The following is a 115,343-nucleotide window of genomic DNA, read 5'->3' as shown; positions in this document are numbered from 1 at the left end:
CCTGGTGCACTCCGCCGGCCAAGCGGGCGCGAGCGAGGCGCATGCGAGGCTGCTGGCCGATCACAGCCAGCCGATGCGCCACGAGACCAGCCTGCTACACGCCGACGGGAACGAGTTCCCGGTGCAGGTGACCGCCTCCTGGGTGGAGGGCAACCCGGCGGGTGAACCGTCTCACCTGGTCATGATCGTCGAGGACATCACCGACCGAAAGGCCCTCGAGGCACAGCTGCTGCACCGCTCGCTGCACGACCCGCTGACCGGGCTGCCCAACAGGTTGCTGTTCCAGGACCGGCTGCAGCACGCTCTGGAGCGCGGCTTGCGCGAACAGACCCCCACCTGCGTGCTGATCATCGACCTCGACGGCTTCAAGACCATCAACGACACGCTCGGCCACCACACCGGCGACCTGATTCTGGTCGCCTTTGCTGAGCGCCTGCAGACGGTGCTGCGAGCCAGCGACACCGCGGCACGACTGGGCGGCGATGAGTTCGGTGTCGTGTGCGAGCACACCGACCGAGCCCACGCCGACCTCCTGGTTGAGCGGCTGCGCGATGCCCTCCACAACCCGGTGATCATCGAGGAGACCACGATCTCTCTGACTATGAGCATCGGGATCGGCCTCACGGAAGGCGGCGCCGATCCCGCAACTGCCCACCAACGGGTGGTCCGGGACGCCGACGACGCCATGTACGCCGCCAAGCGGCGCCGGCGCTGACCCACGGCGGTTGCCGGTCACGCCTGATGACTACTGACTCACCCCGCCCCTGCGGACTTCACCGCATGGCCGCAGCCGTTCCGGAGCGACGCTGTAGTGGAGTCGGTGTCCGGTGCGACGTGCGCTTCTATCGCGGGTAGGCCTCGGTCACCGTCGATTGCAGGTAGCGGGCGCGCCACTCCTCGAGCATCTCGCAGGCCAGTTCCACCGCGTTGGGCTTGTCGGGGTCGATGACCACCCACAGCACGCCGTCGACCGTCATCGCCGCGCACACCGCCCGGCCCTCCAGTGACCGACAGCGCACTTCGATGAACCCCTCGGCCAGGGTCAAGTCCGAGGAGCCCGCAGGCAGGTGGTGGCGGCCCGACAGCGCCGCGAGGAGTTCGGCAAGGCAGGACTCGTCCAAGAAGTGGGTCACGAGGGTGTCTCCCGGGAAGCCGACCCTCGGATGCAGCGAGGGCGCGATCAAGCCACTACGGACGGTACGCGACTCTGCGGCGGGCCGCGAAGTTGTGCGCAGCGGGCTGAGGGCCCGGAGGCCCGCGCGAGGGCGCGCACCCCTGCGGATCCTCGGGAACGGCGAGGTCCCCGGCGCGGAGGCGGGTGTGCCCAACGTCTGCACGGGCAAACGCTGCGCCGCCTGGCGTGGGGATGGTGATCGAACGCTGCTCCAGCGAGCGTGCATCCGGGCTGAGACGGCAAGGTCTCGACAGGCTGGCAGTGGGGCGTTTCGCCGGTGGGCTCGACCGCCGTCGAGGGAGGGGGCGGCGAGGTCGGGCTCATGCCCCGGAGGGTCGCTGGAGGTCTTCGGCGATGAGCTGCAGCAGCTGTGCCCGTAGCCGCGCCTTCTCCTCCGCCGACACGTCCGCATCACCCAGGAATCGGGCCACCTCGAACCCCAGGTCCCGCGGCTCCTCCTCGTCCACCCGGTAGCCGGCCGCCATCTGGGCGGCTTGCATCAGGCTGGACTCGCTGAGCGGCAAGACCGCGGCCAGTGCCCGCACGATCCCCGGCGGCACCCGGTGTCCCTTCGGCCAGCGCAGGTTGGGATTGAGATGGCGCGCCACGGCAGCCCGGCGGGAGTCGTCGAACCCCGCGCGGCGGATCAGCTCCCGCACGGACACGTTCTGCCCCTCCTCGCGGATGAGCTGCCGACGCGCCTCGTCCACGGCCTGCTGGAAGGCGTCCATCAGTAACACACTGTAAACGCCTGTGGTCCCTCGTTCCAAGGACCAAGGGCTCTGCCAGCAGCTTTGCGTGTCGAATCCGCCTTCACCCTGTACGGAGAGTGATCTACCGATCGCAGTTGTCCATGTACTGGGGACAGGCGTCCTGCGACGCGCTCCCAACGGGCGTCGACTCGCTTCAGCGTCTCCCGTAATTAGACATCGGTCTTCGTAACTTGGTCAGTGGCTAGTACTGTGAGATGGTGACGCAATCGGATCCGCTTGCCGGCCCACCGCTCAAGCCACGGGGGTGCGGACGGCAGGAACAGCACCGCACCGCGACCTCCTGCGGCGCCCGGCTTGATGACCACCCTCGAGAAGTTCTTCGACGCCCGACCCCAGGCGCCGCGTCCGAGGTCGACCAACGGCGCGGTACGACACCAGGTCCACCACAGGCGCCGGTGACCGCGAGCCGGTAATCGACTCCCGCCCTGAACAGCTATCCCGATCGAACAGGTAGGGGTTCGATGCTCTGGTTGATGCTGGCAGCCTGGCTGCTCCTCGCGCCCCTGTTCGCCCTCCTCGTCGGCGCGGCTCTCACCGTCTGCCAGCACAATGAGGACCGCATGGTCACCAACACTGTGTGGCGTGCCGACTCCGAGGAGTGCAGCGCGACCGGTGGCAGAGGATCAACCCCCTGTCGTCTGCGCGACCGAAACCGGCAACGAGTCACTGGTCACCGCGTCCGCTCGCGCACCTGAGCACCAGCCGCTGCCCCATGAGCCGCACCTGTCCGTCCCGGATCGTCACCGCTCCCAGCAGGCCGGGTACTCGAGGACGCTCCGACCATGACTAAAGATTAACCGCCTCATAGGTGATCTGAAATAGCGAATGCACTACTTGAGCCTTATCGAAGTAGTTCCGCAAACCCCTGCTGGACGCTTATCGATGAGGTGTGCACCAGTTGGACATGTCAGTGCGCAACCGCGTCATATTCCTGACGGAGACGACTAGCGCACCGCTAAATGCTGTCTCGACCGGCCGGGATCGAGGGCGTCGGGGGAGGCAGTGGAGGAGGTAAATCCGGACAGGTGAACACATCAGGCTGAGTTGATCTTCAACCTGCGCCGTGCTGGCCGGCGCGTTGCCTACCGGGAAGCGGTCGAGATTCCATGTCCACGATGACCCGCCGTCGTGTCCTCACCGGCGCCGTCGCAGCAGTCGCCGCGCTCACCCTCGGCTCCGGTGCGGCCCGGGCGACGCACACCACCACGTCCCGCGCGGCCCGGATCGGGGTCTCCATCGGTGCCGCCGATCTCATGTATCGCGGCGCCGCGTGGCGTGATGCGCGTCTGGACGAGGCCGTCCACCTGGGCGCGAACTGGTTGCGCACCGACGCCAACTGGGCGTGGATCGAGGGCACTCGCGGCACCTGGTCGTGGGCCGAGCTGGACGGCCTGGTCGATGCCTGCGCTGCCCGCCACCTCCGTCCGCTCTTGGTCCTGGGCACCCTCCCGACCTGGGCGCGCCCCGCGGAGACGCCAGAGACCCACGGGCCCACCACCCAGAACCAGCGCGACGGGTTTGCCGCGTTCTGCAACCGTGTGGCCACCCGCTACCGGGGTCGGGTCGTGCACTACGAGGTGTGGAACGAACCCAACCTCCCCCAGTTCTGGTCGAACCCGAACACCAGCAGCTACGCCACGCTGCTCAAGGCGGCCTATCCGAGGATCAAGGCCGCAGATCCGAACGCGAGAGTCCTGGCCGGAGGCGTCGGCTGGGGGTCCACCATCAACACTGTCACCTGGTACCGCGACCTGTACGCCCAAGGCGGCAAGCCGTACTTCGACATCGCCAACACCCACCCCTATCAGGACCCGTACTGGTCACGGCAGGGCGCCTGGGACTCCGGAGAGCTGTACTACGCAGCTCAGATCCGGCAGGTGATGAACCAGAACGGGGACGGCGCCACCCCGTTGTGGGGATCCGAGTTCGGCGCCCCCTCGTCGGGGGACAACTCCCTGACCGAGGACCAGCACGCCCGGTCGCTCGTCGGCGGCCGCGACCTGTGGTTCGCGCGGGAACCCGACAGCGTCCTGTTCCTCTACACCATGCGCGACCGCACCCCCTACGGCAGCGCCGAGCGGGAGAACTACTTCGGGCTCACCCGCGCGGACAGCACCCCCAAACCGGTCCACGACCAGATGCGGAGCTGGATCCTCGCCTGACCACCCGCCTGCGGGACACCTGAAGCGCGCACTGGCGTCTCGAGGACGGAACCTGGTCAGCTGCAGAAGATGTCAAGGGCGGTCACGATAGTGGCGCGCGGCGGATGCGCCGGCCCGAGACGTCGAGCAAGCGAGCTGGGATGGTGCGGCGAGCCGCTAGCGAGTATGCGGGGCGAACAATCGCTCCGATAGCAGCTGCGCCGAGCCCACGGTGGTCACCTGGCGACGCCGCTACAGCAAGGCCGGCTGGCCTGACGGATTTGCCGCGGCGGGTAAACCGTCGTCGCTGCCGACGTGCGCCGCAGGACCAGGTGCTGGAGCTGACCCAGACCGGGCCACCGACCCAGTACGGGGCCACGCACGAATCCTCCCGGCTGCAGGCCGCCGCTCCGGCCGCCAAGGTGACCCCAATCTCGGACGTCATCGTCGCCCAGATCGGGCACCGCTTCGGCGTGCACCCGTGGCGGGCGGTGCCAGCGTCCGGCGTCACCCGCCCTGGCGTCGGACGACCTGACCGACCGTCTTGATGAGGATCTTCATGTCCAGCCAGGGGGACCAGTTCTCGATGTAGTAGTTGTCGAAGCGCGCCCGGTCCTCGATTGAGGTGTCGCCGCGGAGTCCGTGCGCCTGCGACCAGCCGGTCAGCCCGGCCGGGACCCGGTGGCGGGCGGTGTAGCGGGGGATGTGGGTGGAGAACTGCTCGACGAAGTGGGGGCGCTCCGGGCGGGGCCCGACGAGGCTCATGTCGCCCCGGAGGATGTTCCACAGCTGGGGCAGCTCGTCGAGCGAGCTGGCGCGGATGAACCTGCCCACCGGGCCCAGCCGGTCGTCGTGCTTGATGTTCCAGTTCGTCTGCGACTCCGTCTCATTCACGGGTTTGAGCGACCGGAACTTAAGCACGTCGAACGGACGTCCGTCGAGACCGACCCGCTGCTGCCGGAAGATGATCCCGGGGCCACCCTCCCAGCGGACGGCCAGGGCGACGACCGCGAGCAGTGGGGACAAGACGATCAGGGCCACACCGGAGATGACGATGTCGATCGCCCGCTTGACCTTCCACCACGGGCTGCGGAACACCGCCCGTCGCACTCGGATGAGGGGGATCCCCCAGATCTCATCGGTGTAGCGGTTGGCGTTGTGCAGCTCGAAGAGCCGAGGGACCAGGAAGACCTCGACGTCGAGCCGGTCGCAGGTACGGAGGATGTCGACTAGGTCATCTTCATTGGCCCCGCCGAAGGCCACGATGACGTCACGGATCCGGTGCTCGCGGATGACCTTCCCCAGCTGCTCGTACGCGCCCAGCACCGGCGCCGGTAGCAGCGAGTTCTGAGTTGGTGGATCGCAGTCGACGAAGCCCACCGGGTCCAGGCCGTAGTAGGGACGGTCCTGCAGAGTGTTCGCCAGACGGATACCCACCTGTCCGGCGCCGACGATCAGCGTGCGGTGATGGACCTTGCCTCGGCACCGCGCCCTGCGGACGACTGTGTAGGCGATCCACCGCACTACAAGCACGGCAGCCAGGAGCACCAGCGCATGGAGGACCTGCCGGGGCGGCGGGTCGACGTGCGGGAACAGGGAAATCAGCGCCAGCTTGAGCGCGAAACCGACGAGGGACGCGGCCAGGATGTAGGGGAGGTCGTCCAGCAGCGACAGGTTGAGCCGGGACCGGTAGAGCCCCACTACGTAGAACACCGCGACGTACACCCCGAGGACGACCACGTGCACAGGGTTCGCCGGCGTCGTAATGGCCGTGGCAATGACGAAGGCCGCGACGTCACCGAGCAATAAGTACGGGCGCACCCCCGCCCGCAGCCACCAGGGCTCGGGGTTGCGCCACGGGGCCTCCAGCGCCAGCTGGGCCTGCGCAGCTTGGGCGTCAGACCCTGCCGCCACCGTGTTGTCGGTGCGGTGCAGCAGGCCGATATCGCTGGAAGTCTTGTCCTGCGGGTCCTCTGGCACTGCATCCCCCAAGCGCGCGCGGACGTCCCTGTCCGATCATTGGTGGTCAACTAAGTTGAGCGCAACGCAGCTGAAGTACTATAGGTCAGGTATCGGGGAACCGCAAGCCTGGGCGGGCCACTCCGTGACCATGTTCGGCGCCTGCAGGTCTGAGCAGGTCTCCAACCGACCAAGCCAAGCGCGGCAGCAAGGACGACATACTCGTCGACGCAGGCGACCTGGGAATTAACATCGCCGTCTCCGGCGCCGGGCGGCACGAAGATCCGCCCGCTCGGGCGTTGTGAGGCCCGGCCCGAGGTCTCGGTCGATCTGGTGCTGCCGCAGCCAGGAGTAGATCGTCTGGTCGCTAATCTTCAGGTCGAAGGCCACCTCGGACACCTTGCGTCCCGAAGCCACCAGATCCAGCACCTTGCGCCGGAAATCCGGCGGATACCCACGTCGTCCCACAGCCCCTCCTCAAGGGGTCAGGTGGCACGAAGATCCAACAATCGGACTCCACGAAACATGGGGCGGACCACAGCCTCCACTGAAGCCGGGGCGGTTCACAATCACCTGCCGATGATCCCGCCAGCGCCCACCTCGCCGTCCCATCAAACCGCGGCCGCCACATCCATTCGCCAAGATCCAATAGCATCGCCCAAGGCCGCCTCTCACTCATCACAATCTGTAACTGAGATTCAGAGGCGCTGCGCCGGTTCAACACGCTTCCTAGGGCCGGCGCGGTTGATCGCGCGAGCATGCCAGCCATGGCGCTGCTTCAACCAGCGGATTGTTACCTAGCGCTCACAGCACGCAACTTCGCCGCAGTCAATGTAATGTGGAGCACTGTAGTGAGCTCATGGATAGTAGTCACCGTCTGTTACGACAAGCCGCGACGATGGTGCTGCTCTCAAGTAGTTCCCGGGTGCTGGTAGCGAAGTCCGTCCTGTTGCCCGCACCTTTTGAAGCGAACCAAGCCGGTGCAGCCGAACGGGGGATGGGTGAACTACTCCAGCGGGGTCTGGGGACTTAGCTCGATCACAGTGGCGCAGACCCTGCCCACCGACGATGTCCTCTGGTTGATCGCCCGCGTGCTTCTTGACCTCGCCGGCGGACTGTTCCTCCTCTACCTCCTCGCGATCAGCGGTGTAACGACGTTGGTGCTGGTGTCCCCATACGGCCGCCCGCGGAGGGTGGCAGCTTCCACCGGCGGCCGGCACCGCAAGGGGGCTCGGTCGATCGGTGGCCGGCATCGCAAGGGAGCTCGGCGATGAGGGCCGCAGCCAGCACCGGGCTCTGGTCGATGGGCGCCATGGATGCCGTCTGCGTGTCCGCCGCGGTGGTGCTCGTCAGCTTGGGGCTGGTGTACGGGATGTCGCTGCTGGCCGCGTCCCGGCGAGCTCCACGCTGGGCGGCTGCACGGACCCGAGGCGCGGAGGACGAACTGTTCTTCGTCTTCCTGCTGCCCTGCTTGGACGAAGACCGCGTGATTGTCAACTCAGTGAACCGGCTGTTGGCCATCCCGGGCGACAACTACGTCGTCATGGTGATCGACGACGCCTCCACCGACGACACCGCCGCCGTGGTCGAGGACATCGCCGATCCGCGGGTGTGGCTGTACCGGCGCACTCTGCCGCAGGCCCGGCAGGGCAAGGGGGAGGCGCTCAACGCCGCCATCCGCCACCTAACATCCGGACCGCTACGAGACGCCGATCCACAGCGCACCGTTGTCGTCATCGTCGACGCCGACGGCCGGCTCGAGTCCCAAGCCATCGCTGCGGTCACCCCGTACTTCGCCGATCCACGGGTCGGCGCGGTCCAGGTCGGCGTGCGCATTAACAATCGACTCACCAGCCTGTTGACGCGCATGCAGGACATGGAGTTCGTCATCTACACGGAGGTCTTTCAGCGCGGCCGCCGGCACCTGCGCTCGGTGGGGCTCGGGGGCAACGGTCAGTTCATGCGGCTAGCGGCATTGCAGTCTCTGGGTCACAGCCCGTGGAGTCGTAGTCTCACCGAGGACCTCGACATGGGAGTTCGGCTGTTGGCCAGCGGCTGGCGCAACGAGTTCTGCCACACCGCGGCGGTGCACCAGCAAGGGGTGCCGGAGCTCGCCCGGCTGGTTCGGCAGCGCAGTCGCTGGTTTCAGGGGCACCTGATGAGCGTCCGGCTGGTGCCGAAGGTGATCCGCGAGGTGCCCGGCCCCGCAGCCGCAGATCTCGTCTATCACCTCACCGCGCCGCTGCTGCTGCTAATCGCATCGTGCCTGACCGGCTCGTTCCTTGTTTCCCTCGTAGCCGCGGTGGCTGCTGCGGTCGGCGGACACAATCCGGTCGGCTGGTGGCTGCTGTCGACCTATCTGCTCTCCTTCGGCCCGGCCCTGGCGTACAGCACCGTCTACTGGCGCCGGGAGCGCGCGGAGGGCCCGGGACTGTTGCGTTGCTGGGCATGGGGCCACCTGTACGTCATCTACGGGCTGATGTGGTACGCGGCCGGCTGGTGGGCCGTCGCCCGGGTGCTACGCGGCCGCCACGGGTGGGTGAAGACCACCCGCACCGTCGAGCGGGCCGAATCGGTCGCCGTCCCTGCAGGCGCAATCGGTGCTCGATAGGACCGCGCGACGGCCCCGGCGCAGGCACCTGCTGCTTCTCCAGGCCGGCATCTTGGCAGTGCTGGCGGTCGTCACGTATCCGGTGTGGGAGCCGTTCGTGAGCGAGCAGTGGTCGGTGGTCTACGACGGCTACGGCACGGTCGACATCAGCGCCGACAGCGTCACTCTGGCCCCCACGCCGCCGGCCAGCCCGGCCGCCAGCGATACCCACGCCGCCTTGGTCGTCACCGATGAGGACTACGGCGACCTGACCGTCTCGGCGGAGGTGCGCACCGGCCAGCAGCTGCGCCCGGGCAACCCCAACCCGTGGGAGGTCGGCTGGCTGCTGTGGCACGAGACCGATCCACAGCACTTCTACGCCGTCGCACTCAAGCCCAACGGCTGGGAGCTGTCCAAGCAGGTCCCCGGCGCCCCCGGCGGTCAGCGCTTCCTCACCAGCGGGCACATGCCGCGATTCCCAACCGGGGTCTGGCATCGGCTCACGGTCACCCAGCACGGCGGGGAGATCACCGTGACTGCCAACGGCCGCCGCCTCACCCACTTCATCGACCCCGAGCCGTACACCCACGGAGCGGTCGGGCTCTACACGGAGGACGCAGTCGCGGTCTTCCGCAACATCTCCATCACCACAACCGGAGCGTGAACCCCATGTCCCTTAACACCGCTGAGTCCAGGCGGACCGCAATGGTCGTGTACGGCACTCGGCCAGAGGCCGTGAAGATGGCCCCGGTCGTGCGGGCGTTGGAGGCATCAGCGCACGTGCGCCCGGTGGTGGCGGTGACCGGCCAACACCGCGAGATGCTCGATCAAGTCAACGACGTGTTCGGCATCAAACCCGCCTTTGATCTGGACCTGTGCGCTCCCGGGCAGAGCCTGACCGACATCACGATGGGCGCGCTGGCCGGCGTCGGCCGACTGCTCGCCGAGGAGCGCCCCGACGTCGTACTGGTGCAGGGCGACACCACCACCACCTATGCAGCGGCGCTCGCGGCGTTCTACCTGAAGATTCCGGTGGTGCACCTGGAGGCCGGCCTGCGCACGCATGACCGGTACGACCCGTTCCCCGAAGAGGTGAATCGGCGACTGACCACCCAGCTGGCCTCGCTGCACCTGGCTCCGACCGCCACCTCTCAGGCCAACCTGCTCGCCGATGGCATCGACCCGGCCGCGATCGTCGTCACCGGGAACACCGTCATCGACGCGCTGCACTGGACTGTCGCCCAGCAACTGCCGTACGCCGATCCAGCCCTGGCCGCCCTCGACGCCACCAGCGCGCCACTGCTCCTGGTCACCGCCCACCGACGAGAGAGTTGGGGTGAGCCCATGGTGCGCATCGGCCGCGCGGTAGCGCAGATCGCCATCGACCACCCCGAGGCGCGGGTCGTCTTTCCGATCCACCGCAACCCGGTAGTCCGCGAAGCGGTGCTCCCGGCGCTGGCCGGCTTGCCGAACGTGGTGGTGACCGAGCCGCAACCTTACGGCCAGTTTTGCCGACTGATGGCGCGCGCCACCGTCATCCTCACCGACAGCGGCGGCGTGCAGGAGGAGGGGCCCAGCTTGGGAGTTCCGGTACTCGTCATGCGGGACACAACCGAGCGGCCGGAGGCGGTGGCCACCGGAACCGTGAAGCTCGTCGGCACGGACCCCGACCGCATCATCGCCGAGATTCACCGGCTGATCACCGATGCCGACGCGCGTGCGGCCATGGCGCGGGCAATCAATCCCTACGGTGACGGACGGGCTGCCGAGCGGACCGTGGCTGCGGTTGAGCACCTTTTCGGTCTGCGTCCCCGACCAGCCGAGTTCGGCGTTTCCACTTCGGTCGCCATGCCCGTGTCCCTCGGATCGTCCCAGCAGCTGCTGGTCGGCTGATCCCCGTAACGACTTCGGGCCTGGTTAGCGGTGAGCGGCCTTGCCCCGTTTGGGGCCGGTTTGATCACGCGGTGGTGCCGGCCGGGAGTGTCCCGCCCCGGGTTTAGTGGAGGCTCGGAACTGACGCGGCGACGGTAGTCGCCGCGATGTTGTGCCAGTAGAATCTGTCCTCGTGCTCGGCCGGTGGGATCAGGCCGATCTCGCCGTGCAGGCGTCGGTGGTCGAAGCAGGCGATGTTCCCCCACTTCGTGAGAGGTGCCCCCATCGGCGACGGCGATCTCAAGGTCGTCGATGCCCTTCCAGGGCCCGCGGTTGCGGACCAGCTCGGCCTTGAACAGCGAGTTGAACGCCTCGGCCAGCACGTGGTCATAGGAGTCCCCAGTCGAGCCCACGGGGGCGACGACGCCAGCGTCAGCCAGGCACTGGGTGTACCGCACCGCGACGTATTGCGACCCCTTGTCCGAGTGGTGAATCAGTCGCTGACGTCGCGGCGGCCCGCCGACGGGTCCAGATGCCCATCTCCAGGGCGTCCAGGGCCAGGTCGGTGCGCAAGGACTTCGACAGCTGCCAGCCGACCACCCGGCGGGAGAACACGTCGATGACGAGCGCGGCGCACGCCCAGCCGGCGAAGGTCCGGCAGTAGGTGATGTCAGCGACCCACAGCTGGTCCGGGCCGGTCGCGGTGAAGGCGCGCTCGACCAGGTCCGGGCGGGTGTCCGGGCCGGTGCCCGGCACCGTGGTCCGCGGACCCTTCGCCCGGCTGATGCCGCCCAGACCCTTGCGGCGCATCAGCCGGGCGACGGTGCAGCGGGCCGCCCGGTGGCCCTGCCGGCGCAATTCGGCGTGCATCTTGCGGGCGCCGTAGACGCCGTAGTTGTCGGCGTGCACCCGCCCGATCACCGCGGTCGTCGCCGCGTCGCCGATCGACCGCGCCGAGGGCGGTCGGGTCCGGTGCGCGTAGTAGGTGCTCGGGGCGATCTGCACGCCGGCGTCATTCAACACCGCGCAGACCGGCTCGATCCCGAAGCGCTCCTTGTGTTCGTCGAGATAGTCGACGATCACTTGAGTCGGCGGTCGAGCTCCGCCTGCGCGAAAAACGCCGACGCCGTCTTGAGGATCTCGTTCGCCCGCCGCAGCTCCCGGTTTTCGCGCTCCAGCTCGGCGATCCGCGCGCCTCCTCGGTCGTCGTGCCCGGCCGGACTCCGCCCTCGATTTCGGCCTGGGTGACCCAGTTGCGCAGGGTTTCGGGATTGATGCCCAACTGGCCGGCCACCCGGGCGAGCGCACCAGACCGGGTCGCCGGATCCTGCCGGGCTTCCACCGCCATCCGGGTCGCCCGCTCACGCAGCTCGTCGGGGTACTTCCTCGGTGCCGCTATGACTCTCATCCTCACGTGGATTGAGAGCCTCCATCAGACCCGGGGCGGGACACCCTCGTACACCTCCAGGGCCGCCCCACGCCGGCACCACTGATCGTGCGTCCTTGTGGGCGTAGTGCAGGGTGAGCACCAGGCCGAGGCCCGCGGCGCACGCCGAGGAGTCAGCGCCGGTGCCGTCGCCACGTCAACGCTCCAGCCCGGCCGGGTGACCCGGACAAGGGTCCCATATGTCCGTTTGGACAGGTCCTAGTCTTCCGCTGCATCATCGGACGCAAGGATCAAGATCACGAGGCCTGTAAGGGCGATCCGAAAAATCCGGATGTATCGCGCGTGGCCACTGGGAGCATTTCGGCAGACCCCCTTTGGACGCTGCCCGGCGAGTCATGCAGCCGTCTTTTAGGCTGGCATTCAATCGCGGCATATGCTCCATCGGGTCAGATGGCGTACCGTCAAGGCGGCGCCTGGGCAGGGGAAGTTGCCTTGCTTGGCACGTACATAATCTCAGTGAAGGCTGGCGCAGGAATATTTGTGGAGCCAGCCCAGGTGTATGACGCTGACCCGCAGGAACGTACCTCGCTGACTCTACCCCGGATTGAGGCTAGATATAGCCGAACGCGGGCAGATTTTGTGGTATACGCGCGGGCGGGCGCGGGCGCGCTTGCGGGAGGCCAGCGATCATGCCGCTCAATCACCGTTGCCTTAGACAATGAGCTTAGCCGATCGGCCCAACCGGCGCAGTTCCCATGTTTCGAGGCCCCTCGTCGGGTCGTCGCGGTCATCGCCGTGCGGGCGGGATCGCTCCGCCATTGCGTTGAACCTGGTTCGGATGACGGCGAACTGTGCTGCGTCCTCGCTTGTCCATTGTCGAAGAGGTTTGATCATCGACGAGTGAACGGTCAAGCCTGCTTCTCCTCTGGTTTGCCCCATACCGGGTCGCTTGGGCGGGACATGGGCCATCACTCGCCCGGACGGGTGACGGCGCTCTGAGCGGGCGCTGGCGGACCGGTGACGTCAACCTGAGTGGTGGATGTAGTCCTCACCGTGTCGGTCAGCGGTGGGATGACCATGACGCGAGCAGAGCCGGCTGCGCCACCTCTCTGGCCGGTTGGTTGAGCTGGGATATGGAGCCCTCGGAGAGGTAGCGGCGGTCGCAGACCTGCCACTCGTCGTGCGCCTCGACCAGGACCGCGCCGGCCAGCCGCAGCAGCGCCTCGGGGTTGGGAAAGACGCCGACGACGTCGGTGCGCCGCTTGATCTCCCTTTCAGCCGCTCCAGCGGGTGGGCTTACGCGAAACAGTTGATGTACGCCCCGAGTAGTTCCACGAGTAATTTGCAGTGTCCCGACGTGTAGCGGCAGGTGCTGCACTCGGTGGTCACTATTACTTTTTGTAGTGGTGGGATGGGTTGTCCGGCCCATATTACTCGTCTATCACAAGTTGCAGCAGTTTGTAGCACGATATAGCAAGTGCAGGAAAGAGGGCAGGAGGAGGCCAGATGTGCTCCAAGCCACTCCTCTCCCTCCAGTCTGCAACTCTCATGCAAGTCTCATTTCTAAACCGCAGGCCACAGCTCTGTGCAAGTCTCGTAAGTCTCTTTAGAAGGTTCTGAAACTCTCTATCGCATGGCTGAGGCCAAAACAGACTTACAAGACTTGCAGCTACTCTCCGTGCACCAGAAATCTCACTCTCCGTAGAACAAAAGGAAGCGGCCCGGCTCACAGCCTCCTGAGAAACTGTGAGCCGGCCGCAATACCCGTGGCAGGTCCTAGCCCATGGCGTCAGAACCCGACCGCCTTGGGGCCCTGCTGGTTGTCCTGCTGACCCCGTCGACCACCCCGCCACTGGTTCTAGACATCCGCCGCGTCAGCACTGACCAGGGCCACATCCATGACCCAGTTCTGCCGGTTGTCCTCTAACACTGTGTAACCGCGCCTCCCCAACCTGCCCCTGAAATCGTTCTTCCGTCCAGGCGGGATGTTCTGAGCCTTGGCCCAGCTCCGCCACGACTCGTACACGTCGCTGAACAGCACCCGATGGCTGGGGCTCCGGCGCAGGTCCTCAGCGGCCCAGTCAGTGACGTTGTCCACCTGCTCGTTGTGCTCTTTCGTCTGGTCGAGAACCGCCTGGGGGACGTCCTTCAGCCCCTCAGCCACGTACATGGCGTATCCGTCCAGCACCCATTGCAGGACCGATGGCAGGTCGGACTCCAGGATCTCGTGGCCGAGGTTCACGTTCTCCCGTTCGGTGTTACGGAAGTGCTGGGTGAACGGAACCACCCGGATACGAGACCAGGCGGCGTCATCGTCAGCGTCGAGGGTGGGCGGGTAGTTGGTGACGAGGACGAAGGTGTGGGATGGCTCGAACTCGAAGAAGTCCTTGCCCATGAACCGGCCCTTGAGCCTGTCGCCACCGGTCATGTTCTTCATGGCGGCAGTCTTGAGTTGCTGGCTCTGTTCGGTTTCGTGGACCATGACGAGACGCTGGCCACGTAGACCGGCGATTTCCGTCGGGTGCTGTTGACGGGCACCGGTGGCAAGCAATAGAGTCGTAGGTGCAAGGCTGGCATAGGAACCAAGCGCCGCGTGAATGCTGTCTAGGAACGTCGACTTACCGGTACCGGATTCGCCCCAGAAGATCGGGAAGATCTGGTCCTGCACCCGGCCGAGGATGGAGTAGCCCAGGATCTTCTGAGCGAACTTCCGCACCTCAGGGTCAGGCAGGACCTGCTCGATGAACTCATACCAACGGCCATCCGTGCGGGCGCCGAAGGTGGAGCATCCAGTGATCTTCGTGTGCATCTGCTTGCGATCGTGTGGCATCAGTTCGCCGGTCCTGAGGTCGTACACACCATCTGGCATGTTGACCAGGAACGGATCGGGGTCCAGCTCGGTGACGGCTGTCGAGATCGGTGGCAGCGCCTTGGCGATCGAGATGGTGCCGTTGATGTTGTTGGCCGTGTCGAGCATTGTCGTGTCTCGGTAGAGCTTGTCCCGCTCTTCGCCGTTGAGTCGGGCAACCTCCAACATGGCCTGCTGCTTGACCTGGATGAGCGCGTTCTGTGGCGCGTCCTTGGGGTCGGGAATCCAGCAGCCGTTCTCCCACACGAACCAGCCGACGTCCTTCACGTGCCGCAGCTCGTGGCCGTGGGCCTTGGCCATGCGGAACGCCATGCGCATCTGCTTTCGGTGAACCCTGGCTTCGATGTGGTCCGATGCTAGGTTCTCGGTGTCTACCTCGGCCGGTAGGTTGTTGTCGATGCTCATGACTGGATGCCCTTCAGGAAGTTGTTGAGTAGTTCTACCGCTTCGTCCTTTTCGGCCTGCTTTTCGGCTTGCTTCTTGGCCCGAGCCTTGGCGACGTACCGCTTCTGCTGACGAACTTTGCGCTCGGCGTCCTTGCGAGTCCACGGCCAGGTGTCGTCGGTGTTCTCGCACTGCTGTAGGAACTTCCAGCAGATATCGATGGCTTCGTCGTCGGTCTTCTGGTATCCGCCGACCAGGGCTGTGGCGATCCGGAGCAGAATCTCGTTCTGCTTTTTGGCCGCGCCGTGTTCCAGGTAGTGAGGTGTTCTCAACGGTTTGGTCGCTCGGCGTTGGTCAGGATGAGTGCGGCGGCGACGACCGCACCGATCCGCTGCGGGCACAGCCGAATCCGGCGCAGTGCTTTCCACCGGTTCTTGAGCAGTGCGATGCCGCGCTCACCCTCGGCGCGCAGCCGGGTCAGCAGTCGGTTGCGGGTCGCGGTGCTGGGTGCCAGGTGGGCACCCTTGGCCGGCGTATGGATGCCGACGCCCGCGCCGTCATAGCCCTTGTCGGCCAGGGCGGGCAGGCCCAGCAGCGCGGCCGCGGCGTGCAGCGCACCGAGGAACCCGGTGGCCCGGGCGGCGGCGAGGTCGTGCATCGAGCCCGGCTCGACGGGGGAGACGGCCACCGGGAAACCGTCCGGGTCGCAGACGACCTGCACGTTGCCGCCGTGAGCGCGGTGCTTGCCGGAGTACCACAGGTCGTGACCGGACTCGGGGTTGGTGGTCCGGCAGCGGTCGGTGCGGATGAGCGTGCCGTCGAGGACGACGTGGCTCCAGCCGGCGGCACTTCCGGCCTCGAGCACTCGGTGCAGGTCGGGGGCTTGGTCGGCGAGCACGTCGATGCCCTCGTGCAGGTAGCGGTAGCCGGTGGCGACCGAGACGCCGGTGTCGCGGGCCAGGGTGGGCATGTCGGCGTCCTGGCGGAACCAGCGCAGCACCAAGATGGCCTGGTCGCGGGCGGAGGCGGCGCGGGCGCCTATGCCGGTGCCGCGGCGGCGGCGTTCGGCGATCAGCAGGTCGGTGAGCAGGACGGCGGTGGCCTCGGGCACGTCGAGCGTGGCAGAGTAAGTGATCACGTGGGGTCCGTGCGGATGAGGGTCGTTCTTGGTCGACGCCATCCTCTGCCGGACCCCACGCCCCTGTGCAGCGACGTCGTCGTCCAGCCACTGACCTGCTCATTCAGCGTTCAGCAAAGCTCTTCCGCGCAAATCGGTTGAGAAGACCTCAGTGGTCGATGTCGATGAGGCCCTCTGCGGTGAGGATGACACCCTTTTTGCTGAGCTTCTGCCCGGTGCGGAGTGACTGCTGCCTGGCCAGGCGCTGCTTCTCTGTCCGGCTGCTACCGAACTTGAGGATGTCCTCTAGCAGCCCTGCGGGGGCCTCAGCCTCCTCCAGTGACTCCCGGAGGTCTTCGCCGGTCGGGTAGTAGTCATTGGTGCGGAGGCCGTATCGGAAGCCGGGGAGCTGCCACATGTACTGCTGGTCGGTGAGCCCTTCACCCCTGGCTTCGTTGAGCTTGCGCTTGTCGCTCCACGAGGGGGCTAGCATTACCTGGCGCTGCTCGCAGATGATGTCCACGCCGGGAATCCACTCCAGGGTGGTGGGGATCTCCGGTGCGTCGTCGGGGAGGGTGAGGAATCGATGGAATCCTCGTCGGCCGGTCTCCGTGTTATAGCTGGAAGTCCGGGCGATCGGCCCCTCGGGGAGTGTGATCCCGGTGGAGTCCTGCCAGTCCTGTAGCTCCTTGGCCGGGTTCTCGCCGCTCTTGACGTCGCCGTCGATGACCAGCACGCGGCTGATGCGGCCGGTGACCAGTCCGGGGCAGTAGGTGGGGTTGTCCCGCCACGCTTTGGCCACCTGCTCAGGGGTGGTGAGAGCGATGGAGTTCCAGTCGTCCCAGTCCTTGCCGTGGATCTGCCAGGCGACGCGCTTGGCTCCGGGCTGGTTGGCCACGATGGGGAACCCGGCGTTGGCGTAGAACATGGCTGCGCCACGGAGCCAGGTGCCGTCCTTGCGATAGTCGACTGGAGGGAGCGGCGTGTCCGGGGTATACTCAGACATGATGGTCCTTTCGGTAGGGGGCTGTCGGGACGGCCCTTTCGTGGTTGGGGGGCCTGTCTGGGTGGTGTTGCGATAGGAAGTGCCAGGTCTGTCCACCTGGCGGGGCCGTACCGGGTAGATCCCTCGGTGCGGCCCTTCCTGTCTCTATGCGGCTACGGGCTCAGCACTGGCTAGCTCGTGGACTGTGGACGCCTTGATGAGGACGTTGTGGCCGTTCCGGGGGTCCTTCAGCTTCTGGAGCTGGCCGCGCTCGAACATGCGGTAGACGGTCATCGGGGTGCAGCCCAGGATGGCGGCTGCTTCCTGGATGGACACGTATCCGTCTGGGGCCGGGCGTCGGGTGGATGCCATGGGGTTCTCTCCGCGTGGTGTATGAGGTGCGGTGTTGCTTGCAGAGAGAACTGTACCGGAAATAGACGGACTCTAACGGCGCACTAGACCATTCTGTGAACCCCTAGACACATCTTCGCAGGTCAGAGCCGGAAAAATTTCTTGGAAGATTCTCCTGCGACAGTCATAGCGGTTGACGAATGGGGCTTACCGGTTGACGAATGGTCGAGACCTGGGCCACAACGGCAGGTCAGAGCCCAAGAATAATGGCGTAAAAGATGGCGAGTCAGCGATTCTTCGGGGACATTCGAGATGTGGGAGACGCCAATGAGCCGTACGCCGCTGCTGCTGCGACGCTCAGGTGACCATCCGCATCGTCCACTCCCCCGAGCCCCACGCCGTTCCCTATGTACGGTTCCCCGACGGGCGTGTGTCGTCGTCGTGGGAGGACTTCCACGCGGTGCGACGTCTTCAGCATCCGGAACTGTACGAGAGCGCTCCGGAACAGGCGGCATAGTACAAAAGGTCCGACCACCCGCTGGCGAGTTCTACATGCCACGCCAGCAGATGTCGACGCGGTCCCTGGTGGGCATCCCGTGGCCGCCGCGACGTCCCTTGCGTACGCGGATGGTGTCGATCATCGAGGCCAGCAGCGCCCGGCGGGTGTCGAGGTCGGAGCGGGCCCAACGTTCGGCGTAGGTCTCGCCCAGCTCGATGACGCGGACGGTGGGCTCCGCAGGCAAGCTCTCCAGTTCCCGCTTCCGCTTCCTCAGTTGGCGGCGCTGGACGAGAAGGGCAGCCTCCTCGTCTTCGTCGTCCACGTCGCGGAGCTGGGCCGTGACGTAGTCGAGGGCCTCCTCGATCTCCAGGGCCTCCCCGGACTTGGACTCGATGGTCTCCTCCTCCGTGATCTGGACATCCCCGAATAGGTTGAGGAATGTCTCTTCGACGTATGCCTCCAGGCGTTCGCGGTGGATCGCCACGCCGGGGCACCGCTGGCCACTGCGGATGTGTCGAGAGCACTTGAGGAAGCCCGACTTGCCCTCCTGGTCGACGTTGTGCATTGGTCGGCCGCATAGGTCGCACACGGCAATGCCTTTGAGGAGGTGGGGTGGCTTCCGCCACCACCCACCCTTGTGCGCCCGGGCCTCCAAGGCGGTCTGGAGCTGCCGCCACTCCTCGTCGGTCAGCAAGGGCTCGTGTGGGCGGATCGGGAGCCCGTCGGGGCCTCGGACGATCTCCCCGCGGTGGACCTGCATGCCGCGGAGAATGGGACGACGGAGGAGCTTTCGGAGAGAATCGTTGCTCCACCCCTTGCCTTCGGCCGAAGGAACACCCTTGGTGTTGAACTCCTCGACGATCCGATCTGACGGCTCTCCGGCGATGGTGCGGTCAACCGCCTCGCGGAGGATCGGCGCTTTCTCGGGGTCGAGCCGCAGAACGTAGCCAGGTCCATCGTCTCGCTCGGCCGCTTTCCAACCGAACGCGGCCAGGCCGCCACGGTGCCGGCCCTCGCGGGCCATGAACGCAACGGCTTCTCGTGTCCGCGTGGAGATTATGGCTGCTTCCATTGCCGCGAATGCCTGGAGGATGGTCGCTACGAATCGGCCAGACGGGGTCGAGAGGTCCAGGCTCTCGCCGACGGAGACCAGGGCCACGCCGTGGGAGTCCGCCTCTTCTCGGAGGCGTTCCCAGTCCGCGACATTGCGAGCAATCCGGTCGATCTTGGCGAACACGAGGACGTCGGCGGCATCCCACCGGGCACGCACCCTTAGCAGACCCGGTCGATCCAGCCGGAGCCCCTTGTCCGACCCGGACACATCGAGGTCATGGATGACGTCGACAACGTCCCAGTCGTGGGCGGCGCAGTACGCCCGGCAGACCTCCTCTTGTCGCTCGGGAGACGTCGTGGTGTCTGCCTTGCCTTGGTAGGAGGAGAGCCGGACGTAAATGATCGCTCGTGGCATGGGTCCATCCTAATTACGCAGACCGACACCCACCAGACCGAGGACAGCTACCTCGCCCCGCAGCAGCTGCCGCTCGTCCCGGGCGCGGAGTTCGTCGGCCGCCCCGCCGGCGGCGGCGAGCGGGTGGTCGGGCTGCTCGAGGGCGGCGGCTACGCCGAGCGGGTGGTCGCGAACCCGCGGCTGACCTGGCCGGTGCCCGACGCCGTCACCGACGAGCAGGCGCTCGCCGTCGTCCTGCAGGGCGCCACCGCCTGGCACCTGCTGCGCACCAGCGCGCACCTGGCCGCCGGGGAGTCCGTCGTCGTCATCGCCGGCGCCGGCGGGGTCGGCTCGCTCGCCGTCCAGCTCGCGAAGCGCTGGGGCGCCGGCCGGGTCATCGCCACCGCCTCCAGCCCGGATAAGCGGGCGCTCGCCGAGGAGCTCGGCGCCGACGCCACCGTCGACCCCGCGCTGGCCGACGACGACCCGAAGACCTTCGCCGCCGCCCTGCGCGAGGCCAACGGCGGCAGCCGCGTCGACGTCGTCCTGGAGATGACCGGCGGCAACGTCTTCGACGGGTCGTTCTCCGCGCTGGCGCCCTTCGGCCGGCTGGTGACCTACGGCATGGCCGGGCGCCGTCCGCCCAGGCCGGTGCAGGCGCCGGCGCTCATGGGCACCAGCCGCGCCGTCGTCGGCTTCTGGCTGGCCCACTGCATGGGCCGCCCCGCGATGATGGACGACGCCGTGACCGAGCTGCTGCCGCTCGTGGCCGACGGGGCGCTCACGCCCGTCGGCGGTGGCCGCTACCCGCTCACCGCCGTCCGCGAGGCGCACCAGGACCTGCTCGCCCGCCGCACCACCGGCAAGCTCGTCCTCGATCCCTCCCGCTGAGGTCCCCCGGGGCGGTGACGCTGCGTACGTTCCCGCCCCGGGCGCTCCCTCCGCGGGCGGGGCGCCCTCCCCCGGACGGGTTGTGACCACTCCCGTACACCCCATCGCGCGTCATACGTTCGGTCGCGTTCCGCAGCTGGGGGTGTGCAACGGCGCCCGGTCCCCTGCGGTCATCCCGATCGCTTCCCGAGGGGGGACCCGTGCCCGAAGGCACACCTGGACCACGCACGTCCGCGGTCCGGACGAAGGCGGCCCGTGCGGCCGCGCTCGCACTGTCGGCGGCGCTGCTGGCCGGCTGCCAGCTGCCCGACGTCAGCATGAGCCCGGGCCTGACGGCCGACGACGACGTGGCCGCCGCGGCCGAGACCACCGCGGCCCGGACCACCGCGGCCGGGACCACCGCCGCCGGGCTCGCCGCGGGGGCCGCGACGGCACCGGAGACCGCCGAGGTGCCGGCCCGCCCGGCCGGCGACCTCGACAGCGGCTCGCTCACCCGCAGCCTGCCGGCCGGTGACCGCACCGTCGTCGTCGACTACTGGACGACGCAGCAGGCCACCACCTGGACCGCCGAGGACGACAAGACGATCCAGCTCGCCGCCCACGTCGAGGGCGGGGACGACGACACCGAGGTCCTGGTCACCCGCTTCGCCGCCACCACCGACGACGGCAGCACCCGCGCGCTGGTCGCCGAGGACCGCGGCGAGTTCGCCCTCACCCCGCCGTTCAGCTACACCACCGCGCTCAGCCTGCCCGGCGCCGCGTCGCCGGCGGACGCCCTGACGCTCTCGGTCCAGTTCGACCTGCTGGTCGAGACCGAGCCGGGTGCCGAGCGCTACTTCCGCCAGACCGTGCTCGACACCGTCGAGCTCCCGCTCCTCCAGGAGGACCCCTCGTGAGCCAGCTCGTCGTCCAGGGTCAGCGTCGCGCGACCGACCGCGTCCACCTGCTCGCCCGCGGCGGTCAGCAGGTCCCCGACATCAGCTCGCTGGTCCCCGCCGAGTTCGGCGGTCCCCAGGCGCGGGACGAGCAGCGGCACGCCACGATCAGCTGCGTCATCCCGGCCTACAACGAGGAGTCGACGATCGCCGACGTCCTCTCCTCGCTGCTGTCGCAGACCCGCCCGCCGGACGCGATCCACGTCGTCATCAACAACACCGACGACGACACCCCGGAGATCGCCGGCCGGTTCGCCGGCGAGCACGTCCGGGTGGTCAAGGGCGAGACCTACGCGACCGTCGTCCACGTGCACGACATCGGGGACAACCCCGACAAGAAGGTCGGCGCGCTCAACTTCGGCTACTTCGTCAGCCGCGGCTACGACTACATCCTCGGTGTCGACGGCGACACCACCCTCGACCGGCGCTGCGTCGAGTGGCTGGAGAAGGAGATGGTCACCGACCCGCGCATCGGCGGGCTCTCGGCCATCTACACCTTCGACAAGACCAAGGTGCACGGCGCGATGGCGCGGTTCCTCGTCGCCGGGCAGCGGGCGCAGTTCGCCGGGTTCAACATGGACAACCTCGTGCGCGGCCGGAACATGGCCGTCCTCGGCGGGCAGTGCAGCCTCTTCAGCGTCCGCGCGCTGGAGGCGGTCATGTACCGCCACCACCAGTCCGCCCCGTGGGTGCGCGACTCCGAGGTCGAGGACTCCAAGCTCTCGCTGCAGATCAAGGACGCCGGCTTCAGCACCAAGATCAGCGCCCACGCCCGGGCGTTCGTCGGCCCGATGACCACGCTGCGGGCGCTGCACGGCCAGCAGGTGAAGTGGAACTTCGGCGGCATCGACCTGCTGTGGCCCGGGCAGCGCGGGGACAGCAAGGGCCAGCCGCTGCACCCCAACCTGCGGCTGCGCTGGTACGAGAACGTGTCGATGGTGTTCAACATCGGCGCGCGGATGGGCTTCCTGCTGCTGCTGGCGGCGGCCCTGTCGATCGGCGCGTTCGTCTTCAACCCGGTCTGGCTCATCCCGCCGGCGGTGGCGATGCTGCTCAACCTGCGCATCGCGCTGTCGATGCACGACAAGAGCGCCGTCGACATCTTCTACGCGCTGCTGGTGGCGCCGGCCGAGCTGTACATGTGGGTCCGCATGGGCCACTTCGTCACCGCGTGGGTGCAGTTCTTCGCCCGGGTGGAGAAGGACAATTGGGCGGCCCAGGCGGCCGCCGAGCGCGGCCGCGGGTCGGCCTACGTCATGCCGGCGGTCTGCGCGCTCGCGACGTTCCTCGTGCTCATCTACGCCTGGAGCCAGCAGAGCATCGGCGTGCAGTCGGCGATCCTGTCGATCGGCTGGCCGGTCCTCTACCTGCTGACGGTGCTGCAGACGGTCTTCATGGTGAAGAAGCTGGTGCGCCGCCAGCGCGGCTTCACCGTCTGACGAAGGACCCCCCTGCCCCCCACCGCTCGCCGCTCGCGGCGGGGCCCTGCAGGGGGGCCGGTACACGAGCCCGGGGCCGCTGGGGGACGACGAGGTCCCCCGGCGGCTCCGTCCGTCGTCCGGGGTCGGGCGCGTGCCCGGCCCGCGGCGCACGCCGCTCCGCCTCCACCCGGCCCGTCCAGGCGTCCTGCTCGTCCCGGCCGGCGGTCCGGGGACGGGGGTCGGGCCCGGGAGAGGTCGTCGAGGACCGACTGGAGCAGGCCGCGCTCCTCCCCCGTCACGCCCGTCGGGTCAGAAGAGCCGCTGCAGGCGCCAGGCGGCGAGCCCCAGCCCGCAGGCGAGCAGCAGGGTGGCCACCCGCACGAACCAGTAGGAGACGTCCTGCGGCTCGGTGGTGTAGCCGATCTGGCTGCCCAGGTCGTCGTAGACGGCCTCGAGCTCGGCGCGGGTGCGGGCCTCGTTGTACTGGCCGCCGGTCTCCTCGGCGATCTGCCGCAGCGCGTCGCGGTCGATGGGCACCGGCGTCACCTCGCCGCCGATCTCGATCGAGCCGTAGTCGGTGCCGAAGGCGATGGTCGACACCTCGACACCGGCCCCCTGCGCGGCCGCGATCGCCTGGGTGTTCTCCCGGCCCACGGTGTTGTAGCCGTCGGAGAGCAGCAGGATCCGGGCCGGCGGCAGCTCGTCGCCCTCGGCGACGTCGAGCGTGGACTGGAACGTGCTGATCGTGGTGAGCGAGGTGAAGATCGCCTCGCCGATCGCGGTGGCCTCCGACAGCTGCAGGTTGGAGATGGCGGCGTTGACCTGGTCGCGGTCGGTCGTCGGCGCCACGAGCGTCGAGGCGGAGCCGGAGAACGACACCAGCCCGAGGTTGATCCGCGGCGGCAGCAGCTCGACGAAGTCCGTGGCGGCGTCCTTCATCGCCTCGAAGCGGCTGGGCTCGATGTCCTCGGCCTGCATCGACAGCGAGACGTCCAGCGCCAGGACGACGGTGGCGGTCTCACGCGGCACCCGCACCTCGGTGCTCGGCTGCGCGAGGGAGAGCACCAGCCCCAGCAGCGAGGCCAGCGTCAGGCCGAAGGCCACGTGGCGCACCCAGCCGGCCCCCTTGGGCAGGAGGCTCTGCGCCAGCCCCGTCTGGGAGAACCGCGCCGCGTACACCCGGCGGCGCAGCTGCTTGACCACGTAGACCGCCACGAGGGCGAGCACGGGGACGAGCGCGATCAGCCACAGCGGTGACTGGAAGGTCACGGGGAGCCCTCTCTCCTGCGGCGGGCCGGGGCGCTCACCGCGACGCCCCTCCCGATCCGGCCCGTCGGCGGTCGGCGACGAACCGGACGACGTCCATCAACCAGTCGCGGTCGGTGCGCAGCTGCAGGTGCCCGGCGCCGGCGCGGCGCAGGCCGGCGGCGATCGCCCGGCGCTGCTCGGCGGCGCCCTCGGCGAAGCGGGCCCGGAACCGCGGGTCGCCGGTGGGCACCTCGAGGGTCTGCCCGCTCTCGGGGTCGACCACGGTGAGCAGGCCGACGTCGGGCAGGTCCAGCTCGCGCGGGTCGACGACCTCGATGCCGAGCAGCTCGTGCCGGGCGCCGAGGCCGCGCAGCGGGCGCTCCCAGTCGGTGTCGCCGAGGAAGTCGCTGACGACCACCACCAGGCCCCGGCGGCGCGGCGGGCGGCGCAGCGTCTCCAGGGCGGCGGCGAGGTCGCCCCGCCGGCCGCTGGCGGCCCGCGGGGTGGCGACCACCGCGCGCAGCAGCCGGTCGGCGGCCGGCCGGCCGGCCTGCGCCGGGTAGCGGTCGACCCGCTCGCCGGTGGTGACGACGGCACCGAGGCGGTTGCCGCCGCGCACGGTGAGGTGGCTGACGGCGGCCAGCCCGGCGATCGCCAGGTCGCGCTTGTCGCACAGGCCGGTGCCGAAGTCGAGGCTGGCCGAGAGGTCGACCACCGCCCACGTCTCCAGCTCGCGGTCGGCGATGGTCTCGCGGACGTGCGGCACCTGGGTGCGGGCCGTGACCGGCCAGTCCATCCGCCGGACGTCGTCGCCGGGGTGGTAGGTGCGCGAGTCACCGGCCTCGGTGCCCGAGCCGGGGACGAGGCCGAGGTGGTCGCCCTGCAGCAGCCCGTCGAGCCGGCGGCGGACGGTCAGCTCCAGCCGCTGCAGCAGGACGTCGGCCGGGCCCTCGCCGAAGTGCGGCGGGGCCCCGGGAGCGCCGCCGGACCCGGGCGCGGGGTCGATCCCGGAGCCGGGGGTGCCGGCAGGGACGGTGGCAGGGGCGGCCGCCGACGTCCCGGCGTCGTCCGGTGGCGCGGCGGTTCCCTGCCCGGCGTCGCCGTCCGCCCGCCTGCGGCCGCGACGGAGGATCACGCCGGCGCGCTGCCGGGGACGTGCCCGTTGCCGCCGTTGTGCGTCGCCGGCGGCTGCTGGGGGCCGGGCTGGCCCGGAGGCAGCGGCGGCGGGAAGCCGGGCACGTAGGCGCCGCCCTGCGGCGGGCCGTACTGCGGGACGCCGGGCGGTGGGACGGCGGGGCCGCCGGGCACCGCGGGGCCGAAGCCCCCGGCGCGCTGGCGCGGGGCGACCTGCGGCAGCGGCACGGTCTGCAGGATCCGCTTGACCACGTGGTCGGCCGGCACGCCGTCGGCCAGCGCGTCGTAGGAGAGCACCAGCCGGTGGCGCAGCACGTCGGCGGTGACGTCGAGGACGTCCTGCGGCAGGACGTAGTCGCGGCCGCGGACCAGCGCCAGCGCGCGGCCGGCGGCGATCAGGCCCAGCGAGGCGCGTGGGCTGGCGCCGTAGGACACCCACGAGGCGACGTCCTCCATGCCGTGCTCGCGGGGTTGCCGCGTGGCGACGACGAGCCGGACGACGTAGTCGACCAGCGCGTGGTGCACGAACACCTGGGAGGCGGTGCGCTGCATGCGGCGCAGGTCCTCGGGACCCAGGACGGTCTCGGCCACCGGCGGCGTCGAGCCCATCCGGTAGATGATCTCGCGCTCCTCCTCGGGGCTCGGGTAGTCGACGAGCACCTTCATGAGGAAGCGGTCGCGCTGGGCCTCGGGCAGCGGGTAGACGCCCTCGGACTCGATCGGGTTCTGCGTGGCCAGCACGAGGAAGGGGTCGGGCAGCGGGTGGGTGACCCCGCCGATGGACACCTGCCGCTCGGCCATGACCTCCAGCAGCGCCGACTGCACCTTGGCCGGCGCGCGGTTGATCTCGTCGGTGAGGACGAAGTTGGCGAACACCGGGCCGAGCTCGGTGTCGAAGGCGTCCTGCCCGGCCTTGTAGATGCGGGTGCCGAGGATGTCGGCGGGCACGAGGTCGGGGGTGAACTGCAGGCGGGCGAACCTGCCGCCGACGACGGTGGCCAGCGTCTCGACGGCGAGGGTCTTGGCCACGCCGGGCACGCCCTCGAGGAGCACGTGGCCGCGGGCGAGCAGGGCGACCAGCATGCGCTCGACCAGCCGGTCCTGGCCGACGATGACCCGCTTGATCTCGAACAGCGCGCGCTCCAGCCGGGCGGCGTCCGCCGACGGCGGGACGGGGGCGCCGGAGCCGACGGCGGTGGCGCCGACGGTCTTCTCGAGCGGGGTGCTGGCAGCGCTGGTCACGGGGCTCCCTGTCGTGCCGGTCCACGGCCCCCGGCCATGACGAGCCATGACGCGGGAGGCCGGTGACGGGGCTCCTCGCCCGTCTGCGGCCAGTGTCCCACCCGGACCCGGCAGTCCGTCCGCTGCGCGGGACGCCGCGCCCGGCGCCGTCCGCGGGCGACACTCCGACCGCCGACGTGGGACGACGCGCCCGAGGACACTGCGGAGGCGGCGCTGTGACTGCTAGCGTGGAGGGGCGTCGGGCAGCTCCCCCCGTGGCTGCCCGACGCCCCAGCTCTCCCGCGGTGACCGTTCCCGCGTGGCTCGCGGGCAGGTCCGTCAGCCGGTGGGGCGGACCGCCCCGAAGTAGTCGCTGCCGAACCACATCGACGACACCTTGACGACGTCGCCGCTCTGCGGGGCCTGCACCACCTTGCCGTTCCCGAGGTAGAGCGCCACGTGGTAGATCGACGTGTACGCGCTGCCCGAACCCCAGAAGACCAGGTCGCCGGCGCGCAGGTCCGACCGCGCCACGGTCGACCCGCGGAAGCGCCACCACTGGTCGCGGCTGGTGCCGCCGATCTGGATGCCGGCCTGCGCGTAGGCGTACTGGGTCAGCCCGGAGCAGTCGAAGCCGTAGACGCCGGTGTCCGGCGGGATGCCGTAGCCGGGGCCGCTGCTGCCGCCACCGCCCCAGCTGTAGGGCAGGCCGCGCTGCGCCATCGCCGCGGCGATCGCGGTGTCCACGGCCGAGGTCGAGGGCGCGCCGGCCGTGGTGGTCGGCGGGGGGGTCGGGTCCGATGCCGGCGTGCCGGTCGACGGGGTCGACGACGAGCTGCCCGAGGAGCCGGACGACGAGCCGGACGACGAGCCGGACGACGAGCCGGACGTCGAGCCGCCCGAGGAGGACCGGGACGGGGAGCCGCCCGACGACGGGGCCGGCGCGGGAGCGGGCACCGCCGCGGGCGCGGGCCGGGCGGCCGCCGCGGCCTCCGCGGCCGCTCGTGCGTCCGCGGCCTCCGCGGCTTCGGCGGCCTCGGCAGCCGCGGCCGCCTCGGCGGCGTCCTGCTCCTGCTGCATGCCGGCCACCTGCTGCCCGGCGGCCTCGGCCTGGGCGGCGACGGCGTCGCGCTGCTCGGCGAGCGCGGCGGTCTGCTCGCGGGCGGAGATCTCCTGCGCCTGCGCGCCGGACAGCGCCGTGGCGGCCTGGGCCTGCAGCGACTCGGCCTGCTCCGACGCGGTGGCGGCCTGCTCCCGGGCGGTGGCGGCCTGCTCCTGCAGGACGGTCAGCGTGGCGACGACGTCGACCCGGTGCGTGCCGGCCGCCTCCAGCAGCGCGGCCCGCTCCAGCAGCTGGGCGGGGCCGTCGCTGCTCAGCAGCGCGGCGGCGCCGGGCGCGGTGGTGCCCTGCACGTAGCTGTCCCGGGCGAAGTCGGCGACGTCGGAGCGGCCGGAGGCCAGGTCGGCGTCGGCCTGCACGACGGCGGCCGCGGCGGCGTCGGCGCTCGCGCGGGCGGCCTCGTAGGCGGCCTGGGTCTCCTCGTAGTCCTGCAGGGCGATCTGCGCCGCCTGGTGCGCGGCGGTCGCGGACGCCTCCGCCTCGGCCAGCTGGGCGCTGAGCACCCCGACCTGCGCCGCGGCGGCGTCGCGCGCGGCCTCGGCCGCGGCGATGTCGGCGTCGCTGGGCGCGGCGGACGCCGTGGCGGGGGTCAGCCCGGCGACGACGAGGCCCGCCAGCACCGTCCCGGCCGCCCGTGCGCCCCAGGAACGCACCGTGCGGTGTCGCGTGCGTGCTCGCGTGCCCACGTCTCGGCCTCCCGGTGCGGCCGGCGCGGGCCGGTCGCACGTGCTCTCCGGGCGCCCCCGTGGGCGCCGCTCGGAGCAGGGATCGACCCCGTCGGGGCACCGGTTGAGGAGGTCTCACCCGCACGGGTGAGGACGACGCCCCCCGCTGCGAGCTCGCGGCGACCCCTGCGGAGGGCCGCGACGCCGCGCTAGTGGACCTGGCGCTCGGTGTCCGACCAGAAGGCCTCACGCAGCTTGAACTTCTGGATCTTGCCGGTGGCGGTGCGGGCCAGCTCGTCGCGGAACTCGACCCGCTTGGGCGCCTTGTAGCCGGCCAGCCGGGCCTTGCAGTGCGCGATGATCTCCTCCGGGGTGGCGCTGCGGCCCTCGGCGAGGACGACGAGGGCGGTGACCAGCTCGCCCCACTTCTCGTCGGGGACGCCGATGACCGCGACCTCCGCGACCGCCGGGTGGCTGAAGACGGCGTCCTCCACCTCGATCGAGGAGACGTTCTCCCCGCCCGTGATGATCACGTCCTTCTTGCGGTCGGAGATGGTGAGGTAGCCACCGTCGTCGATGCTGCCGCCGTCGCCGGTGTGGAACCAGCCGCCCTCCAGCGCCTCGGCCGTGGCGTCGGGGTTGCTCCAGTAGCCGGCCAGCACGGTGTTGCTCTGCACCAGCACCTCGCCGGACTCGCTGGTCCGCATCCGGGTGCCGAGGGCCGGGACGCCGGCGCGGGACAGCCTCCGGGCCCGCTCCTCCGGCTCGAGGGCGTCGTACTCCTCGCGCGGCCGGTTGACGGTGACCAGCGGGGCGGTCTCGGTGAGGCCGTAGATCTGGTTGAACTGCCAGCCCAGCTCCTCCTCGATGCGGGCGATGGTCCGCGACGGCGGCGGCGCGCCGGCGACCACGATGCGCACCCGGTCGCGCCCGGGGACCTCCCCGTCCCAGGAGGCCGCGGCGTCGAGGACGGCGTTCCACACGGCGGGCGCCCCGCACATCAGCGTCACACCGTGCTGCTCCACCCGGCGCAGGATCTCCGCGCCGTCCACCTTGCGCAGCGCCACCTGGCGGGCGCCGAGACCGGCCAGGGCGTAGGGCATGCCCCAGCCGTTGCAGTGGAACAGCGGCAGCGTGTGCAGGTAGACGTCGCGGTCGCTGACCTGCATGTGCATGCCGAAGGTGACCGCGTTGACCCACTCGTTGCGGTGGGTCATCTGCACGCCCTTGGGCCGCGCCGTCGTGCCGCTGGTGTAGTTGATGGTGGCGGTGGCGTCCTCGTCGGGCTCCGACCACGGCCGCGGCTCGGTGTCGAAGCGCAGCAGCTGCTCGTACTCCTCGCCGATGGTGAACCGGTGCTCGGCCTCGACGGACTTGAGCGAGGACTCCAGCTCCGGGTCGACCAGGAGGACCCGGGCCCCCGAGTGGCCGACGATGTAGCCGACCTCCTCCTGGGAGAGCCGGAAGTTGATCGGCACGAGGATCCGGCCCGACGACGGGACGCCGAGCAGCAGCTCGATCAGCCGCCCGGCGTTGTGGCTGACGACCGCCACCCGGTCGCCCTCGCCGATGCCCAGCCCGTCGAGGGCGGCCTGCATGGCACGGGCGCGGCGGGCGACCTCGCGGTAGGGAACGTCGCCCATCGAGGGGGCGGGCTGGTTCGGCTCGTCGACGATGCCGACCCGGTCGCCGTAGACCAGCTCGGCGCGGTCGAGGAAGTCACGGGTGGTCAAGGGGACGCGCATGCCGACTCCCGGTTCGCAGGGCTGCCGGCGCCCGGTCAGCCGCTCGACGTGGTCCCGGTCACGCTAGCCGCCGTCGGCACCCGTGGCGCCCTCAGCCGTGCGCGGTCAGCACCAGCCACGCCGCGGCGAGCGTCCCGGCGGTGGCCGCCACTGCCCGGACGGTGTCCACGCGCAGCAGCCGCCGGTGCGCGCCGGCGTCCCAGCCCTCCCCCAGCCGGCGGTGCAGCGGGACGGCCAGCAGCGCCGTCACCCCCAGGACGAGGGCGAGGCAGGCGGCGCCGGCGAGGACGGGGGCCAGGGGCACCTGCCCGGGCCGGGCAGCCAGCAGCCACAGCGTCGTCCCCGCCTGACCGGCGAACAGCGGCCCGACCACGTGGCTGACCCGCCGCTGGTGCGCCCGCTCGTAGGCGGGGAACGCGGCGGCGGGCACCCCGGCGAACTGGGGGTAGACCAGCGCGCGCACCGTCCACTGGAAGCCGGCGTAGGCGGCGGTCAGCGCCAGGTGGACGACCAGCAGCGTCACGGCTTCGGCGGCTTGCCGCGCCAGGCGAGGCTGCGGGCGTCCAGCTCCCGCAGCAGCGGGTCGCCCTCGGCGAGCACCCGCTCGGCCAGCGCGACCGCGCCGGCCAGCTGCTCGTCGGAGAGCTGGGCGAAGGCCGGCGACCGTCGCCGGTCGAGCACGTCGTACCACCGGCCGCCGACGGCGTGGTCGAGCACGATCCGGCCGAAGCAGTGGTCGTTGCTGACCACCCAGCGCCCGGCCCGCGCCCGCCGCGGCAGCTCGTCGAGCACCAGCGCGCGGTAGCGGGCTTCGAGCTCCGCGCGGGTCACGTGCCGACCAGCCGCGGCAGTGCCGTCGAGATGGGCTCGCGGACGACGAGGACGGCCAGCCCGTCGTAGGGCGTGGGCTCGGCGTTGACGATGACCACCCGCGCGCCGTGCGCCGCCGCGACCTCGACCAGCCCGGCCACCGGGTACACGACCAGCGAGGTGCCGACGGCGAGGAAGACGTCGCAGTCGGCGGCGGCCGCGGTCGCGGCGTCGAGGACGGCGGCGTCGAGGGCCTGGCCGAAGCTGACCGTCGCCGACTTGAGGATCCCGCCGCAGACCAGGCACGCCGGATCGGGGTCGCCGGCGTCGATGCGCGCCATCGCCTCGTCCATCGACGTCCGGTCGCCGCAGGAGAGGCACTCGACCGCGTGCACCGTGCCGTGCAGCTCCAGCACCCGCTGCGGCGAGGAGCCGGCCGCCTGGTGCAGGCCGTCGACGTTCTGGGTGAGCAGCGCGCGCAGCCGGCCCTGCCGCTCCAGCTCGACCAGCGCCCGGTGCCCGGCGTTGGGGGTGACCGCGGCGGCCCGCAGGTCGGCGCGCGTGCGCCACGCCCGGCGCCGGATCGCGGGGTCGGACACGTAGTAGGACAGCGTCACGAGCTTCTCCGCGTCCGGGTCGCGGGTCCACACGCCGTTCGGTCCGCGGTAGTCGGGGATGCCGCTGTCGGTGGAGACGCCCGCGCCGGTCAGGACGGTCACGCGGCCGGCGTCGGCGAGCCAGCCGGGCAGCGGGTCGGGGACGGCGCCGGTCACGCCGTCCACGGTAGGGAGCCGCCGCCGGCCGTGCCGGGCGGGCGAGGAGTGGGTCAGCGCACCAGCGGGGTGAGGACCGGGACCGCCTGGTCGCGGAAGGCCGGCGTCACGCGGCTCTGGTCGCGGAGCAGCCCCAGCAGCTCGCCGACCTCGGTGCCCTGCTCGAAGACCGGCAGCGTGGCGGCGGCGCGCAGCGAGTCGAGCACCTCCCCGGCGGCCGGGCCGACCCGGGCCGGGTCGCGCTCGGTGTCGGCGAGCAGCGCCTGCAGGGCCGCGTAGGCGCCCGGCTCGGCCAGTCCCCGCAGCGTCGGCAGGGCCGCGTCGCGGAAGGCCGGGCTGACCTGGTCGTCCTCGGCCGCCCGGGTCACGGTCGTGGCGAGGGCGGCGGCGACCTCGGCGGTCCGGTCGGCGGGCACCTGGTGGTCGAGGGCGACGAGCTCCTCGAGCAGGGCCGGTCCGGCCGGCCCGATCGCGGTCGGGTCGTGGGCGACCAGCTCCACCAGGTCCACCAGCCGGTCGGGCCGGACGACCCCGTCGAGCACCTGCCCGACCCGCTCCCCCACGTCCCGCGCCAGGGTGCCCTCGGACACGGCGGTCGCGACGGCGCCGGCGGTGAGCAGGGCGGCCGACCGGCGCGCCGGGCCCTGCTGCCGCGCCACCTCCTCCAGGCGCGCCAGGACCTCCCCGCCGGCGGCGCCGACCACCGCGGGGTCGTCGGCCGTCGCCTCCCGCAGGGCGGCGACGGTCGCGCTGAGCTGCTCGTCCGGCGTCGCGGCGTCTGCGGGCAGGGGCGGCAGGGCCGACGTGGCCGATGTGGCCGATCGGGCCGGGGGCGGCGCGTCGGACCCGCCTGCGTGGACCAGGACGACGGCGAGCACGACCCCGATCAGGGCCGCCACCAGCAGGCCGGCCGCCAGCAGCCGCCGGGCGCGGCGGCGCGGTCGGCGCCGGGGTCCGACGACGACCCGGAACCGGTCGGGGGCCGCCCCGGGGACGGGGGTCGTGCCGGTGCGCGGTGGCCGGCCGCTGCCGTCGCCGTCGCCGTCCTCGTCGCCGTCGCCGTCGCCGTCGCTGTCGCCGTCGTCGTCGTCGCCGTCGCCGGGGAGCTGCAGCAGGGCCGTGCGGGCGGGGGCGTCCGGGGCGACCGCCGCCGGGGGCACGGTCGCGGGCGGGACCTCCGCGCGCGACGGCGTCCGCGCGACCCGGGCCAGTGCCCGCGCCGCCTCGTCGGCGGTGGTCCGCGCCGCGGGGTCGCGCTGCAGCAACCCCTCCAGCACCGGGGCGAGCAGGCCGGCGCGCAGGTACGGCGCGTGCTCGCCGACCATGACGAGGGCCAGCGTGGTCATCGGGTCGCGGCCCTCGTAGGGCGGCCTGCCCTCCACGGCGGTGAACAGCGTCGCGCCGAGCGCCCAGAGGTCGGCTGCGGGCCCCGGCTCGTCGCCGCGCGCATGCTCCGGCGCCATGTAACCGGGCGAGCCGATCAGCAGCCCCGTCGAGGTCAGGCTCTGGTCGCCCGGCACGGAGGCGATCCCGAAGTCGGTGAGCAGGACCCGGCCGACGGGGTCGGCCGGGTCCTGCGAGGACACCAGGACGTTGGAGGGCTTGACGTCGCGGTGGACGACGCCCCGCGCGTGCACGGCGCGGAGCGCGCCGAGGACGGCCAGGCCGACCCGGGCCGTGGCCTGGCGCGACAGCGGCCCGTCCTGCTCGACGACCTCGGTCAGGGTCCGGGCCGGGACGTACTGCATGACCAGGAAGGTGGTCGCGCCCTCCTCGACGACGTCGTGGACGGTGACGACGTCGGGGTGGTCGAGCCCGGCCGCGGCCCGCCCCTCCCGGCGCATGCGCTCCTGCATCACCGCGCGGTCGGCGGCGGAGGCACCGACGGGGAAGGTGAGCTCCTTGACGGCGACGACCCGCCCGAGCAGCAGGTCCTCCGCCCGCCACACCGTGCTCATCCCGCCGACGCCGAGGCGCTCGTCCAGGCGGTAGCGGCCCGCGACGACCACCCGGTCCCCGTCGGTGCCGTCCGGGACCCGGAGTCCGGGGCTCGTGGACACGGCGCGGGGCTACCCTGCGCGGCACCGTCCAACCCCGGGCCACCCGGTGGTGCCCCACCGTCCGCCGCGGGCCGCGGCGACTGCTGAGACGGAGGTCACGGGGTCAGGGAAGGGTCGCCTTCCCAGCGGGCCGGACGCGCGGGCTGGGATGATGGGGTCTGGAATCACAGCCCGATGGACTCTCGAGGGTGAGGCGCAAGCAGTGGCAGCCAGCAAGGACAGCTTCGGGGCCCGGTCGACGCTCAGCGTCAAGGGCACCGACTACGACATCTACCGGCTCGACGCGGTCGAGGGTGCAGACCGGCTCCCCTTCAGCCTGAAGGTCCTCCTCGAGAACCTGCTGCGCACGGAGGACGGCGCGGACATCACCGCCGACCACATCCGCGCGATCGCGAACTGGGACCCCTCGGCCGAGCCGGACCAGGAGATCCAGTTCACCCCGGCCCGCGTGGTCATGCAGGACTTCACCGGCGTCCCCTGCATCGTCGACCTGGCCACCATGCGCGAGGCCATGGCCGACCTCGGCGGCGACCCGAACCGGATCAACCCGCTCGCCCCGGCCGAGCTGGTCATCGACCACTCCGTGATCGCCGACGTCTTCGGCACCCCGGAGAGCTTCGAGCGCAACGTCGAGATCGAGTACGAGCGCAACGGCGAGCGCTACCAGTTCCTGCGCTGGGGCCAGGGCGCCTTCGACGACTTCAAGGTCGTCCCGCCGGGCACCGGCATCGTGCACCAGGTCAACATCGAGCACCTGGCCCGCGTGGTGTTCCCGCGGCAGGAGGGCGACCGCGTCGTCGCCTACCCCGACACCTGCGTGGGCACCGACAGCCACACCACGATGGTCAACGGCCTGGGCGTGCTGGGCTGGGGCGTCGGCGGCATCGAGGCCGAGGCGGCCATGCTCGGCCAGCCGGTGTCGATGCTCATCCCGCGCGTGGTCGGCTTCAAGCTGACCGGCGAGCTGCCCGACGGCTCCACCGCCACCGACCTGGTGCTCACGATCACCGAGATGCTGCGCAAGCACGGCGTGGTCGGGAAGTTCGTCGAGTTCTACGGCGAGGGCGTCTCCGCCGTCCCGCTGGCCAACCGCGCCACGATCGGCAACATGAGCCCGGAGTTCGGCTCCACCGCGGCGATGTTCCCCATCGACGGCGAGACCATCGACTACCTGCGGCTGACCGGCCGCTCCGCCGAGCAGGTCGCGCTCGTCGAGGCCTACGCCAAGGAGCAGGGCCTCTGGCACGACCCGTCGCGCGAGCCGGCCTTCTCCGAGTACCTCGAGCTCGACCTGTCCACGGTCGTCCCCTCGATCGCCGGCCCCAAGCGGCCGCAGGACCGGGTCGCCATCACCGACGCCCAGCAGGCCTTCCGCGCCGCGCTGGCCGACTACGTGTCCGCCGACGAGACCGGCGGCGACGACCGCAAGCCCGGCGTCCCGCAGAACACCCAGCCCTACGGCGTGGAGTCCCGCGTCGACGAGGCCTCGGCGGAGTCCTTCCCGGCCTCCGACCCGGCCACCTCGGCCCCGGGCAGCGAGCGCGGCAACGGCAGCGCCGGGCAGCCGCACCACTACGAGGACGACCCGGTCACCGGTCGGCCCTCGAAGCCGACCCCGGTGGTCATGGAGGACGGCACCGAGACCACCGTCGACCACGGCTCCGTGGTCATCGCGGCCATCACCTCCTGCACCAACACGTCGAACCCGTCGGTCATGATCGGCGCGGCGCTGCTGGCCAAGAACGCCGTCGAGCGGGGCCTGACCACCAAGCCGTGGGTGAAGACGACGCTGGCCCCCGGGTCCAAGGTCGTCACCGACTACTACGAGAAGGCGCAGCTCACCCCGTACCTGGAGAAGCTCGGCTTCTACCTGGTCGGCTACGGCTGCACCACCTGCATCGGCAACTCCGGCCCGCTGCCCGAGCCGGTCAGCAGGGCGGTCAACGAGGCCGACCTCGCCGTCGTCTCGGTGCTCTCGGGCAACCGCAACTTCGAGGGCCGGATCAACCCCGACGTCAAGATGAACTACCTGGCGTCCCCGCCGCTGGTCATCGCCTACGCGCTGGCCGGGTCGATGGACGTCGACCTGAACAACGACCCGCTGGGCCAGGACGCCGACGGCAACGACGTCTTCCTGCACGACATCTGGCCCTCGCCGCACGAGGTGCAGCGGGTCATCGACGAGGCCGTCTCGGCGGAGATGTTCAGCAACGACTACGCCGACGTCTTCGCCGGCACCGAGCAGTGGCAGGCGCTGCCCACCCCCACCGGCGACACGTTCGAGTGGGACCCGCAGAGCACCTACGTCCGCAAGCCCCCGTACTTCGAGGGCATGCAGGACCAGCCGGCCCCGGTGCAGGACATCACCGGCGCCCGCACGCTGGCGGTGCTCGGCGACTCGGTGACCACCGACCACATCTCCCCCGCCGGGTCGATCAAGGCCGACAGCCCGGCCGGGAAGTACCTGTCCGAGCACGGCGTGCAGCGCCGCGACTTCAACTCCTACGGCTCCCGGCGCGGGAACCACGAGGTGATGATCCGCGGCACGTTCGCCAACATCCGGCTGCGCAACCAGCTGGTGCCCGGCACCGAGGGCGGCGTCACCAAGAACCACCTCACCGGCGAGACGACGACGATCTACGACGCGTCGGTCGCCTACCAGGAGCAGGGCATCCCGCTGGTCGTGCTGGCCGGCAAGGAGTACGGCTCGGGCTCCTCGCGCGACTGGGCGGCCAAGGGGACGGCGCTGCTGGGCGTCAAGGCGGTCATCGCCGAGAGCTACGAGCGGATCCACCGCTCCAACCTCATCGGCATGGGCGTGCTGCCGCTGCAGTTCCCCGAGGGCCAGAACCGGGAGTCGCTCGGCCTGACCGGCGACGAGGAGTTCACCATCACCGGGATCACCGCCCTGAACGACGGCGAGACCCCGCGCACGGTGAAGGTGAAGGCGGGCGACGTCGAGTTCGACGCCCGCGTCCGGATCGACACCCCCGGTGAGGCGAACTACTACCGCAACGGCGGGATCATGCAGTACGTCCTGCGCTCGCTGCGGCGGGGCTGACACCGGTGGACCTGGGCCTGGGCGGTCGCGGGTACCTGCTCACCGGCGCGAGCCGTGGGCTGGGCCTGGCGACCGCCCGGGCCCTCCTCGCCGACGGGGCCCGCGTCCTCGTCAGCTCCCGCTCGGCCCCGTCGGTCGACGCGGCCGTGGCGTCGCTGGGCGAGGGCGCGTCCGGGGTGACGGCCGACCTCGCCGACCCCGGCACCGTCGAGGCACTGGTGACGACGGCGCTCGAGCGGCTCGGCCGGGTCGACGGCGTCCTGGTCTCCGTCGGCGGCCCGGCACCGGGCACGGTGCTCGGGACGCCGGAGGAGCACTGGCGGGCCGGCGTGGAGAGCGTGCTGCTCGGCCCGCTGCGGCTGGTCCGGGCGCTGGTGCCGCACCTGGGCGAGGGTGCGGCGATCGCCTTCGTGCTCTCCACCTCGGTGCGCTCCCCGCTGGAGGGCCTGGCGGTGAGCAACGGCCTGCGCCCGGGCCTGGCGATGACCGCCAAGGGCCTCTCCGACGAGCTCGGCCCGCGCGGGATCCGGGTGGTCGGGCTGATGCCCGGCACCATCGCCACCGACCGGATCACCGAGGTCGAGGCCGCCTCCGGCGACCCCGCCGCCGCCCGTGCCCGCACCGAGGCCGGCATCCCGCTGTGCCGGGTCGGGCAGCCCGACGAGTTCGGCCGGGTGGCCGCCTTCCTGCTCTCGCCGGCCGCCTCCTACGTCACCGGCACGATGGTCGCCGTCGACGGCGGCCTCCTGCGCACCCCATGATGAAGGACCCCCTCGCCCCTCGAGAAGGACCTCCTCGCCCCCCGTCACTCGCAGGCTCGCGACGGGACCCGGCGAGGGGGCCGATCGACGCTCGCGGCGGGCCCCTGCGAGGGGGCCACGTGCTCGTGGCGTGCGCGCACGGCACCCGCAACCCCACCGGGCGGCGGCTGGTCGCCGAGCTCGCGCTGGCCGCACGCCGGCTGCGTCCCGGACTGACCACCACCGCGGCGTTCGTCGACGTGCAGCCGCCCACCGTGGTCGACGTCGTCGCCGGGCTGGCCGCCACCGGGGCGCCGGCCGTCGTGGTGCCGCTGCTGCTCTCGGGCGGCTACCACGTGCACGTCGACATCGCCGGGGCCGTGGCGGCGCACGAGTCCGCCGTCGCCGCCCGTCCACTGGGGCCCGACCCGCGGCTGGCCGAGGTCCTGTCCGACCGGCTGGTCGAGGCCGGCGCCGACCCCGGCGACCCGCTCACCGCCGTCGTGCTCGCCGCGGCCGGGTCCAGCGACCCGCGCTCGGTGGCCGACGTCGAGGACACCGCCGACCTGCTGCAGCGCTCCTGGGCCGGCCCGGTGACCACCGGCTACGGCTCGGCCGCGCAGCCGCCGGTCGCCGACGCCGTCGCCGCGGCGCGCCGGGGTGGCGCCGAGCGGGTGGTGGTCGCCTCCTACCTGCTCGCGCCCGGGCACTTCCACGGCAGGCTCGCCGAGGCCGGCGCCGACGTCGTCACCGCGCCCCTGCTGCCCGACGAGCGCATCGCCGCCGTCCTGCTCGACCGCTACGACGCCGCCCTCGGCTGATCCCCCGTCGCGTCCCCGGCCGGTCTACTGCCGGACGGCGAGCAGGCCGCGCAGCTCCGCGGTCAGGGCGTCGCGGGCGTCGCGGCGGCCCAGCCACGCGGCCGGCGTCGCCTGGAACAGCGAGATCTTCCAGCGCCCGTCCTCGAGCACCGCGACGACGGTGTGGATGGCGTGCAGGCCCGGGTCGATGTCGTCCTCGCCCGGCGGGATCATCCCGGAGTGGGCGTGCAGCAGGGCCACGCCCTCGCCGATCGTGCGCACCGAGCGGACCAGCCCGACGTAGGTGGCCGTCGGGTGGCTGCCGAAGACCCGCCGCAGGTCCGAGGCGATCGACAGCCGCCCGCTCACCGTGGTGCCGTCGTAGCCGACCATGTCCCCGTCGTCGGCGAACCCGGACGCCACGGCCGCGCCGCTGCGCCGGTTCCAGCCGTCGAGGAAGGCGGCGTAGAGCGCGCGGATCTGGGCGTCGTGCGGGTGGGCGGACGTCACGGAACTCCTCCTGGTGCTGCTGGGGCCAGAGGAACGCTAGTTGCTACGCCGCGCCGACCGTCCGACGCTCGCCGTCGGCGAACTGGGTGCGGTAGAGGTCGGCGTAGCGCCGCCCGAGCGCCAGCAACTCGGCGTGAGTGCCCGACTCCACGATGCGACCGCCGTCGATGACGAGGATCTGGTCGGCGCTGCGGATCGTCGACAGCCGGTGGGCGATCACCAGCGACGTCCGGCCGGCCAGCGCGGTGTCCAGCGCGTGCTGCACCGCCACCTCCGACTCGCTGTCGAGGTGCGCGGTGGCCTCGTCGAGGATGACGATGCCGGGCGCCTTGAGCAGCACCCGCGCGATCGCCAGCCGCTGCTTCTCCCCACCGGAGAGCCGGTAGCCGCGGTCGCCGACCACGGTGTCGAGCCCGTCGGGCAGGGAGGCGATGAGCGCGGCGATCCGGGCGCCGGTCAGCGCCGACCACAGCTCCTCCTCGGTCGCCTCGGGACGGGCGTAGAGGAGGTTGGCGCGGATGGTGTCGTGGAAGAGGTGCGCGTCCTGGCTGACGACGCCGATCGCGTCGCGCAGCGAGGCCAGCGTGGCCTGCCGGACGTCGACCCCGCCGACCCGCACCGCACCGGCCGTGACGTCGTAGAGCCGCGGCACCAGGTTGACGATCGTGGACTTGCCCGCCCCGGAGTGCCCCACCAGCGCGACCATCTCGCCGGGCTCCACCCGGAAGCTGACGTCGTGCAGCACCGCGGTCGGGCCGCCGTGCTCGGGCAGCGACACGTCCTCCAGCGAGGCCAGCGAGACGTCGGCGGCCGCGGGGTAGCTGAACGAGACGCCGTCGAACTCGATCGAGCGGTCGTCGGCCGGCACCGGCACCGCGTCGGGCGCCTCGGCGATCATCGGCGGCAGGTCGAGCACCTCGAAGACCCGGTCGAAGCTGACCATCGCGCTCATCACGTCGACCCGGACGTTGGACAGCGCCGTCAGCGGGCCGTACAGCCGCGACAGCAGCAGGGCCAGCGCGACGACGTCGCCCGGCGAGAGCGACCCGGTGAACGCCAGCCACCCGCCCAGCCCGTACACCAGGGCGGTGGCGAGTGCGGCGACCAGCGTGAGCGCGGTGAAGAACGTGCGGCCGTACATGGCCGACAGGACGCCGATGTCGCGCACCCGGGCGGCGCGGCCGCGGAAGGACTCCGCCTCGGCCTGCGGGCGGCCGAACAGCTTGACCAGCAGGGCGCCGGCCACGTTGAACCGCTCGGTCATCGTCGCGTTCATCGACGCGTTGAGGCCGTAGGACTCCCGGGTGATCTCCTGCAGCCGCTTGCCGATGCGGCGGGCCGGCAGCACGAACAGCGGCACCAGCACGATCGAGAGCAGGGTGATCTGCCAGGACAGCGTGAACATGACGCCGGCGGTGAGCACCAGGCCGATCACGTTGGAGACGACGCCGGACAGCGTCGAGGTGAACGCCTGCTGCGCGCCGACGACGTCGTTGTTGAGCCGGCTGACCAGCGCGCCGGTCTGCGTGCGGGTGAAGAAGGCGACCGGCATCCGCTGCACGTGCTCGAACACCCGGGCACGCAGGTCGTAGATGACGCCCTCGCCGATGCGCGAGGAGTACCAGCGGGTCGCCAGCGAGATGGCCGCGTCGACCACCGCCAGGCCGGCGATGAACAGCGCGATGCGGATGACGCCGCCGGCGGTCCCGTCCAGCCGGGCGATGCGGTTGACGATGTCCCCGGCCAGCAGCGGCGTGATCACACCGATGACCGAGGAGCCGACCACCAGCAGCAGGAAGAACGTCAGCTCGCGGCGGTAGGGCCGCGCGATGCCGAGGATGCGGCGCACCGTCCCCTTCGGCAGCTCGCGCGAGGTGACCGACGGGTCGCGGCGGAACGACCGCATGGCCGCCATGGAGGTCATCGGACCCATGGGACCGCTCATGGCACGACCTCCTCCCCCGGCAGCAGCAGGGACGGCCGGCGGCACGCACAACAGCCGCCGGCCGTCCCCTGTTCCGGTGCGCTGCTCAGGTGCCGGCCAGCTCGGCCAGCCGCCGTGCCTGTGCCGCCCGCTCGGCGGCGTCCTGCACGTCGGGGGGGTTGCGGACGGCGGAGCGCACCAGCGCCGCGGTCTCCCGGCTGGCGCCCGGCGGCGGGGCGGTGAGCGCGGCCACCAGCCCGGCCACCGCCTCGTCGAGGCCCGCTGCCGGGACGACGGCGTTGGCCAGGCCCGTCGTCAGCGCCTCGGCCGCACCGACCGCCCGGCCGGTCAGGCAGATCTCCATCGCCCGCGAGTAGCCCACCAGCTCGGTGAGGGTGCTCGTGCCGGTGAGGTCGGGGACCAGGCCGAAGGTGGTCTCCGGCAGCCGCAGGGAGGCGTCCTCGGTGAGCACCCGCAGGTCGCAGGCCAGCGCCAGCTGCGCGCCGGCCCCGATGGCGTGGCCCTGCACCCCCGCCACCGACACGATCCCCGGCGACCGCAGCCACCGGAACGCGGCCTGGTAGGAGCGGATGCGCTCCTGGGCCAGTTCCGCCGGCATCGAGCCCAGCTCGCCGAGCCCGCCGGGGGTCGACGGGTCGGTGCTGAACAGGCTGCGGTCCAGCCCCGCGGAGAACGAGCGGCCGGCGCCCCGCACGACGACCACGCGGACGTCGTCGTCGAGGGAGGCGCCGACCGCCGCGAGCGCCGTCCAGGTGGCCGGCGTCTGCGCGTTGAGCTGGTCGGGACGGTCGAGCGTGACGGTGAGGACGGCGCCGTCGCGGCCGGTGCGGACCCGGCCGTCGGCGTCGGCCGCCGTCACGCGCTCTTCTTGGTGTTCCGGTTCGCCCCGCCACGGCTGCGCAGGGTGGCACCGGACTCCGACAGGAGCCGGTGCACGAAGCCGTAGGACCGGTTGGTCGAGGTGGCCAGGGACCGGATGCTCTCCCCGCCGTCGTACCGCTTCTTGAGCTCGTCGGCCAGGGACGTGCGGTCCCCGCCCGTGATGCGCTTGCCCTTGCCGAGGTCCGCCGTGCTCGAGTCGGCCATGACTCCCCTCCGTCGCCGCCGTCGGCGCCGGTCGACACCGGCCCGTCGGGTGCTCGTCCGCGTGGTGCCGCCGTCCCCGTGACGGCCGCCTCCCGCGTCGATGATCACCCAGCCCGCCGACCTCGGCCACGCGAACGGAGGAATCCCGGGTGGGCCCCACGGCGGCCGGCCGTCCTCCCTCCGCCGTGGTCATCGGCACGTGGCGGACCGACACGCCGCGAGAGACGGCCGGACGCCGGTGATCACGCCGGGTGGTGAGGTGCTAGGCGAGCTCGACGAGGTCGGCGAGGTCCTCGCTCCAGGCGTCCTCGGTGCCGTCGGGCAGCAGGATGACCTTGTCGGGGTCGAGGGCGCGCACCGCGCCCTCGTCGTGCGTGACGAGCACGATGGCGCCGGCGTAGGTGCGCAGCGCGTCGAGGACCTGCTCGCGGCTGGCCGGGTCGAGGTTGTTGGTCGGCTCGTCGAGCAGCAGCACGTTGGCGCCGGAGACGACGAGGGTGGCCATCGCCAGCCGGGTCTTCTCACCGCCGGAGAGTGTGCCCGCCCGCTGGTCGGCGGCGTCACCGGAGAAGAGGAAGGCGCCGAGGATCCGCCGCAGCTCGGTGTCGGTGCTCTGCGGCGCGGCCGCCCGCATGTTCTCCAGCAGCGAGCGGTCGTGGTCGAGCGTCTCGTGCTCCTGCGCGTAGTAGCCGATCCGCAGGCCGTGCCCCGGCTGTACCTCGCCGGTGTCGGGCACCTCGGTGCCGGCCAGCATGCGCAGCAGCGTCGTCTTCCCCGCGCCGTTGAGCCCGAGGACGACGACCCGCGCGCCCTTGTCGACGGCGAGGTCGACGTCGGTGAAGACCTCGAGCGAGCCGTAGCTCTTCGACAGCCCCTCGGCGGTGAGCGGCGTCCTGCCGCACGGTGCCGGCGTCGGGAACCGCAGCTTGGCCACCCGGTCCTGCACCCGCACGGCCTCCAGGCCCGCGGCCAGCCGCTGGGCGCGCTTGTCCATGCTCTGCGCGGCCTTGGCCTTGGTGGCCTTGGCGCGCATCTTGTCGGCCTGCGCGGACAGCGCGTCGATCTTGCGCTCGGTGTTGGCGCGCTCCTGCCGCCGGCGGCGCTCGTCGGTCTCGCGCTGGGCCAGGTAGGCCTTCCAGCCGAGGTTGTAGGCGTCGATGGTGGCCCGGTTGGCGTCGAGGTGCCACACCTTGTTGACCACGGCGTCGAGCAGCTCGACGTCGTGGCTGATGACGACCAGGCCGCCCTTGTGCGCGGCGAGGAAGCCCTTCAGCCAGGTGATCGAGTCGGCGTCGAGGTGGTTGGTCGGCTCGTCGAGCAGCAGCGTCTCGGCGTCGGAGAAGAGGATGCGGGCCAGCTCGACTCGGCGCCGCTGGCCGCCCGAGAGGGTCCGCAGCGGCTGGCCCATGACCCGGTCGGGCAGGCCGAGCGCGGTGCAGATGCGGGCCGCGTCGCTCTCCGCGGCGTAGCCGCCCAGGGCGGCGAACTGGTCCTCCAGTTGCCCGTACCGGCGGACGGCGCGGTCGCGCTCGGCGTCGTCGGCCGGCTCGGCCATGGCCACCTGGGCCTTGACCAGCCGGGCCTTGAGGACGTCGAGGCCGCGGCCGGACAGCACGCGGTCGGTGGCGGTGGTGTCGAGGTCGCCGCTGCGCGGGTCCTGCGGCAGGTAGCCGAGCTCGCCGGTCACCTCGACCTTGCCCGCGTGCGGCAGGCGCTCACCGGCCAGCGTGGTGAGCAGGGTCGTCTTGCCGGCGCCGTTGCGCCCGACCAGGCCGATGCGGTCACCGGCCTGCACGCGCAGGCCGATGTCGCTGAGGAGGACGCGGGCGCCGGCGCGCAGCTCCAGGCCGGTCGTCGTGATCACTGATCCCAGGGTAGGCGCTCCCGCGCCGGATCCCGAGTCGATTGCCGGTGACCTCGGCGGCACCGGCCGTCCACAGGTGGGGTGAGAGCGGTTCCGCTCCGCCGTGCGCGCGGTCACCATGCCGGCATGACCTCGACGGACGGACCCCCGGGCCTGCCCTGCCCCGTCTGCGGCACCCCTGCCGCGCGGCCGCCCGCGGCCTGCCCGACCTGCGGGCTGCCCGCCGTCGGCCAGGCGGCGACGGTCGTGGCCCGCCTCGGGGCGACCATCGAGGAGTTCGCCCGGGAGCGGGACGCGCTGCTCGCGACGCTCCGCGCGGCGGCCGCCGGCCCGGTCGCCGGGCCGCGCCCCGCCGCCTGGGCGCCGGCCCCACCGCCGCCCGCCCCGCCGGTGTCCGTCCCTCACCCGGTGGCGGCGACCCCGGTGGCGGCGACCCCGGTGGCGGCGACCCCGGCGCCGCGCCGGCGGATCAGCCCGCAGCAGGTGCTGGTGGGCCTCGGCGCGCTGCTGGTGGTGGCCGCGGCCCTCGCCTTCGTGGCGGTCGCCTGGACCCGTCTGGGCGTGACCTTCCAGGCCGCGGTCATGGCCACCGTCACCGCCGCCGCCGTGGCGACGTCGGCCTGGACCGCCCGCCGCGGGCTGCGCGCCACCGAGGAGGCGCTGGCGGCCACCGGCGCGGCCCTGCTGGCCGTCGACCTCGGCGCGGCGCACGCGCTGGGGCTGTGGGGCCTCGACGCGGTGCCGGATCGGCTGTGGGCCGGGCTGTCCTGCGCCGCGGTCGCCCTCGTGGCCCTCGGGCTCGGTCGGCTGACCCGCAGCACCGTGACCTGGCCCGTGGTCGCCCTGCTGGCCGCCCAGCCGGTGGGACTGCTCCTGCTCCCCGACCGGCCCGCCGCGCAGGCCGCCGGGGTCGCGGTCCTCCTGGGGACGGCGCTGGCCGACGTCCTCGCCGTCCTCGTCCTGCGCCCGGCGCTGCACCGGCTCGCCCTGGCGCTCGCCGGCCTGTGGGCCGCGCTCGGCGCCCTGCGCGGCGTCGGGGTGGCCTGGGAGCAGGGGCCGGCGCAGTCGTGGACGGCCACGGCGGTCCTCGTCGTCGCCGGCGCCGTGGCGGTGCTGCTGCTGCGCGAGCTCCGGCTCGTCGACCTGCGCCGGGTCGCCGTCGGCGCCGCCGGCGTCCCGGCACTGGCCCTGGGCGGGTCGCTGGCGGGGGTGCAGGTCGCGGGCGGAGAGCTGGCCGGCTCCGTGGCCGGGGTGGGCCTCGGACTGGTGCTGCTCACCGCCGCGGTGCCCGTGCGCTCGGCCCCCGCCGTGCTGGCCGGCCTGCTGACCGGTGGGGCGACGCTGGCCGGGGCCGGCGCCGTGGTGCTCGCCGACGCCGGGCGCACCGACCTGCTGGCGCTGCTGGTCCTCGCCGCCGCCGTCCCCGCGACGCTGGCCGCGGTGCTGCGCCCGGAGGTGCGGGCGCCGGCCACCGGCGTCGCCCTGGCCGTGCCGGCCCTCGCGGTGCTGCTCGCCTCCGACGCCCGTCTGCTGGCACCGGAGGTCGCGGGGCTGCTCCTCGCGCTGACCGCCGCGATCGCCCTCGGGGTGGCCACGCTGCGGGCCCGGTGGCCCGAGGAGGTCACCGCGGCGGCGGCGGGCGCCGGCACCGGCCTGCTCGCCGGCCTGGTCGCGGGGACCGCCGGCGCCTGGGGCCAGGTGGGGATCGACCTGGCCGTCACCGGGACGGCCGCCGGCGTGTACGCCGTCGTCATGCGGCGGCGGCCGGTGGCGGTGCTCGCCGTCGCGGACCTGGTGGTGGCCGGCTGGATCGCGGCGGCCGGCGCCGACGTCCGGACGCCGGAGGTCTACTCGTTGCCCGCCGCGGCCGGGCTGCTGCTGCTCGCGCTGCCGGCCCTGCGCGCCCGGGCGTGGTCGTGGTCGGCGGAGGGCGGGGCGGTGGCGGTCGCGCTGGTGCCGTCGGCGATGGTGGTCGTCACCGACCCGACGGCGCTGCGCCTGGTCCTCGTCGTCGCCGCGTCGGCCCTCCTGACGGTCGCCGGGACGCTCGCCCACCGGCAGGCGCCCTTCGTCGTCGGCGCCGGAGCGCTGGCGTTCGTGGCCCTCGGCCGGCTGTCCGTCTACGCGCCCCTGGTGCCGCGCTGGGTCGCCCTGGCCACCGCCGGCCTGCTGCTGCTGGTCGTCGGCGCCACCTACGAGCGGCGGCGGCAGCAGGCGCGCGAGGCCGTCGCCTGGGTCGCGCAGATGCGCTGAGCCACCCGCCCTGCCCGCGGCGTCGGGTGCCCCTAGCGTGGGAGCCGGAGGGCCGACGGGAGGGGGCGCGATGGCTGCTGCGCCGGTGCCACCGCTGCCCTACCCCGGTCCGTCGGGGCCACCCGACCCGGTCACGCGGCTGCGGCCACCGCAGGTGCTGCTGGCCGTCGGCGTGGTGCTGCTGGTGGCGGCCGGCGTGGCCGGGCCCGTGCTCGTCGGCGGCACCGCGCGGACCGGCGTCCTCCTCCTCGCGGCGCCGGTGGCAGCGGCCTCCGCGTGGGCCGGGCGGGCCGGGCTGCGCAGCACCGAGGAGGCCTGCGCCGCCGCCGCGGCGGCGCTGGCGCTCACCGGCGCCGCCGCCGGTGACCAGCTCCTGGGCGGCGGGCCGGTGCCGCCGCTCCTGCTCGCGGCCGTCCTGGTCGGCCTGCGCGTGCTGCTGCCGCGCCCGCTGGGCTGGCCGCTGGCCGCGTGGGTGGCCGTCCAGGTGGCGGCGCTGCGCTCGCTGGACCTCCTCGCCTCCGGCGTCCCCCGCGCCGGCCTGCTGCTCGCCGCCGCGATCGCGGGTCTGGGCCTCGCCCTCGCCGCACGGGAGACGCTGGCCCGGATCGCGCTGGCCACCACCGCGCCATGGTGGGTCGCCGGGGTGGCAGGCGGCCTGAGCGCCGCGGCGACCCCCGACGGCCCCGTCCGCTGGGTGCCGGCGGTCCTGACCGTCGCCGCCGCGGCCGTCCTGCTGCTGGTCCGGCTCGATCGTGCGGTGGAGCCGCTGCTCGGCCCGCCGCGGGCGGTGCCGGTGCTCGCCGGTCTGGTCGCCGGTGGCGCCGTGGCCGCCGCGCTGTCCACCGGCGGGCCGGTCGGGCTCCCCCTGGCAGGCCTGTTCGGGGTGTACCTGGTCGCGGTCGCCGCGGCCACGCTGACCGGCTGGCGGCGCGGCCTGCTGCTGCCCGCGGCCGGGGCGGCCGGGGGCGTGCTGGTCGCGCTCTCGGTCGGGCAGCTGGTCGCGGCCGCACGCTGGCCGGCGCTGGTCCTGCTGCTGGTGCTCACCGCGCTGCCCGTGGCCGGTGTGGCCCTCCTGCGTCGCGACGAGCGCCCGACCGCGGCGCCCACCGCGGTCGGCTGCCTGGCCGCGGCGGCGCTGCTGGCGGTGCCGGCGGGGCTCCTGGGGCCGGCCGCGTCCGCGGCCGCCCTGACCGCGTTGTTCGCCGCCACGCTGGCCGCCCGCCCGGGGATGGCCGCCGACGTCCGCGGTCCGACGGGCGCGGTGGGTGCCGGCTGTGCCGCCGCGGCGCTGGTCGTGCTCGCCGTCGACCACGCGTGGGGGCAGCTCGCCCTGCACCTGGCGGTGCAGGGGCTGCTCGGCCACGGGTGGGCGGTGCCGGTGGCCCGGCAGCCGGACCCGGGAGCGCAGGAGGAGGCCGCCGCGACCCGCCGGGTCGGCTCGGCCGAGCTGGTGGCCGCCGCCTGGACCTGCGCGGCGCTGGCCGGCGCGACGACGGTGGAGGCCTGGAGCCTGCCGGCCGCTGCCGGTCTGCTGCTGGGCGCCGGCCCACGGCTGTCCCGCGGCCCGTCCTGGCCACGTGGGGACCGGGCCTCGTCGTCGCGGCGGTGCCCTCGACGGTCGCCGCGGTCGTGCAGCCGGGCGCGCTGCGGCCGGTGCTGGTGCTGGTGCTGGCCGCGGCGGGGATGGCGGTGGCGGCGCGCGCGGCGGTGCGGGCGCCGCTGGTCGTCGGGGCCACCACCGCGGTGGCCCTGGCCCTGGGGCTGGTGCTGGTCGAGCTGCCGCTGCCGCTGGCCGGCGTGCTCGTCGTCGGCACGGCGCTGCTCGCCCTCGGTGCCCGCCGCGAGTCCCGGCCGGTCGCCGGCTTCGGCGCCCGGCTGCCGGAGCTGCGCTGAGGCTGCGCTGAGCTGCGGCCGGTGGCGTCCCGGCCGGGCGGTCCCCGGACGACGACTGCCCGCACCCCGAGGGGTGCGGGCAGTGTCGTGGTGCTCAGGCCGCCCCTGCGGAGCGGTCCTCGCTCAGACGCGGAAGCCGAGGGCGCGCAGCTGCTCGCGGCCGTCGTCGGTGATCTTGTCGGGGCCCCACGGCGGCATCCAGACCCAGTTGATCCGGATGTCGTCGACCAGACCGGGGCCGGGGCCGCCGGTCAGCGCGGTGCGCGCCTGGTCCTCGATGACGTCGGTCAGCGGGCAGGCCGCCGAGGTGAGCGTCATGTCTAGGATCGCGACGTTGTCGTCGTCGACGTCGATGCCGTAGACGAGGCCCAGGTCGACGACGTTGACGCCCAGCTCGGGGTCGACGACGTCGCGCATGGCCTCCTCGACGTCCTCCAGCAGCGCCGACTTGTAGGCCGGCAGCTCCGGCGTCGCCGCGTTCTCGGTGGTCTCGCTCATGCCTGTCCTCCAGTCGGGGCGGCGGTGGGGGCGGCGGACACGGGGGTGGCCGCCAGTGCGCGGGCGGAGGCGTCCTTGAGGGCCATCCAGCTCATCAGCGCGCACTTGATCCGCGCCGGGTACTTCGACACCCCGGCGAAGGCGACGGCGTCCTCGAGCTCGTCCTCGAGCTGCTCGGCCACGACCGTGTCGCCCTTGGACTGCATGAGCGTCATGAACGAGTCGCCGGTGGCCAGCGCGTCGGTGACGGAGCGGCCGACCACCAGGTCGTACATGGCCGAGACCGAGGCCTGGCTGATCGAGCAGCCCATGCCCTCGTAGGACACGTCGGCGATCGTCTCGCCGTCGAGGTGCACCCGCAGCGTCACCTCGTCCCCGCAGGTCGGGTTGACGTGGTGCACCTCGGCCTCGAACGGGTCGCGCAGTCCGCGGCCGTGGGGGTTGCGGTAGTGGTCCAGGATGATGTCCTGGTACATCGACTGCAGCTGCATCAGGCGGTTGCCTCCTCCGGCGTCACTCCGAAGAAACGCTGCGCGGCCCGCACACCTTCCACGAGCGCGTCGACGTCGTCGTAGCCGGTGTGCACGTAGAACGTGGCCCGCGTGGTGGCCGGGACGCCGTAGCGGCGGACCACCGGCCAGGCGCAGTGGTGCCCGACGCGGACGGCGATGCCGAGGTCGTCGAGCACCTGGCCGACGTCGTGCGGGTGGATTCCCTCGACGGTGAACGAGATCGCCCCTCCGCGGGCGACGGTGTCGGGCGGGCCGATCACGGTGACGCCGGGGATCGCCTGCAGCTGCTGGAGGGCGTACTCGGTCAGTGCCTCCTCGTGCGCCTGGACCCGGTCCATGCCGAGGCCCTGCAGGTACTCCACCGCGGCGCCGAGCCCGATCACCTGCGCGGTCATGGGGACGCCGGCCTCGAAGCGCTGCGGCGGCGGCATGAAGGTGCTGCCCTCCATGCGCACGACCTCGATCATCGACCCGCCGGTGAGGAACGGCGGCAGCGCGTCGAGGACGTCGTAGCGGCCCCACAGCACGCCGACGCCGGTGGGTCCGAGCATCTTGTGGCCGGAGAACACGAGGAAGTCCGCGCCGAGGGTGGTCACGTCGACCGGCTGGTGCGGCACCGACTGCGCGCCGTCGACGAGCACCAGCGCGCCGACCTCCCGCGCCCGGGCCACGATCGGCTCCAGCGGGTTGATGGTGCCCAGGATGTTCGACTGCTGGGTGACCGCGACCAGCTTCGTGCGCTCGTTGACCACGGTGGCGAGGTCGGAGAGGTCGAGGCGGCCGTCGTCGGTCAGGCCCAGCCAGCGCAGCGTGGCGCCGGTGCGCTCGCACAGCTGCTGCCAGGGCACCAGGTTGGCGTGGTGCTCCATCTCGGTCACGACGATCTCGTCGCCCTGCCCGACGGCGTACCGGCGGAACGACGGCTCCTTCGCCGTGGCGGCGTTGGACAGCGCGTAGGCGACGGTGTTGACCGCGTCGGTCGTGTTGCGGGTGAACACGACCTCCTCGACGGCGGCGCCGATGAACTCCGCGATCTTCGCCCGGGCCGCCTCGTAGAGGCCGGTGGCCTCCTCGGCGAGCTGGTGGGCGCCGCGGTGCGGAGCGGCGTTGTGGTTCTCGTAGAAGTCGCGCTCGGCGTCCAGGACGCTGCGGGGCTTCTGCGAGGTGGCGCCGGAGTCGAGGTAGACCAGCCGCTTCCCGTCGCGGACGGTGCGCGACAGGATCGGGAAGTCCGCCCGGATCGCCTCGACGTCCAGCGGGAGGGGCTGCTTCTGCGCCCCACCAGCGGGACGCGAGACGGTCTGGGTCATGCGGATGCCACCTCCGAGGCGGCCTTCTCGGCGCTCGCCTGTTCGTTGGAGTCCTTGACATAGGCGGCGTAGCCCTCGTCCTCGAGCTTGGCCGCCAGCTCGGGGCCGCCCTCGTCGACGACCCGGCCCGCGACGAACACGTGCACGAAGTCGGGCTGGATGTAGCGCAGGATCCGCGTGTAGTGGGTGATCAGCAGGACGCCGACGTCACCCTCCGCGCGCGTGCGGTTGACGCCCTCGGAGACGACCCGCAGCGCGTCGACGTCGAGGCCGGAGTCGGTCTCGTCGAGGATCGCGATGCGCGGCTTGAGCAGCCGCATCTGCAGGATCTCGTGGCGCTTCTTCTCACCACCGGAGAAGCCCTCGTTGACGTTGCGCTCGGCGAACGCCGGGTCCATCTCCAGGCCGGCCATCTCGGTCTTGACGTCCTTGACCCAGGTGCGCAGCTTCGGGGCCTCGCCCTTGACCGCGGTGGCCGCGGTGCGCAGGAAGTTCGACACCGAGACGCCGGGCACCTCGACCGGGTACTGCATGGCCAGGAACAGGCCGGCGCGGGCGCGCTCGTCGACGGTCATCGCGAGGACGTCCTCGCCGTCGAGGGTCACCGTGCCGCCGGTGATCGTGTACTTGGGGTGGCCGGCGATCGAGTAGGCCAGGGTCGACTTGCCCGAGCCGTTCGGCCCCATGATGGCGTGCGTCTCACCCGACCGGACGGTCAGGTCGACGCCGCGGAGGATCTCCTTGGCGTCGTCCCCCTCGCCCACGCTGACGTGCAGGTCGCGGATCTCCAGAACCGACACTTCTCTTCTCGCTCCTCAGCTGCCTGACGCCAGCGGGAGGCGGCCGGTGCTCTTGGTGTCGACCAGCACGTCCTCCCCTTCCAGGCGCACGGGGTAGACATCGACCGGCTCGGTGGCCGGCAGGTTGGTGGGCTCGCCGGTGCGCAGGTCGAAGCACGACCCGTGCAGCCAGCACTCGATGGTGGGGGCGCCGTCGACGGTCTCGACGTCGCCCTCGGACAGCGGGACCTCGGCGTGCGAGCAGACGTCCTGCAGTGCGTAGACCTCGCCCTCGTACCGGACGACGGCCACGTCGACGTCGGCCAGCTCGATCCGCAGCGCACCGTCCTCGGGCACCTCGGACAGTCCGCAGACCCGCTCGAAGGCCATGGCTCAGGCCACCTCGACCGGCTGCTCGTCGAGGCCGGGCAGGGCGCCCAGGCGGGTCTCGATCGAGCGCATCAGCCGGTCCTGCAGCGCGTCGACCCCGATCTGGGAGACGACGTCGGCGAAGAAGCCGCGCACCACCAGGCGGCGGGCGGTCTCGGCGTCGATGCCGCGCGAGCACAGGTAGAACAGCTGCTCGTCGTCGAAGCGGCCGGTGGCGCTGGCGTGGCCGGCGCCGACGATCTCGCCGGTCTCGATCTCCAGGTTGGGCACCGAGTCGGCGCGGGCGCCGTCGGTGAGCACCAGGTTGCGGTTGAGCTCGTAGGTGTTGGTGCCGGTGGCCGACGGGCGGATCCGCACGTCGCCGATCCACACCGTCCGCGCGCCCTCGCCCTGCAGCGCGCCCTTGTAGAGCACGTTGCTGGTGCAGTTGGGCACCGCGTGGTCGACCCAGAGCCGGTGCTCCTGGTGCTGCGTCTCGTCGGAGAAGTAGACGCCGAGCAGCTCCGCGGCCCCGCCGGGGCCGGCGTACTGCACGTTGCTCACCAGCCGGACCAGGTCGCCGCCCAGGGTGACCACGACCTGCTTGACGGAGGCGTCCCGGCCGACGACGGCGTCGAACTGCCCGGCGTGCACCGCGCCGGGGGCCCAGTCCTGCACCGACACGACCGTCACCTGCGCGCCGTCGCCCACGAGGACGGCGACGCCACCGGCGTAGCGCGCCAGGCCGCTGTGGTCGAGGACGACGGTGGCCCGCGCGAACGCGCCGACCTCGATCACGAGCTGGCCCCAGACCACCTCGTCGGACCCGGTGCCGGTCAGGCCGAGGGTGACCGGGCGGTCGAGCTGCGCCTCCCGCGCGATGCGGACGACGACGGCGCCGCCGCTGCGCTGGCGGGCCAGCGCAGCCAGCCGGTCGGCCGGCTCGGGCAGGCCCTTGAGCAGCGGGTCGTCGGCGTCGACGCCGGCCAGCTCGGCGCCCTCGGGCAGGTCGGTCTCCCACGCGAGGGAGGCGTCGGACGGGGCGCCGTCGAGCAGCGGGCGGATCCGGCGCATCGGGGTGAAGCGCCAGGTCTCCTCGCGGCCGGTGGGCACGCCGAAGGCGTCCGGGTCGGTCGAGGTGAACCGCTCGGCCGGCGAGCCGGTCGGCGCCGTCCCGCCGTGCGAGTGCGCGCCCGGGGCGGCCTGCCCGGCGGTGCCGGTGCCGGTGGCGGGCACCGCCGGGGGGCCGGCCTGTGTGCCGACGCCCTCGCCGAACAGCTCGCCGGCGAGGGTCGCCGACTCGGTGGTGAGACCGGTGGTGCTGGGGGCGTTCTGGTCCGGCATCAGCCGACGGCACCTTCCATCTGCAGCTCGATCAGGCGGTTGAGCTCGAGGGCGTACTCCATGGGCAGCTCGCGGGCGATCGGCTCCACGAACCCGCGCACCACCATCGCCATCGCCTCGTCCTCGGACAGGCCGCGGCTCATCAGGTAGAAGAGCTGGTCCTCGCTGACCCGGGAGACGGTCGCCTCGTGGCCCATCGCGACGTCGTCCTCGCGGACGTCGACGTAGGGGTAGGTGTCCGACCGGCTGATCGTGTCGACCAGCAGGGCGTCGCACTTGACCGTGGACCTCGAGCCGTGCGCGCCCTCGTCGATCTGCACGAGGCCGCGGTAGGAGGTGCGGCCACCGCCGCGGGCCACCGACTTGGAGACGATGGTCGAGGAGGTGTTCGGCGCGGCGTGCACCATCTTGGCGCCGGCGTCCTGGTGCTGGCCCTCGCCGGCGAAGGCGATGGACAGGACCTCGCCCTTGGCGTGCTCGCCGGTCATCCACACGGCCGGGTACTTCATGGTGACCTTGGAGCCGAGGTTGCCGTCGATCCACTCCATGGTCGCGCCCTCGTGGGCGATCGCCCGCTTGGTGACCAGGTTGTAGACGTTGTTCGACCAGTTCTGGATGGTCGTGTACCGGCAGCGCGCGTTCTTCTTGACGATGATCTCGACGACCGCGGAGTGCAGCGAGTCCGACTTGTAGATCGGCGCGGTGCAGCCCTCGACGTAGTGCACGTAGGCGCCCTCGTCGACGATGATCAGCGTCCGCTCGAACTGGCCCATGTTCTCGGTGTTGATCCGGAAGTAGGCCTGCAGCGGGATCTCGACCTGCACGCCCTTCGGCACGTAGATGAACGAGCCACCCGACCACACCGCGGTGTTCAGCGCGGCGAACTTGTTGTCGCCGGAGGGGATGACCGTGCCGAAGTACTCGCGGAACAGGTCCGGGTGCTCCTTGAGGGCGGTGTCGGTGTCGAGGAAGACGACACCCTGCTCCTCGAGGTCCTCGCGGATCTTGTGGTAGACGACCTCGGACTCGTACTGGGCCGCGACACCGGCGATCAGCCGCTGCTTCTCCGCCTCGGGGATGCCCAGCTTGTCGTAGGTGTTCTTGATGTCCTCGGGCAGCTCGTCCCAGGAGGCGGCCTGGGCCTCGGTCGAGCGCACGAAGTACTTGATGTTGTCGAAGTCGATGCCGGAGAGGTCCGAGCCCCAGTCGGGCATGGGCTTGCGGCCGAAGAGCTTGAGGGCCTTGAGGCGGCGCTCGAGCATCCACTCGGGCTCGCTCTTGCGCGCCGAGATGTCCCGGACGACGTCCTCGGAGAGGCCGCGGCGGGCGGAGGCCCCGGCGACGTCGGTGTCGGCCCAGCCGTACTGGTAGCGGCCGAGCTGGTCGATCTGCTCGTCCTGCGTCAACGGCGTGCCGGCCACCGGCTGCTGCGTGCTGGTCATGCGGGCGTCCTCTCCCGGTCGTTCGTGGGGGTGGTGCTGGTGGACGGTGCGGTGCGCGGCGATCGCGCTGCCCGCTCACCTGGTACAGGGCCCGCGAGCGGGGATCTGTTCCTCCCGCGGGTGCGGTCCTGGCCACTGCCGGCCGGGACCGGCCCCGGCCGCCGCGGGCCGGGGATGTGCGTGGTGCAGACGCCGTCGCCGTGGGCGATCGTGGCCAGGCGCTGCACGTGCGTACCCACCAGCCGGCCGATCACCGCCGTCTCGGCCTCGCACAGCTGCGGGAACTCCGCCGCGACGTGCGCCACCGGGCAGTGGTGCTGGCAGAGCTGCCCGCCGCCGGAGATCGCCGAGGCCGAGGCAGCGTAGCCCTCGGTCGTGAGCGCCTCGGCCAGGGCCTGCGCACGGTCGACGGGGGCGCCCGAGGCGCGGGCCACGGCGTCGGAGGCACGCTGCTCGAGCCCGGCCAGCTGCGCCTCGGCGACGGCGCGGACGGCGTCCGGCCCGCCGTAGGCGGCGACGTGGCGCAGGGCGGTGAGGGCCAGGTCGTCGTAGGCGTGCCCGAAGCCGGAGCGCCCGGCGTCGGTGAGGTGGAAGCGGCGGGCGGGCCGGCCCCTCCCCCGGCGCGTGCCGGGGGCGGCGCGCTCCTCGACCCGGCCGCGCGCGGCCAGGGCGTCGAGGTGCCGGCGCACGGCGGCCGGGCTGATGCCGAGCCGGCCGGCCAGCTCGCTGGCGCTCTGCGGACCGTGCTCGAGCAGCAGCGCGGTCACGCGGTCGCGGGTGCGGACGTCGTCGGCCCGCACCGTCCCCACCTGCCCCGCGTCGCTTTCCACAACACGATTGTGTCCTATTTCGGGAGGCCTGCAACCAAGGTCGCCCTAACCCGTGCGGCCCCCGACCGTCCAGGTCGGGGGCCGCACGGGGCAGGTCACGACAGGGAGGTCACCGCTGGCCGGCCACCTCCGCGCCGGCGACCTCGAGGTCGAGCGCGCCGTCGCGGACGCCGACGGTGACCTGGCGCCCGGCGCCCACCCGGCCGTCGAGCAGCAGCCGCGCCAGCGGGTTGTCGACCTCCCGCTGGATCGCCCGGCGCAGCGGCCGGGCGCCGAACTGCGGCTCGAAGCCGCGGTCGGCGATCCAGGCGACGGCCTCGTCGGTGAAGGCGACCTCGATGCCCTGGGCCGACAGCCGGCGGCGGGTCTCGTCGAGCAGCAGCCGCGTGATCTGCTGCAGCTGCTCGCTCTCCAGCTGCTGGAACACGACGACCTCGTCGATCCGGTTGAGGAACTCCGGCCGGAACGACTCGCGCAGCCGCCGCACCAGGCGGTCCCGCAGCCCGGCGTCGGCCGCCGCGCCGTCGCCGGTGCCGAAGCCCAGCGGGGCGTTGCGGCCCTGGATGAGCTCCGAGCCCAGGTTGCTCGTCATGATCAGCACGGTGTTCGTGAAGTCGACGGTGCGGCCCTGGGAGTCGGTGAGCCGGCCGTCGTCGAGCACCTGCAGGAGGGTGTTGAAGACGTCGGGGTGCGCCTTCTCGATCTCGTCGAGCAGCACCACCGAGTAGGGACGGCGGCGCACGGCCTCGGTGAGCTGGCCGGCGTCCTCGTAGCCGACGTACCCGGGCGGGGAGCCCACCAGGCGGCTGACGGTGTGCCGCTCCTGGAACTCGCTCATGTCCAGCCGCACCATCCGGTCCTCGTCGCCGAAGAGGGCCTCGGCCAGCGCGCGGGCCAGCTCGGTCTTGCCGACGCCGGTCGGGCCGAGGAACAGGAAGCTGCCGATCGGCCGGTCGGGGTCACCCAGGCCGACGCGCGAGCGGCGCACCGCCTCGGCCACCACGCGGACGGCGTCGTCCTGGCCGACCACCCGCTGGTGCAGGCGCCCCTCCAGGTCGAGCAGCCGCTGCACCTCCTCCTGGGTCAGCTGGGCCACCGGGATGCCGGTCTGCCGGGAGACCACCTCGGCGATGTCCTCGACGCCCACCTCCGGGACGCCGGACTGCCCGCCGCCGGACCGCGCCTGCTCGATGCGCGCCTGCGCCTCGGCGAGCTGGTCGCGCAGCTCCGAGGCCCGCTCGTACTGCTCGGCCGCGACCGCCTGGTCCTTCTCCCGCTGCAGCCGCTCGACCTCCTGCTCGAGGCCGCGCAGGTCGGTGGGCGGGGTCTTCACCCGCCGGCGGACCCGCGCGCCGGCCTGGTCGATGAGGTCGATCGCCTTGTCGGGCAGGTGCCGGTCGGTCACGTAGCGGTCGGAGAGCTCCACCGCGGCGCGGACCGCCTCGTCGGTGAAGCGCACCCCGTGGTGCGCCTCGTACCGGTCGCGCAGCCCGCAGAGGATCGACACGGTGTCCTCGACGCCGGGCTCGCTGACGAGGATCGGCTGGAACCGGCGCTCCAGCGCCGCGTCCTTCTCGATGTTGCGGCGGTACTCGTCGAGCGTGGTCGCACCGATGATGTGCAGCTCGCCGCGGGCCAGGGCCGGCTTGAGCATGTTGCCCGCGCCGCCGGAGCCCTCGGAGGAGCCGGCGCCGACGACGGTGTGCAGCTCGTCGATGAAGACGATCACCTCGTCGGAGTGCTCGCGGATCTCGTCGATGATCTTCTTGACCCGCTCCTCGAAGTCACCGCGGTAGCGGGTGCCGGCGACCAGGCCGGTCAGGTCGAGCTCGACCAGCCGCCGCCCGCGCAGCGTCTCGGGGACGTCGCCCTCGACGATCTGCGCGGCGATGCCCTCGACGATCGCCGTCTTGCCGACGCCGGCCTCGCCGATGAGCACCGGGTTGTTCTTCCGCCGCCGGGACAGCACCTCGACGGTCTGCTCGATCTCCGCCTCGCGGCCGATGACCGGGTCGATGCGGCCGTCGCGGGCCATCTGGGTCAGGTCGCGGCCGAACTCGTCGAGCGTGGGGGTGTTCGACGAGCCGGGCTGGCCGGGCCCGCCGGGGCGCCCGCCGCCGGGCTGGGGACTCCCGGTCGCGGCCTGCTGCAGCGCCTCCGGGGTGACGCCCCGCTCGCGCAGCACGCGCCCGCCCGGGGAGTCGGGGTTGACGGCCAGGGCGAACAGCAGGTGCTCGGGGCCGATGTAGGTCGAGCCGAGCGCGCGGGAGACGCGGTGCGCGTCGAGCAGGGCCCGCTTGGCGGCCGGGGTGAGCGACGGCGGCTCGTCGCGGGGCTCCCCGCGCTGCAGCTGCGGCTCCAGCTGGGCCCGCAGCTGGTCGGGGTCCAGGCCGGTGCGGGCCAGGAACTGGCGGGTCGTCTCGTCGCCGGTCATGGCCCACAGCAGGTGCTCGGTGTCGAGGTCGGCGCTGCCGCCGGCCACCGCCTGGTGCGCCGCGGCGTTGACCAGCTCGCGCGCCTGCTGGCTGAGGAACTGGGTGATGTCGATGCGCTGCCGCTGCGGCTGCTGCCCGCCGCCGATGAAGCGGGAGAAGAAGTCGTCGAAGGGGCTGCCGTAGGGGCCCGGGTAGAAGGGGGTGGTCATGCCTCACGTCCAAGGGGGTCGGAGCGGTCGGTGGGCCCTGCCGGAGGGCTCCCGCTGAGGGAGCCCGTACCCGGATGGCCGCACCGACACCGGGAGCGGCGCGTGCGCCGCTGGCACCCGGTAGAGCACGGGAGGCCGGCCCGCGCTTCCGCCCTGTGATCCGCCCTCGGCGAACGGGCGGTGCCCGCCGGCGCGGCTAGCATCGGGACGTGCAGGTCACCCCCTCGCTGGTCTCGCGGGTCGCCCTCGTCAACCTGGTCGCCAACGGCGCGATCGTCGTCACCGGCGGCGCCGTCCGGCTCACCGGTTCCGGGCTGGGCTGCCCGACGTTCCCCACCTGCACCGAGGAGAGCCTGGTCACCACGCCCGAGATGGGCGTCCGGGGCGTCATCGAGTTCGGCAACCGGACGCTGACCTTCGTGCTCGCCGCCGTGGCCCTGGCCGTGGTCGTGGCGGTCTGGCGGTCTGCGCGCCGCGACCTGCGCCCGCTGGCCCTGCTCAGCTTCCTCGGCATCCCCGCCCAGGCGGGACTGGGCGGCATCACGGTGCTCACCGGGCTGAACCCCTGGACCGTCGCCGCGCACTTCCTCATCTCGACGGTGCTCATCGCGATCGCGGCCGTGCTGTGGCTGCGGTCCCGGGAGCCCGGCGTCGGCCAGCCGGTCGTCCGCCGTCCGCTCGCCCTCCTGACCGGCGGGATCGCCGCGGTGACCGCCGCCGTGCTGGTGCTGGGGACCCTGGTGACCGGCAGCGGGCCGCACAGCGGCGACGTCGACGTGAACGACGTCCCGACCGGCGACCGCATGGGCTTCGACCTGAGGGCGATCAGCCAGCTGCACGCCGACGTCGTGTTCCTGCTCGTCGGGCTGACCGTGGCGCTGCTCGTGGCGCTGTACGCCACCGACGCCCCCGGCCGCGTCACGCGTGCCGCCCGCGACCTGCTGGTCGTCCAGCTGCTGCAGGGGCTGGTCGGCTTCGCGCAGTACTTCACCGGGCTGCCGGTGGTGCTGGTCCTGCTCCACATGCTCGGCGCGGTGCTGATCACCGTGGCCACCGCCCGGCTGGTGTGGTCGGTCCGTGGCCCGGCGAGCGAGCAGCCGCTCGACGCCCCCGCCGTCCCCGCCGCCGTCACCCGCTGAGACCCCGGACTCCCGAGCACCTGGGGCGCACGGGGCCCGTCGGTCAGGGGCTCAACGCGGGTCGTCGTCGAGGGTCAGGCTCAGCGTGCTGGTGTAGGCGCCCCCGAGCGGCTCGACCGACGCGTCCACCGGCTCGGACCCGGCCGGCCAGACCCGCACCGCGCGGTGTGCGTAGCCGTCCTGCACCGCCGTCTCGTGCTCCAGCTCGACCTCCTGGCCCGGCCTCAGTGTGCGGTAGCCGGGGACGAGGACGTGGCTGAAGTGGACCCAGCAGCCCCCGGGCGTCTCCGGGGAGTCGACGACGCCCCAGCCCTCGGCGTCGCGCCAGACCCGCACCGTTCCCCGCGTCGTCATGCGGAGAGCATCGCTGACGCCGTCGGCGGGTCAGACGAGGACGTCGACGGCGATCGCGATGGACAGCAGCGTCATGTGCGTGATCGACACCGAGAACAGCTTCATCGGCCGGTCGGGCACCGCGGCGCGGATCCGGTTCAGCCACTGGTGGGACTCGGCCACGTACCACGCGCCGAGGAGGCCTCCCCCGATGGCGAAGGCCCAGTTCAGGACCGGGGTGACCGACCCCATGAGCAAGGTGGCCCCGAGGGTCGCCCACGCCCACGCGACCGACTGCCGCCCGACGCTCGCCGGGCCGGCGACCACCGACAGCATGGGGACGCCGGCGCGGGCGTAGTCGTCGCGGTACCGGCTGGCCAGCGCCCAGAAGTGCGGCATCTGCCAGCAGAAGACGACACCGAAGAAGGCGAGCGCCGGCCAGTCCAGCGACCCGGTCACCGCCGCCCACCCGATGAGCACCGGCGCCGCCCCGGGGAAGGCCCCGAAGACGGTGTTGTGCCGGGTCCGGCGCTTGAGCACCATCGTGTAGACGACGGAGTAGGCCAGGATGGCGACCGCGGCCAGCGCCGTGGCCAGCGGCGTGGTGGCGACCCAGAGCAGGGCCAGCGAGGCCACGGCGAGGACCGCCCCGAACACCAGGGCCGCCCGCGGGGACACCACCCCGGAGGGGATCGGCCGGTTGCGCGTGCGCGACATCAGCCGGTCGATGTCCCGGTCGTACCAGCAGTTGAACGTGTTGGCCGCGCCCGCGGCGAACATGCCGCCGACCATCGTGGCGGCCACGAGCTGCCAGGAGGGCCACCCGTCGGCGGCCATCATCATCGCCGGCAGCGTCGTCACCAGCAGCAGTTCGACGAGCTTGGGCTTGGTGAGCGCGACGTAGGCGCCCACCACCTCGGACAGGCGGCGGGCGGAGACGACCGGTCGCTCGGAGACGGCCGTCACCGGACGGTCTCCCCCGTGCGCGGGCGGCAGGGCACCACCGGGCAGGACGGCAGCACGGAGGTCCCTTCAGACCGGCGACGGAACGGATCCCACTGTAGCCCGCGGCCACGGCGGGGACGGCCCGGGATGACTAGGGTCCGATCACGTTGACGCCGGGGGGACAGCGGGTAGGGCCGTCGGCGACGACGACGGAGGTCTCGGGTCACCGATGCCCGGAGGCACGGCGCCCTGCCGGGCACCGCACCGCGTCATCCGCCCGGGAGCACGGGACACCCCGGTCCCCGGGCGGCCCTGTCCACGGCCGATCTCGAGGAGCAGCGCCCGACATGACCACTCAGGCCAACGACACGAAGAGCACCGAGTCCGAGGCCCCGGCCGAGGCCGCCACCGACTCGCCCACCGGCTCTCCGCGCCAGCCGCACCCGACGCTGCCCGAGGGCTTCGGCGATCTGGACCGCCGCGCCGTCGACACCGCGCGCGTGCTGGCCATGGACGCCGTCCAGAAGGTCGGCAACGGGCACCCCGGCACCGCGATGAGCATGGCGCCCACGGCCTACCTGCTCTTCCACAAGTGGCTGCGGCACGACCCGAGCGACCCGAACTGGGTCGCCCGGGACCGGTTCGTCCTGTCGATGGGCCACTCGAGCCTGACCCTCTACGTCCAGCTCTACCTCTCCGGCTACGGCCTCGAGCTCGAGGACCTGCAGGCGCTGCGCACCTGGGGCTCGAAGACCCCGGGCCACCCCGAGGTCAACCACACCCCGGGCGTCGAGACCACGACCGGCCCGCTCGGCCAGGGCGTCGGCAACGCCGTGGGCATGGCCATGGCCGCCCGCCGCGAGCGCGGCCTGCTCGACCCCGACACCCCCGAGGGCGAGAGCGTCTTCGACCACACGATCTGGGCCTTCGCCTCCGACGGCGACCTGGAGGAGGGCGTCAGCGGCGAGGCGTCGTCGCTGGCGGGCACCCAGCAGCTGGGCAACCTGGTGCTGGTCTACGACGACAACAGGATCTCCATCGAGGACGACACGAACGTCGCGTTCACCGAGGACGTCGGCAAGCGCTACGAGGCCTACGGCTGGCACGTCCAGCACGTCGACGACGGCGAGGACCTGGCCGCGGTCGACGCCGCGTTCGCCGCCGCGAAGGCCGAGACCGGGCGCCCGTCGATGATCGTGCTGCGGACGATCATCGGCTGGCCGGCGCCGAACAAGCAGAACACCGGCGCCGCGCACGGCTCCGCCCTCGGCGAGGACGAGGTGCGGGCCACCAAGGAGATCCTCGGCTTCGACCCCGGGCAGACCTTCCAGGTCGACGACGAGGTCATCGCCCACGCCCGCTCGGTCGTGGAGAAGGGGCAGCAGGAGCACGCCGAGTGGCAGCAGCGCTTCGACGCGTGGGCGCAGTCCGAGCCCGAGCGGGCCGCCCTGCTCGACCGCATGCGCGAGCGCCGGCTGCCGGAGGGCTTCGCGGACGGGCTGCCCACCTTCGACGCCGACCCCAAGGGCGTGGCCACCCGCAAGGCGTCGGGCAAGGTGCTCGCCGCGCTCTACCCGGCGCTGCCCGAGCTGTGGGGCGGGTCGGCCGACCTGGCGGAGAGCAACAACACCGCCGTCGAGGGCGAGCCGTCGTTCCTGCCGGCCGACCGCCAGACGAAGATGTGGAGCGGCGGCCCCTACGGGCGCACCCTGCACTTCGGCGTCCGCGAGCACGCCATGGGCTCGATCATGAACGGCATCGCGCTGCACGGCGGCACCCGCGTCTACGGCGGCACCTTCCTCACCTTCTCCGACTACATGCGCGGCGCGGTGCGGCTGGCCGCGCTCATGCAGCTGCCGGTCACCTACGTGTGGACGCACGACTCGATCGGCCTGGGCGAGGACGGCCCGACCCACCAGCCGATCGAGCACTTCGCCGCGCTGCGCGCCATCCCCGGCCTCGACGTCGTCCGCCCGGCCGACGCCAACGAGGTGACCGTCGCCTGGCGGACGGTCCTGGAGAACAACGACCGCCCGGCCGGCCTGCTGCTGTCGCGGCAGAACCTGCCGGTGTTCGACCGCTCGCAGATGGGGTCGGCCGAGGGCACCGCCCGCGGCGCCTACGTGCTGGCCGACGCGAGCACCGGGCAGCCGGAGGTGATCCTGCTGGGCACCGGCTCGGAGGTGCAGATCGCCGTCGCCGCCCGCGAGCGCCTGGAGGCCGACGGCGTCCCGACCCGCGTGGTGTCGGTGCCCTGCGTCGAGTGGTTCGCCGACCAGGACCAGGCCTACAAGGACGAGGTGCTGCCGCCGTCGGTCCGCGCCCGGGTGAGCGTCGAGGCCGGCGTCCCCATGGGCTGGCGGGAGTTCGTCGGCGACGCCGGCCGGATCGTGGGCCTCACCCACTACGGCGCCAGCGCGGCCTACTCGGTGCTCTACGAGGAGTTCGGGCTGACCGACGAGGCCGTCGTCGCCGCGGCCCGCGAGAGCATCGAGGCGGCCCGTTCCGGGAACGCCGTCCCCGCCGGACCGGTTGCAGCGACCGGCGGGCTCCCCCACCCGACCGGCGACCGATGAAGGACCCCGCTGCCCCCACCGCTCGCAGGCTCGCGGCGGGACCCTGCAGCGGGGCCGATCCTCACCCATCTAGAAGGGCAACCGACATGGCACAGAACGAGAAGCTGGCCGAGCTGTCGTCGGCAGGGGTCGCCGTCTGGCTCGACGACCTCTCCCGCGACCGCATCCGCAGCGGGAACCTGCAGTCGCTGGTCGACGAGTACTCCGTCGTCGGCGTCACCACCAACCCGACGATCTTCGCCGCGGCGATCAGCGGGTCGGAGTCCTACGACGACCAGCTGCACGCCCTCGCGGTGCGGGAGGTGAGCGTCGAGGAGGCGCTGCGGACGATCACCGCCGCCGACGTCCGCGACGCCTGCGACCTGCTGGCTCCGGTCGCGCAGCGGCAGCCCGGCGACGGCCGGGTGTCGCTGGAGGTCGCCCCCGGCCTGGCCCACGACACCGACGCCACCGCGGCCGAGGCGGCGCACCTGTGGTGGCTGGTGGACCGGCCCAACCTGTTCATCAAGATCCCGGCCACCCAGGAGGGGCTGGCGGCGATCACCACCTCGATCGCCCGGGGCATCAGCGTCAACGTCACCCTCATCTTCAGTCTCGAGCGGTACCGCGCCGTCATGGACGCCTACCTCTCCGGGCTGGAGCAGCGGCTGGCCGACGACGCCGACGCCGACCTGTCCGGCATCGCCTCGGTGGCGTCGTTCTTCGTCTCCCGCGTCGACACCGAGATCGACAAGCGCCTGGAGAAGGCCGGCGCCGACCACCTCAAGGGCAAGGCGGCGCTGGCCAACGCACAGCTGGCCTACCAGGCCTACGAGGAGGTCTTCTCCTCCGACCGCTGGAAGGCGCTGGAGGCGAAGGGCGCCCGCCCGCAGCGGCCGCTGTGGGCCTCGACCGGGGTGAAGAACCCCGAGTACACCGACACGCTCTACGTCAGCGAGCTCATCGCCCCCGGCACGGTCAACACGATGCCGGAGAAGACGATGAAGGCCTACGCCGACCACGGCGAGGCCGGCACCCCGGTGCAGAAGACCTACGACGACGCCGCGGCCACCATGCAGGCGATCGCCGACGCCGGGGTCGACCTCGACGACGTCTTCCGCGTCCTGGAGGACGAGGGCGTGCAGAAGTTCGTCGACTCGTGGGACGAGCTGACCGCCTCGGTGCGCGAGCAGCTGGAGGACAAGGCGTGACCCTGGAGGTCTCCTGCCGCGGTCTCGAGGTCCCGGAGGTCGTCCGCACCCGGCTGGCCGGCGACGACGTCGCCGCCCGACTGGTCGCCGAGGACGCCACCCTCTGGGGCCCCGAGGCCGAGCACGAGGCCTCCGCGCTGCTCGGCTGGCTCGACCTGCCGGCGACCAGCCGGGAGCTCCTCGCCCGGCTGACCGCACTGCGCGCCGAGCTCGCGGACGAGGGCCTGGACCGCGTCGTCCTCGCCGGGACCGGCGGCGCCGCACTGGCGGCCGAGGTCGTCTGCCGGACGGCGGGCGTGCCACTGGTGGTGCTCGACAGCACCGACCCCGGCCAGGTCGCCGCGGCGATGACAGACCTCGACCGCACCGTGGTCGTGCTCGGCCCGGGGTCCGGCGACCCGGTGGAGACCGACAGCCACCGGCGCGCGTTCCTCGCCGCCCTCACCGCGGCGGGGCTGGACGAGGCCCAGGTCGGCCGCCGGTTCGTCGTCGTCGCCGAGCCCGGGTCGGCGCCGGCGGAGACGGCGGCGGCGATGGGCGCCCGTGCGGTGTTCCTCGCGGCCCCCGACGCCGACGGCCGCTACGGCGCGCTGTCGGCCTCCGGCCTGGTCCCCGCCGCGCTGGCCGGCGTCGACGTCGCCCCGCTGCTCGAGGACGCCGCCGACCTCGCCGAGCACCTCACCGAACCGCGCAACCCGGCCCTGGAGCTCGGGGTGGCGATGGGCGCGGGCTTCCGCACCGGCCGCGACAAGATCGCACTGGCCGACGGCGGCCCGGGCGGCGACGGCACCCGGATCGAGGGTCTCGGCCCCTGGGTCGAGCAGCTGGTCGCCGGGTCCACCGGCAAGCAGGGCCGCGGGCTGCTGCCCGTCGTCCTCGAGTCCGTCACCGCCCCCGGTGCGGCGGCGCCGGACGCGCTGCTGGCCGTCGTCGGCGGCGACCCGGTGGAGGGCCGGCCCTCGATCGGCGTCACCGGCCCGCTGGGCGCGCAGTTCCTCGGCTGGGAGTACGCGACGGCGGTGGCCGGACGGGTGCTCGGGATCAACCCGTTCGACCAGCCCGACGTCGCCGGGAGCGCGGCGGACACCGCCCGCGTCCTGGACGACGGCCTGCCCGCCGAGCGGCCGGTGGCGACGGTGGGCGCGGTGCAGCTGCACGCCCCGGGCGGTGTGCTGGACGGGGTCGACCTGTCGCGGACCGACGCCCTGACCCTGGCCCTCGACGCGCTGCTGGCCGCGGTCCCGCCGCGGGGCTACCTGGCGGTCACGGCCTTCCTCGACCGGGACGCCGACGCCCGCGCCGGAGAGCTGCGGGCCGCGCTGGCCCGGCGGACCGGGCACGCGGTCACCTTCGGGTGGGGGCCGCGGTCCCTGCACGCCACCGGCCAGTACCACCGGGGCGGACCGCAGGTCGGCGCGTTCCTGCAGGTCACCGGAGCGGTGGAGCAGGACCTCCCGGTGCCCGGCCGGCCGTGGTCCTTCGGCGCGCTGCAGGCCGCCCAGGCCGCCGGCGACCGGCGGGCGCTGGCCGAGCGCGGGCGCCCCCTGCTGCACCTGCACCTGACCGACCGGTCGGCAGGCACCGACCAGCTGCTGCGCGCCCTCAGCTGAGGCCGCCCCGGACCGGGCCAACCCGCCTCGCCCCCGACCCGTTTCGCCCCGACTCACTCCGCCCCCGACTCACTCCGCCCTCGACCCACACAGCGCCCGGCCGGGAGCCGTCTCCCGGCCGGACGCCCCGGCTCCACCCTCGAGGAGGGTCCATGATCCCCAACCCGCTCCGGGACCCGCGCGACCGGCGGCTGCCGCGCGTCCCCGAACCGTGCGCGCTCGTGGTCTTCGGCATCACCGGGGACCTGGCCCGCAAGAAGCTCCTGCCGGCCGTCTACGACCTGGCCAACCGGGGGCTGCTCCCCACCAACTTCGCGCTGCTCGGCTTCGCCCGGCGCGACTGGGGTGACCAGGACTTCGCCGAGCTGGCCCGCGACGCCGCCCGCAAGGCCGCCCGCACCGAGTGGCGCGAGGAGGTGTGGGAGCGGCTGGCCGCCAACGTCCGTTTCGTCCAGGGCTCCTTCGACGACGACAACGCCTTCGACGCGCTCGCCAACGCACTCGCCGACCTGGAGAGCAGCCACGGCATCGGCGGCAACGCGGCGTTCTACCTGTCGATCCCGCCGGCGATGTTCCCGGTCGTGCTCAAGCAGATGCAGCGCACCGGCATGGCCGAGAGCACCGCCGACCGGTGGCGCCGCGTCGTCGTCGAGAAGCCCTTCGGCACCGACCTGGCCTCCAGCCGCGCGCTGAACGAGCTGGTCGACTCGGTGTTCAGCGCCGAGGACGTCTTCCGCATCGACCACTACCTGGGCAAGGAGACCGTCCAGAACCTGATGGCGCTGCGCTTCGCCAACGAGCTGTTCGAGCCGGTGTGGAACGGCCACCACGTCGACTCGGTGCAGATCACCATGGCCGAGGACGTCGGCATCGGCGGCCGCGCGGGCTTCTACGAGAAGACCGGCGCGGCCCGCGACGTGCTGCAGAACCACCTGCTGCAGCTGCTGGCGCTGACCGCGATGGAGGAGCCGGTCGAGTTCTCGGCCGACGAGATCCGGACGGAGAAGCTCAAGGTGCTGCGGGCGGTCTCGCTGCCCGAGGACCTGCGCACCTTCGCCGTCCGCGGGCAGTACGAGCAGGGCTGGCTGGCCGGCCAGCGGGCCAGGGGCTACCGGCAGGAGGAGGGCGTCGACCCGCACTCCACGACCGAGACCTTCGCCGCCGTCCGGCTCGGCGTGGAGACCCGCCGCTGGGCCGGGGTCCCCTTCTACCTGCGCACCGGCAAGCGGCTGCCGCGCCGCGTCACCGAGATCGCGCTGGTGTTCAAGCGGGCACCGCACCTGCCCTTCGCCGACACCGACACCGAGGAGCTGGGCAACAACCAGCTGGTCGTGCGCGTGCAGCCCGACGAGGGGGTCACCCTCAAGTTCGGGTCGAAGGTGCCCGGCAGCGTCATGGAGGTCCGGGACGTGTCCATGGACTTCCTCTACGGCGAGCAGTTCACCGAGTCCAGCCCCGAGGCCTACGAGCGGCTGCTGCTCGACGTGCTGCTCGGCGACGCCACGCTGTTCCCCCGCAACGCCGAGGTCGAGGCGTCCTGGTCGGTCATCGACCCGCTCGAGGCGTTCTGGGCCGGCAGCACCCCGGAGCCGTACCGGGCCGGCGAGTGGGGCCCGCGCGCGGCCGACGACATGCTCGCCGCCGAGGGCCGCCGGTGGCGGCGTCCGTGAACCCGTCCCACGAAGCCCACCACCCAGACGAGGAGACGCCGTGACGACGCTGTGGGACACCACCGGCTCGGCCGTGGTGAAGGAGCTGGCCGCCCAGCGGCGGACCGGCGGCGCGGTGCTGTCCGGGGTCGCGCTGACGCTGGTCGTCGTCGCCGACGAGAGCCGGGTCACCGAGGCCGAGGAGGCGGCCACGACGGCCGCCGAGCAGCACCCCTGCCGGATCCTCGTCGTCGTCCGGCGGCAGATCGAGGCGCCGGTACCGCGGCTGGACGCCGAGGTGTCGATCGGCGGCCGGCTGGGCCCCGGTGAGGCCGTCGTCATGCGCATGTACGGGCGGCTGGCGCTGCACGCCGAGTCGGTCGTGCTGCCGCTGCTGGCCGCCGACGCGCCCGTGGTCACCTGGTGGCACTGCGACGCGCCGACGCAGCTGACCACCGACGCGCTGGCGGTCATCGCCGACCGGCGGATCACCGACAGCACGACGGCGGCCGACCAGCTGCGGGCGCTGCGCACCCGCGCCCAGGACTACGCCCCCGGCGACACCGACCTGGCCTGGACCCGCGCCACCCCGTGGCGGGCGACCCTCACCTCGGCCCTGGACTCGGTGTCCGGCCGCCGCGGTGACGCCGTCCAGGTGCTCGGCGGCCAGGTCGAGGGCGAGCCGGGCGCGGCCACGGCACGGCTGCTGGCCGGCTGGCTGCAGTCGCGCTGCGGCTGCCCCATCGACGTCGTCCCCACTCCCCGCCACTCCGGCCCCAGCGGCGTCGACGCGGTCGTGCTGCAGCTGGACCAGCACGAGGAGGTCCGGGTCCACGCCGACCGCCGCGGCGGCGCGGTGATCAGCCAGCCCTACCGGCCCGACGCCACCATGGCGCTGCCCGAGCGCCCGCTCGGCGACCTGCTCGGCGAGGAACTGCGGCGGCTGGACCCCGACGAGCCCTACGCCGAGGCGCTGGAGGCCGCCACCGGGATCTCCGGCCTGGTCGGCCGGGAGTCGGTCCGCGCGCACGTCTGGGTCGACCCGGCCGAGCACAAGGACGCCCCGCTCGCCGGGGACCAGGTCGGGCAGAACAGCCCGCACGGTGCGGCGCCGACCGTGCCCCTGGATTCCGAGGGTGCCGACGAGGTCGCGCAGCACGGCGAGCAAGACAGCCCGGACCCGACCGCGCCGGAGACCGTCCGGTGACGCAGTCCCCGGGGGACCGCATCGTCGCCCGGCTGGCCGAGCGGACCGACGGGCCGGTGCCCGACGTCGTCGTCGAGCCCGACGCCGAGGTGCTGGCCCGGGCGGCCGCGGCCGCCCTCGTGGCCCGGCTCGCCGCGGCGCAGGCGGTGCACGGGACGGCGTCGGTGGTGCTGACCGGCGGCGGCGTGGGCACCGCGGTGCTGCGGCAGGTGGCGCAGCTGGCCGAGGAGCCGGCCCCCGGTCAGCAGGTCGACTGGACGGCGGTCGACGTGTGGTGGGGCGACGAGCGCTTCGTGCCCGCCGACGACGACGAGCGCAACGAGAAGGGCGCCCGCGAGGCGCTGCTGAACCGGGTCGGGGTGCCCGCGGAGCGGGTGCACGCGATGCCCGCCTCCGACGCCGGGTTCGACGGGCCCGAGGCGGCCGCGGAGTGGTACGCCGGGCAGCTGGCCGCCGCGGCCGGCGAGGGCCCGCTCCCGCGCTTCGACGTGCTGCTGCTGGGGATGGGACCGGAGGGCCACGTCGCGTCGATCTTCCCGCACTCCCCCGCGGCGACCGACGAGCGGCCGGTGGTCGCCGTCCGCGACTGCCCGAAGCCGCCGCCCACCCGGGTGAGCCTCGGCTTCACCGCGATCGCCAGTGCCGAGGAGGTGTGGCTGCTGGTCTCCGGCGAAGGCAAGGCCGACGCGGTGGCGAGCGCGCTCGGCGGCGCGGCGCCCGTCGACCTGCCCGCCGCGGGCGCCCGCGGCCGCCGGGCCACGCGCTGGCTGCTCGACGCCGCGGCGGCCGGCCGGTTGCCCGGCGCCGCGGACTGACCGGCGGGGTGCGCCCGGTCCACGGGCGATGATCAGGTGACCTGGTCGTCGAGTGTCCTACCGCACCGTGGGACGTCGGGGAGGACACCGCGCGATCAGGTCACCTGATCGTCGCGGCGGGCCGCTCAGGCGCCGCGGCGGGCCCGGAGCTTGGCGAGGGCCTCCTCGAGCAGGGCGTCGCCGTCGGCGTCGCTGCGCCGCTCGCGGACGTAGGCGAGGTGCGTCTTGTAGGGCTCGGTGCGCGGCGCGGGGGGCGGGGCCTGCTCGTCCTGGCCGGCCGGGAGACCACACCGCGGGCAGTCCCACAGCTCGGGCACCTCGGCGTCGGTGGCGAAGGCCACCCGCGTCTCGTGCCCCTGGCTGCACCAGTAGCCGATGCGGTTGCGCGGCGCTGCTTCCCCGCGTTCCGCCTCCCCCATCGGACCCGCACCGACCCGCGTACCCCGGATCGCATTGCCACCAGCCACGAGCGCCCCCTCAGGACCCGACCTGCTCCGCGACGTGCCATGACGTCGTCGCGCGGCGCCGTCTCACCGCCGGGGCAGTCTATGGCCTGGGGGGTGTCCCCCCGATCACGTTTTCGCCGCAACACCTGCGGATCGTGACGCTCAGATCTTCAGCAGGATGCCGAGCGTGACGATGCACACCGCCCAGATCAGGCCGGTGAACACGGTGAGCCGGTTGAGGTTCTTCTCCACGACCGAGGACCCGGACAGCTGCGAGGACACCGCGCCGCCGAACATCGAGGACAGCCCGCCCCCCTTGCCGCGGTGCAGGAGGATCAGCACCACGAGCAGCACGCTGGCGAGGACCAGCACCACGTTGAGGACGAGCTCGAACATGGGTCCAGGGTAGCCGGTGGCGCCGGGCGCTCCGGTCAGCGCACGCCCGCGGTGGCCAGGTCGTAGCCGGCGTAGGGCCGCATGACGACGCCGTTGTGCAGCCGCTGACCGGCCAGCAGCTGCAGGCGCGTCTCCACGAGCGGCACGTAGGCGTGCGTCGCCCGGGCCGCGGTGGCCACCTCGCGCCACGCCGCGCGGGCCGCCCCGGCGTCGGGGGCCTGGCGGGCGGCGTCGACCAGGCCGGACAGCGCCGGGTCGGTCAGCCGGGCGTAGTTGGTGTTGCCGACCGCGCTCACCGACCGGCCGTCGGCCAGCGGCACCAGGAACGACCCGGGGGTCGGGAAGTCGGCGGTCCAGGTGGCCAGCACGATGCCGTAGCCGTTGCGGGCCACGTTGTCCGGGCTGCCGACGTCGGTGGCGTAGAAGCTCGCCGCCGGGAGCGGGCGCACCTCGGCGAGGATGCCGACGGCCTCCAGCTGCCCGGCGACCGCGTCGGCGACCGCGATGCTGGTCGGCGCGTCGGGGACGGCGAGCACCGTGCGGAAGCCCTGCGGCTGCCCGCAGGCGGCGAGGGCGGCGCGGGCGGCGTCGGGGTCGGGACCCGGGTCGGGCTCCTCCGGGCCACCCGGGATCGCGCGCGGCCACAGCTGCGAGGTGCGCACCGCGTGGTCCGCGCCCAGCGCGGCGTCCTGCACGGCGCGCCGGTCGATGGCGGCGGCCACCGCGGCCCGGCAGTCGGCGTTGCCCATCGGCGCCACGTCGGTGGGCAGGGCGAGCATGCGCACCGCCCCGCTGGTCACGTCGTCGACCCGGTCGGTCAGCGGCACCTCTCCCCCGGCGCCCTCGGCCAGGCGGGCGGTGGTGGCGGTGTGCACGCCCGTGCCCGAGACGTCGACGTCGGCCGACCCGGCGAGCAGCGCCTGGTCGCGCTCGAGGTTGGACATCCCGGTGCGGACGACGACGCGGTCGGGCAGCGCGGAGCGGACGGGGTCGGCCGCGCGGTCCCAGTTCGGGTTGCGGTCGAGGACGATGCCGGTCTCGGCGTCGACGGTGGTCACCGCGTAGGGACCGGAGGAGACGGGGTCGCGGCCGTAGTCGGCGCCGGTGTCGTTCTCCACCGGCACGGGGCTGCTCGAGGGCAGCGCCAGCACGTAGGGGAAGTCGGGCTGGGCGGCGCGCAGCCGGAAGACGAGCGTGAGGTCGTCCGGCGTCTCCACGGCGGCCAGGCCCAGCTTGCCGGGGTCCTCGTCCTGGTAGGGCCCGGCGTAGGGGTCCTCCGGGTCGTCGAGCAGGTCGACGACGTAGGTGGGCCCGCCGACGACGACGTCGGAGGCGAAGGACCGCTCGATGCCGTACTTGACGTCGCGGGAGGTGATCGCCCGCCCGTTCTCGAAGCGGGCGCCCTCGCGCAGGGTGAACGTCCAGGTCAGCCCGCCGTCAGTGGTGGTGCCGAGGTCGGTGGCGAGGTCGGGCACCAGGTCGCCGGTGCTGCCGGGCTCGGAGGAGTAGGTGACCAGCGTGCGGGTGTAGAGCCGCATGAGGTTCCACACGCCCGGCTGGTAGGAGCGCTGCGGGTCGAGGCTGTCGACCTCGCCGGTGACCACGCGCAGCGTCCCGCCGGTGGCCTCGGAGGCCGAGCGGACGCCCTCGACGCCGGCGTCGGGCCCGTCGCCGAGCACGGGCACGCCGGCGGCGCCGTCCCGGCTCGCGCCGCAGCTGACCGCGAGGACGACGACGAGCACGACGACGCCGACCAGGGCGAGCACCCGTCCGGCGGTGCCGCGCAGCCAGGCGGCCCGGCGGCCCGGGGGTCGGGTGGGCGTGCTCCCGGAGGAGCGCTCGCGCGTGCTGTCCACCCACCCGCCCTCACTGGGCCGCCGGTGGCTGCTAGCTGCCCTCGGCGGCGATCCGACAGATCTGCGCGAACTCGTCGGCGTCCAGGCTCGCGCCCCCGACGAGTGCACCGTCGACGTCCGGCCCGGCCAGGATCCCGGCCGTGCTGGCGGCCTTCACCGACCCGCCGTAGAGGATACGGACCCCCGCGGCCGTCTCCGGGCTGAAACGCTCGGCGAGCCGTGACCGTAAGGCACCACACACCTCCTGGGCGTCCTCGGGCGTGGCCACCTCCCCGGTGCCGATCGCCCACACCGGCTCGTAGGCCAGCACGACCTCCCCCACCTGCTCGGCGGTGAGGCCCTCCAGCGCCGCGTCGAGCTGGGCGGTGCAGTGCGCGACGTGCCCGCCGGCGCGGCGGACGTCGAGCCCCTCCCCCACGCACAGGACGGGCGTGAGCCCGTGCCGCAGCGCCGCTGCGACCTTGGCGGCCACCTCGGCGTCGTCCTCGCCGTGCAGCGCCCGCCGCTCGGAGTGCCCGACGACGACGAAGCCACAGGCCAGCGCGGCGAGCATCCCGCCGCTGACCTCGCCGGTGTAGGCGCCCGAGTCGTGCGCCGAGAGGTCCTGCGCGCCGTAGCCGACGGCGAGCTTGTCGCCCTGGACGAGGGTCTGCACGCTGCGCAGCGCGGTGAACGGCGGGAGGACGACGACCTCGGCGTCGTCGAGCTGCTTCTCGGTGAGGCTGAAGACGAGCTTCTGCACCAGGCCGATGGCCTCCAGGTGCGTCATGTGCATCTTCCAGTTGCCCGCGATGAGCGGGCGGCGCCCCTCGCGGCGGGCCGGCGGCTGGGTGCGGGCCATCAGCCCTCCCGCCCGTCGGCGAGCACCGCGAGACCGGGCAGCTCCCGGCCCTCGAGGTACTCCAGGGACGCCCCGCCGCCGGTGCTGATGTGCCCGTAGGCGGCCTCGTCGAGCCCGAGCTGGCGGACGGCGGCCGCGGAGTCCCCGCCACCGACCACCGACAGCCCGTCGACGGCGGCGACGGCCTCGGCCACGCCGCGGGTGCCGGCCTGGAACGGCGCGAGCTCGAACACGCCCATCGGGCCGTTCCAGAACACCGTCCGCGCGTCGGCCAGCTCGCGGCCGAACGCCTCGACCGTGCGCGGGCCGACGTCCAGGCCCATCTGGTCGTCCGGGATCCGGTCGACGGGGACGGTGGTCGTCTGCGCCGCGGCGCTGAACTCCGGCGCGCAGACGACGTCGAGCGGCAGCACGATCCTCCTCCCCGCCTCGGCGAGCAGCCGCTTGCAGGTGTCGACCTGGTCGGCCTCCAGCAGCGACGTCCCGACGCCGGAGCCCTGCGCGGCGAGGAAGGTGAAGCACATGCCGCCACCGACCAGCAGCCGGTCGACCTTGGGCAGCAGCGCCTCGATGACGGCGAGCTTGTCGCTGACCTTCGAGCCGCCGAGCACGACCACGTAGGGCCGCTCGGGGTCGCTGGTGAGCCGGGTGAGGACGTCGAGCTCGGTGGCCACCAGCCGGCCGGCGACGTGCGGCAGGCGCTGCGCGACGTCGTAGACCGACGCGTGCTTGCGGTGGACCGCCCCGAAGGCGTCGTCGACGTAGACGTCGGCCAGGGCGGCCAGCCGGTCGGCCAGCTCGCCGCGCTCGGCGTCGTCCTTGGCCGTCTCGGCCGCCTCGAAGCGGACGTTCTCCAGCAGCAGGACGTCGCCGTCGCCGAGGGCCGCGGCCCGCCGGGTGGCGTCGTCGCCGGCGACGTCGGTGGCCAGCGGCACCTCCGTGCCGAGCAGCTCCCCGAGCCGCGCGGCGACCGGGGCCAGGGAGTACTGCGGGTCCGGCGCACCCTTCGGGCGGCCCAGGTGGGCGGCGACCACGACGCGGGCGCCGGCGTCGCGGAGCGCCTGCAGGGTGGGCAGGCTGGCGCGGATCCGCCCGTCGTCGGTGATCGCGCGGGTCTGCTTGTCGAGGGGGACGTTCAGGTCGGCGCGCACCAGCACGCGCCGACCCGAGACCCCCTCGGCGAGCAGGTCGTCGAGGGAACGCATGACGTGCGGCGTCAGAGCGAGCGGCCGACGAGCTCGACGGAGTCGACCAGCCGGTTGGAGTAACCCCACTCGTTGTCGTACCAGCCGAGGACCTTGGCCATCGGTCCGAAGACCTTGGTGAGCTTGGAGTCGTAGATGCAGCTCGCCGGGTCGGTGACGATGTCGGAGGAGACGATCGGGGCGTCGGTGTACTTGAGGATGCCGGCCAGGGGGCCGGCCGCGGCCTCGCGGTAGGCGGCGTCGATCTCGTCGGCCGGCACCTCGCGGGAGAGCTGGACGGTGAGGTCGGTGGCCGAGCCGGTGGGCACCGGGACGCGGACGGCGTAGCCGTCGAGCTTGCCCTGCAGCTCCGGCAGGACCAGGCCGATCGCCTTGGCCGCACCGGTCGAGGTCGGGACCATGTTGAGCGCGGCGGCGCGGGCGCGGCGCAGGTCCTTGTGCGGGCCGTCCTGCAGGTTCTGGTCGGCGGTGTAGGCGTGGATCGTGGTCATGAGCCCGCGCTCGATGCCGAACGAGTCGTTGAGCACCTTGGCCAGCGGGGCCAGGCAGTTGGTGGTGCAGGACGCGTTGCTGATGATCGTCTGCGAGCCGTCGTACTTCTCGTGGTTGACGCCCATCACGATGGTCAGGTCGTCACCGGTCGCCGGCGCGGAGATGACCACCTTCTTGGCGCCGCCGGCGTCGACGTGCTTGCGGGCGTCGTCGGCCTTGGTGAAGAAGCCGGTGGACTCGACGACGACGTCGACGCCCAGGTCGCCCCAGGGCAGGTTGGCCGGGTCGCGCTCCGAGAGCACCTTCATGGTCGACCCGGCGATCTTGATGCCCTCGCCGTCGGCGCCGACGTCCTCGGACAGCACCCCCAGGATGCTGTCGTACTTCAGCAGGTGGGCGAGGACCTCGGGGCTGGTCAGGTCGTTGACCGCCACGATCTCGATGTCCTTGCCGCTGGCCGCGGCCGCCCGCCAGAAGTTGCGGCCGATCCGCCCGAACCCGTTGATGCCCACCCGTACGGTCACAGCTGACCTCCATGTGCTCGACTGTCGCCTCGGTCGGCCACGCGGTCGCGCGGCCGCGATCCGCGACGACCCTATCGGCCGGGGCACGCGCCGTCCGGGTGAGCCCCGGCCGGCCACGGGGAGCCCCCGCGGCGCGGAGGGCTCCCCGGGCGACGCGTGGGGAGGGGGCGGTCCTCCCGCTATTGGGCGAGCATGTCCTCGGTCACGACCGACTCGGTGTCGGGGATGCCGAGGTCCTTGGCGCGCTTGTCGGCCATGGCCAGCAGCCGGCGGATCCGGCCCGCGACGGCGTCCTTGGTCATCGGCGGCTCGGCGCGCTGGCCGAGCTCCTCCAGCGAGGCCTGGCCGTGCTCGAGGCGCAGCCGGCCGGCGACGAGCAGGTGCTCGGGTGCGTCGCCGGCGAGGATCTCCAGCGCCCGCTCGACCCGGGCGCTGGCGGCGACGGCGGCACGCGCGGAGCGGCGCAGGTTGGCGTCGTCGAAGTTGGCCAGCCGGTTGGCGGTGGCCCGGACCTCGCGGCGCATCCGCCGCTCCTCCCAGGCCAGCACCGCGTCGTGGGCGCCCATGCGGGTGAGCAGCGCGCTGATCGCGTCGCCGTCGCGGACGACCACCCGGTCGGCGCCGCGCACCTCGCGGGCCTTGGCCGCGATGCCCAGCCGGCGGGCCGCACCGACGAGGGCCATGGCGGCCTCCGGGCCGGGGCAGGTGACCTCCAGCGAGGAGGAGCGGCCGGGCTCGGTGAGCGAGCCGTGGGCCAGGAAGGCGCCGCGCCAGGCGGCCTCGGCGTCGTTGATGCTGCCGGAGACCACCGAGGGCGGCAGGCCGCGCACCGGGCGGCCGCGCTGGTCGACCAGCCCGGTCTGCCGGGCCAGGCCCTCGCCGTGCTTGGCGATGCGCACCAGGTAGCGCACGCCGCGGCGGATGTTGCCGCCGGCCAGCACGCTGACCCCACTGGTGTAGCCGTAGACCTCGCTGATGTCCCGCCGGAGCCGGCGGGCCACCGACCCGGTGTCCAGCTCCGCCTCGATGACGACGCGGCCGCCCACGATGTGCAGCCCGCCGGAGAAGCGGAGCAGCGCGGTGACCTCGGCCTTGCGCTCGGAGGTCCGCGTGCACTCCACGCGGGACAGCTCGTCCTTGACCATGGCGGTCATCGCCACGACGACCACCCCCTCACCTGCTGCGGCGCCATACGCGGCGTCACCTCTCCCCCTCGAACCGTCCGGTCACCGTCGGAACCGGTGCACCGGCTGCGACCCCTACCCGTCACCGCGCTCCGACCACCACCGAGGCCAGCGCGGCCGACAGCCGCGTGGGGTCGTGGCGCGGTGAGCCGTCGAGCTCGGCGACCGGAGCCAGGACGAGCTCGGCGCCGCACTCGCGCACTGCAGACAGGAGACCACAACGGTCAACCACCGATTCCGCATCCGCGATCACCGTGTGCAGCGCCACACCGCCCAGGTGCCCCTGGAGCACCCGGAGGTGCTCCTCCGGTGAGAACCCGTCGGTCTCCCCCGGCTGGGGCTCCAGGTTGAGCACCACGACCACCCGGGCGGGGCTCGCGGCCAGCGCCGCCCGCAGCCGGGGCACCAGCAGGTGGGGCAGCACGGAGGTGTACCAGGAGCCGGGGCCCAGCGACACGACGTCGGCGGTCGCGATGGCGGCCAGCACGTCGGGGTGCACGGGCGGGTCGGCCGGCGAGACCAGGATCTCCCGCACCCGGCCGGGCGTGGACGCGATGGCGACCTGCCCGCGGATGGTGCGGGTGCGCGCCGGGTCGTCGGGGTCGGACGTCTCCACGCGCGCGACGAGGTCGAGCGGGACGTCGGCCATCGGGAGCACCCGGCCGCAGGCCCCCACGAGCTCCCGGGCGGCGTCGAGCGCGCGGACGGTGTCGCCGTCGTGCAGCTCCACCAGGCCGGTGAGGACGAGGTTGCCGACCGGGTGCCCGGCCAGCACGCCGGTGCCGCCGAGCCGGTGCTGGAACAGCCGCGCCATCTGCTGCCGGGCGGGGTCGGCACCGGCCAGCGCGGCCAGGGCCATGCGCAGGTCGCCGGGCGGCAGCACGGGCATCTCGCGGCGGATCCGCCCGGAGGACCCGCCGTCGTCGGCGACGGTGACGACGGCGGTCAGGTCGGGGGTGATCAGGCGCCAGGCGCCCAGGGCCGCGGCGAGTCCGTGGCCGCCACCGAAGGCGACCACCCGGGGAGGCGCGCCCACTACTCGCGGCCCAGGTCGCGGTGGCGGGCGACGGCGTCGATGCCCTCGGCCGACAGCCGGCGGGCGAACTCCTCGGCGATGGCAACGCTGCGGTGCTTGCCGCCCGTGCAGCCGACCGCGAGCGTCAGGTAGCGCTTGCCCTCCCGCCGGTAGCCGGGCACGAGCAGCCGCAGCACGTCGGTGTAGCGGTCGAGGAACGGCCCGGCGTCCTCCTGGCCGAGCACGTAGTCCCGCACGTCCGGGTCCTGCCCGGTGTGCGGGCGCAGCTCGGGCAGCCAGTGCGGGTTGGGCAGGAAGCGCGCGTCGACGACGAGGTCGGCGTCCAGCGGCAGGCCGTACTTGAAGCCGAAGCTGAGCACGGTCGCCGTCAGCGGCGGGGTCCGGCCCTCCCGCGCGAAGGCGTTCTCCAGCGTGGCCCGCAGCTGGTGGACGTTGAGGTCGCTGGTGTCGACCCACAGGTCGGCCTCCCCGGCGATGCCGGTGAGCAGGGCGCGCTCGGCGGAGATGCCGTCGATCAGCCGGCCCGAGCCCTGCAGCGGGTGCTCGCGGCGGTTGGACTCGTACCGGCGCACCAGCACCTCGTCGCGCGCGTGCACGTAGACCACCCGCGGCCGGTGCCCGGCCGCGGCCAGCACCCGGATGGCCTCCTGGAGGTCGCTGGAGAAGGCCCGGCTGCGGACGTCGACGACCGCGGCGAAGCGGCGGACGTCGCCGCGCGCGCCGAGCTCGACCATCGGCAGCAGCAGCGCCGGCGGCAGGTTGTCGACGACGTACCAGCCGAGGTCCTCCATCACCCGCCCGGCGCTGTTCTTCCCGGCTCCGGAGAGACCGGTGACCACCACGACGTCCAGCGGCGGCGTCTCGGTGCTGCTCCCGTCGAGGCCGGCCGGGACGTCGGCCTGCGGACCGGCCTGCCCGTCCCGCGCGGCGCCGTCCGCGGTCGGCGCCGCCGTCGTCGCCCCGGTCCCCTGCTCGGCGCTCACGAGGCGACCCGCCCGACCTCGGCGGTGTCGCCGGCGCCGGCGACGGGCGTGCCCCGCTCGGCCGGTCCCGCCGGCGCGGTCGTCGTCTCCACGACCCGGGGGTCGGCGGACCCCCCGGCCGCAGGCTCGGCCGGGGGCTCGGCTGCGGGCTCGACCACGGGCTCGGCGACGGCGGCCAGGACCGCCTCGGCGGTGCGGCGGCCGATCCCCGGCACCGCCATGAGCTCGTCCACCGAGGCCGCGCGCAGCCGCTTGAGGGACCCGAACTGCTTCATCAGCGCCTTCCGCCGCGTCTCCCCGAGACCGGGGACGTCGTCCAACAGGGAGACCAGCATGCTGACCGACCGCTTCTGCCGGTGGTAGGTGATGGCGAAGCGGTGGGCCTCGTCGCGCACCCGCTGCAGCAGGTACAGCGCCTCGGAGGTGCGCGGCAGGATCACCGGGTCGTTCTCGCCGGGCAGCCACACCTCCTCCATCCGCTTGGCCAGCCCGCAGACGGCGACGTCGACGATGCCGAGCTCGTCGAGCGACCGGGCCGCGGCCGCCACCTGCGGCGCGCCGCCGTCCACCACGAGCAGGTTGGGCGGGTAGGCGAAGCGGCGCGGCCGCCCCTCCTCCGCGGCGACGCCCTGCTCGTCGATGCGGTCGGCCTCCTCCTTGAGGTGGCGGGCGAACCGGCGGCGGACCACCTCGGCCATCGCCGCGGTGTCGTCGGTGCCGTGCTGCACGGAGAACCGGCGGTAGTCGGACTTCTTCGCCAGGCCGTCCTCGAACACCACCATCGAGGCGACGACGTTGGTCTGCTGCACGTGCGAGACGTCGATGCACTCGATGCGCAGCGGCGCCTCGGGCAGCTCGAGGGCCTCCTGCAGCTCGGAGAGCGCGAGGCTGCGGGCGGTGAGGTCGCTGGAGCGCTTGACCCGGTGCCGGGCGAAGGCCTCCTTGGCGTTGCGCTCGACGGTCTCCAGCAGGCTGCGCTTGTCGCCGCGCTGGGGCACCCGCAGCGACACCCGGGAGCCGCGCAGCTCGGTGAGCAGCTCCTCGTAGACGTCGGCGTCCTCGGGCAGCTCGGGGACCAGCACCTCCTTGGGCACCGCCTCCCCGGCCTCACCGACGCCGGTCTGCTCGTCGACCCCGCCGTAGACCTGCAGGAGGAAGTGCTCCACCAGCTCGCCGGTGGTGACCTCCTCGACCTTGTCGATGATCCAGCCGCGCTGGCCGCGCACCCGCCCGCCGCGCACGTGGAACACCTGGACGGCGGCCTCCAGCTCGTCCTGCGCGAAGGCGACGACGTCGGCGTCGGTGCCGTCCCCGAGGACGACGGCCTGCTTCTCCATGGCCCGCTTGAGCGCACCGAGGTCGTCGCGCAGCCGGGCGGCCTTCTCGTACTCCATCGCCTCGGCGGCCTCGGCCATCTCCCGCTCCAGCCGCCGGACCATGAGGTCGGTGCGGCCGGCCATGAAGTCGCAGAAGTCCTCGACGATCGCGCGGTGCTCCTCGGCGCTGACCCGGCCCACGCAGGGCGCGGCGCACTTGCCGATGTAACCGAGCAGGCAGGGGCGGCCGATCTGCCCGGCGCGCTTGAACACGCCGGTGGAGCAGGTGCGGGCCGGGAAGACGCGGGTGAGCGTGTCGAGCGTCTCCCGGATCGCCCAGGCGTGCGCGTAGGGGCCGAAGTACCGCACGCCCTTCTTCTTCGGGCCGCGCATGACCTGCAGCCGCGGGTACTCCTCGTTGAGCGTCACGGCGAGGCTGGGGTAGCTCTTGTCGTCGCGGTAGCGGACGTTGAACCGCGGGTCGAACTCCTTGATCCAGTTGTACTCGAGCTGGAGGGCCTCGACCTCGGTGCCGACGACGGTCCACTCGACGCCGGCCGCCGTCGTCACCATCTGGCGGGTGCGCGGGTGCAGGCCGGCGACGTCGGCGAAGTAGCTGTTCAGCCGCTGGCGCAGGCTCTTGGCCTTGCCCACGTAGATGACGCGGCCGTTGGGATCGCGGAACCTGTAGACCCCGGGCGACTCGGGGATGGAGCCGACCGCCGGTCGGTACGTGGACGGGTCGGGCACGTGTCCACAGTAGGTCGGAGCCCCGACGGTCCGCCCGCCTCCCGTCCCGCGAACCACACGGGTGTGGTTCCCGGGCTGCCGGTGCGGTCCGGCCGGGCCCGCCACGGACGGGCCCGGCCGGGGGTCAGTCCGTCGGGGGCGGGGTCATCTGCGCGATGCGCACGGAGTTGCCGAAGGGGTCGCGGAGGCCGAAGTCGATGCCGTAGGGCTGCACGACCGGCTCCTCGGGCAGGTCGACGCCCTTCTCCTTGAGCGCGGCGTGGGTCTCGTGCGCGTCGTCGGTGGTGAGGAACAGGTGACCGCCGCCGGCGCCCTTGGTCACCAGGTCGCGCACCGTGTCGGCGATCTCCGGGCTCACCGACGGCGGTGCGGGCCGCTCCAGCAGCACGGCGTGGCCCGGGTCGCTGGGCAGGACGACGGTCAGGAAGCGCATCGGCCCGAACTCCTGGTCGATCTGGACCTCGAAGCCCAGCTTCCCGACGTAGAAGTCCAGCGCCTGGTCCTGGTCCAGCACGTAGAGGGAGGTGATCGAGATGGAGGTCAACATGCCGACGACGCTAGGGGCGCACGTCGGTGCCGGGCTTCTCCGGAACTGCTGTCTTCTCGCTCGGGCGCAGCCACCGCATGCCGAAGCAGGAAGGGACCGGCGCCAGCGGCCCGCGCCGCCGGTACGCGCTCGGCGGCTCGCCCACGACCTCGGCGAACACCCGGCTGAACGTGCCGAGGCTGGAGAAGCCGACGGCCGTGCAGACGTCGGTGACCGTGCGGTCGGTGCTGCGCAGCAGGAACATCGCCCGCTCCACCCGGCGGCGCTGCAGGTACCGGTGCGGCGTCTCGCCGAAGGTCTCCTTGAAGGTGCGGATGAAGTGCGCCCCGGAGACGTGGGCGAGCCGGGCCAGGGCGGCGACGTCGAGCGGCTCGGCGTAGCTGCGGTCCATCGCGTCGCGGGCGCGCAGCATCCGCCGGTTGGAGTCCTCGCTGGCCCGGCTCACCGTCTCGTCCCCCACCGCTGCACCGGCCGGCTCAGGCCAGGCGGCCCTCGAGCCAGGTGAGCAGGTCGGCGGTCACCTCGTCGCGGTTGGTCTCGTTGAACACCTCGTGGCGGGCGTCGGGGTAGACCCGCTGCTCCACCGGCAGGCCGCGGCCGCGCAGCAGCTCCGCCAGCGCGGTGACCTGGGCGGCGTCCTGGCCGCCGACCGGGTCGCGCTGCCCGGAGAGCAGCAGCACCGGCAGCCCGGCGGGCAGGCCGGCCACGCTCTCGGGGCTCGCCGCCCGGGCGACGAGGGCGAACATCCCGGCGCCGTAGCCGTAGGTGGGCGGGACGTCGTCCCCGCACAGCGGGTCGGCGACGTAGGCGTCCACCTCGGCCTCGTCGCGGGAGAGCCAGTCGTACGGCGTGCGGGCCGGCTCGAAGGAGGCGTTGAAACCGCCGAGGGCGTCCATCGGCTGCCCGCCCATCCCACCGGCGACGGCGGCCTCCAGCTGCCGCACGGCCTCCGCCATGTGCGGGGCGACGCCGATCGGCCCGGAGAGGACGAGGCCGGCCAGCCCGGCGCCGTCCCGCTCGGCGGAGGCCAGCGCGACCGCGGAGCCGAGCGAGTGGCCGAGCAGGACGTACGGGACGCCGGGGTGCTCGGTGGCCAGCCGCTCCCCCAGGTCGCGGACGTCGTCGAGGACGGCGTCGCTGGTGGCGCCCGGACCGAAGGCGCCGGGGCCGGTCGACTCCGCCGTCAGCCCGTGCCCGCGCTGGTCGAGCGCGGCGACGGCGAGGCCGCGGGCGGTGAGGGCCGCGGCCAGCCGCTCGTAGCGGCCGGCGTGCTCGGACAGCCCGTGCACCAGCTGGACGGTCCCGCGCACCGCGCCGTCCGGTCGCCAGCGGCGCTCGGCGAGCCGGACGCCGTCGGCGGCGTCGGTCCAGGTGACGGGGGCAGGGCTGGTCATCGGGCGGCCTCCTCGGACGGCGTCGTCGCCCGGTCAGCCTGCCGTTCCCGGGCCGGCCGCGCAGCCCGGGGCGCCGTCAGGGAGGTGGCGGTCAGCCCACCGGCCGGGACCGCCGGACCTGGGGCGACCACGTGGCAGCGGCGGCCGCCACACGGCGTCCGAGGCGGACCGCTCGACCGCCCAGCACGAGCGCCGAGACCATGCCCACGCCGCCGGCGAGGACGGCGACGACCCCGGGCACCGCGGCGCTGGTGACGGCGAGCACCGCCACGGTCACCAGGGCGAGCAGGACGACCGTGGAGCGGACGCCCCCGCCCGGCCTCGGGCCCAGGGGTGAGCCGCAGGTGGACAGGTCGGGGTCGCAGTCGGGCGTGAGCGCGCTCATCGGCGTCTCCTCCATCGGGCAACCGTCACGCCGGGACGGCGGCGTGACGTCAATCACAGCGGACGATACGGCCCGCGCCCGTACCGCTCAAGTGCCGCCGTGCCGCCGGTGGAGACCACCCCTGGCCGGGCGACAGCGACCGGACCCGTCCCGCTGGTCCCGCGCACCGGCGGGGCGGAGTCCTCGCTGCTCCGGCTCACCGCGGCGGCAGGACGACGCGGGCGATCCCGGCGTCGAGGTCCACCCGGCTGCGCGGCGGAGCGCCGTCGGTCGCGTCCTCGCGCAGGAGCTCGCCGGCCAGTCGCTGGTCGACGTCGACCTGCTCCCCTGGCTCGAGCGCCGCGCCGAAGACCTCCGCGCCGGCGGCCGACCCGGCCCCGGGATCTCCAGCGTGGCGAGCGCCGCGGGTCCCACGCCACCTCCTTGCTCCCCGCCGGGCCCCTCCCCGCCCTCGCCCCACCAGCGCGACAGCCGGAGGAACGGTCGTCCGACTGCCTCGACGCGGTTCCCTGATCTCGAACGTGCCCCGCGGCGGCGGACTCGACCGCACCGTCCCCTGGCCCGCCGACGCGACCTGCGCGGCCGACGTCACCGGCTACTGCACCGGCCACCACCGGGGCAAGCACCAGGCTCCCGGCTGGACCCACCCGCTCGCACCCGACGGCACCCCCACCGTCACCACACCCACGGGGCTGACAGCGGTCACCACGCCACCGCCCTACCGAGCCGCCCCGAGCCGTCGGACCGAGCGCTCGGGGTCCGGCCGGCACGTTGACCCGCCCCGGGCACGCCGCCACGATGGCGAACGCACCACGGACCTGGCCTGCAGCGATGCCGGACGACCGGAGCGACCATGGGCGAGACAGAGATCATCACGGTGCCCCACCTCGGCACCTCGACCATCGGCTACCGCTTCGGCCGGCCCTACGACGCCTCGCTGCCGACGCTGGTCATGGTCAACTCCTTCAGCACCTCCGCCGACCTCTACCGGCCACAGTTCGCCGACGAGGACCTCGCCGCCACGGCCAACCTGTTGGCCCTCGAGCCCTACGGTCACGGCCGCACGCGCGCCGGCTACGAGCAGTTCACCTACTGGGACTCGGCCATCGCCGACCTGCAGGTCCTCGAGGCGCTGGGCATCCGCGCGGCGTTCGTCCTCGGCACCTCGCAGGGCGGCTGGGTGGCGGCCCGCATGGCGGTGCTGGCGCCGGACACGATCAGGGGCATCGTCCCGCTGGGCACCTCCATGGACACCGAGAGCCCGCGCAGCCGCGAGCTCGGCTGCTGGGACGGCGTCGCCTTCTGCACGCCGGCCATCGACGCGCTCGCCGCGGAGGTGGACGACGACTGGGTGATCCCGCTCGAGCTCGTCGACGCGACCCTCGCGGAGGGCTTCGGCGACGACATCGCGCCCGAGGAACGCGCCTTCTGGCACGAGACGCACCAGCGCAACTACACCGGCGACGCGGGGCGCCGGCGGCTGCGGCTCAGCAGCATCAACCTGCGCGACCGCGACGGCCTGCACGGCCGCTTGGACGCGGTGCGGTGCCCGGTGCTGTGGATGCACGGCACCGAGGACCGCGTCTACTCCGTCGCGAACGCCGAGGAGGAGATCCGGCTGTTCACGCACAGCGCGGACGCACAGGTGCGCGTCGTCGACGGGGGCGCGCACTTCCTCAGCGCCTCGCACCCGGACGAGGTCGGCCAGGCCACGGCGGAGTTCATCCGGCGCTGGGCCTGACGCCGCCGGACGGGGACGGGGACTGGTCCGTCTGCACCCAGCGTCCCGGAGCGGTGACGCGGCCGGCGGCGAGCTGCGGGACGTGGGCGCAACGCCCGTCGTCCCCTCCTCCCCCAGCAGCTGCCACAGCCGGCGGCGGGTGCGGGCGGCCGGGCCCGGGCGACGTCACCCACCGAGCGCCAGCCGGGCTCGGCGAGCTGCACCGGGCAGGTCATCACGTCCCCGAGCAGCTCCAGCCGCTGGCCGGCGGAGGTCACCACCACGGACGGCGAGCCCGGCGTGTGCCCCGGCGTGTACCCCGGCGTCGGCGCGGCCTCCACGCCCGGCGCCACGGCGGCGTCCACGGCGGCGTCCACGGCGCCGAACCAGACGGTGGCGCCGGGGAACTCCGGGTCGCCGTCGGGCCCGAACAGCCAGCCGACGTGGTCGGCGTGCAGGTCTGTGCAGACCACGTCGGTGACGTCGTCAGGACTCACGCCGAGCCCACGCAGACCGGTGAGCAGCCGGCCGCCGGCGAGCAGCACCCCGTCGGGCAGGTGCGGCACCTCCGGGCCCAGCCCGGCGTCGACGAGGACCACCCGCCCTCCGGTCCGGACCACGAGACTGCCGATCGGCAGCCATGCGGCCCCGTCCCGGTCGAAGACCTCCGGGTGTGCGCCGGCCGGGACGTCGTCGCCGGAGCAGCTCGGGCGCGCGACGAAGGTCCCCTCCGCGACAGCATCGACGCGGATGGGACCGCCGCGCACCCGACCGGCCCCTCAGCTCGCGCGCTTGCGGGTGGCCCGCTTCCTCGGCTCGGCCGCCGCGGCCTCGACCGCCGCCGGGTCGAGCAGCGGCACCAGGTAGCGGCCGGTGTGCGACTCGGGCACCGATGCGACGAACTCCGGCGGCCCCTCGGCCACGACCGTGCCGCCGCGGAACCCGCCCTCGGGGCCCATGTCGATCAGCCAGTCGGCGCTCTTGATGACGTCGAGGTTGTGCTCGATGACGATCACCGAGTTGCCCTTGTCGACCAGGCCCTGCAGCACGAGCAGCAGCTTGCGGATGTCCTCGAAGTGCAGGCCGGTGGTCGGCTCGTCGAGGACGTACACGCTGCGGCCGTTGGACCGCTTCTGCAGCTCGCTCGCCAGCTTGACCCGCTGCGCCTCACCGCCGGACAGCGTCGTCGCCGGCTGGCCGAGCCGCACGTAGCCCAGGCCGACGTCGGTGAGCGTCCGCAGGTACCGCGCGATCGCCGGGATCGCCGCGAAGAAGTCGGCGGCCTCCTCGATCGGCATGTCCAGGACCTCAGCCACCGTCTTGCCCTTGTAGTGCACCTCGAGGGTCTCCCGGTTGAACCGGGCGCCCTTACACACCTCGCACGGGACGTAGACGTCCGGCAGGAAGTTCATCTCGATCTTGATCGTGCCGTCGCCGGAGCACGCCTCGCAGCGGCCCCCCTTGACGTTGAAGGAGAAGCGGCCGGGCTGGTAGCCGCGGATCTTCGCCTCCGACGTCTGCGCGAACAGCTTGCGGATCTGGTCCCACACGCCGGTGTAGGTGGCCGGGTTGGACCGCGGCGTGCGCCCGATCGGCGACTGGTCGACGTGCACGACCTTGTCCAGGTGCTCCAGGCCGGTGACCGTGCGGTGCCGCCCCGGCACCATCCGCGCGCGGTTGAGCTGGTTGGCCAGCACCGTGTAGAGGATGTCGTTGACCAGGCTGGACTTCCCCGACCCGGACACCCCGGTGACCCCCACGAGCACCCCCAGCGGGAAGGTCACGTCGACGCCCTTGAGGTTGTGCTCACGGGCGCCCTTGACCACCAGCTCGCGGCCCGGCTGCGGCTGCCGCCGCACCTTCGGCACGGTGATCTCCATCCGGCCGGACAGGTACTGCCCGGTCAGCGACCGCTCGCTGGCCAGCAGGTCGTCGACCGTGCCGCTGACGATCACCTCGCCGCCGTGCTCCCCGGCGCCCGGGCCGATGTCGACCACCCAGTCGGCGGTCTTGATCGTGTCCTCGTCGTGCTCGACGACGATGAGCGTGTTGCCCATGTCGCGGAGCCGGACCAGCGTCTCGATCAGCCGGGTGTTGTCGCGCTGGTGCAGCCCGATCGACGGCTCGTCGAGCACGTAGAGCACGCCGACCAGTCCCGACCCGATCTGCGTGGCCAGGCGGATGCGCTGCGCCTCGCCACCGGCGAGCGTCGCCGCGGGTCGGTCGAGGGACAGGTAGTCCAGGCCGACGTCGACGAGGAAGGACAGCCGGGCCTGGATCTCCTTGAGCACGCGGTCGGCGATGGCCCGCTCGCGCTCCCCCAGCTCCAGCGCGCCGAGCCAGTCGGCGGCCTCGCCGATGGACAGGCCGGTGACCTCCGCGATCGACCGGCTGTTGAGCTTCACGGCGAGGATCTCCGGCTTGAGCCGGGTGCCGTGGCACACGGGACACGGCACGTCGCGCATGTAGCCCTCGTACTTGTCCCGCATGTACTCGCTGTCGGTGTCCTCGTGCCGGCGCTCGAGGAAGGGCAGGACGCCCTCGAACGCGGCGTAGTAGCTGCGCTCGCGGCCGTAGCGGTTCTTGTAGCGGACGTGCACCTGGTCGGGCGAGCCGTGCAGGACGGCCTTCTGCACCTTGGCCGGCAGGTCCTCCCACGGGGTGTCCATGGAGAAGCCGAGCATGTCCGACAGGCCGGACAGCAGCCGCTGGAAGTACTCGTTGCTCATCGACCCGGCCCACGGGGCCACCGCACCCTGGGCGAGGCTCTTCCCGGGGTCGGGGATGACGAGGTCGGGGTCGACCTCCTTGCGGGTGCCGATGCCGGTGCACTCGGGGCAGGCGCCGAACGGCGAGTTGAACGAGAAGCTGCGCGGCTCGAGGGCCTCGAAGGACAGCCCGTCGTCGACGCAGGCGAGGTGCTCGGAGAAGGTCCGCTCCCGCTGCGGGTCGTCGTCGGGCAGGTCGACGAAGTCGAGGACGACGAGGCCGCCGGCCAGGCCCAGCGCGGTCTCGACCGAGTCGGTGAGCCGGCGCTTGGCGCTCTCCTTGACGGTGAGCCGGTCGACGATCACCTCGATCGTGTGCTTCTCCTGCTTCTTCAGCTTCGGCGGCTCGGTGAGCGGGTGCACCGTGCCGTCGACCCGGACGCGGGAGAAGCCCTGGGTCTGCAGCGAGCTGAACAGGTCGACGTACTCGCCCTTGCGCGCGCGCACCACCGGGGCGAGCACCTGGAACCGGGTGCCCTCCTCCATCGCCAGCACCTGGTCGACGATCTGCTGCGGCGTCTGCCGGGAGATCGGCTTGCCGCAGTTCGGGCAGTGCGGCTGGCCGGCGCGGGCGTAGAGCAGGCGCAGGTAGTCGTAGACCTCGGTGATGGTGCCGACGGTGGAGCGCGGGTTGCGGTTCGTCGACTTCTGGTCGATCGACACCGCCGGCGACAGACCCTCGATGAAGTCGACGTCGGGCTTGTCCATCTGACCGAGGAACTGGCGGGCGTAGGCCGACAGCGACTCGACGTAGCGCCGCTGGCCCTCGGCGAAGATCGTGTCGAAGGCCAGGCTCGACTTCCCCGACCCGGACAGCCCGGTGAACACGATCATGGCGTCGCGGGGCAGGTCGAGGTGGACGTCCTTGAGGTTGTGCTCACGGGCGCCGCGGACGACGAGACGGTCCAATGTGATCCCTGTCGGTCAGCCGGGCCGACCGGTCGCACCGGGGCCCTGCGATGGAGATGTCGAGATGTCGATACGGACAACGTCGTCACCGCCCGGGTGCAATCCGTGACGACGGCGACGTTGCGCCTGCTGCGTGGTGCGGTCAGACGGGAGCCGGGGACGGCGCTCCGGTGGGGTCGAAGACCGGCGCGTGGCGGCGCCAGGGCTGCCGTCGTTCCAGCTCCCCGGCCAGCCAGAGTAGCCGCGTCTCGCTGCCCGGGGGGCCGACCAGCTGGACGGCCAGCGGGGTCCCTTCGGCCCGGGTGCCGACCGGCAGCACGACCGCCGGGACCCCGGCCAGGTTCCAGGCCGGCGCCCACGCCGCCCAGCGGCCGGCGGCGCCCGCGTTGACGAGGAACCCGCGCTCGTGCCACGGCCGCGCGGGCAGCGGCGGCCCGTTCGTGACGGGCGACAGCAGCACGTCGAGGTCGGAGTCGGCGAAGAAGGCCGCCGTCCGCTCGCGGAACCGCTCGGCGGTCGCGGGCCGCACCAGACCGGCCCGGCGGGCGAGCCGGCCCAGCCGCGCGTGGGCGCGGCTGCGCGGCAGCAGGGCCGACCGGTCCGCACCGAGGGCCGCGGCGTCGTCCTCCGCACCCGCGAACCAGCGGACGAGCCCCCCGAGCGCGGCGCCCGGCGGGATCACCGGGTCGCGCTCGACCACGACGTGCCCCGCGCCGCGCAGCAGCCGCGCCGTCCGCTCGACCGCGCCGCGGGTGGGGCCGTCGGGCCGCACCCCGGGCACGGGTGAGCGCCGGGCGACGGCGATCCGCAGCGGCCGGCCGGGGTCCGCGGAGGGCGCCGGGATCTCCCCCGCCAGGACGGCGGTGCCCAGGGCGACGTCGGCGACGGTCGTGGCCAGCACGCCGTTGACCACCATGCCCGACCAGTCGTCGGCGCCGACCCCGGCGGGCAGCACCCCGCGGCCGGGCTTGAGCGCGACCAGCCCGCAGGCGGCGGCCGGCAGCCGCAGCGAGCCCAGCCCGTCGTTGCCCTGGGCCAGGGGCACGACACCGGCCGCGACCGCGGCGGCGCTGCCGCCCGAGCTCCCGCCCGGCGACAGGGCGGTGTCCCACGGGTTGCGCGTGACCGTGCCCGGACCGTCGGTCGTGGGCCAGAGGCCGAGCTCGGGCATCCGGGTGATCCCGACGACGACCGCGCCGGCGGCACGCAACCGCGCGACGACCGGGTGGTCGGCCGCGGCCGGCCGCGCGCCCACGACCGCGCCGCCGTCGGTGGCGGTCTCGCCGGCGACGGCGACGTTGTCCTTCACCGCGACCGGGACCCCGGCCAGCGGCAGCGACGCCCGGTCGGGATGGGCGTCGACCGCCGCCGCCTCGGCGAGCGCGGCCTGCTCGCGGACCAGCCGGAACGCGCCGATCCGCGGCTCGGCGTCGGCGAGGTGGGCCAGGTGCGCCCGCACCACCTCGACGGCGGAGAGCTCGCCGGACCGGACCCGGGCGGCGATCCCGGTGGCCGGCGAACCGACGACCCGGGCGCCGCCCGGACCTCCGCTAGCGTCCATGCGGCGACCGTAACCACGGCCGCCGACAGATCTCGAACGGAGGCCCGATGAGCTACACCGGCGACGTCGAGGTGGGCGGTCCGGCAGACGTGCGCGAGCTGCCGGGGCTGACGATCAGCAAGGTCGCGGTCAGCGAGATGGCCAACAACGCCTATCTGCTGCGGTGCACCGCGACCGGGGAGGCGCTGCTGGTCGACGCCGCCGCCGAGCCGGACACGCTGCGCGCGATCGTCGGCGACGCCGACCTGCGCACCGTCGTCACCACGCACGGGCACTGGGACCACCACCGCGCGCTGCCCGACGTCGTCGCCGCCACGGGCGCGCGGACCGTCGCGCACGCCGCCGACGCCGGCGACCTGCCCGTGCCGGTCGACCGCACCGTGGCGCACGGCGACACCGTCGAGGTCGGGCAGCAGGTGCTCGAGGTGGTGCACCTGCGCGGGCACACGCCGGGCAGCATCGCGCTCGTCTGGCGCGGGTCGGGCACGCACGTGTTCACCGGGGACAGCCTCTTCCCCGGCGGCGTCGGGAAGACCCGGTCGCCGGAGGCCTTCGCCAGCCTCGTCGACGACGTCGAGCAGCGGCTGTTCGGCGCGCTGCCGGACGACACCTGGGTCTACCCGGGGCACGGCAAGGACACGACGCTGGGCGCCGAGCGCCCGTCGCTGCCGGAGTGGCGCGCCCGCGGCTGGTAGGCGGAAGCCGGCCCACGACGGTCAGCTCGCCGCGCCCTGCACGCAGGGGTACTCGCGCAGCTCGAGAAACCGGCCGTCCCGGAGGCGGTGGAACGGCCATCGGGATCCGCAGCCTGCGACCGCCGTCACGGTGGGCGGGCCTCCAGACGCACTCCGCAGCCACCCGTCAGCCACCGCGACGACGTCACGAGGGTGTACCGGCGCTCGCTCAGCAGCGCCACGACCCTCTCCACGGCAGCGGTGAGGTCTGCGCGGACACCCGTCCGTCCCTCGGGATGAAAGGACCCCGAGTGCGGCGCAGCACGGTGGTGAACTGGGACCGTCCGCGGCCTGGCCGCCGGTGAGGACCGTGACCAGGGGCTTGCGCCGGGCTTCACGGGCCAGGTGCGCGTTCGTCAACCGGCCGCCGCGGATGCCTCCACCGGAGACCTCGCCTACTGCACACAGTACCGACACGCCGACTCGCCCGGCCGGCGAGTTCTCGGAGGTCGCCTGGTCCGTAGGCGAACATGAGAGGAGACGGAGCCGACCTCGCCGACCATGAACCGGTCCTCTCGCACTCCGTAGTGCTTGTGTGATGAGCCACGGATGAGTCCGAGTCCCCCGATCACAGGACCCGTGAGACGCCCTGCGCCATCACTCACCGCGGCCACCTCCGCGAGCCGGTCCGCCCTGCGCGTCTCACCGACCACATCAGCGCCCCGCATCCACGGAAGGGAACGGTCAAGACCCCATGTCCACGATGACCCGCCGCCGTTTCCTCACCGGCGCCGCGGCAGCAGCCGCCGCGCTCGCGGCCGGCACCAGCACCCGCGTCGCCCGGGCGACCCACACGGGCGTGACCGTCAGCACCACGACCCGCGCGTCCCGGATCGGGGTCTCCATCGGTGCCGCCGATCTCATGTATCGCGGCGCCGCGTGGCGTGATGCGCGTCTGGACGAGGCCGTCCACCTGGGCGCGAACTGGTTGCGCACCGACGCCAACTGGGCGTGGATCGAGGGCACTCGCGGCACCTGGTCGTGGGCCGAGCTGGACGGCCTGGTCGATGCCTGCGCTGCCCGCCACCTCCGTCCGCTCTTGGTCCTCGGCACCATCCCGACCTGGGCGCGCCCCGCGGAGACGCCAGAGACCCACGGGCCCACCACCCAGAACCAGCGCGACGGGTTCGCCGCGTTCTGCAACCGTGTGGCCACCCGCTACCGGGGTCGGGTCGTGCACTACGAGGTGTGGAACGAACCCAACCTCCCCCAGTTCTGGTCGAGTCCCAGCACCGACAGCTACGCCAAGTTGCTCAAGGCGGCGTATCCGAGGATCAAGGCGGGTGATCCTGGCGCTCGGGTGCTGGCCGGAGGTGTTGGTTGGGGGTCCACCATCGACACCGTCACCTGGTACCGCGACCTGTACGCCCGGGGCTGCAAGCCGTACTTCGACATTGCCAACACACACCCCTATCAGGACCCGTATTGGTCAAGGCAGGGCGCCTGGGACTCCGGAGAGCTGTACTACGCGGCTCACATCCGGGACGTGATGAACCAGAACGGGGACAGCGCCACACCGTTGTGGGGATCCGAGTTCGGCGCCCCCTCGTCGGGGGACAACTCCCTGACCGAGGACCAGCACGCCCGGTCGCTCGTCGGCGGTCGCGACCTGTGGTTCGGAAGAGAGCCGAACAGCGTGCTGTTTCTGTACACCATGCGCGACCGCACCTTCTACGGCGGCGCCGAGCGGGAGGATCACTTCGGGCTCACCCGCGCCGACGGCACCCCGAAACCGTTCCACGACCAGATGCGGAATTGGATCCTCGCCTGACCGACCGCCTTCGGAACCCACGGGTGACGCAACGGCGGCTCGGGTACGGGCCATGGACCAGCTCAGTGGGATCCCACGGGGAGCCAACGGCGGTTGCCCGGCGGGTTGCGCTGGTCGGGACGATCGAACGAGTCCGGGTTGTGCGGCTGCCCGCCGACGAGGATGTCGGGTCGGCAGATCCGCCGCGGAGAGATGAGCTGCACCGACTCGACCACGGTCACCCGGCGGCGCCGCTACGCCGGTCGCAGACTGGCCGATCACGCGACCACGCGCGGCCGGGCAGGCCGCCCTTCCCGGGTCTCGGGGGTACGAATGCAGCGACCGCAAGAGCTGTGGTGCTCTCCGTGAGTGATCGTGAGCGTCGACCTCGTCCGCGTCAGGGCTGGAGGAGCGTCGCCATCGAGCATTGGCCTGTCAACGCAGTAGGGAGTGGCCGTCGTCAGCCGCCCTGGCGTCGGACGACCTGTCCCACCGTCTTGACGATGATCTTCATGTCGAGCCAGGGAGACCAGTTCTCGATGTAGTAGTTGTCGAACCGCGCCCGCTCCTCGATGGAGGTGTCGCCGCGCAGACCGTGCGCCTGCGACCAGCCGGTCAGCCCGGCCGGGACCCGGTGGCGGGCGGTGTATCGGGGGATGTAGTCGGAGAACTGCTCGACGAAGTGCGGACGCTCCGGGCGGGGGCCGACCAGGCTCATGTCGCCTCGGAGGATGTTCCACAGCTGGGGTAGCTCGTCGAGCGAGCTGGCGCGGATGAACCGGCCGACGGGACCCAACCGGTCGTCGTGCTTGATGTTCCAGTTGGTCTGGGACTCGGCCTCGTCCACCGGCTTGAGCGACCTGAACTTCAGCACCTCGAACGGACGACCGTCGATGCCCACCCGGTGCTGCCGGAAGAGGATGTTCGGTCCGCCCTCCCACCGGACGGCCAGGGCGACCACTGCGAGCACCGGCGACAGGGCCAGGAGCGCCAGCCCCGACACCACCACGTCGACGAGTCGCTTCACCTTCCACCAGGGGCTGCGGAAGACGGCACGCCGTACGCGGACGAGGGGGATCCCCCACACCTCGTCGGTGTAGCGGTTGGCGTTGTGCAGCTCGAAGAGCCGCGGGACCAGGAACACCTCGACGTCGAGCCGGTCGCAGGTGCGCAGGATGTCGACGAGCTCGTCCTCGTCCGCCCCGCCGAAGGCCACGATGACGTCGCGGATCTCGTGCCGGCGGATGACCTGTCCCAGCTCCTCGTACCGGCCCAGCACGGGGGCGGGCAGCAGCGGAGGATCGTCGGCCGGCGGGTCGGAGTCGACGAACCCGACCGGGTCGAGTCCGTACGTCCTCCGCTCCTTCAGCGTGTTGGCGAGGCGGACGCCCACCGCCCCTGCGCCGACGATCAGCGTGCGGTGCCGGACCTTGCCGCGGCACCGGGCCCTGCGGACCACCGTGTACGCGATCCACCGCACCACGAGCACGGCCACCAGCAGCACCAGCGCGTGGAGCACCTGCCGCGGTGGTGGGTCGACGTGCGGCAGCAGGGCGATGAACGCCAGCTTGAGCGCGAAGCCGACCACGGAGGCCCCGAGGATGTAGGGCAGGTCGTCGAGCAGCGAGAGGTTCAGCCGCGACCGGTAGAGCCCGACGACGTAGAAGACCAGCACGTAGACCAGCAGGACGATCACATGGATCGGGTTGGCCGGTGCAGTGATGGCCGTGGCCACCACGAAAGCGATCACGTCGCCCAGCAGGAGGTAGGGACGGACGCCGCCACGCAACCACCAGGGTTCCGGATTGCGCCAGGGCTGTTCGAGTTCCAGCCGCCGGGCGGCCGGTCTCGGCGGCGGACCGGTGTCGGGCCGCGCCCTCTCCTCGGGATGCGCCGTCACTGGGTCGTTGACCTGGCTCAACAGCCCCACGTCGCGTGCGGGGTTCTCCCCCATGTGTTCAGCCACTGCCTCTCCTCGGCAGACCGGCCCGGCGCCTGTGTGCGCTCTTGCACGCCGGTCGCGCCCGGGACCTCAGTGCCCGTCGATCGTACGGTTCCTGGCGGACGGTCGCACACCGTGCGGACGACCCTGCGGGCGGTCGTCAGGGCTCGTCCCCGGTCACGGTCGTCGCGACCGGTGCACGCCGGGAGTCACGGGTGGTCACGAAGCGGATGGCGAGCACGACGGCGAGCACCAGGGCGCCGGCACCGGTCCCCCATGCACCGGCCGCCGCGCCGGGATCGACGACGAGCAGCGCGGCGGTCACGCCCACGGACGTCGCCGCTGCCGCCAGGGCACCGGCGCAGAGCCACCGCTCCTGGTTCTCGGCCAGGAGGGCGAACCACAGCAGGTAGCCGAGCAGGATGAGCGGTGTGGTCGCCGCCAGCACCCGCACGGCCGGGACGGCGGACTCCCACTGGCTGCCGAAGACGAGCGTGGTGACGGGGTCGGCGAGGAGCACACCCAGGACGGCCAGCGGGACGCAGAGCCCCAGGACCGCGACCAGGTAGCGCCGGACGTGGGCGCGGGCCGCTCCAGGCGCGTCCGCCGCGAGGGCCGCGATCCCCGGGAACAGGCCGATGCCGAGCGTGTGCGCGAGCGTGACGGCGGCGTCCAGCAAGCGCGTCGCCACGACGTAGTCGGCCAGGGCGCGTGTGGAGGCCATGCTGCTCACCAGGAGGGTCCCCTGGCGCCAGAGCAGCACCAGGGCGGTCCCCGCCACCGCGAGCCACGCGCTGCGCCGCAGCAGGGATCCGAAGGTGAGCCCGGCATCCGTCCCAGCGCCGGGGCGCAACCAGAGGGCCGCGATCGCGAGGACGGCGAGCTCCTTGCCCGCGACGATCCACAGCAGGGGGACGATCCCCGCGCCGGCCAGGACGGCCAGGGAACCGGCCGTGACGAGGAGCAGCGCGCTGATCCCCTGCAGGGCGCCCTCGAGGACGACCTTGCCGTCGCCCCGCAGCACCTCGGCCCAGAGGTTGAACACCGAGTTGGCGACCACGAAGACCGAGCACGGGACGAGCACGGAGGCGTCCACGTCCGCCGGACCGGCCAGGACGGCCACCAGACAGGTCAAGACCACGGCCACGACCGTCGACAGCGCCTGGGGGCCGAGCGCCGAGCGCAGCGCTGCGGGAGCCGTGGCGACCCTCGCCGCGACGTCCCTCCCGGCGAGGCTGGCCACCCCGAGGTCGGTGAGGCTGGCCATCAGCGTCACGGTGCCGAGCAGGAAGCCGTACAGCGCGACGGTGACCGGATCGGCCACCCGGGCCAGCACGACCACCAGGATCACGCCGACGAGGCGCCCGAAGATCCGCGAGATCAGCGCCGCGGCGACCCCGACGCGCACGAGCCTGCCCCGGGACAGGACCTCGTCGGGCTCGAGTGCTGTCACGTGCGCGCCTCCTTCGACGGCAGCCGTACCCGGTCCTGGCCGACGGTGAGGGCGGCACCGGTCGCGAGGCCGAGCAGGTAGAAGGTCATGAAGCCGGTGGGGTAGCTCCCCAGCGTGGTCCTCGAGATCCAGTCGACGACCGACACCGCGAGCACGGCCAGGCCCAGCCACGCGGCGCCGTCGTCCCGCCGCGCCGGCTCGCTCAGCCAGCCGGCGTACGCGACCACGACGGCCAGCAGGGCGACCACCCCCACGAGACCCACGTCGGACAGGACCTGCGCCCAGGACGAGTCGAGGAAGGACGGATCGCCGGCGAAGAGCGCGGCGCTCTCCCGGTTCGGGTCGTAGGCCGGCGCCGCGGAGACGAGCCCGGCCTCGGCCCGCGTCGATCCGGCGCCCAGCGCTCCCACCCCGTTGCCCCGCACGAGGGAGGAGATCCCCTGGTAGGCGACCCCCCACGCGTCGAAGCGCCCGTTGAGGGTGAACAGCAGCGGTCGGACCGGTCCTCCCGGGACGGTGGCGGAGACGAGGTAGACCCCGGCCGCGAGGACGGCCCCGGCCGCGGCCCCGACGACGCCGACCGCGGCCGCGCGGGTCTTCCCCTGGCGCAGCAGCACCACGATCGCGAGGACGGCGAGCTGGAGGACGGCGGTGCGGACCTGGGTGGCACCGAGGACGGCGGCGACCGAGATCCAGAGGACGACCGCCTGACGTCGGGACGCGACGGTGAGGGCCAGGCAGGCCCCGAGGACGGCGAACGCGGCGAGGGAGAAGGACTCCTCGAAGGACCCGGGGCTGCGCAGGGTGCCGCCCGAGCTGAGCCGCACCTGGGAGCCGAAGGCGTAGCCCCACTGGTAGACCAGCGCGTCCGGGCCGACCGCCTGCTGGATCCACGCCAGGACCGCCTCGGCTGCCAGGAACGCGGTCATCGCGTGGACGAGGTGCCGCAGCGCGGCCTCCGGCCGAGGCGTCACCAGACCGGTGAACAGCAGGAGCAGGGGCTCGAGGAGCAGACGGGTGCCGAACACCCAGCCGCCACCGTGGTCCCCCCCGAGGTCGAGCAGGTACAGGCCGACGAGCACGGTCAGGGGGAAGCCAACGGAGAGCGGCGGCAGCCGGGCCGCCAGGGAGGTGCGCCCCTGGAGGACCGCGAGCACGGTCACGCCCAGGAGCAGGACGACGAGGGCGTCCTTGGCGACACCGAAGGAGTCCGAGATCCGGAGGCGCAGTTCCGCCGTCGTCCCGAAGAGGAAGACGACGGCCCAGGGCGCCAGCCAGGGACGGCGCACCAGGAGCCAGGACGCGGCGAGCGCGATCCCCAGCCCGAGGACGACGAGCATCAGCCGCCGCCCGGAGCACGTGCCGCGGCGGTGCCGGACCTGCCGCGCACGGTCATCCCATCATGAGGACGGCGTCCGGCGGGCGCTCCCACTGCCGGCTGAGTCGTTGCACGGTCCGGACCTCGCGCAGCGGGGCCCCTCGCTCCACCGCCAGCACGATCGCGGTGGCCTCCCGCAGGGCCGGTGCCACGACGGTCGTCGTCGGGTCAGCCGTGACCCGCACCCGGTTCTCGGCGGGCCCGACGTCCACGAGGGTGCCGCCGTCCGTCACCGGGACGTGCTCGTCAGCCGGGCGGTGCGCGGGGATGGTGTCCCGGAGCACCGCTGCCACCTCCTGTGCGGCCGCCACCGAGGCCGCGCCGGCGGGCACGACCACCACTCGGTGCCCGATGCCGGGTCCGCCCAGCCGCTGCAGGTCCTCGACGAGCCGCTCGGACCCGGGTACGACCTGTCCGGCACGGATCACGCCGGCGGGGAGCCCGAACATCTCGCCGGCGTCCCGTGCGGAGGAGACGCGAGACGGCCGGGCGGAACGCACGGCGAGGAACGCGGCGGCGAGGAGGAGGCCCAGGACCCCGCCCGTCGCCGCGTCGCGGGGCACCGCCGGTCCGGTCTGGCTGGGCGGGGTGGTGCTCAGGACCCGGACCGGGTCCGCGGTGCGGGCGAGGACCTCCGCCCGGGCGCGGAGGTCCTCGGCGGCTCCTCCGTCGGAGCCCGCCGTGGGGTCCGCAGCAGCGGCGGCCGCGGCCGCGTTGGCCGCGTCGACCGCCTGCTGCCGCGTGACCTCGGCGAAGGAGCTGACGACGGCGTCGAGTCGGGCGGCGGTGTTCTCGGCCTCGGACCCCGTGACGGAGACCGTGATGACGCCGGAGCCGGGGCTCGGCGTCACGGTGACCACCTCCTGGAGGTCCGTCCAGCCCTCACCGGTGCCCAGCCGGCTCACCGCCGGGGCGAGGACGGACTCGGACGCGGCCAGCGCTGCGGCGTCGGCGAGCTCCCGGTCGGCCGATGCGGGGTTGGCCCCGGGGAAGACCACCGGGTCCTGGGAGGGCGGGGTGTACACCACCGTCGACTGCGCCTCCCACTGCGGGCCACCGGACAGGCTCACGGCGACGCCCGCAGCAGCACCCAGTACGGCCGCGAACAGCGGTAGCCCGAGGAGCCGCCACAGCCGGGCCACGCCCCCACGCTCGTCGAGCGCGTGTCGGCCCCCGGAGTTGCGGGAGTTCCCGAGACCGCCGGACGTCACGTCCGCCGTCCGGGCGGGACCGACCAGGCGTCGTAGATCTCGTTGACCTCGGACACCCACCGGTCGAACGGGAACGCCTCGACCAGACGGCGTCGTCCGCCGGCGCCCAGCTCGGAGGCGCGTGAGGGCGACCCGAGGACCTCGACCAGCGCCCGGCCGAGCGCCCGCGGCGCCCGCGGCGGCACCAGGAGCCCGGTCACGCCGTGGTCCACCATCTCCGCGAGACCGCCGGTGGCCGTGGCCACCACCGGGACACCGCCGGCCATGGCCTCGAGCACCGCGTAGGGGAAGCACTCGATGTTGTAGGAGGCGAGCACGAAGACGTCGGCACCGGCCGCCAGGAGCGGGGCGTCCACCCGGGCCCCGAGGAAGTGCACCTGGTCGAGCCCGGCCTCCCGCGTGAGAGCCTCCAGCTCGGCGCGCTCGGGGCCGTCGCCGACGATGACGAGGGACGCCTCAGGCACGTGACGTGCGACGTCACGCCACGCCTCCAGGAGGTCGCGGTGGCCCTTGTCCGCGCGCAGGGCGCCCACCACGACGGCCACCGGGCCCGGGGGCTCCGCGGGCAGAGCCGCCCGCAGGGCCGCTCGCCCGTCCCCGGGCGTGGTCGCCGGGAGGCTGTTCTGCACGACCTCCATCTTCCCTGTGGGGAGCTCGAGCTGGTCTCGCAGGTAGGTCACCTGCGTGTAGCAGACGGCGGCATAGCCGTTGACCAACCCGCCGAGCGCCTTCTCGAGGGCCCGCTCCCGGGCTCCTCGGTGCCCGATGTGCCCGTAGGTGTGCTTCCACACGACGTAGGGCACCCGTCCACCGGCCATCGCGCGGTGCTGGAGGAGCGCCATGCGCACGGGCAGGTCCGCAGCGAAGTGCTGCGCACTGACCACGGCCGGCCGGTGACGGTGGAGGTGCCCTCGTATCGCGGCCGCCGTCCGCAGCACCCCGCCGGCCCCGGCGGGCTCGGGGACCAGGTCGACCGGGATGCCGGAGCTCCTCAGCTCGTCGCCGTAGGGTCCGTCGCGGAAGGTCACCACGCGCGAACGCCAGCGCCGCGGGTCCAGGTGCTGCGCCAGCAGCACGACGTGCCGCTCGGCTCCCCCCAACTGGAGCGCGGGCAGGACGAACACAGCGGTACGGGGGTTCGACTCGGTCATGCACCGTTCCCGATCGGTCGGCGGGCCCGCGACGCCGTCCCGATGCCACCGCCGGCCCCGAATCCGGACGTCACGGGAAACACGATCCCCAGACGCGCTCGCCGCCGCAAACGCGGGGACACGGCCGGGGAACGCCAGGATCGACAGAAGCCGTTCGTGGACCCGTGGTCATGGTCCTGCGTCGCCGGATGGTCCTGGCGCCCCAGCGCGCTGCTCCGCGAGTCGGCCGTTGGCGGTGCGCAGGGCGTCCCACGCCGGCTTGGGACTGCCATCCAGCCGCACCAGCCCGAAGTTGTTCTCATATTCGTTCCAGTCATCCCGATCACGGATGGTGAACACGAACGCGTGCGTCACGTACGGGTACTGCTGCTGCACCATCGCCACCGCCCGACCCAGGTAGTCGGCCTGGGTCGCCTCGTCCACCCCGGCATACCAGCCCTCCCCCGCCCCCGTGCTCCACCCGAACTCGGTGAACCACACCGGCGTGTCGGCATCCCCGGCCGCAACCATCACCTCCCGCAACCGCGCCACGTTCGCGATCCGGTACGGGTGCTCAGCCGCCGGCGCCTCCGGCGGCTCGGACACCGGCCCCTGATACGGATGCACCCCGACCGCGTCCAACCACTGCCCACCCCCGGCCGCGTACAGCCCCGCGATCCAGTCGCTGGCCACCCCACTGGTCCCTCCCGAGACCACCACTGCACCCGGATCCCCCGCCCGCACCCCGGCGAACCCCGCCCGCAACACCGGCACATAGGCCCCCGGATCGACCTGCCCACACCCGGTCCCGGCCGAACAGTCCGGCTCGTTCCAGATCTCCCACGCCGCCACCCGCCCCGCGTACCGCCCCGCCAGCCACGCCGCCACCCGCTGGAACTCCCCCACCTGCTCCGGCGCCGGCAACACCGTCAAGCTCTCCGACCCGCTCAACCACCGCGGCGTACAGCCCAGCGTGGCCAACACCTGCAACCCCCGCGCCCGCGCCGCCGCCACCGTCGCGTCCAACCGCTGCAGATACCACGACGACACCACCCCCGGGCCGCCCTCCTCCAACGAGCACCACCCCACCCCCACCCGCACCCATCCCGACCCCGACCCGGCCACCCGATCCAGCATCGCCTCGTTCACCGGCCAGTCCCGCCACAACGAGAAGACCTCCACCCCCGTCTCCAACACCCGCCCCGGCGCCTCCCCGGGTGTCTCCGCGCCGTCGCCCAGGCGGAGGACGAGGACGCCGGCGAGGACGACCGCGGCAGCTGCGACGAGGACGCGGCGAGCCCGTCGTCGGAGCGGGTGGGCGGGCGCGAGGGACCGGTCGTCAGTCGGCGAAGCCATGGCGGCCGGTCCGCGATGCTCCTCCACGGGCGCGCGCAGCGAGGACGTCCCGGTACACGCCGAGGACCGAATCGGTGCTGCGACGGACGTCGTGGTGCCGCAGCACGTGGCGGCGCGCCTGTTGCCCTTCGCGGTCGGCCGCCTCCCGGTTCCCCAGCCGGGGGACGAGCGCGGTTGCGAGGGCGGTCACGTCCTCCGGTGGGACGATCGCCGATCCCGCCTCGTCGGGCACGGCTTCGCGCGCCCCGGCGACGTCGGTGACCACGACGCTCCGTCCGCAGGCGGCCGCCTCGAGCGGGACGAGCGCCATCCCCTCCCACCGGGACGGCAGGACGACCACGTCGGCCGCCAGGTACCAGTCCAGCGGGTCGGCTCGCCCCACGAACAGGACCCCTTCCGGGGCCCGGGCCGCAAGCTCCTCTCGGTAGGGGCCGTCGCCGACGAGGGCGAGCATGACGCCGGGAACGGCCTCCCGGACAGCCGGCCACGCCTCGAGCAGCACGTCCTGGCCCTTCTGGCGGCTCAGCCGGCCGACGCACACCGCGAGGGGGCTGGCCCCGACGCCCAGTCGGGTCCGCGCCATCTCACGGTCACCGGGCGTGAAGCGCTCCGTGTCCACTCCGTTGGGGACCACGACGGTCCTGTCCTCCAGCCGCAGGCCGGCGCGGAGCCCGGCCTCGCACTCCGCCCGGCTCACGCAGACCACCCGGTCGGTCCAGCCGAGCGCGCGGCGCTCCCACTGCAGCGAGGCCAGGCGCACCGGGCCCTCGACGGCCAGGAAGGACCAGGCGTGCGGCTGGTACACGGTGGGGATCCGGCCGCGCAGGGCCAGCCGGCCGGCCAGCCCGGCCTTCGCGCTGTGCAGGTGGACGAGGTCGGGCTCCGCCTCGCGTGCCAGTCGTCGGAGCCGCAGCGCCTCCGACGGCACCGTCGGCCCGGGTGCACGCGACGCCGCCCAGGGCAGGACCTCGGCTCCCGCTGCCGCCGCCTGCGCCGGCAGGTCGCCCTCGGGAGGGCAGGCCACGGCGACGTCCCAGCCCTGGGCCGCCTGGTGCCGAACCAGGTCGACGACGCAGCGCGCGACGCCCTCGGTGGTCGGCTGCGACACGTGCAGGACACGTGGGGTCACCACGTCACCCATGCCCTCTCCTCTCGTGGACCTCCGTCCGCTCCGCCGCGCTCTCGCCATGGGCAGTCCCGAGCGGGAGTGCCGTGGGCCGGACAGCCCCATCCTCGGACCTCGCGGCTCCGCCCGCGCGGCCGCGGTTCGGGAGCCCGGCGGTGAGCGGTCCGGCATGCGGAGAACCGCCGCGGTCGGGAAGCTCACCCGCGTGAGATCCGCGTCCTCGTCAGCAATCCCGACGGCGCCGGGGGACCACCGGCCTGGCGCACCGCTGCGGGTGCTCGTCGTCCCGGCCGCTCAAGCACAGCGGGACAGGCACCCGGGCCCGGAGGACGACCGTGTCCTCCGGCTGGTCACCGCCACGGAACGGCTCCGGCCCAGCGTGTACCGGCTGCGTGGCGGGCCGGGGCAGGTCCTCACCGACGCGGGCCGACTCGTGGCGGTGCTGCGCTCCCTCGACCCGGACGTGGTGCTCGCCGACGGTGCGACGGCGGCCGCGGTCGCCGTCAGCGCGGGGACGATCACCGGTCACCGGGTGGTCGTCGTCCGGGACGACGGCGATCCCGCGCTGCCGGCGGGGCTCGCCCGCCGAGCCGCGGCCGTCCTCACGTCCGCACCGGGGCCGGGTGCCGAGGACGAGGCAGACCGGTTGCGTCTCCCGGTGGCCGCCTCCGGAGGGGACACCGGGCCCCGGTCCAGCGAGATCGCCCACCGACTGGCGGGAGTGCTGGCCGAGGTGGTCGGGCGACCGGGGGCGGGCATCGACCCGGCGACCGCTCCGGCCATGAGCGTCGTGGTCCCGGTCTACCGGGAGGGAGCCCTTGTCGACGACCTCGTCCAGGCCCTGCTGCCCCAGCTCCGTGAGGACGACGAGCTCGTCGTCGTCGACGACGGCAGCCCCGACGACACCGGCGAGCGGGCGGAGCAGGCGGCGGCGCGTGATCCCCGCGTCCGCGCGGTGCGCCGGGCGCAGAACGCCGGCGCGGGCGCGGCCCGGAACGCCGGTGTGGCGGTGTCCCGGCACGCGCACGTCGCCTTCACCGACGCCGGCTGTCACTGGTCCGAGGGCTGGCTCGACGGGATGCGGACGCCGTTCGCCGAGACGCCAGCGCCGGACCTCGTCGCGGGCGCCTACCGGGTGAGCCGGCGCTCGGTGTTCGAGGCGGCGTCCGCCGTGGGGTGCTACCCGGACGTCGCGGAGGTCCGCCGGGCCGGTCCCGTGACCACCGCCTGGTCCGTGCTCTTCGGGCGCCGCTTCGACCCGACGCGCCCTGCCGGGCGGTCCGTCGCCGTCACGCGATCGGCCCTCGATGCCGTCGGGGGCTGGCCCGAGCACATCCGCGTGCACGAGGACCTCGACCTGAGCCGGTCGATCGCCGAGCGCGGGCTGCGCTGCGTGCTCACGACCGACGCCGACCTGGTGTGGGACCAGGCGGGGGTGCGCGGCACCGCCCGGATGTACGTCCGCTACGGACGCGGTGACGCCGAGGCCGCCGACCGCCAGGCGCTGGTGCGGGACCTCGGGCGGGCCGTGGCCTACCTCGTCGGGATCGTGGGGTGGGCCGTCGGCGGTCGTGGGGTGCGCGCCGCGCTCGCTGCCGGAGGCGTCGCCTATGTGTGGGTGCCCGTCGGCCGGGCCCGCCGCGAGGAACGACCTCTGGCCACCGCCACCCTCGTGCCCGTGGTCGTCGTGGCGAAGGACCTGGCCAAGGTCTGGGGCGCGCTGCAGGTCCTGGTGGAGAGGGCGGCCCGCCGTGCGGGGGGCCGCGAGGAGCAGTCCGTCGAGCACCGGGTCGACCGCCGGTGACCGACGCCGTCACCGAGGGAGCGGCCAGCCAGTGGACCACCCGGTCAGCGACCCCGCTCGTCCACCGCCGGTGCGGGGTGCTCGTCGAGGACGTCGGCGTGGAGGAGGCACGGGAGAGACACGACGGCCGGCGCCGGACACCCCGTCGGGACGGCGCTGGTGACCGCCGATGACGAGGTCCTGGGCGGCGCGGGCCGGCGCACGCGTGGGCCCGGCAGTCGCCGGGGACGACCGTCCCGCTCGGTTCCGTCCTCGGCCGCCCGACGTCGGCCTGACGTGGTGGACGACCGGGGTGCCGCAGACCCTCAGAGCTGGATGCCGCGGGTGAGCGCGCCGTCGACGACGAGGTTGGTGCCGGTGGTGAAGCTCGACACCGGGCTGGACAGGAAGACGACGGCGCGGGCCATCTCCTCCGGCGTCCCCATGCGGCCGGTCGGGTTGAGCGCCAGCGACTCGGCGAACAGCTCCGGGTCCCCGTTCTCGATGCCCTGCCAGAACCCGCCCGCGAAGTACGTGTTGCCCGGCGAGACGACGTTGGCGCGCACCCCGCGCCCGGCCAGCTGGAACGCCAGGCCGGAGACGTAGCCGACGATCGCGGTCTTCATCGTCCCGTACGGGCCGGCGGCGAAGTCGGCCTCGCGCCCCGAGACGCTGGAGACGGCGACGATCGAGCCGTTCGGACTGGCCTCCAGGTGCGGGACCGCGGCGGTGGCCAGCCGCACGGTGTGCATGAGGTCGACCTCGAAGGAGGCGTACCAGTTCTCCTCCCCCGCGCCCGCCGCGAGCGCGCTGACGTTGGCCACCACGGCGTCCAGCCTGCCGAGCCGGCCCGCGGCGGCCTCGACCCAGCCGGTCAGCGCCGGCCCGTCCCGCACGTCGAGCCGCGTGCCGGTCGCCCGGCCCCCGCGGTCGGCGACCGCCTTCTCCGTCGCCTCGATCTCGGCGGCGTCGCGGGCACAGAACTCCACGACGGCGCCCTCGTCGACGAACGTCTCGACGACGGCGCGGCCGATGCCGCGGGTCCCGCCGGTGACGAGCACGCGGGCGCCGGTGAGCTGCAGGTCCACGGGTACCTCCGGGTGGGCGTCAGAGCAGGGTGGCGGCGCGGCGGCGGAGCTCGTCGTGCAGCCCGCCGTATGCGGTGGCGCGCGGCAGCAGCGACTTCCGCGCCTTCACCACGGCGCTGTAGTTGACATCGACGACGTTGGCGATCGGCACCTCGCTGGTCTGCGAGAGGAGCTGGTAGGCGTCCATCGGGTGCAGCCCGTAGAGCTCGCCGAACCACCGCACGAGCTCGACCTGGCCGATCCGCCAGGCGTCCTCCAGCGGCCGGCTCGAGCCGACGGTCATCCAGTGCGTGTCGTCCTCGAGGCGCGGCCACAGCGGCGCGCCGCCCTTGATCAGCTCCACCAGGAGGGTCGTGGTCATCGCGCCCTCGACGGCGGTGCCGCAGGCCTCACCCTCACCCTGGCGGTAGTGGCCGTCGCCGACGGAGAACAGCGCCCCCTCGACGTTGACGCCGAGGAAGCAGGTGGTGCCCGGCCGCATCTGCGGGGTGTCCATGTTGCCGCCGAACCGCTCGGGCACCAGCGAGCTGCGCACCTCGCCGCCCATCGGGGCGACGCCGACCGTGCCAAGCATCGGCTCCACCGGCAGGGCGATCTCCAGGTCGGTGTGCCGGGCGGCGAAGGTCACCGTGTTGGCCGCGCGGTCGAGCTCGTAGATCCAGGTGGTGTCCGGCAGCGCCTCCTGCAGGGTCGCGGTGAGCGCGGTGCTGGTCAGCCCGCCGAAGAACGGGATGGCCGCCGACGCGCCCCAGTCCCGCGCCGGCTCCATCGCGACGAAGTGCAGGGCCAGCGTGTCCCCCGGCTCGGCGCCCTCGACGTGGAAGGGGCCGGTCTGCGGGTTGATGAAGCGCAGGTCGACCTTGTCGCCCGAGAGGTCGGCGGTCGAGCGGAGCACACCGTTGAACGCGTCCTCGGACCACACCCGCAGCGCCGTCCCCGGCGTGATCCGCATCAGCGGTGCGACACCGCCGAAGGTGTACGCGTACTGCTCGAACGTGGGCGTGACCTCGACGACGTCCATGCCGCACCCTAGGAACGCGCCGGTGAGCGCGGCAACCGGTCGGCTCAGGGGCGCAGGCGCACCCGGTCCGGCGTCAGTTCGGCGACCGACGTCACCCCGAGCAGCAGCAGCGTCCGGGTGACCTCCCGGGCCAGGATGTCGGCGGCCCGCTGCACCCCGCGCTCGCCGCCGGCCATGAGCCCGTACAGGTAGGCCCGGCCCACCAGGCAGCCGCGGGCGCCGAGGGCGACGGCGGCCACCACGTCGGCGCCGTCGAGGATGCCGCCGTCGAGGTACACCTCGGCGCGGTCGCCCACCGCCCGCACCACCGCGGGCAGCTCCTCCAGGGGCGTGGGCGCCCGGTCGAGCTGGCGGCCGCCGTGGTTGGAGACGACCACCGCGTCGGCACCGGCGTCCACGACCGCCCGCGCGTCCTCCGCCGTCTGCACGCCCTTGACCACGAGCGCGCCGGCCCAGGTCTCCCGGAGCGCACGGACGTCGTCCAGCGTCGCGGCCGGCTCGAACACGCGGTCGGCGAGCTCGGCGACCGTGCCGCCCCACGAGCGCAGCGAGGCGAACTGCAGCGGCTCGGTGGTGAGCAGGTCGATCCACCAGCGGGGGTGGACGGCGGCGTTCGCCACGGTCCGCGCGGTCAGCGCCGGCGGGATGGTGAAGCCGTTGCGCACGTCGCGCAGCCGCGGCCCGGCCACCGGGGTGTCGACGGTCAGGACCAGCGCCTCGTACCCGGCCGCGCCGGCCCGCTCGACGAGCGCGGCACTGGCCTCGCGGTCGCGCCACAGGTAGAGCTGGAACCAGCGGCGGACCGCGGGGGCCGCGGCCGCCAGCTCCTCGATCGTCGTCGTCCCCATGGTCGACAGGGCGTGCGGGATGCCGACCCGCTCGGCGACCCGGCCCACCGCCGTCTCGCCCTCGGTGTGCATGAGCCGGGTGAACCCGGTCGGCGCGAACGCCAGCGGCAGGGCCGACGGGCGGCCCAACAGCACGGCCGAGGGATCGACGACGGAGACGTCGCGCAGCACGCTGGGGCGGAACTCGACCCGCTGGAAGGCCTCGCGGGAGCGGCGCAGGCTCAGCTCCGCCCCGGCCGCGCCGTCGGTGTAGTCGAAGACGGCCCGCGGCACCCGCCGGCGGGCGATCTCGCGGAGGTCGCCGATGCTGGCCGCGCCGGCCAGCCTGCGGTCGGTGGCGTCGCCGGTCAGCCCGCGCGGGCGGACCAGCTCCCTCAGCTCGGACCAGCGGGGCAGCCGGCGCTCCACCACGGGGACCCCTTCCGTCGTCCGCTCACCGGGTCACTTGCGGCCCGGCGCCCAGTCCATGCCCCAGCCGTAGGTGCGGTCGAGGACGTCCTGGCCGCCGTGCACGTAGCGCACCTCCCGCTCGACGACGAGCTGGCCGCCCCGGTTCTCGATCATCGCGACCGCGCAGATGCGGGCGCGCGGGTCGTGCTCGTCCAGGCGCACCTCGATCCGCGGCCCGGTCGCCGGGTACATCGTGACGACGGCGTCGGCCTGTCCCCAGTTGGGCACGCCCTCGTAGATCAGCGCGAACACGAGGATCCGGCGGATCAGCTGGGTGTGCGCCAGGTCGATGAGCAGGTTCTCCCCGCCGCTCGCGGCGCCGGACCGGTCGTCGCCGTCCAGCCACGCGACCGACCGGCCGTCGCCCAGCGCGTGCTGCCCGCGGAAGGCGTTGCCGAGCGCCTGGATGACGCCCTTCGACCCGTCGGCGTACTCGTACAGGCACCCGAGGTCGAGGTCGATGGCTCCGGACGACGCGGCGCCGGCCAGCCGCTTGAGGAACCCGCCGCCCCCACCCCCGCCGGCAGGCCTCGAGTTCCAGTTGAGGTTCACCCTCAGGACGCCCGTCGTCCCGGCCGTCTTGGTCAGCGAGACCGACGGCGCCGACTTGGTGAGCGACACCGTGCCGGTGCCGGCGTCGCCCGACGGCGGCTGCGGCGGCGGCGGCTGCGGCGGCTGCGGCGCGGACCTCGGGCGCTTGGTGTAGTCGACCAACAGGAGCCTCCCCGCAGGTCCCCGGCGGGCGCCTGCTGTGTGAGCGGCGGTCACGACCCCTCGACCCTAGGGGGCACCGCCAGGCCCCGGCCCTCAGCCCTCGCCCGCGGCGGGTGCGTCGGCCACCGGCAGCCACCGGTCCCACCAGCGCAGCAGGTGCTCCAGCCGGGCCAGCCGGTGCCGGGGGGGCGCGCCGGAGGCCGCGTCGGTCTCCTCCCCGGGGAACAGCAGCAGCTCGCTGGGGACGCCGCGCCGCTGCAGCGCGGCGAACAGCCGCTGCCCCTCCCCGGGCGGCCAGCCGCGGTCCTGGGCGGCGCAGAGGACGAGGGTCGGCGTGCGGACGGTGTCGAGGGCCTCCGGCAGCGTCCCGGACGGCGGGCGCTCGACGACGGCCGCGGCGAACCGGTCGGTGCGGGTCACCAGCAGCGCGGCCAGCGCTCCGGCGGCCCCGCTGCCCAGCACGCCGACCCGCTCGCCGTCCAGCGCCGGGTCGGCCAGCACGGAGTCGAGCAGGGCGAGCACGGCGTCGGGGTCGGGGTCGGCGTCGCACTGCACGACGGCGTACCCGGCCGACGCGAGCACCTGGACGTCGTCCCGCAGCGACCAGCCGCCGCCCGACGGGACGAGCACCGCGGGGTGCGGGCCCTGGCCGTCGGGCACCGTCACCCAGCCGCGCACCGCGGCGCCGTCGGGCGCGGCGGCGCTGTCGGGTGCAGCGGCGCTGTGCCCGGTCGCCCGGTGCAGCCGGCCGGTGGCGCCGAGCGCGCGGCCGAAGCCGGTGAGCAGCCGGCGCCGCGCGGGGGTGATGGCCACCAGTTCCCCCGCGGAGCGGTCGTGCGCGACGGTGGCGACGACGACCCCGCCGCCGGCGGCGAACCCGCGCACGGTGAACGGGCCGTCGACGAGCGTCTCGGGCGGCCGCCCGTCCAGCGGCACCCGCAGCAGCTCCACCGCCCCGCCCCGCGCGACCCCGAGCAGCGCCGCCCCGTCGACGACGAGGGTCGCGGGCGTCTCGTCGGCGCGGCGGGTGTCGTGCGGGTCCAGCACCGGCTCGAGCGCCCCGCCGGTCACGGGCACCCGGCAGAGGGTCGGCCCGCCCCGGGCGAGGTCGAGGCCGTGGGGACCCAGGTCGGGGTGGGCGGTGACGGTGAGGGTGGCGCCGGTGGGGTCGAAGGCCGGGAGCCGGCACCGGCCGCGGCCGCGGGTGACCCGCCGGGGCTCCCCGCCGGCCGCCGGGACCAGGTAGACGTCGCGCACGAGGTCGCGGTCGGCGCGGGCGTGCCGGGCGGAGACGAAGGCCAGCGTGCCGCCGTCGGGTGACCAGGTGACGTCGGTGTCCTCCCCGGCGCCGTCGGTCAGCTGCCGCGGCTCGGGCAGGGGCACGCCGTCGTCGTCGGGGTCCGCGGGCAGGTCGAGGACGAACACGCAGGTGGGCCGGTCGCGGGCGTCCGCGTCGTCCGGTCGCAGGGGGAGGCGGGTGAGCAGCCGGGGGGCACCGTCGTCGGCACCGTCGCGGGGCACGCGGGCGGTGAAGGCCAGCCGCCGGGAGTCCGGTGCCCACACCGGTGCCCCGGCGCCCAGCGGCGCGTCGGTCAGCCGGCGCGGCGCGCCGCCGGCGGTGGGCAGCAGGTGGACCTGCGGGTGGCCGCCGGGCGCGGCCGACAGGTAGGCCAGCCACCGGCCGTCCGGGGAGAACGCGGGCGCGGAGTCGCGGGCGCCGGAGGTCAGCGGGCGGGGCGGCGCCGACCCGTCGGTGGGCACGGCCCACAGCTGCCCGCGGTACCCGTCGGCCGCGAGGTCCGGCCGGCCGACGGCGACCACGGCCATGCGCCCCTCCGGGGAGACGGTCGGCACCCCCGGCGTGCGCAGCAGGGCGAGGTCGGCGGGCCGCATCGGGCACCGAGCGTAGTGCAGCGCTCACCCCCGGCCGGGCGGCACGGCCCGGCCGGGGACGGCGTCACTGCTGCTGGGCGCGGGCGATCAGCCGCTGCCCGAGGGCGCCGGCCTGGGTGTCGGTGAGCAGCTGGGTCTGCGACTCCACGAGCCGGAGCACCGCCGGGTCCTCGCGGGCGACCTCCGAGGACTGCAGCAGGATCGTGCCCTGCCCGGTGAAGTCGTACTGCCGCTCCTCTCCCGACGCGCGACCCAGCGCGCCCGAGAGCATGCCGCGGATGCTCGCCGTCATCCACTGCGCGTCGTGGTGCACCGACGGCGACGGACAGTCGGCCCAGCCCAGCAGCGCCTCCGGGTCGGCCCGGAACGGCGGCTCGACGAAGATCACCGGCCCGTTGGACGACGCGATGAACTTCCCCGTGCCGATGAGGGTGACGAAGCCGGGCACGATGGACTGCTTGAGCTCCAGCTGCGGGGAGAACGCGCAGAGGTTGCTCGCCTTGATGGTGAGGTTGCCGTCGTCGAGGTCGTAGGAGTTCAGGTCGAACCCGCGGTCGCCGATGAGCACCTTGCCCTGGCCGGTGGCCACGACCCAGTCCTGCACGTAGACGGGGCTGGAGAAGCGCGCGGCCACCCAGGCCTGCACCGAGGAGTACTCGGTGACCGCCTCGAAGCGGACGTTGCCGTAGTAGGCGAGCATCGCGCCCTTGCTCATGAACCAGTCGCCGTCGAGCCTCACGCAGAAGACGTAGGGGTTGACGTTGTCGTCGTCCGGGAGGGTGTGCGCGTTGAGCGTCGTCCCGGTGGGGCTGGCCGGCGGCGGCCCGCCGTAGCCGGGCTGGGGCTGGCCGTAGGGGTTGCCGGGCGGGTACGTCATCGTTCGCCGTCCTCAGAACTTCTTCTCGCTGGCCTGCACGTACACGGTGCCGTGGCCGCTGATCCGCAGCTGGAGGGCCTCGCCGGAGCCGCGGCCGACCACGTCGCGGAAGCCGACCTTGGCGGCGAGGTCGATGCTGAGCTGCCCGACGTGCCCGACGTAGGCCTGCGGGTCGACCCCGACCTGCTGCCCGCCCAGCTGCAGCGGGAAGGCCCCGCCGTGGGACAGCAGCGCCACCGAGCCGCGGCCGTGCACGTTGGTGGTGAACAGGCCCTGCCCGGTCATCGCGCCGCTGATCGCCTGCCGGACCCCGCCGGAGCCGAGGAACTGCACGCTGGTCTGCAGCTGCGCGTCGTGCACCAGCAGCCGGTCGGCCTCGCAGACCAGCGGCGCGCCGCCGTCGAGCTCGAGCACGGTGACGTGCAGCCCCCGGTAGCCGTAGAGGACCTCGCCCTGTCCCTCGGTGGCCATCATCGGGTTGGACTCCCCCGACAGCGCGGCGCCGGCCATGCCGCCGATGCCGCGGCCCTGCCCGTGGACCGGGCGGAAGGTGACCTGCCCGGAGTAGCCGAGCATCGCCCCGCGCCGGGCGAGGACCGGGGTGGCGGGGCTGACGCGCGCCCGGACGACCTTGCTGTTGACCTGGTCGAAGGGCACGGTCAGCGCTCCGAGGACTGGACGAGCACCAGGCCGTGCCCGGTGAAGCGGAGGGAGAAGGGCTCGCCGGAGCCCTCGCCCACGAAGGACTTCCAGGAGACGCCGCTGACCAGGTTCATCGACAGCTGCCCGCGGGAGCCGACGTAGGCGTCGGGGTCGACGACGAGGTCCTGGCCGGGCGCGACCTCCAGCGCCATGACCGGGCCCTGGGAGACGATCGCCACCTGCCCGTGGCCGGTGACGGTGGTGGTGGCCAGGCCCTGGCCGCTGGTGACGCCGCGCAGCCCGGAGAACTGGACGTCGAGGCGCAGCTGGTCGGTGTGGGCGAGGACGTGCTCGCTCTCCACGGTCAGCGTGTCGCCGGCCAGGTCGACGACGAGCACGTCCATCGCGTCCAGCGCCAGGTACACGCGGCCGCGGCCGGTGCAGTCCATGAGCGAGATGCTCTCGCCGGCGACGGCGCGCTTGAGCGCCGCCCGGAAGCCGCCGCCCCCGCCCATCCCGGAGCTCGCGAAGTCGACGTCGCCCTCGAACGCGACCATCGAGCCGCTGGCGGCCCGGATGCGGTCGCCCTGCAGGTCGGCGTGCAGGACGCGCTTGTGCGCGGTGAGCAGTGCCACGGGTTCCTCTCGCAGGAGGGACGGGGGGACGGCGCGGCACCGTATCGGGCCGCCCCGCACCGCGGTAGGTCCCCGGCCACGGACGGCGCGGCGGCCCCGGCGCGGGTGCACCGGGGCCGCCGTCGTCGGGTCGGGCGGGGCGTCAGCGCCCGACGGTCACCTCGTCGCGCTCCGCCGCGGCGGTGGCGGGCAGCTCGGCCGCCTCGCGCCGCGAGGCGACGATGCTGCTGATGACCGCGGCGACGATGAACAGCAGGCCGGTCAGGCCGGTGACGTACTCGCTGATGTGGAAGCGGAGCTCCGCGATCATGATGACGGCGAGGAAGCCGATGGCCCACATCGCACCGTGCTCGAGGTAGCGGTACTCGTCGAGGGTGCCCTTGTCGACCATGAAGATCGTCAGCGACCGCACCCAGAAGGCCCCGATGCCCAGGCCCAGCGCGATGATGAAGATGTCGCTGCTGATGGCGAACGCGCCGATGACGCCGTCGAAGGAGAACGACGCGTCGAGCACCTCGAGGTAGAGGAACGCCGCCGCGCCGGCGCCGGCCACGGCCTTGGTCGCCGTCCCGGCCGCGTTCCCGCGCCCGGTCGACTCACCGGTCGCGGTGACGTCGTCACCCCCGTCGTCCTCGGGGGCCTCCATGAGCTCGTTGAGACCACCGATGAGCAGGTAGGTGAACAACCCGGCGATGCCGGAGACGAGCACGGTGGAGTACTTCTCGGGGTCGGCGATCTGGGAGCCGAGGTAGATGACGGCCAGCGCGATGACGACCGCGAGGTAGGGCAGCTTGCCGGCCTTGGCCAGCGGCCGCTCGAGCCAGGCGAGCCAGTGGATCTCCCGCTCCTCGTCGAAGAGGAAGTTGAGGAAGATCATCAGCAGGAAGATGCCGCCGAAGGTGTAGATCGCCTCTGCGGCGGACTCCACGCGGGCCCCGTACTCCTCCTGGTCGGTCAGCGCGAGGTCCCACACCTCGGGGATCGACAGCTTCGCGGTGACCGCCACCAACACGATCGGCAGCAGCAGCCGCATGCCGAACACGGCGATGAAGATGCCGACGTAGAGGAACAGCTTCCGCCACAGCTGGCTCATCCGGCGGAGGACCTTGGCGTTGACCACGGCGTTGTCGAAGGAGAGGCAGACCTCGAGGACGCCGAGGACGGCGACGGCCAGCAGGGCGGCCGGCCCCCCGAACAGCACGGCGGCGATCAGTGCGGCCACCGTCAACAGGACGGAGAAGCCGAAGTAGCGGAGCATCAGGGGTTCCTCTCCACCGTCCCGAGGGCGGGGCGGCGACGACTGGGGTCCGACCGGGCCGGGGCGGCCGGGAACCGGGTCGGGTCTGTCAACGAGGCCCGGACGGCACTCGTTCCCGCGACCCCGGGCCGGGGGACTGTGAGAACGGGCTCACCGGGCCGGACCGTCCGGCCGGACGGGCGCCGTCCCGACGTCGGACCTCCGGGCGTGGTAGGCATCGGCCGCCGGTGCGCGCGGGCGCCGGACGGCCCCGCCGGGACGGGGACCGCAGGGACGACGGGAGGCACGCATGGCCGGGCTCGGCGGGGGTGCCGCCTCCCGCTGGTGGCGCCGCGACGGGGACGCCGCCCGGCGTGAGGCCGCCGCGGCGCGGGAGGCCGCGGCCGCCGCGATGCTGGAGCTCGACGCCGCGCTCAGCGACCTGCCCGACGCCGTCGCCGTCGCGGAGGAGGCCGCCGAGGAGGCCGGCGCGACGAGCGGGCGACGGGCTCAGCACCGCGCATCCGCCCCCGACTCGTTGACCCGTGACTGGCGGGACCTCTCCGCCCACGCCGACGCGGTCATTGGACACTATCTGCAGGCCCTTTCCAACCACGACGCGGAGGACGTGACCGACTCCGCACCGACGCGCGCGGCCGTCGCCGAGCTGACGCGGGCCGCCGCCGCCCTGCGCGAGGTCCTCGCCCAGGTGCTGCGCTTCCGGGAGCAGTACGGCGAGGTGCTGGCCGCCGCCTCCGGTGCCCGGGCCGCGGCCGCCCGGGCGGTCCCGGCGGCGCGGAGCGCGGTGGCCGCCGCCCGCACCGCGCTCGACGAGGCGGCCGCCGCCGGGCTGCGCGACCCGGCGCTCGACGTGCTGCTCGCCGAGGCGGCCGGCACCGCCGACGCGGCGGAGGCAGAGCTGGCCCACCGCCGGGCCGGTCCGGCCGCGGCGGCCGCCGAGCGGGCCCGGCGCACGGCCGGCGCGGTGGCCGAGCGGGCGCGGGCGCTGCCCGGCCGGGCGGCCGACGTGCGCCGCGGCGCCGCGTCGGTGCACACCCGCCGGGAGGCGCTGGGCACCCGCCACGAGCGGCTGGCGCCTGTGATGAGCGAGCTGCGGCGGCGCTATCCGCTGTCGGCCTGGGCCGACGTCGAGCGGGCACCGCAGCGGGCGGCCGCCGCGCTGGCCGAGGTCGACGAGGCGCTGACCGGGCTGGACGGGGTGCTCGCCGCGCCGGTCCTCGACGTCCCCGCCGCCGGCGAGCTGCTCGCCCGCGTGCGGGCGGCGGCCGGCCGGGTCGACGACGAGGTCCGCGCGGCGACCGGGCGGCTGGAGCGGCTGGACGCCGTGGCCGCCGACCCGGGCGCGCTGCTGGGCGAGGTGCAGCACGCGCTGGTCGACGCGCGGCGGTTCCTGGCCGGGCTGCCCGAGGACCGGGCCCGCCGCTTCCGCCGCACCTTCGAGGAGCTGGCCCGCCGGCTGCCGCCGCTGGAGGAGGCGGCGCGCGCCGAGCGGCCCGACGTCGGCGCGGTGCTGCGCGAGGCCACCGCGATCGAGGGCGGCCTGGCCGGCCTGGTGCGCACCGCCCGCGCGGACTAGGGACTGTCCCGCGGATCATGCGCGGAGCCAGAGCATCGCGCTGACCAGCAGCAGGGTGGCTCGGTAGTAGGCGGCGCGCTTGGCGTAGCGGGTGGCCAGGGCGCGGAACTGCTTGAGCCGGTTGAAGCACCGTTCGACGACGTTGCGCTGCTTGTACCGGTCACGGTCGAACTTTGGCGGTCGCCCACCGGCCGACCCCCGGGTGCGCCGGTGCGCCCGCTGGTCACGCTTCTCCGGAATCGAGTGGGTGATCCCGCGGCGGCGCAGCGCCCGGCGGGTGGAGGGATGGGAGTAGGCCTTGTCAGCGATCAGGTGATCGGGACGCTTGCGCGGCCGCCCTGGGCCCACTCGCGGTACCCGGATGCCGTCGAGCAGCGGCAGCAGCTGCGGGTTGTCCCCGGCCTGCCCGGGCGTGAGCAGCACGGCCATCGGCAGGCCGCGCCCGTCGACGGCCAGATGGATCTTGCTGGTCAGTCCGCCCCGGGAGCGGCCAAGGGCCTCCCCGTCGACCGCGAGGGCTTCGACCGGTGCACTGCAGCCCCCTTTTTCCGGGCGCCGGCGGCGTGCTGGTGGGCCCGGACCGAGGAGGAGTCCACGCTGATCGTCCACTCCACCGCGCCGACCGCGTCATCCTTGACCACCACGTGCTCGAAGATGCGATCCCAGGTGCCGTCGGCGGTCCACCGGCGCAGCCGCTCGTGCGCGGTCTTCCACGGCCCGTACCGATCGGGCAGGTCACGCCATGGCACGCCGGTGTTGGCCTGCCACAGGATCGCGTTGATCACCTGCCGGTGATCGCGCCACCGCCCGCCCCGACCGCCGGTGGCAGGCAGCAGCGGCTCGATCCGAGCCCAGGCGGCGTCGGTGAGTTCATGTCGGCCGACCATCAACCAAGCCTGAATCACACCGATGCAAGATCGCCAGGACAGTCCCTAGGCGCGCGCCAGCAGCCACCGGACGATCTCCTCGCCGGCCGCGGCCCCGGTGGCCGCGGTGACCGCGACCCGCGCGCCGGTCCAGCCCTGCTCGTGTAGCTCCCCGTGCGCCGGGCGGACGGCGGAGTCGGCAGCCAGCAGCATCGGCGCGTCGAGCAGGCTGTCGCCGGCGCACAGCAGGCGGGGCGCGGCGCCGTCCCCGGTCAGCAGCCGGCGCAGCCGCAGCAGCCCGGCCGCCTTGGACAGCCCGGCGGGGACGACGTAGACCTTGCGGCCCTGCACGCTCAGGGTGGCGCCGGCCGCGGCCGCGGCGGC

The 115,343-nt window shown here is 73.4% G+C and carries 95 protein-coding genes, 4 pseudogenes and 1 other annotated feature (2 of these 100 only partly in view); of the genes and pseudogenes, 24 read left to right on the top strand and 75 right to left on the bottom strand.

Annotated features, from left to right (window positions below; genetic code table 11):
• Nucleotides 1-715, top strand: partial view of a diguanylate cyclase domain-containing protein gene (locus ACU616_RS19370; RefSeq protein ID WP_446760044.1) — the 3' portion only. The gene continues 164 nt to the left of window position 1, outside the view; only the last 715 of its 879 coding nucleotides appear in the window; its start codon lies off the left edge, out of view; it ends in the stop codon at nt 713-715.
• Between the two features lie 127 nt (nt 716-842).
• Here the strand turns inward: ACU616_RS19370 and ACU616_RS19365 are convergent, their stop codons facing one another.
• Together ACU616_RS19365 and ACU616_RS19360 are read right to left on the bottom strand one after the other, a co-directional pair.
• Entirely contained in the window at nt 843-1,133 is a 291-nt protein-coding gene (locus tag ACU616_RS19365; RefSeq protein ID WP_446760043.1) for a hypothetical protein, read from the bottom strand.
• A 361-nt stretch (nt 1,134-1,494) separates the two neighbouring features.
• Nucleotides 1,495-1,905, bottom strand: coding sequence for a hypothetical protein (locus tag ACU616_RS19360; protein WP_446760042.1), 411 nt, complete (start codon nt 1,903-1,905; stop codon nt 1,495-1,497).
• A gap of 1,157 nt (nt 1,906-3,062) precedes the next feature.
• Between ACU616_RS19360 and ACU616_RS19355 the strand changes: the two genes are divergently transcribed.
• Nucleotides 3,063-4,109 (top strand): cellulase family glycosylhydrolase, encoded by a 1,047-nt coding sequence (locus ACU616_RS19355; protein ID WP_446760041.1) that lies wholly within the window; start codon nt 3,063-3,065, stop codon nt 4,107-4,109.
• 486 nt (nt 4,110-4,595) lie between these two features.
• Here the strand turns inward: ACU616_RS19355 and ACU616_RS19350 are convergent, their stop codons facing one another.
• Nucleotides 4,596-6,068, bottom strand: coding sequence for a sugar transferase (locus ACU616_RS19350; RefSeq protein WP_446760040.1), 1,473 nt, complete (start codon nt 6,066-6,068; stop codon nt 4,596-4,598).
• 225 nt (nt 6,069-6,293) lie between these two features.
• A complete protein-coding gene (locus ACU616_RS19345; RefSeq protein ID WP_446760039.1) occupies nt 6,294-6,515 on the bottom strand; it encodes a transposase in 222 nt (73 codons plus the stop codon).
• A gap of 802 nt (nt 6,516-7,317) precedes the next feature.
• Here ACU616_RS19345 and ACU616_RS19340 point away from each other — a divergent pair.
• The 3 genes from ACU616_RS19340 (at nt 7,318) to wecB (ending at nt 10,530) form a co-directional block, all read left to right on the top strand.
• A complete protein-coding gene (locus ACU616_RS19340; protein ID WP_446760038.1) occupies nt 7,318-8,658 on the top strand; it encodes a glycosyltransferase family 2 protein in 1,341 nt (446 codons plus the stop codon).
• Between the two features lie 97 nt (nt 8,659-8,755).
• A complete protein-coding gene (locus ACU616_RS19335) occupies nt 8,756-9,301 on the top strand; it encodes a family 16 glycoside hydrolase (protein WP_446760037.1) in 546 nt (181 codons plus the stop codon).
• A 5-nt stretch (nt 9,302-9,306) separates the two neighbouring features.
• Entirely contained in the window at nt 9,307-10,530 is a 1,224-nt protein-coding gene (gene wecB / locus ACU616_RS19330) for a non-hydrolyzing UDP-N-acetylglucosamine 2-epimerase (protein WP_446760036.1), read from the top strand.
• A gap of 411 nt (nt 10,531-10,941) precedes the next feature.
• Here the strand turns inward: wecB and ACU616_RS19325 are convergent, their stop codons facing one another.
• From ACU616_RS19325 to ACU616_RS19285, 9 genes and pseudogenes are all read right to left on the bottom strand, one after another.
• The gene (locus ACU616_RS19325; RefSeq protein ID WP_446760035.1) at nt 10,942-11,592 is read right to left on the bottom strand and encodes an IS3 family transposase; all 651 of its coding nucleotides are present in this window, start codon (nt 11,590-11,592) and stop codon (nt 10,942-10,944) included.
• Nucleotides 11,500-11,631, bottom strand: a sequence feature (AL1L pseudoknot). It overlaps the preceding gene by 93 nt.
• A gap of 97 nt (nt 11,632-11,728) precedes the next feature.
• Nucleotides 11,729-11,917: pseudogene (locus ACU616_RS19320) on the bottom strand (transposase); the annotation flags it as partial.
• Nucleotides 11,918-12,956: 1,039 nt separating this feature from the next.
• Nucleotides 12,957-13,189, bottom strand: a pseudogene (locus ACU616_RS19315) (transposase); the annotation flags it as partial.
• Nucleotides 13,190-13,754: 565 nt separating this feature from the next.
• Entirely contained in the window at nt 13,755-15,170 is a 1,416-nt protein-coding gene (locus ACU616_RS19310) for a DNA primase family protein (RefSeq protein WP_446760034.1), read from the bottom strand.
• Complete coding sequence (locus ACU616_RS19305) at nt 15,167-15,481, bottom strand: hypothetical protein (protein WP_446760033.1); 315 nt, start codon at nt 15,479-15,481, stop codon at nt 15,167-15,169. Before ACU616_RS19305 ends, ACU616_RS19310 begins: the two co-directional genes overlap by 4 nt.
• Nucleotides 15,478-16,287, bottom strand: a complete 810-nt coding sequence (locus tag ACU616_RS19300) for an IS5 family transposase (protein WP_446758835.1) — start codon at nt 16,285-16,287, stop codon at nt 15,478-15,480. Before ACU616_RS19300 ends, ACU616_RS19305 begins: the two co-directional genes overlap by 4 nt.
• Nucleotides 16,288-16,435: 148 nt before the next feature.
• Nucleotides 16,436-17,272: a bifunctional DNA primase/polymerase gene (locus tag ACU616_RS19295; protein WP_446760032.1), complete on the bottom strand. Its 837-nt coding sequence runs from the start codon at nt 17,270-17,272 to the stop codon at nt 16,436-16,438.
• A gap of 144 nt (nt 17,273-17,416) precedes the next feature.
• Entirely contained in the window at nt 17,417-17,623 is a 207-nt protein-coding gene (locus ACU616_RS19290) for a helix-turn-helix domain-containing protein (protein ID WP_446760031.1), read from the bottom strand.
• Between the two features lie 527 nt (nt 17,624-18,150).
• Nucleotides 18,151-19,569 (bottom strand): recombinase family protein, encoded by a 1,419-nt coding sequence (locus ACU616_RS19285; protein WP_446760030.1) that lies wholly within the window; start codon nt 19,567-19,569, stop codon nt 18,151-18,153.
• On the opposite strand from ACU616_RS19285, the gene ACU616_RS19280 reads away from it, so the two are divergent.
• From ACU616_RS19280 to ACU616_RS19270, 3 genes are all read left to right on the top strand, one after another.
• Nucleotides 19,528-20,439: a quinone oxidoreductase family protein gene (locus ACU616_RS19280; RefSeq protein ID WP_446760029.1), complete on the top strand. Its 912-nt coding sequence runs from the start codon at nt 19,528-19,530 to the stop codon at nt 20,437-20,439. The genes ACU616_RS19285 and ACU616_RS19280 overlap by 42 nt on opposite strands.
• A gap of 200 nt (nt 20,440-20,639) precedes the next feature.
• A complete protein-coding gene (locus ACU616_RS19275) occupies nt 20,640-21,335 on the top strand; it encodes a hypothetical protein (RefSeq protein WP_446760028.1) in 696 nt (231 codons plus the stop codon).
• A complete protein-coding gene (locus ACU616_RS19270; RefSeq protein WP_446760027.1) occupies nt 21,332-22,813 on the top strand; it encodes a glycosyltransferase family 2 protein in 1,482 nt (493 codons plus the stop codon). Before ACU616_RS19275 ends, ACU616_RS19270 begins: the two co-directional genes overlap by 4 nt.
• 291 nt (nt 22,814-23,104) lie before the next feature.
• Here the strand turns inward: ACU616_RS19270 and ACU616_RS19265 are convergent, their stop codons facing one another.
• From ACU616_RS19265 to ACU616_RS19225, 9 genes are all read right to left on the bottom strand, one after another.
• A complete protein-coding gene (locus ACU616_RS19265) occupies nt 23,105-24,064 on the bottom strand; it encodes a VWA domain-containing protein (protein WP_446760026.1) in 960 nt (319 codons plus the stop codon).
• A 34-nt stretch (nt 24,065-24,098) separates the two neighbouring features.
• The gene (locus ACU616_RS19260) at nt 24,099-25,178 is read right to left on the bottom strand and encodes a DUF58 domain-containing protein (RefSeq protein WP_446760025.1); all 1,080 of its coding nucleotides are present in this window, start codon (nt 25,176-25,178) and stop codon (nt 24,099-24,101) included.
• The gene (locus ACU616_RS19255; RefSeq protein WP_446760024.1) at nt 25,175-26,419 is read right to left on the bottom strand and encodes an AAA family ATPase; all 1,245 of its coding nucleotides are present in this window, start codon (nt 26,417-26,419) and stop codon (nt 25,175-25,177) included. Before ACU616_RS19255 ends, ACU616_RS19260 begins: the two co-directional genes overlap by 4 nt.
• A 318-nt stretch (nt 26,420-26,737) precedes the next feature.
• Entirely contained in the window at nt 26,738-28,204 is a 1,467-nt protein-coding gene (locus ACU616_RS19250; protein ID WP_446760023.1) for a C40 family peptidase, read from the bottom strand.
• A gap of 188 nt (nt 28,205-28,392) precedes the next feature.
• Nucleotides 28,393-29,928 carry an AMP-binding protein gene (locus ACU616_RS19245; protein WP_446760022.1) on the bottom strand — a complete coding sequence of 512 codons (1,536 nt, stop codon included), beginning with the start codon at nt 29,926-29,928 and terminating at the stop codon, nt 28,393-28,395.
• 91 nt (nt 29,929-30,019) lie between these two features.
• Nucleotides 30,020-30,451 (bottom strand): DUF1772 domain-containing protein, encoded by a 432-nt coding sequence (locus tag ACU616_RS19240; RefSeq protein ID WP_446760021.1) that lies wholly within the window; start codon nt 30,449-30,451, stop codon nt 30,020-30,022.
• Nucleotides 30,448-30,759, bottom strand: a complete 312-nt coding sequence (locus tag ACU616_RS19235) for a hypothetical protein (protein WP_446760020.1) — start codon at nt 30,757-30,759, stop codon at nt 30,448-30,450. The genes ACU616_RS19240 and ACU616_RS19235 overlap by 4 nt, the downstream gene beginning before the upstream one ends.
• Nucleotides 30,756-31,511 (bottom strand): SIR2 family NAD-dependent protein deacylase, encoded by a 756-nt coding sequence (locus ACU616_RS19230; protein WP_446760019.1) that lies wholly within the window; start codon nt 31,509-31,511, stop codon nt 30,756-30,758. The genes ACU616_RS19235 and ACU616_RS19230 overlap by 4 nt, the downstream gene beginning before the upstream one ends.
• A gap of 53 nt (nt 31,512-31,564) precedes the next feature.
• Nucleotides 31,565-33,571 carry a serine/threonine-protein kinase gene (locus ACU616_RS19225; protein WP_446760018.1) on the bottom strand — a complete coding sequence of 669 codons (2,007 nt, stop codon included), beginning with the start codon at nt 33,569-33,571 and terminating at the stop codon, nt 31,565-31,567.
• A 202-nt stretch (nt 33,572-33,773) separates the two neighbouring features.
• Here ACU616_RS19225 and ACU616_RS19220 point away from each other — a divergent pair, with 202 nt between their 5' ends.
• The 3 genes from ACU616_RS19220 (at nt 33,774) to ACU616_RS19210 (ending at nt 38,193) form a co-directional block, all read left to right on the top strand.
• Nucleotides 33,774-36,632, top strand: coding sequence for an aconitate hydratase (locus tag ACU616_RS19220; RefSeq protein WP_446760017.1), 2,859 nt, complete (start codon nt 33,774-33,776; stop codon nt 36,630-36,632).
• 5 nt (nt 36,633-36,637) lie between these two features.
• On the top strand, nt 36,638-37,393 hold the full coding sequence (locus tag ACU616_RS19215) for an SDR family oxidoreductase (RefSeq protein ID WP_446760016.1): 756 nt from the start codon (nt 36,638-36,640) through the stop codon (nt 37,391-37,393).
• Between the two features lie 119 nt (nt 37,394-37,512).
• The gene (locus ACU616_RS19210) at nt 37,513-38,193 is read left to right on the top strand and encodes a sirohydrochlorin chelatase (RefSeq protein WP_446760015.1); all 681 of its coding nucleotides are present in this window, start codon (nt 37,513-37,515) and stop codon (nt 38,191-38,193) included.
• A gap of 24 nt (nt 38,194-38,217) precedes the next feature.
• Here ACU616_RS19210 and ACU616_RS19205 read toward each other — a convergent pair whose 3' ends face one another.
• The 5 genes from ACU616_RS19205 to ACU616_RS19185 all read right to left on the bottom strand — a co-directional run bounded on the left by ACU616_RS19205 (nt 38,218) and on the right by ACU616_RS19185 (nt 43,577).
• Nucleotides 38,218-38,682, bottom strand: coding sequence for an SgcJ/EcaC family oxidoreductase (locus tag ACU616_RS19205; RefSeq protein WP_446760014.1), 465 nt, complete (start codon nt 38,680-38,682; stop codon nt 38,218-38,220).
• Nucleotides 38,683-38,725: 43 nt separating this feature from the next.
• Nucleotides 38,726-40,627: an ABC transporter ATP-binding protein gene (locus ACU616_RS19200; protein WP_446760013.1), complete on the bottom strand. Its 1,902-nt coding sequence runs from the start codon at nt 40,625-40,627 to the stop codon at nt 38,726-38,728.
• 85 nt (nt 40,628-40,712) lie between these two features.
• A complete protein-coding gene (locus tag ACU616_RS19195) occupies nt 40,713-41,486 on the bottom strand; it encodes an enoyl-CoA hydratase/isomerase family protein (RefSeq protein ID WP_446760012.1) in 774 nt (257 codons plus the stop codon).
• Nucleotides 41,483-41,713, bottom strand: a complete 231-nt coding sequence (locus ACU616_RS19190) for a helix-turn-helix domain-containing protein (RefSeq protein WP_446760011.1) — start codon at nt 41,711-41,713, stop codon at nt 41,483-41,485. The genes ACU616_RS19195 and ACU616_RS19190 overlap by 4 nt, the downstream gene beginning before the upstream one ends.
• 262 nt (nt 41,714-41,975) lie before the next feature.
• Entirely contained in the window at nt 41,976-43,577 is a 1,602-nt protein-coding gene (locus tag ACU616_RS19185; RefSeq protein ID WP_446760010.1) for an ABC-F family ATP-binding cassette domain-containing protein, read from the bottom strand.
• Between the two features lie 126 nt (nt 43,578-43,703).
• Between ACU616_RS19185 and ACU616_RS19180 the strand changes: the two genes are divergently transcribed.
• A complete protein-coding gene (locus ACU616_RS19180; RefSeq protein WP_446760009.1) occupies nt 43,704-45,830 on the top strand; it encodes an SCO7613 C-terminal domain-containing membrane protein in 2,127 nt (708 codons plus the stop codon).
• A gap of 2,016 nt (nt 45,831-47,846) precedes the next feature.
• On the opposite strand, the gene ACU616_RS19175 is transcribed toward ACU616_RS19180, so the two are convergent.
• The 9 genes from ACU616_RS19175 to ACU616_RS19135 form a co-directional block, all read right to left on the bottom strand.
• Nucleotides 47,847-48,221: a metal-sulfur cluster assembly factor gene (locus tag ACU616_RS19175; RefSeq protein ID WP_446760008.1), complete on the bottom strand. Its 375-nt coding sequence runs from the start codon at nt 48,219-48,221 to the stop codon at nt 47,847-47,849.
• Complete coding sequence (sufU, locus tag ACU616_RS19170; protein WP_446760007.1) at nt 48,218-48,712, bottom strand: Fe-S cluster assembly sulfur transfer protein SufU; 495 nt, start codon at nt 48,710-48,712, stop codon at nt 48,218-48,220. The genes ACU616_RS19175 and sufU overlap by 4 nt, the downstream gene beginning before the upstream one ends.
• Nucleotides 48,712-50,043, bottom strand: a complete 1,332-nt coding sequence (locus ACU616_RS19165) for a cysteine desulfurase (RefSeq protein WP_446760006.1) — start codon at nt 50,041-50,043, stop codon at nt 48,712-48,714. Before ACU616_RS19165 ends, sufU begins: the two co-directional genes overlap by 1 nt.
• Nucleotides 50,040-50,843 carry a Fe-S cluster assembly ATPase SufC gene (gene sufC, locus ACU616_RS19160; RefSeq protein WP_446760005.1) on the bottom strand — a complete coding sequence of 268 codons (804 nt, stop codon included), beginning with the start codon at nt 50,841-50,843 and terminating at the stop codon, nt 50,040-50,042. Before sufC ends, ACU616_RS19165 begins: the two co-directional genes overlap by 4 nt.
• 15 nt (nt 50,844-50,858) lie before the next feature.
• Entirely contained in the window at nt 50,859-51,212 is a 354-nt protein-coding gene (locus tag ACU616_RS19155; RefSeq protein ID WP_446760004.1) for a non-heme iron oxygenase ferredoxin subunit, read from the bottom strand.
• 3 nt (nt 51,213-51,215) lie between these two features.
• Nucleotides 51,216-52,535 carry a Fe-S cluster assembly protein SufD gene (sufD, locus tag ACU616_RS19150; RefSeq protein ID WP_446760003.1) on the bottom strand — a complete coding sequence of 440 codons (1,320 nt, stop codon included), beginning with the start codon at nt 52,533-52,535 and terminating at the stop codon, nt 51,216-51,218.
• Nucleotides 52,535-53,977 (bottom strand): Fe-S cluster assembly protein SufB, encoded by a 1,443-nt coding sequence (gene sufB / locus ACU616_RS19145; RefSeq protein ID WP_446760002.1) that lies wholly within the window; start codon nt 53,975-53,977, stop codon nt 52,535-52,537. The genes sufD and sufB overlap by 1 nt, the downstream gene beginning before the upstream one ends.
• On the bottom strand, nt 53,974-54,807 hold the full coding sequence (locus ACU616_RS19140; protein WP_446760001.1) for a helix-turn-helix transcriptional regulator: 834 nt from the start codon (nt 54,805-54,807) through the stop codon (nt 53,974-53,976). The genes sufB and ACU616_RS19140 overlap by 4 nt, the downstream gene beginning before the upstream one ends.
• 109 nt (nt 54,808-54,916) lie before the next feature.
• Nucleotides 54,917-57,451 (bottom strand): ATP-dependent Clp protease ATP-binding subunit, encoded by a 2,535-nt coding sequence (locus ACU616_RS19135; RefSeq protein WP_446760000.1) that lies wholly within the window; start codon nt 57,449-57,451, stop codon nt 54,917-54,919.
• 209 nt (nt 57,452-57,660) lie between these two features.
• On the opposite strand from ACU616_RS19135, the gene ACU616_RS19130 reads away from it, so the two are divergent.
• Nucleotides 57,661-58,590 (top strand): COX15/CtaA family protein, encoded by a 930-nt coding sequence (locus ACU616_RS19130; protein WP_446759999.1) that lies wholly within the window; start codon nt 57,661-57,663, stop codon nt 58,588-58,590.
• Between the two features lie 51 nt (nt 58,591-58,641).
• Here ACU616_RS19130 and ACU616_RS19125 read toward each other — a convergent pair whose 3' ends face one another.
• Nucleotides 58,642-58,944, bottom strand: coding sequence for a cold-shock protein (locus ACU616_RS19125; RefSeq protein WP_446759998.1), 303 nt, complete (start codon nt 58,942-58,944; stop codon nt 58,642-58,644).
• Nucleotides 58,945-58,974: 30 nt separating this feature from the next.
• Nucleotides 58,975-59,889, bottom strand: coding sequence for a heme o synthase (locus ACU616_RS19120; protein WP_446759997.1), 915 nt, complete (start codon nt 59,887-59,889; stop codon nt 58,975-58,977).
• Nucleotides 59,890-60,215: 326 nt separating this feature from the next.
• Here ACU616_RS19120 and tkt point away from each other — a divergent pair, with 326 nt between their 5' ends.
• The 6 genes from tkt (at nt 60,216) to pgl (ending at nt 68,915) form a co-directional block, all read left to right on the top strand.
• Complete coding sequence (gene tkt / locus ACU616_RS19115; protein ID WP_446759996.1) at nt 60,216-62,444, top strand: transketolase; 2,229 nt, start codon at nt 60,216-60,218, stop codon at nt 62,442-62,444.
• A gap of 86 nt (nt 62,445-62,530) precedes the next feature.
• On the top strand, nt 62,531-63,634 hold the full coding sequence (gene tal / locus ACU616_RS19110; RefSeq protein WP_446759995.1) for a transaldolase: 1,104 nt from the start codon (nt 62,531-62,533) through the stop codon (nt 63,632-63,634).
• Nucleotides 63,631-65,244: a glucose-6-phosphate isomerase gene (locus ACU616_RS19105; protein WP_446759994.1), complete on the top strand. Its 1,614-nt coding sequence runs from the start codon at nt 63,631-63,633 to the stop codon at nt 65,242-65,244. Before tal ends, ACU616_RS19105 begins: the two co-directional genes overlap by 4 nt.
• A gap of 152 nt (nt 65,245-65,396) precedes the next feature.
• Nucleotides 65,397-66,914, top strand: coding sequence for a glucose-6-phosphate dehydrogenase (gene zwf, locus ACU616_RS19100; RefSeq protein WP_446759993.1), 1,518 nt, complete (start codon nt 65,397-65,399; stop codon nt 66,912-66,914).
• A gap of 40 nt (nt 66,915-66,954) precedes the next feature.
• Nucleotides 66,955-68,100: a glucose-6-phosphate dehydrogenase assembly protein OpcA gene (locus ACU616_RS19095; RefSeq protein ID WP_446759992.1), complete on the top strand. Its 1,146-nt coding sequence runs from the start codon at nt 66,955-66,957 to the stop codon at nt 68,098-68,100.
• Nucleotides 68,097-68,915 carry a 6-phosphogluconolactonase gene (pgl, locus tag ACU616_RS19090; RefSeq protein WP_446759991.1) on the top strand — a complete coding sequence of 273 codons (819 nt, stop codon included), beginning with the start codon at nt 68,097-68,099 and terminating at the stop codon, nt 68,913-68,915. Before ACU616_RS19095 ends, pgl begins: the two co-directional genes overlap by 4 nt.
• A gap of 125 nt (nt 68,916-69,040) precedes the next feature.
• Here pgl and ACU616_RS19085 read toward each other — a convergent pair whose 3' ends face one another.
• The 15 genes from ACU616_RS19085 to ACU616_RS19015 form a co-directional block, all read right to left on the bottom strand.
• On the bottom strand, nt 69,041-69,382 hold the full coding sequence (locus ACU616_RS19085; protein WP_446759990.1) for an RNA polymerase-binding protein RbpA: 342 nt from the start codon (nt 69,380-69,382) through the stop codon (nt 69,041-69,043).
• A gap of 141 nt (nt 69,383-69,523) precedes the next feature.
• A complete protein-coding gene (secG, locus tag ACU616_RS19080; protein ID WP_446759989.1) occupies nt 69,524-69,757 on the bottom strand; it encodes a preprotein translocase subunit SecG in 234 nt (77 codons plus the stop codon).
• 35 nt (nt 69,758-69,792) lie between these two features.
• Complete coding sequence (locus ACU616_RS19075; RefSeq protein ID WP_446759988.1) at nt 69,793-71,613, bottom strand: ABC transporter substrate-binding protein; 1,821 nt, start codon at nt 71,611-71,613, stop codon at nt 69,793-69,795.
• A gap of 31 nt (nt 71,614-71,644) precedes the next feature.
• Complete coding sequence (gene tpiA / locus ACU616_RS19070) at nt 71,645-72,454, bottom strand: triose-phosphate isomerase (protein WP_446759987.1); 810 nt, start codon at nt 72,452-72,454, stop codon at nt 71,645-71,647.
• The gene (locus tag ACU616_RS19065) at nt 72,454-73,659 is read right to left on the bottom strand and encodes a phosphoglycerate kinase (RefSeq protein WP_446759986.1); all 1,206 of its coding nucleotides are present in this window, start codon (nt 73,657-73,659) and stop codon (nt 72,454-72,456) included. Before ACU616_RS19065 ends, tpiA begins: the two co-directional genes overlap by 1 nt.
• A gap of 11 nt (nt 73,660-73,670) precedes the next feature.
• Entirely contained in the window at nt 73,671-74,675 is a 1,005-nt protein-coding gene (gene gap / locus ACU616_RS19060; protein ID WP_446759985.1) for a type I glyceraldehyde-3-phosphate dehydrogenase, read from the bottom strand.
• Between the two features lie 179 nt (nt 74,676-74,854).
• Nucleotides 74,855-75,829, bottom strand: a complete 975-nt coding sequence (whiA, locus tag ACU616_RS19055; RefSeq protein WP_446761502.1) for a DNA-binding protein WhiA — start codon at nt 75,827-75,829, stop codon at nt 74,855-74,857.
• Nucleotides 75,830-75,941: 112 nt separating this feature from the next.
• Nucleotides 75,942-76,895 carry a gluconeogenesis factor YvcK family protein gene (locus tag ACU616_RS19050; RefSeq protein ID WP_446759984.1) on the bottom strand — a complete coding sequence of 318 codons (954 nt, stop codon included), beginning with the start codon at nt 76,893-76,895 and terminating at the stop codon, nt 75,942-75,944.
• On the bottom strand, nt 76,895-77,878 hold the full coding sequence (gene rapZ / locus ACU616_RS19045) for an RNase adapter RapZ (RefSeq protein ID WP_446759983.1): 984 nt from the start codon (nt 77,876-77,878) through the stop codon (nt 76,895-76,897). Before rapZ ends, ACU616_RS19050 begins: the two co-directional genes overlap by 1 nt.
• Entirely contained in the window at nt 77,875-79,944 is a 2,070-nt protein-coding gene (uvrC, locus tag ACU616_RS19040; protein WP_446759982.1) for an excinuclease ABC subunit UvrC, read from the bottom strand. The genes rapZ and uvrC overlap by 4 nt, the downstream gene beginning before the upstream one ends.
• A 124-nt stretch (nt 79,945-80,068) precedes the next feature.
• The gene (locus ACU616_RS19035; protein WP_446759981.1) at nt 80,069-80,491 is read right to left on the bottom strand and encodes a VOC family protein; all 423 of its coding nucleotides are present in this window, start codon (nt 80,489-80,491) and stop codon (nt 80,069-80,071) included.
• A gap of 10 nt (nt 80,492-80,501) precedes the next feature.
• Nucleotides 80,502-80,936, bottom strand: coding sequence for a helix-turn-helix domain-containing protein (locus tag ACU616_RS19030; protein WP_446759980.1), 435 nt, complete (start codon nt 80,934-80,936; stop codon nt 80,502-80,504).
• 31 nt (nt 80,937-80,967) lie between these two features.
• Nucleotides 80,968-81,885, bottom strand: a complete 918-nt coding sequence (locus tag ACU616_RS19025) for an alpha/beta fold hydrolase (RefSeq protein ID WP_446759979.1) — start codon at nt 81,883-81,885, stop codon at nt 80,968-80,970.
• A 91-nt stretch (nt 81,886-81,976) separates the two neighbouring features.
• Nucleotides 81,977-82,270 (bottom strand): hypothetical protein, encoded by a 294-nt coding sequence (locus ACU616_RS19020; RefSeq protein ID WP_446759978.1) that lies wholly within the window; start codon nt 82,268-82,270, stop codon nt 81,977-81,979.
• A gap of 196 nt (nt 82,271-82,466) precedes the next feature.
• Nucleotides 82,467-82,730: a DUF6191 domain-containing protein gene (locus ACU616_RS19015; protein ID WP_446759977.1), complete on the bottom strand. Its 264-nt coding sequence runs from the start codon at nt 82,728-82,730 to the stop codon at nt 82,467-82,469.
• A 393-nt stretch (nt 82,731-83,123) separates the two neighbouring features.
• Here ACU616_RS19015 and ACU616_RS19010 point away from each other — a divergent pair, with 393 nt between their 5' ends.
• Complete coding sequence (locus ACU616_RS19010) at nt 83,124-84,011, top strand: alpha/beta fold hydrolase (RefSeq protein ID WP_446759976.1); 888 nt, start codon at nt 83,124-83,126, stop codon at nt 84,009-84,011.
• A gap of 422 nt (nt 84,012-84,433) precedes the next feature.
• Here ACU616_RS19010 and ACU616_RS19005 read toward each other — a convergent pair.
• The 3 genes and pseudogenes from ACU616_RS19005 to ACU616_RS18995 form a co-directional block, all read right to left on the bottom strand.
• Nucleotides 84,434-84,610: pseudogene (locus ACU616_RS19005) on the bottom strand (MBL fold metallo-hydrolase); the annotation flags it as partial.
• A gap of 159 nt (nt 84,611-84,769) precedes the next feature.
• Nucleotides 84,770-87,667 (bottom strand): excinuclease ABC subunit UvrA, encoded by a 2,898-nt coding sequence (gene uvrA, locus ACU616_RS19000; RefSeq protein WP_446759975.1) that lies wholly within the window; start codon nt 87,665-87,667, stop codon nt 84,770-84,772.
• A gap of 142 nt (nt 87,668-87,809) precedes the next feature.
• Entirely contained in the window at nt 87,810-89,228 is a 1,419-nt protein-coding gene (locus tag ACU616_RS18995) for an amidase (RefSeq protein WP_446759974.1), read from the bottom strand.
• A gap of 47 nt (nt 89,229-89,275) precedes the next feature.
• Here ACU616_RS18995 and ACU616_RS18990 point away from each other — a divergent pair, with 47 nt between their 5' ends.
• Both ACU616_RS18990 and ACU616_RS18985 read left to right on the top strand, forming a co-directional pair.
• Entirely contained in the window at nt 89,276-89,923 is a 648-nt protein-coding gene (locus tag ACU616_RS18990; RefSeq protein ID WP_446759973.1) for an MBL fold metallo-hydrolase, read from the top strand.
• A gap of 733 nt (nt 89,924-90,656) precedes the next feature.
• A complete protein-coding gene (locus tag ACU616_RS18985; protein ID WP_446759972.1) occupies nt 90,657-91,733 on the top strand; it encodes a cellulase family glycosylhydrolase in 1,077 nt (358 codons plus the stop codon).
• 62 nt (nt 91,734-91,795) lie between these two features.
• Here the strand turns inward: ACU616_RS18985 and ACU616_RS18980 are convergent, their stop codons facing one another.
• From ACU616_RS18980 to ACU616_RS18945, 8 genes are all read right to left on the bottom strand, one after another.
• Nucleotides 91,796-91,954 (bottom strand): hypothetical protein, encoded by a 159-nt coding sequence (locus ACU616_RS18980; RefSeq protein WP_446759971.1) that lies wholly within the window; start codon nt 91,952-91,954, stop codon nt 91,796-91,798.
• 218 nt (nt 91,955-92,172) lie between these two features.
• A complete protein-coding gene (locus ACU616_RS18975) occupies nt 92,173-93,678 on the bottom strand; it encodes a sugar transferase (RefSeq protein WP_446759970.1) in 1,506 nt (501 codons plus the stop codon).
• Between the two features lie 136 nt (nt 93,679-93,814).
• Entirely contained in the window at nt 93,815-95,107 is a 1,293-nt protein-coding gene (locus tag ACU616_RS18970) for an oligosaccharide flippase family protein (RefSeq protein WP_446759969.1), read from the bottom strand.
• Nucleotides 95,104-96,447, bottom strand: a complete 1,344-nt coding sequence (locus ACU616_RS18965) for a hypothetical protein (protein ID WP_446759968.1) — start codon at nt 96,445-96,447, stop codon at nt 95,104-95,106. The genes ACU616_RS18970 and ACU616_RS18965 overlap by 4 nt, the downstream gene beginning before the upstream one ends.
• Nucleotides 96,448-96,499: 52 nt before the next feature.
• Nucleotides 96,500-97,627, bottom strand: coding sequence for a hypothetical protein (locus ACU616_RS18960; protein ID WP_446759967.1), 1,128 nt, complete (start codon nt 97,625-97,627; stop codon nt 96,500-96,502).
• Between the two features lie 65 nt (nt 97,628-97,692).
• Entirely contained in the window at nt 97,693-98,847 is a 1,155-nt protein-coding gene (locus ACU616_RS18955) for a glycosyltransferase family 4 protein (RefSeq protein ID WP_446759966.1), read from the bottom strand.
• A gap of 168 nt (nt 98,848-99,015) precedes the next feature.
• Nucleotides 99,016-100,008: a cellulase family glycosylhydrolase gene (locus ACU616_RS18950; protein ID WP_446759965.1), complete on the bottom strand. Its 993-nt coding sequence runs from the start codon at nt 100,006-100,008 to the stop codon at nt 99,016-99,018.
• 157 nt (nt 100,009-100,165) lie between these two features.
• Nucleotides 100,166-101,323, bottom strand: coding sequence for a glycosyltransferase (locus tag ACU616_RS18945; RefSeq protein ID WP_446759964.1), 1,158 nt, complete (start codon nt 101,321-101,323; stop codon nt 100,166-100,168).
• 364 nt (nt 101,324-101,687) lie between these two features.
• Here ACU616_RS18945 and ACU616_RS18940 point away from each other — a divergent pair, with 364 nt between their 5' ends.
• The gene (locus ACU616_RS18940; protein ID WP_446759963.1) at nt 101,688-103,112 is read left to right on the top strand and encodes a glycosyltransferase; all 1,425 of its coding nucleotides are present in this window, start codon (nt 101,688-101,690) and stop codon (nt 103,110-103,112) included.
• 305 nt (nt 103,113-103,417) lie between these two features.
• Here ACU616_RS18940 and ACU616_RS18935 read toward each other — a convergent pair whose 3' ends face one another.
• From ACU616_RS18935 to ACU616_RS18895, 9 genes are all read right to left on the bottom strand, one after another.
• The gene (locus ACU616_RS18935) at nt 103,418-104,179 is read right to left on the bottom strand and encodes an SDR family NAD(P)-dependent oxidoreductase (protein ID WP_446759962.1); all 762 of its coding nucleotides are present in this window, start codon (nt 104,177-104,179) and stop codon (nt 103,418-103,420) included.
• A gap of 19 nt (nt 104,180-104,198) precedes the next feature.
• Nucleotides 104,199-105,200, bottom strand: coding sequence for an acetamidase/formamidase family protein (locus ACU616_RS18930; RefSeq protein ID WP_446759961.1), 1,002 nt, complete (start codon nt 105,198-105,200; stop codon nt 104,199-104,201).
• A gap of 44 nt (nt 105,201-105,244) precedes the next feature.
• Complete coding sequence (locus ACU616_RS18925) at nt 105,245-106,459, bottom strand: alpha-hydroxy acid oxidase (RefSeq protein WP_446759960.1); 1,215 nt, start codon at nt 106,457-106,459, stop codon at nt 105,245-105,247.
• A gap of 30 nt (nt 106,460-106,489) precedes the next feature.
• Nucleotides 106,490-107,212, bottom strand: a complete 723-nt coding sequence (locus ACU616_RS18920; RefSeq protein ID WP_446759959.1) for a TerD family protein — start codon at nt 107,210-107,212, stop codon at nt 106,490-106,492.
• Nucleotides 107,213-107,305: 93 nt separating this feature from the next.
• Complete coding sequence (locus tag ACU616_RS18915; RefSeq protein WP_446759958.1) at nt 107,306-109,105, bottom strand: S9 family peptidase; 1,800 nt, start codon at nt 109,103-109,105, stop codon at nt 107,306-107,308.
• Between the two features lie 64 nt (nt 109,106-109,169).
• Complete coding sequence (locus ACU616_RS18910) at nt 109,170-109,982, bottom strand: hypothetical protein (protein WP_446759957.1); 813 nt, start codon at nt 109,980-109,982, stop codon at nt 109,170-109,172.
• A gap of 12 nt (nt 109,983-109,994) precedes the next feature.
• The gene (locus tag ACU616_RS18905) at nt 109,995-110,639 is read right to left on the bottom strand and encodes an AIM24 family protein (RefSeq protein WP_446759956.1); all 645 of its coding nucleotides are present in this window, start codon (nt 110,637-110,639) and stop codon (nt 109,995-109,997) included.
• A 2-nt stretch (nt 110,640-110,641) separates the two neighbouring features.
• Nucleotides 110,642-111,259 carry an AIM24 family protein gene (locus tag ACU616_RS18900; protein WP_446759955.1) on the bottom strand — a complete coding sequence of 206 codons (618 nt, stop codon included), beginning with the start codon at nt 111,257-111,259 and terminating at the stop codon, nt 110,642-110,644.
• 142 nt (nt 111,260-111,401) lie between these two features.
• Nucleotides 111,402-112,517 carry a DUF475 domain-containing protein gene (locus ACU616_RS18895; protein WP_446759954.1) on the bottom strand — a complete coding sequence of 372 codons (1,116 nt, stop codon included), beginning with the start codon at nt 112,515-112,517 and terminating at the stop codon, nt 111,402-111,404.
• A gap of 289 nt (nt 112,518-112,806) precedes the next feature.
• On the opposite strand from ACU616_RS18895, the gene ACU616_RS18890 reads away from it, so the two are divergent.
• Complete coding sequence (locus ACU616_RS18890) at nt 112,807-114,093, top strand: hypothetical protein (protein WP_446759953.1); 1,287 nt, start codon at nt 112,807-112,809, stop codon at nt 114,091-114,093.
• 15 nt (nt 114,094-114,108) lie between these two features.
• Here ACU616_RS18890 and ACU616_RS18885 read toward each other — a convergent pair.
• Together ACU616_RS18885 and ACU616_RS18880 are read right to left on the bottom strand one after the other, a co-directional pair.
• A pseudogene (locus tag ACU616_RS18885) lies at nt 114,109-114,980 on the bottom strand (IS5 family transposase).
• Between the two features lie 45 nt (nt 114,981-115,025).
• A protein-coding gene (locus ACU616_RS18880) for a hypothetical protein (protein WP_446759952.1) crosses the window boundary here: on the bottom strand, nt 115,026-115,343 show its 3' portion. It continues 495 nt past the right edge of the window; 318 of the gene's 813 nt are visible here — the last part of the coding sequence; the start codon falls outside the window, past its right edge — the gene reads right to left on this strand; its stop codon occupies nt 115,026-115,028.

The sequence above is a fragment of the Geodermatophilus sp. URMC 62 genome (genome assembly GCF_052931475.1).
This window is presented reverse-complemented; position numbering and strand designations above follow the sequence as displayed.

What these genes read in the sequence shown, in the direction of transcription:
- sufU (WP_446760007.1), bottom strand. Translation starts at nt 48,712, where the DNA reads ATGCAGCTGCAGTCGATGTACCAGGACATCATCCTGGACCACTACCGC.
- wecB (WP_446760036.1), top strand. Translation starts at nt 9,307, where the DNA reads ATGTCCCTTAACACCGCTGAGTCCAGGCGGACCGCAATGGTCGTGTAC.
- ACU616_RS19360 (WP_446760042.1), bottom strand. Translation starts at nt 1,905, where the DNA reads ATGGACGCCTTCCAGCAGGCCGTGGACGAGGCGCGTCGGCAGCTCATC.
- zwf (WP_446759993.1), top strand. Translation starts at nt 65,397, where the DNA reads ATGATCCCCAACCCGCTCCGGGACCCGCGCGACCGGCGGCTGCCGCGC.
- ACU616_RS19355 (WP_446760041.1), top strand. Translation starts at nt 3,063, where the DNA reads ATGACCCGCCGTCGTGTCCTCACCGGCGCCGTCGCAGCAGTCGCCGCG.
- ACU616_RS18895 (WP_446759954.1), bottom strand. Translation starts at nt 112,517, where the DNA reads ATGCTCCGCTACTTCGGCTTCTCCGTCCTGTTGACGGTGGCCGCACTG.
- ACU616_RS19065 (WP_446759986.1), bottom strand. Translation starts at nt 73,659, where the DNA reads ATGCGTTCCCTCGACGACCTGCTCGCCGAGGGGGTCTCGGGTCGGCGC.
- ACU616_RS19125 (WP_446759998.1), bottom strand. Translation starts at nt 58,944, where the DNA reads ATGACGACGCGGGGAACGGTGCGGGTCTGGCGCGACGCCGAGGGCTGG.
- sufB (WP_446760002.1), bottom strand. Translation starts at nt 53,977, where the DNA reads ATGACCAGCACGCAGCAGCCGGTGGCCGGCACGCCGTTGACGCAGGAC.
- tal (WP_446759995.1), top strand. Translation starts at nt 62,531, where the DNA reads ATGGCACAGAACGAGAAGCTGGCCGAGCTGTCGTCGGCAGGGGTCGCC.
- ACU616_RS19180 (WP_446760009.1), top strand. Translation starts at nt 43,704, where the DNA reads ATGACCTCGACGGACGGACCCCCGGGCCTGCCCTGCCCCGTCTGCGGC.
- secG (WP_446759989.1), bottom strand. Translation starts at nt 69,757, where the DNA reads ATGTTCGAGCTCGTCCTCAACGTGGTGCTGGTCCTCGCCAGCGTGCTG.
- ACU616_RS19020 (WP_446759978.1), bottom strand. Translation starts at nt 82,270, where the DNA reads ATGAGCGCGCTCACGCCCGACTGCGACCCCGACCTGTCCACCTGCGGC.
- ACU616_RS19190 (WP_446760011.1), bottom strand. Translation starts at nt 41,713, where the DNA reads ATGGCCGACTCGAGCACGGCGGACCTCGGCAAGGGCAAGCGCATCACG.
- ACU616_RS18955 (WP_446759966.1), bottom strand. Translation starts at nt 98,847, where the DNA reads ATGACCGAGTCGAACCCCCGTACCGCTGTGTTCGTCCTGCCCGCGCTC.
- ACU616_RS18930 (WP_446759961.1), bottom strand. Translation starts at nt 105,200, where the DNA reads ATGGACGTCGTCGAGGTCACGCCCACGTTCGAGCAGTACGCGTACACC.
- ACU616_RS19135 (WP_446760000.1), bottom strand. Translation starts at nt 57,451, where the DNA reads ATGACCACCCCCTTCTACCCGGGCCCCTACGGCAGCCCCTTCGACGAC.
- ACU616_RS19025 (WP_446759979.1), bottom strand. Translation starts at nt 81,885, where the DNA reads ATGACCAGCCCTGCCCCCGTCACCTGGACCGACGCCGCCGACGGCGTC.
- ACU616_RS19035 (WP_446759981.1), bottom strand. Translation starts at nt 80,491, where the DNA reads ATGTTGACCTCCATCTCGATCACCTCCCTCTACGTGCTGGACCAGGAC.
- ACU616_RS18890 (WP_446759953.1), top strand. Translation starts at nt 112,807, where the DNA reads ATGGCCGGGCTCGGCGGGGGTGCCGCCTCCCGCTGGTGGCGCCGCGAC.
- ACU616_RS18995 (WP_446759974.1), bottom strand. Translation starts at nt 89,228, where the DNA reads ATGGACGCTAGCGGAGGTCCGGGCGGCGCCCGGGTCGTCGGTTCGCCG.
- whiA (WP_446761502.1), bottom strand. Translation starts at nt 75,829, where the DNA reads ATGACCGCCATGGTCAAGGACGAGCTGTCCCGCGTGGAGTGCACGCGG.
- ACU616_RS19010 (WP_446759976.1), top strand. Translation starts at nt 83,124, where the DNA reads ATGGGCGAGACAGAGATCATCACGGTGCCCCACCTCGGCACCTCGACC.
- ACU616_RS18945 (WP_446759964.1), bottom strand. Translation starts at nt 101,323, where the DNA reads ATGGGTGACGTGGTGACCCCACGTGTCCTGCACGTGTCGCAGCCGACC.
- ACU616_RS19155 (WP_446760004.1), bottom strand. Translation starts at nt 51,212, where the DNA reads ATGGCCTTCGAGCGGGTCTGCGGACTGTCCGAGGTGCCCGAGGACGGT.
- ACU616_RS19200 (WP_446760013.1), bottom strand. Translation starts at nt 40,627, where the DNA reads ATGAGCGGTCCCATGGGTCCGATGACCTCCATGGCGGCCATGCGGTCG.
- ACU616_RS19290 (WP_446760031.1), bottom strand. Translation starts at nt 17,623, where the DNA reads ATGGCATCCACCCGACGCCCGGCCCCAGACGGATACGTGTCCATCCAG.
- ACU616_RS18990 (WP_446759973.1), top strand. Translation starts at nt 89,276, where the DNA reads ATGAGCTACACCGGCGACGTCGAGGTGGGCGGTCCGGCAGACGTGCGC.
- ACU616_RS19285 (WP_446760030.1), bottom strand. Translation starts at nt 19,569, where the DNA reads ATGCCACGAGCGATCATTTACGTCCGGCTCTCCTCCTACCAAGGCAAG.
- ACU616_RS19245 (WP_446760022.1), bottom strand. Translation starts at nt 29,928, where the DNA reads ATGCGCGTCCCCTTGACCACCCGTGACTTCCTCGACCGCGCCGAGCTG.
- sufD (WP_446760003.1), bottom strand. Translation starts at nt 52,535, where the DNA reads ATGCCGGACCAGAACGCCCCCAGCACCACCGGTCTCACCACCGAGTCG.
- ACU616_RS18910 (WP_446759957.1), bottom strand. Translation starts at nt 109,982, where the DNA reads ATGACGTACCCGCCCGGCAACCCCTACGGCCAGCCCCAGCCCGGCTAC.
- tkt (WP_446759996.1), top strand. Translation starts at nt 60,216, where the DNA reads ATGACCACTCAGGCCAACGACACGAAGAGCACCGAGTCCGAGGCCCCG.
- ACU616_RS19340 (WP_446760038.1), top strand. Translation starts at nt 7,318, where the DNA reads ATGAGGGCCGCAGCCAGCACCGGGCTCTGGTCGATGGGCGCCATGGAT.
- tpiA (WP_446759987.1), bottom strand. Translation starts at nt 72,454, where the DNA reads ATGGCCCGCACCCAGCCGCCGGCCCGCCGCGAGGGGCGCCGCCCGCTC.
- ACU616_RS19165 (WP_446760006.1), bottom strand. Translation starts at nt 50,043, where the DNA reads ATGACCCAGACCGTCTCGCGTCCCGCTGGTGGGGCGCAGAAGCAGCCC.
- ACU616_RS19310 (WP_446760034.1), bottom strand. Translation starts at nt 15,170, where the DNA reads ATGAGCATCGACAACAACCTACCGGCCGAGGTAGACACCGAGAACCTA.
- ACU616_RS18965 (WP_446759968.1), bottom strand. Translation starts at nt 96,447, where the DNA reads ATGCTCGTCGTCCTCGGGCTGGGGATCGCGCTCGCCGCGTCCTGGCTC.
- ACU616_RS18915 (WP_446759958.1), bottom strand. Translation starts at nt 109,105, where the DNA reads ATGCGGCCCGCCGACCTCGCCCTGCTGCGCACGCCGGGGGTGCCGACC.
- ACU616_RS19295 (WP_446760032.1), bottom strand. Translation starts at nt 17,272, where the DNA reads ATGTCTGAGTATACCCCGGACACGCCGCTCCCTCCAGTCGACTATCGC.
- ACU616_RS18985 (WP_446759972.1), top strand. Translation starts at nt 90,657, where the DNA reads ATGTCCACGATGACCCGCCGCCGTTTCCTCACCGGCGCCGCGGCAGCA.
- ACU616_RS19175 (WP_446760008.1), bottom strand. Translation starts at nt 48,221, where the DNA reads ATGAGCGAGACCACCGAGAACGCGGCGACGCCGGAGCTGCCGGCCTAC.